The sequence below is a fragment of the Demequina sp. NBRC 110052 genome (genome assembly GCF_002090075.1).
In the GTDB taxonomy this organism is placed as follows: Bacteria; Actinomycetota; Actinomycetes; order Actinomycetales; family Demequinaceae; genus Demequina.
Genome location: NZ_BBRI01000003.1, coordinates 455,013 through 567,893, shown reverse-complemented (window position 1 = coordinate 567,893; position 112,881 = coordinate 455,013). Strand labels below are relative to the sequence as shown.

General features: G+C 69.0%; 110 protein-coding genes, 2 tRNA genes and 1 pseudogene (2 of these 113 running past the window's edge). 61 read left to right on the top strand and 52 right to left on the bottom strand.

What is annotated here, in order from left to right; all coding sequences use genetic code 11:
* Both B7K21_RS10125 and B7K21_RS10120 read right to left on the bottom strand, forming a co-directional pair.
* Positions 1-447, bottom strand: the beginning of a protein-coding gene (locus B7K21_RS10125; RefSeq protein ID WP_234989273.1) for a nitrate/nitrite transporter. It extends 858 nt beyond the left edge of the window; only the first 447 of its 1,305 coding nucleotides appear in the window; it begins with the start codon at positions 445-447; its stop codon lies beyond the left edge, outside the window.
* Positions 448-618: 171 nt separating this feature from the next.
* A complete protein-coding gene (locus tag B7K21_RS10120) occupies positions 619-1,245 on the bottom strand; it encodes a hypothetical protein (RefSeq protein ID WP_084075303.1) in 627 nt (208 codons plus the stop codon).
* A 217-nt stretch (positions 1,246-1,462) separates the two neighbouring features.
* Between B7K21_RS10120 and B7K21_RS10115 the strand changes: the two genes are divergently transcribed.
* Complete coding sequence (locus tag B7K21_RS10115) at positions 1,463-1,813, top strand: HNH endonuclease (RefSeq protein ID WP_084075302.1); 351 nt, start codon at positions 1,463-1,465, stop codon at positions 1,811-1,813.
* A gap of 13 nt (positions 1,814-1,826) precedes the next feature.
* Here B7K21_RS10115 and B7K21_RS10110 read toward each other — a convergent pair.
* Positions 1,827-1,899, bottom strand: a tRNA-Lys gene (locus B7K21_RS10110).
* Between the two features lie 143 nt (positions 1,900-2,042).
* On the opposite strand from B7K21_RS10110, the gene B7K21_RS10105 reads away from it, so the two are divergent.
* On the top strand, positions 2,043-2,246 hold the full coding sequence (locus tag B7K21_RS10105; protein ID WP_144016176.1) for a hypothetical protein: 204 nt from the start codon (positions 2,043-2,045) through the stop codon (positions 2,244-2,246).
* Between the two features lie 1,532 nt (positions 2,247-3,778).
* Here the strand turns inward: B7K21_RS10105 and B7K21_RS12645 are convergent.
* Both B7K21_RS12645 and B7K21_RS12640 read right to left on the bottom strand, forming a co-directional pair.
* Entirely contained in the window at positions 3,779-4,633 is an 855-nt protein-coding gene (locus B7K21_RS12645) for a phosphotransferase (RefSeq protein ID WP_159448486.1), read from the bottom strand.
* A gap of 50 nt (positions 4,634-4,683) precedes the next feature.
* Positions 4,684-5,376 carry a Pr6Pr family membrane protein gene (locus B7K21_RS12640; RefSeq protein ID WP_159448485.1) on the bottom strand — a complete coding sequence of 231 codons (693 nt, stop codon included), beginning with the start codon at positions 5,374-5,376 and terminating at the stop codon, positions 4,684-4,686.
* Positions 5,377-5,403: 27 nt separating this feature from the next.
* Here B7K21_RS12640 and B7K21_RS10085 point away from each other — a divergent pair, with 27 nt between their 5' ends.
* Entirely contained in the window at positions 5,404-6,003 is a 600-nt protein-coding gene (locus B7K21_RS10085) for a DUF1349 domain-containing protein (RefSeq protein ID WP_084075297.1), read from the top strand.
* Between the two features lie 111 nt (positions 6,004-6,114).
* Here B7K21_RS10085 and B7K21_RS12635 read toward each other — a convergent pair whose 3' ends face one another.
* The 7 genes from B7K21_RS12635 to B7K21_RS10050 form a co-directional block, all read right to left on the bottom strand.
* Positions 6,115-6,429, bottom strand: a complete 315-nt coding sequence (locus B7K21_RS12635) for an AzlD domain-containing protein (protein ID WP_159448484.1) — start codon at positions 6,427-6,429, stop codon at positions 6,115-6,117.
* The gene (locus B7K21_RS10075) at positions 6,426-7,211 is read right to left on the bottom strand and encodes an AzlC family ABC transporter permease (RefSeq protein WP_084075296.1); all 786 of its coding nucleotides are present in this window, start codon (positions 7,209-7,211) and stop codon (positions 6,426-6,428) included. The genes B7K21_RS12635 and B7K21_RS10075 overlap by 4 nt, the downstream gene beginning before the upstream one ends.
* A gap of 154 nt (positions 7,212-7,365) precedes the next feature.
* Positions 7,366-7,767, bottom strand: a complete 402-nt coding sequence (locus B7K21_RS10070; protein WP_084075295.1) for a DUF2218 domain-containing protein — start codon at positions 7,765-7,767, stop codon at positions 7,366-7,368.
* Positions 7,768-7,839: 72 nt separating this feature from the next.
* Positions 7,840-8,598 (bottom strand): ABC transporter ATP-binding protein, encoded by a 759-nt coding sequence (locus B7K21_RS10065; protein ID WP_084075294.1) that lies wholly within the window; start codon positions 8,596-8,598, stop codon positions 7,840-7,842.
* Positions 8,595-9,641 (bottom strand): iron chelate uptake ABC transporter family permease subunit, encoded by a 1,047-nt coding sequence (locus B7K21_RS10060; protein ID WP_084075293.1) that lies wholly within the window; start codon positions 9,639-9,641, stop codon positions 8,595-8,597. Before B7K21_RS10060 ends, B7K21_RS10065 begins: the two co-directional genes overlap by 4 nt.
* Entirely contained in the window at positions 9,628-10,623 is a 996-nt protein-coding gene (locus B7K21_RS10055) for an ABC transporter permease (protein WP_200806288.1), read from the bottom strand. The genes B7K21_RS10060 and B7K21_RS10055 overlap by 14 nt, the downstream gene beginning before the upstream one ends.
* Positions 10,620-11,609: a siderophore ABC transporter substrate-binding protein gene (locus B7K21_RS10050; RefSeq protein WP_159448483.1), complete on the bottom strand. Its 990-nt coding sequence runs from the start codon at positions 11,607-11,609 to the stop codon at positions 10,620-10,622. Before B7K21_RS10050 ends, B7K21_RS10055 begins: the two co-directional genes overlap by 4 nt.
* 528 nt (positions 11,610-12,137) lie before the next feature.
* Between B7K21_RS10050 and msrB the strand changes: the two genes are divergently transcribed.
* Together msrB and B7K21_RS10040 are read left to right on the top strand one after the other, a co-directional pair.
* Entirely contained in the window at positions 12,138-12,587 is a 450-nt protein-coding gene (gene msrB, locus B7K21_RS10045) for a peptide-methionine (R)-S-oxide reductase MsrB (protein ID WP_084075291.1), read from the top strand.
* Entirely contained in the window at positions 12,588-13,217 is a 630-nt protein-coding gene (locus tag B7K21_RS10040) for a hypothetical protein (protein ID WP_307155815.1), read from the top strand.
* Positions 13,218-13,232: 15 nt separating this feature from the next.
* On the opposite strand, the gene B7K21_RS10035 is transcribed toward B7K21_RS10040, so the two are convergent.
* From B7K21_RS10035 to B7K21_RS10025, 3 genes are all read right to left on the bottom strand, one after another.
* Positions 13,233-13,889: a TetR/AcrR family transcriptional regulator gene (locus B7K21_RS10035; protein ID WP_159448482.1), complete on the bottom strand. Its 657-nt coding sequence runs from the start codon at positions 13,887-13,889 to the stop codon at positions 13,233-13,235.
* Positions 13,890-14,109: 220 nt separating this feature from the next.
* The gene (locus B7K21_RS10030) at positions 14,110-15,084 is read right to left on the bottom strand and encodes an NUDIX hydrolase (RefSeq protein WP_084075288.1); all 975 of its coding nucleotides are present in this window, start codon (positions 15,082-15,084) and stop codon (positions 14,110-14,112) included.
* Complete coding sequence (locus tag B7K21_RS10025; protein WP_200806287.1) at positions 15,081-17,321, bottom strand: RNA degradosome polyphosphate kinase; 2,241 nt, start codon at positions 17,319-17,321, stop codon at positions 15,081-15,083. The genes B7K21_RS10030 and B7K21_RS10025 overlap by 4 nt, the downstream gene beginning before the upstream one ends.
* A 228-nt stretch (positions 17,322-17,549) precedes the next feature.
* Here B7K21_RS10025 and B7K21_RS10020 point away from each other — a divergent pair, with 228 nt between their 5' ends.
* The 3 genes from B7K21_RS10020 (at position 17,550) to B7K21_RS10010 (ending at position 20,474) form a co-directional block, all read left to right on the top strand.
* The gene (locus tag B7K21_RS10020; protein ID WP_084075286.1) at positions 17,550-18,449 is read left to right on the top strand and encodes an ABC transporter ATP-binding protein; all 900 of its coding nucleotides are present in this window, start codon (positions 17,550-17,552) and stop codon (positions 18,447-18,449) included.
* Positions 18,449-20,104: an ABC transporter permease subunit gene (locus B7K21_RS10015; RefSeq protein ID WP_084075285.1), complete on the top strand. Its 1,656-nt coding sequence runs from the start codon at positions 18,449-18,451 to the stop codon at positions 20,102-20,104. The genes B7K21_RS10020 and B7K21_RS10015 overlap by 1 nt, the downstream gene beginning before the upstream one ends.
* Before the next feature lie 91 nt (positions 20,105-20,195).
* Positions 20,196-20,474, top strand: coding sequence for a hypothetical protein (locus B7K21_RS10010; protein WP_084075284.1), 279 nt, complete (start codon positions 20,196-20,198; stop codon positions 20,472-20,474).
* Positions 20,475-20,540: 66 nt separating this feature from the next.
* Here B7K21_RS10010 and B7K21_RS10005 read toward each other — a convergent pair whose 3' ends face one another.
* Positions 20,541-20,990, bottom strand: a complete 450-nt coding sequence (locus B7K21_RS10005) for a plastocyanin/azurin family copper-binding protein (RefSeq protein WP_159448481.1) — start codon at positions 20,988-20,990, stop codon at positions 20,541-20,543.
* A 115-nt stretch (positions 20,991-21,105) separates the two neighbouring features.
* Here B7K21_RS10005 and B7K21_RS10000 point away from each other — a divergent pair, with 115 nt between their 5' ends.
* Entirely contained in the window at positions 21,106-23,175 is a 2,070-nt protein-coding gene (locus B7K21_RS10000) for an alpha/beta fold hydrolase (protein WP_084075488.1), read from the top strand.
* A 4-nt stretch (positions 23,176-23,179) separates the two neighbouring features.
* Entirely contained in the window at positions 23,180-23,851 is a 672-nt protein-coding gene (locus B7K21_RS09995; RefSeq protein ID WP_084075282.1) for a phosphatase PAP2 family protein, read from the top strand.
* 84 nt (positions 23,852-23,935) lie between these two features.
* Here the strand turns inward: B7K21_RS09995 and acs are convergent, their stop codons facing one another.
* The 7 genes from acs to B7K21_RS09960 form a co-directional block, all read right to left on the bottom strand.
* Entirely contained in the window at positions 23,936-26,041 is a 2,106-nt protein-coding gene (gene acs, locus B7K21_RS09990; RefSeq protein ID WP_084075281.1) for an acetate--CoA ligase, read from the bottom strand.
* Between the two features lie 64 nt (positions 26,042-26,105).
* Positions 26,106-27,338 (bottom strand): ROK family transcriptional regulator, encoded by a 1,233-nt coding sequence (locus tag B7K21_RS09985; RefSeq protein WP_084075280.1) that lies wholly within the window; start codon positions 27,336-27,338, stop codon positions 26,106-26,108.
* Positions 27,338-28,906 (bottom strand): glycoside hydrolase family 5 protein, encoded by a 1,569-nt coding sequence (locus B7K21_RS09980; protein WP_084075279.1) that lies wholly within the window; start codon positions 28,904-28,906, stop codon positions 27,338-27,340. Before B7K21_RS09980 ends, B7K21_RS09985 begins: the two co-directional genes overlap by 1 nt.
* Complete coding sequence (locus B7K21_RS09975) at positions 28,903-29,817, bottom strand: carbohydrate ABC transporter permease (protein ID WP_084075278.1); 915 nt, start codon at positions 29,815-29,817, stop codon at positions 28,903-28,905. Before B7K21_RS09975 ends, B7K21_RS09980 begins: the two co-directional genes overlap by 4 nt.
* Positions 29,807-30,685, bottom strand: a complete 879-nt coding sequence (locus B7K21_RS09970) for a carbohydrate ABC transporter permease (protein WP_084075277.1) — start codon at positions 30,683-30,685, stop codon at positions 29,807-29,809. Before B7K21_RS09970 ends, B7K21_RS09975 begins: the two co-directional genes overlap by 11 nt.
* 59 nt (positions 30,686-30,744) lie before the next feature.
* A complete protein-coding gene (locus B7K21_RS09965) occupies positions 30,745-32,013 on the bottom strand; it encodes an extracellular solute-binding protein (RefSeq protein ID WP_084075276.1) in 1,269 nt (422 codons plus the stop codon).
* 338 nt (positions 32,014-32,351) lie between these two features.
* Positions 32,352-33,206, bottom strand: coding sequence for an HAD family phosphatase (locus B7K21_RS09960; RefSeq protein ID WP_084075275.1), 855 nt, complete (start codon positions 33,204-33,206; stop codon positions 32,352-32,354).
* 202 nt (positions 33,207-33,408) lie between these two features.
* Between B7K21_RS09960 and B7K21_RS09955 the strand changes: the two genes are divergently transcribed.
* From B7K21_RS09955 to B7K21_RS09935, 5 genes are all read left to right on the top strand, one after another.
* Positions 33,409-34,452, top strand: coding sequence for a TadA family conjugal transfer-associated ATPase (locus B7K21_RS09955; RefSeq protein WP_234989272.1), 1,044 nt, complete (start codon positions 33,409-33,411; stop codon positions 34,450-34,452).
* The gene (locus B7K21_RS09950; RefSeq protein WP_084075273.1) at positions 34,449-35,402 is read left to right on the top strand and encodes a hypothetical protein; all 954 of its coding nucleotides are present in this window, start codon (positions 34,449-34,451) and stop codon (positions 35,400-35,402) included. Before B7K21_RS09955 ends, B7K21_RS09950 begins: the two co-directional genes overlap by 4 nt.
* 139 nt (positions 35,403-35,541) lie before the next feature.
* A complete protein-coding gene (locus tag B7K21_RS09945; protein WP_234989271.1) occupies positions 35,542-35,742 on the top strand; it encodes a DUF4244 domain-containing protein in 201 nt (66 codons plus the stop codon).
* Entirely contained in the window at positions 35,739-36,083 is a 345-nt protein-coding gene (locus B7K21_RS09940) for a TadE/TadG family type IV pilus assembly protein (protein WP_144016172.1), read from the top strand. Before B7K21_RS09945 ends, B7K21_RS09940 begins: the two co-directional genes overlap by 4 nt.
* Complete coding sequence (locus B7K21_RS09935) at positions 36,080-36,448, top strand: Rv3654c family TadE-like protein (RefSeq protein WP_255373769.1); 369 nt, start codon at positions 36,080-36,082, stop codon at positions 36,446-36,448. The genes B7K21_RS09940 and B7K21_RS09935 overlap by 4 nt, the downstream gene beginning before the upstream one ends.
* Before the next feature lie 103 nt (positions 36,449-36,551).
* Here B7K21_RS09935 and B7K21_RS09930 read toward each other — a convergent pair.
* A pseudogene (locus tag B7K21_RS09930) lies at positions 36,552-37,000 on the bottom strand (recombinase family protein).
* A 220-nt stretch (positions 37,001-37,220) separates the two neighbouring features.
* Here B7K21_RS09930 and B7K21_RS09925 point away from each other — a divergent pair.
* The gene (locus tag B7K21_RS09925) at positions 37,221-37,715 is read left to right on the top strand and encodes a hypothetical protein (RefSeq protein WP_084075269.1); all 495 of its coding nucleotides are present in this window, start codon (positions 37,221-37,223) and stop codon (positions 37,713-37,715) included.
* 50 nt (positions 37,716-37,765) lie between these two features.
* Here the strand turns inward: B7K21_RS09925 and B7K21_RS12475 are convergent, their stop codons facing one another.
* Positions 37,766-38,236, bottom strand: a complete 471-nt coding sequence (locus B7K21_RS12475; protein ID WP_144016171.1) for a hypothetical protein — start codon at positions 38,234-38,236, stop codon at positions 37,766-37,768.
* Positions 38,237-38,312: 76 nt separating this feature from the next.
* Between B7K21_RS12475 and B7K21_RS09915 the strand changes: the two genes are divergently transcribed.
* From B7K21_RS09915 to B7K21_RS09900, 4 genes are all read left to right on the top strand, one after another.
* Positions 38,313-38,852 carry a hypothetical protein gene (locus B7K21_RS09915; protein ID WP_144016170.1) on the top strand — a complete coding sequence of 180 codons (540 nt, stop codon included), beginning with the start codon at positions 38,313-38,315 and terminating at the stop codon, positions 38,850-38,852.
* Positions 38,845-39,300, top strand: a complete 456-nt coding sequence (locus B7K21_RS09910; protein ID WP_084075266.1) for a hypothetical protein — start codon at positions 38,845-38,847, stop codon at positions 39,298-39,300. Before B7K21_RS09915 ends, B7K21_RS09910 begins: the two co-directional genes overlap by 8 nt.
* Before the next feature lie 176 nt (positions 39,301-39,476).
* The gene (locus tag B7K21_RS09905; RefSeq protein ID WP_084075265.1) at positions 39,477-41,267 is read left to right on the top strand and encodes an SIR2 family protein; all 1,791 of its coding nucleotides are present in this window, start codon (positions 39,477-39,479) and stop codon (positions 41,265-41,267) included.
* Between the two features lie 73 nt (positions 41,268-41,340).
* Positions 41,341-41,886, top strand: coding sequence for a hypothetical protein (locus B7K21_RS09900; RefSeq protein ID WP_084075264.1), 546 nt, complete (start codon positions 41,341-41,343; stop codon positions 41,884-41,886).
* On the opposite strand, the gene B7K21_RS09895 is transcribed toward B7K21_RS09900, so the two are convergent.
* The 4 genes from B7K21_RS09895 to B7K21_RS09880 form a co-directional block, all read right to left on the bottom strand.
* Entirely contained in the window at positions 41,883-42,548 is a 666-nt protein-coding gene (locus tag B7K21_RS09895; protein ID WP_159448479.1) for a protein NO VEIN domain-containing protein, read from the bottom strand. The two genes, B7K21_RS09900 and B7K21_RS09895, sit on opposite strands and share 4 nt — an antisense overlap.
* A gap of 444 nt (positions 42,549-42,992) precedes the next feature.
* Positions 42,993-43,442, bottom strand: a complete 450-nt coding sequence (locus tag B7K21_RS09890; protein WP_084075262.1) for a helix-turn-helix domain-containing protein — start codon at positions 43,440-43,442, stop codon at positions 42,993-42,995.
* Between the two features lies 1 nt (position 43,443).
* Complete coding sequence (locus tag B7K21_RS09885) at positions 43,444-43,824, bottom strand: hypothetical protein (protein ID WP_159448478.1); 381 nt, start codon at positions 43,822-43,824, stop codon at positions 43,444-43,446.
* Positions 43,821-44,102: a hypothetical protein gene (locus tag B7K21_RS09880; protein ID WP_084075260.1), complete on the bottom strand. Its 282-nt coding sequence runs from the start codon at positions 44,100-44,102 to the stop codon at positions 43,821-43,823. Before B7K21_RS09880 ends, B7K21_RS09885 begins: the two co-directional genes overlap by 4 nt.
* 119 nt (positions 44,103-44,221) lie before the next feature.
* Between B7K21_RS09880 and B7K21_RS09875 the strand changes: the two genes are divergently transcribed.
* The 4 genes from B7K21_RS09875 (at position 44,222) to B7K21_RS09865 (ending at position 46,424) form a co-directional block, all read left to right on the top strand.
* Entirely contained in the window at positions 44,222-44,323 is a 102-nt protein-coding gene (locus B7K21_RS09875) for a DUF4244 domain-containing protein (RefSeq protein WP_084075259.1), read from the top strand.
* Positions 44,320-44,664 (top strand): hypothetical protein, encoded by a 345-nt coding sequence (locus B7K21_RS09870; RefSeq protein ID WP_144016169.1) that lies wholly within the window; start codon positions 44,320-44,322, stop codon positions 44,662-44,664. Before B7K21_RS09875 ends, B7K21_RS09870 begins: the two co-directional genes overlap by 4 nt.
* Before the next feature lie 210 nt (positions 44,665-44,874).
* Positions 44,875-45,027 (top strand): hypothetical protein, encoded by a 153-nt coding sequence (locus tag B7K21_RS12630; RefSeq protein WP_159448477.1) that lies wholly within the window; start codon positions 44,875-44,877, stop codon positions 45,025-45,027.
* 71 nt (positions 45,028-45,098) lie between these two features.
* Complete coding sequence (locus tag B7K21_RS09865) at positions 45,099-46,424, top strand: ion channel protein (protein WP_084075257.1); 1,326 nt, start codon at positions 45,099-45,101, stop codon at positions 46,422-46,424.
* A gap of 90 nt (positions 46,425-46,514) precedes the next feature.
* Here the strand turns inward: B7K21_RS09865 and B7K21_RS09860 are convergent, their stop codons facing one another.
* Positions 46,515-48,296 carry a hypothetical protein gene (locus B7K21_RS09860; protein WP_084075256.1) on the bottom strand — a complete coding sequence of 594 codons (1,782 nt, stop codon included), beginning with the start codon at positions 48,294-48,296 and terminating at the stop codon, positions 46,515-46,517.
* Between the two features lies 1 nt (position 48,297).
* Positions 48,298-48,846, bottom strand: a complete 549-nt coding sequence (locus B7K21_RS09855; RefSeq protein WP_084075255.1) for a SigE family RNA polymerase sigma factor — start codon at positions 48,844-48,846, stop codon at positions 48,298-48,300.
* A 202-nt stretch (positions 48,847-49,048) separates the two neighbouring features.
* On the opposite strand from B7K21_RS09855, the gene B7K21_RS09850 reads away from it, so the two are divergent.
* The 6 genes from B7K21_RS09850 to B7K21_RS09825 all read left to right on the top strand — a co-directional run bounded on the left by B7K21_RS09850 (position 49,049) and on the right by B7K21_RS09825 (position 58,420).
* Complete coding sequence (locus tag B7K21_RS09850; protein WP_084075254.1) at positions 49,049-51,352, top strand: sodium-translocating pyrophosphatase; 2,304 nt, start codon at positions 49,049-49,051, stop codon at positions 51,350-51,352.
* Positions 51,353-51,416: 64 nt separating this feature from the next.
* Positions 51,417-53,000, top strand: coding sequence for an MFS transporter (locus B7K21_RS09845; RefSeq protein WP_084075253.1), 1,584 nt, complete (start codon positions 51,417-51,419; stop codon positions 52,998-53,000).
* Entirely contained in the window at positions 52,997-54,391 is a 1,395-nt protein-coding gene (locus B7K21_RS09840) for a M20/M25/M40 family metallo-hydrolase (RefSeq protein ID WP_084075252.1), read from the top strand. Before B7K21_RS09845 ends, B7K21_RS09840 begins: the two co-directional genes overlap by 4 nt.
* Positions 54,392-54,590: 199 nt before the next feature.
* The gene (locus B7K21_RS09835; RefSeq protein WP_234989270.1) at positions 54,591-56,159 is read left to right on the top strand and encodes a methyltransferase; all 1,569 of its coding nucleotides are present in this window, start codon (positions 54,591-54,593) and stop codon (positions 56,157-56,159) included.
* Positions 56,160-56,328: 169 nt separating this feature from the next.
* Positions 56,329-57,330: an anaerobic ribonucleoside-triphosphate reductase activating protein gene (locus B7K21_RS09830; protein ID WP_084075250.1), complete on the top strand. Its 1,002-nt coding sequence runs from the start codon at positions 56,329-56,331 to the stop codon at positions 57,328-57,330.
* A gap of 388 nt (positions 57,331-57,718) precedes the next feature.
* On the top strand, positions 57,719-58,420 hold the full coding sequence (locus tag B7K21_RS09825) for a hypothetical protein (RefSeq protein ID WP_084075249.1): 702 nt from the start codon (positions 57,719-57,721) through the stop codon (positions 58,418-58,420).
* A 320-nt stretch (positions 58,421-58,740) separates the two neighbouring features.
* Here the strand turns inward: B7K21_RS09825 and B7K21_RS09820 are convergent, their stop codons facing one another.
* On the bottom strand, positions 58,741-59,565 hold the full coding sequence (locus tag B7K21_RS09820) for an inositol monophosphatase family protein (protein WP_084075248.1): 825 nt from the start codon (positions 59,563-59,565) through the stop codon (positions 58,741-58,743).
* Positions 59,566-59,790: 225 nt separating this feature from the next.
* Between B7K21_RS09820 and topA the strand changes: the two genes are divergently transcribed.
* The 11 genes from topA to B7K21_RS09765 all read left to right on the top strand — a co-directional run bounded on the left by topA (position 59,791) and on the right by B7K21_RS09765 (position 71,050).
* Positions 59,791-62,475: a type I DNA topoisomerase gene (gene topA / locus B7K21_RS09815; protein ID WP_084075247.1), complete on the top strand. Its 2,685-nt coding sequence runs from the start codon at positions 59,791-59,793 to the stop codon at positions 62,473-62,475.
* A 2-nt stretch (positions 62,476-62,477) separates the two neighbouring features.
* A complete protein-coding gene (locus B7K21_RS09810) occupies positions 62,478-62,693 on the top strand; it encodes a hypothetical protein (protein ID WP_084075246.1) in 216 nt (71 codons plus the stop codon).
* Between the two features lie 52 nt (positions 62,694-62,745).
* On the top strand, positions 62,746-62,979 hold the full coding sequence (locus B7K21_RS09805) for a hypothetical protein (protein ID WP_144016168.1): 234 nt from the start codon (positions 62,746-62,748) through the stop codon (positions 62,977-62,979).
* Positions 62,980-63,736: 757 nt separating this feature from the next.
* On the top strand, positions 63,737-64,159 hold the full coding sequence (locus B7K21_RS12625) for a DUF559 domain-containing protein (protein ID WP_159448476.1): 423 nt from the start codon (positions 63,737-63,739) through the stop codon (positions 64,157-64,159).
* A gap of 217 nt (positions 64,160-64,376) precedes the next feature.
* Positions 64,377-64,892, top strand: coding sequence for a sigma-70 family RNA polymerase sigma factor (locus tag B7K21_RS09795; RefSeq protein ID WP_234989287.1), 516 nt, complete (start codon positions 64,377-64,379; stop codon positions 64,890-64,892).
* The gene (locus tag B7K21_RS09790) at positions 64,889-66,214 is read left to right on the top strand and encodes a hypothetical protein (RefSeq protein ID WP_084075242.1); all 1,326 of its coding nucleotides are present in this window, start codon (positions 64,889-64,891) and stop codon (positions 66,212-66,214) included. The genes B7K21_RS09795 and B7K21_RS09790 overlap by 4 nt, the downstream gene beginning before the upstream one ends.
* 35 nt (positions 66,215-66,249) lie before the next feature.
* Complete coding sequence (locus B7K21_RS09785) at positions 66,250-67,278, top strand: Gfo/Idh/MocA family protein (RefSeq protein ID WP_084075241.1); 1,029 nt, start codon at positions 66,250-66,252, stop codon at positions 67,276-67,278.
* An 81-nt stretch (positions 67,279-67,359) separates the two neighbouring features.
* On the top strand, positions 67,360-67,983 hold the full coding sequence (gene tmk / locus B7K21_RS09780) for a dTMP kinase (RefSeq protein ID WP_084075240.1): 624 nt from the start codon (positions 67,360-67,362) through the stop codon (positions 67,981-67,983).
* A 159-nt stretch (positions 67,984-68,142) separates the two neighbouring features.
* Positions 68,143-69,288: a DNA polymerase III subunit delta' gene (locus B7K21_RS09775; protein WP_084075486.1), complete on the top strand. Its 1,146-nt coding sequence runs from the start codon at positions 68,143-68,145 to the stop codon at positions 69,286-69,288.
* Between the two features lie 118 nt (positions 69,289-69,406).
* A complete protein-coding gene (locus B7K21_RS09770; protein ID WP_084075239.1) occupies positions 69,407-70,939 on the top strand; it encodes an alpha/beta hydrolase in 1,533 nt (510 codons plus the stop codon).
* A 35-nt stretch (positions 70,940-70,974) separates the two neighbouring features.
* Positions 70,975-71,050 (top strand) — tRNA-Thr (locus B7K21_RS09765).
* Between the two features lie 198 nt (positions 71,051-71,248).
* Here B7K21_RS09765 and B7K21_RS09760 read toward each other — a convergent pair.
* Entirely contained in the window at positions 71,249-71,476 is a 228-nt protein-coding gene (locus B7K21_RS09760; protein WP_084075238.1) for an RNA-binding S4 domain-containing protein, read from the bottom strand.
* Positions 71,477-71,605: 129 nt separating this feature from the next.
* On the opposite strand from B7K21_RS09760, the gene B7K21_RS09755 reads away from it, so the two are divergent.
* A complete protein-coding gene (locus B7K21_RS09755; protein WP_084075237.1) occupies positions 71,606-71,887 on the top strand; it encodes a hypothetical protein in 282 nt (93 codons plus the stop codon).
* A gap of 38 nt (positions 71,888-71,925) precedes the next feature.
* On the top strand, positions 71,926-73,008 hold the full coding sequence (locus tag B7K21_RS09750; RefSeq protein ID WP_234989269.1) for a tocopherol cyclase family protein: 1,083 nt from the start codon (positions 71,926-71,928) through the stop codon (positions 73,006-73,008).
* A 58-nt stretch (positions 73,009-73,066) separates the two neighbouring features.
* Here B7K21_RS09750 and B7K21_RS09745 read toward each other — a convergent pair whose 3' ends face one another.
* Complete coding sequence (locus B7K21_RS09745) at positions 73,067-73,690, bottom strand: CueP family metal-binding protein (protein WP_084075236.1); 624 nt, start codon at positions 73,688-73,690, stop codon at positions 73,067-73,069.
* Between the two features lie 65 nt (positions 73,691-73,755).
* Positions 73,756-74,205, bottom strand: a complete 450-nt coding sequence (locus B7K21_RS09740; RefSeq protein WP_084075235.1) for a hypothetical protein — start codon at positions 74,203-74,205, stop codon at positions 73,756-73,758.
* A 153-nt stretch (positions 74,206-74,358) separates the two neighbouring features.
* On the opposite strand from B7K21_RS09740, the gene B7K21_RS09735 reads away from it, so the two are divergent.
* Complete coding sequence (locus B7K21_RS09735; protein WP_084075234.1) at positions 74,359-74,907, top strand: PadR family transcriptional regulator; 549 nt, start codon at positions 74,359-74,361, stop codon at positions 74,905-74,907.
* A 106-nt stretch (positions 74,908-75,013) separates the two neighbouring features.
* Positions 75,014-76,693, top strand: a complete 1,680-nt coding sequence (locus B7K21_RS09730) for an AarF/ABC1/UbiB kinase family protein (RefSeq protein WP_084075233.1) — start codon at positions 75,014-75,016, stop codon at positions 76,691-76,693.
* A 48-nt stretch (positions 76,694-76,741) separates the two neighbouring features.
* Here the strand turns inward: B7K21_RS09730 and B7K21_RS12470 are convergent, their stop codons facing one another.
* The 5 genes from B7K21_RS12470 to B7K21_RS09705 form a co-directional block, all read right to left on the bottom strand.
* Entirely contained in the window at positions 76,742-77,413 is a 672-nt protein-coding gene (locus B7K21_RS12470; protein WP_144016167.1) for a hypothetical protein, read from the bottom strand.
* A gap of 23 nt (positions 77,414-77,436) precedes the next feature.
* The gene (locus B7K21_RS09720; protein ID WP_084075484.1) at positions 77,437-78,090 is read right to left on the bottom strand and encodes an aquaporin; all 654 of its coding nucleotides are present in this window, start codon (positions 78,088-78,090) and stop codon (positions 77,437-77,439) included.
* Between the two features lie 146 nt (positions 78,091-78,236).
* On the bottom strand, positions 78,237-79,076 hold the full coding sequence (locus B7K21_RS09715; RefSeq protein ID WP_234989268.1) for a methylenetetrahydrofolate reductase: 840 nt from the start codon (positions 79,074-79,076) through the stop codon (positions 78,237-78,239).
* Positions 79,077-79,133: 57 nt separating this feature from the next.
* Positions 79,134-79,886, bottom strand: a complete 753-nt coding sequence (locus B7K21_RS09710) for a hypothetical protein (RefSeq protein WP_084075231.1) — start codon at positions 79,884-79,886, stop codon at positions 79,134-79,136.
* Between the two features lie 69 nt (positions 79,887-79,955).
* The gene (locus B7K21_RS09705; protein WP_144016166.1) at positions 79,956-81,695 is read right to left on the bottom strand and encodes a DUF389 domain-containing protein; all 1,740 of its coding nucleotides are present in this window, start codon (positions 81,693-81,695) and stop codon (positions 79,956-79,958) included.
* A gap of 156 nt (positions 81,696-81,851) precedes the next feature.
* On the opposite strand from B7K21_RS09705, the gene B7K21_RS09700 reads away from it, so the two are divergent.
* Positions 81,852-82,634, top strand: coding sequence for a L,D-transpeptidase (locus B7K21_RS09700; RefSeq protein WP_084075482.1), 783 nt, complete (start codon positions 81,852-81,854; stop codon positions 82,632-82,634).
* A gap of 408 nt (positions 82,635-83,042) precedes the next feature.
* On the opposite strand, the gene B7K21_RS09695 is transcribed toward B7K21_RS09700, so the two are convergent.
* The 3 genes from B7K21_RS09695 to B7K21_RS09685 form a co-directional block, all read right to left on the bottom strand.
* A complete protein-coding gene (locus tag B7K21_RS09695) occupies positions 83,043-84,491 on the bottom strand; it encodes a hypothetical protein (protein WP_084075229.1) in 1,449 nt (482 codons plus the stop codon).
* A gap of 500 nt (positions 84,492-84,991) precedes the next feature.
* Positions 84,992-85,966: a hypothetical protein gene (locus B7K21_RS09690; RefSeq protein WP_084075228.1), complete on the bottom strand. Its 975-nt coding sequence runs from the start codon at positions 85,964-85,966 to the stop codon at positions 84,992-84,994.
* A 254-nt stretch (positions 85,967-86,220) separates the two neighbouring features.
* Positions 86,221-87,138 (bottom strand): MBL fold metallo-hydrolase, encoded by a 918-nt coding sequence (locus B7K21_RS09685; RefSeq protein ID WP_084075227.1) that lies wholly within the window; start codon positions 87,136-87,138, stop codon positions 86,221-86,223.
* An 81-nt stretch (positions 87,139-87,219) separates the two neighbouring features.
* On the opposite strand from B7K21_RS09685, the gene B7K21_RS09680 reads away from it, so the two are divergent.
* The 3 genes from B7K21_RS09680 (at position 87,220) to B7K21_RS09670 (ending at position 91,863) form a co-directional block, all read left to right on the top strand.
* On the top strand, positions 87,220-87,909 hold the full coding sequence (locus B7K21_RS09680; RefSeq protein ID WP_084075226.1) for an ArsR family transcriptional regulator: 690 nt from the start codon (positions 87,220-87,222) through the stop codon (positions 87,907-87,909).
* 59 nt (positions 87,910-87,968) lie between these two features.
* Positions 87,969-88,649 carry an arsenate reductase ArsC gene (locus B7K21_RS09675; RefSeq protein ID WP_084075225.1) on the top strand — a complete coding sequence of 227 codons (681 nt, stop codon included), beginning with the start codon at positions 87,969-87,971 and terminating at the stop codon, positions 88,647-88,649.
* Positions 88,650-88,737: 88 nt separating this feature from the next.
* Positions 88,738-91,863: an FAD-binding and (Fe-S)-binding domain-containing protein gene (locus tag B7K21_RS09670; RefSeq protein ID WP_084075224.1), complete on the top strand. Its 3,126-nt coding sequence runs from the start codon at positions 88,738-88,740 to the stop codon at positions 91,861-91,863.
* A 110-nt stretch (positions 91,864-91,973) separates the two neighbouring features.
* Here the strand turns inward: B7K21_RS09670 and B7K21_RS09665 are convergent, their stop codons facing one another.
* A complete protein-coding gene (locus tag B7K21_RS09665; protein WP_084075223.1) occupies positions 91,974-93,575 on the bottom strand; it encodes an HNH endonuclease signature motif containing protein in 1,602 nt (533 codons plus the stop codon).
* 138 nt (positions 93,576-93,713) lie between these two features.
* Here B7K21_RS09665 and B7K21_RS09660 point away from each other — a divergent pair, with 138 nt between their 5' ends.
* The 3 genes from B7K21_RS09660 to B7K21_RS09655 all read left to right on the top strand — a co-directional run bounded on the left by B7K21_RS09660 (position 93,714) and on the right by B7K21_RS09655 (position 95,382).
* Positions 93,714-94,325 carry an ElyC/SanA/YdcF family protein gene (locus B7K21_RS09660; protein WP_159448475.1) on the top strand — a complete coding sequence of 204 codons (612 nt, stop codon included), beginning with the start codon at positions 93,714-93,716 and terminating at the stop codon, positions 94,323-94,325.
* Between the two features lie 279 nt (positions 94,326-94,604).
* Positions 94,605-94,736 (top strand): hypothetical protein, encoded by a 132-nt coding sequence (locus B7K21_RS12875; protein WP_255373764.1) that lies wholly within the window; start codon positions 94,605-94,607, stop codon positions 94,734-94,736.
* Positions 94,737-94,911: 175 nt separating this feature from the next.
* On the top strand, positions 94,912-95,382 hold the full coding sequence (locus tag B7K21_RS09655) for a CAP domain-containing protein (RefSeq protein ID WP_084075221.1): 471 nt from the start codon (positions 94,912-94,914) through the stop codon (positions 95,380-95,382).
* Between the two features lie 30 nt (positions 95,383-95,412).
* On the opposite strand, the gene B7K21_RS09650 is transcribed toward B7K21_RS09655, so the two are convergent.
* Entirely contained in the window at positions 95,413-96,429 is a 1,017-nt protein-coding gene (locus B7K21_RS09650; protein ID WP_084075220.1) for a GDP-L-fucose synthase, read from the bottom strand.
* A gap of 160 nt (positions 96,430-96,589) precedes the next feature.
* Complete coding sequence (locus B7K21_RS09645) at positions 96,590-97,129, bottom strand: hypothetical protein (protein ID WP_084075219.1); 540 nt, start codon at positions 97,127-97,129, stop codon at positions 96,590-96,592.
* A 67-nt stretch (positions 97,130-97,196) separates the two neighbouring features.
* On the opposite strand from B7K21_RS09645, the gene B7K21_RS09640 reads away from it, so the two are divergent.
* Together B7K21_RS09640 and B7K21_RS12840 are read left to right on the top strand one after the other, a co-directional pair.
* Complete coding sequence (locus tag B7K21_RS09640; protein WP_144016165.1) at positions 97,197-98,957, top strand: DUF4012 domain-containing protein; 1,761 nt, start codon at positions 97,197-97,199, stop codon at positions 98,955-98,957.
* A 55-nt stretch (positions 98,958-99,012) separates the two neighbouring features.
* Complete coding sequence (locus tag B7K21_RS12840) at positions 99,013-99,504, top strand: LPXTG cell wall anchor domain-containing protein (protein WP_084075217.1); 492 nt, start codon at positions 99,013-99,015, stop codon at positions 99,502-99,504.
* 73 nt (positions 99,505-99,577) lie between these two features.
* Here B7K21_RS12840 and B7K21_RS09630 read toward each other — a convergent pair whose 3' ends face one another.
* A complete protein-coding gene (locus B7K21_RS09630; RefSeq protein ID WP_084075216.1) occupies positions 99,578-100,945 on the bottom strand; it encodes a polysaccharide biosynthesis tyrosine autokinase in 1,368 nt (455 codons plus the stop codon).
* Positions 100,946-101,049: 104 nt separating this feature from the next.
* On the opposite strand from B7K21_RS09630, the gene B7K21_RS09625 reads away from it, so the two are divergent.
* The gene (locus tag B7K21_RS09625; protein ID WP_084075215.1) at positions 101,050-102,528 is read left to right on the top strand and encodes a sugar transferase; all 1,479 of its coding nucleotides are present in this window, start codon (positions 101,050-101,052) and stop codon (positions 102,526-102,528) included.
* 12 nt (positions 102,529-102,540) lie between these two features.
* Here B7K21_RS09625 and B7K21_RS09620 read toward each other — a convergent pair whose 3' ends face one another.
* Positions 102,541-103,767: a glycosyltransferase family 4 protein gene (locus B7K21_RS09620; RefSeq protein WP_159448474.1), complete on the bottom strand. Its 1,227-nt coding sequence runs from the start codon at positions 103,765-103,767 to the stop codon at positions 102,541-102,543.
* A 42-nt stretch (positions 103,768-103,809) separates the two neighbouring features.
* On the opposite strand from B7K21_RS09620, the gene B7K21_RS09615 reads away from it, so the two are divergent.
* From B7K21_RS09615 to B7K21_RS09605, 3 genes are read left to right on the top strand one after another with little or no spacing between them, the layout of a single operon-like run.
* A complete protein-coding gene (locus B7K21_RS09615) occupies positions 103,810-104,412 on the top strand; it encodes an acetyltransferase (RefSeq protein ID WP_144016163.1) in 603 nt (200 codons plus the stop codon).
* On the top strand, positions 104,402-105,244 hold the full coding sequence (locus B7K21_RS09610; protein ID WP_084075481.1) for a glycosyltransferase family 2 protein: 843 nt from the start codon (positions 104,402-104,404) through the stop codon (positions 105,242-105,244). Before B7K21_RS09615 ends, B7K21_RS09610 begins: the two co-directional genes overlap by 11 nt.
* Positions 105,241-106,407, top strand: a complete 1,167-nt coding sequence (locus B7K21_RS09605; protein ID WP_159448473.1) for a glycosyltransferase — start codon at positions 105,241-105,243, stop codon at positions 106,405-106,407. The genes B7K21_RS09610 and B7K21_RS09605 overlap by 4 nt, the downstream gene beginning before the upstream one ends.
* Here B7K21_RS09605 and B7K21_RS12615 read toward each other — a convergent pair.
* The 4 genes from B7K21_RS12615 to B7K21_RS09585 all read right to left on the bottom strand — a co-directional run bounded on the left by B7K21_RS12615 (position 106,404) and on the right by B7K21_RS09585 (position 110,957).
* Positions 106,404-107,324, bottom strand: coding sequence for a glycosyltransferase (locus B7K21_RS12615; RefSeq protein ID WP_159448472.1), 921 nt, complete (start codon positions 107,322-107,324; stop codon positions 106,404-106,406). The genes B7K21_RS09605 and B7K21_RS12615 overlap by 4 nt on opposite strands.
* A 284-nt stretch (positions 107,325-107,608) precedes the next feature.
* Entirely contained in the window at positions 107,609-108,820 is a 1,212-nt protein-coding gene (locus B7K21_RS12610; RefSeq protein WP_159448471.1) for a lipopolysaccharide biosynthesis protein, read from the bottom strand.
* A 59-nt stretch (positions 108,821-108,879) separates the two neighbouring features.
* Positions 108,880-110,136 (bottom strand): hypothetical protein, encoded by a 1,257-nt coding sequence (locus tag B7K21_RS09590; protein WP_144016162.1) that lies wholly within the window; start codon positions 110,134-110,136, stop codon positions 108,880-108,882.
* A 98-nt stretch (positions 110,137-110,234) separates the two neighbouring features.
* Positions 110,235-110,957 carry a GDSL-type esterase/lipase family protein gene (locus tag B7K21_RS09585; RefSeq protein ID WP_084075209.1) on the bottom strand — a complete coding sequence of 241 codons (723 nt, stop codon included), beginning with the start codon at positions 110,955-110,957 and terminating at the stop codon, positions 110,235-110,237.
* 205 nt (positions 110,958-111,162) lie between these two features.
* Here B7K21_RS09585 and B7K21_RS12930 point away from each other — a divergent pair, with 205 nt between their 5' ends.
* The 3 genes in view from B7K21_RS12930 to B7K21_RS09570 are tightly spaced (at most 43 nt apart) and all read left to right on the top strand, a layout consistent with a single transcriptional unit that may run on beyond the window.
* Positions 111,163-112,155, top strand: a complete 993-nt coding sequence (locus B7K21_RS12930) for a nucleotidyltransferase family protein (RefSeq protein ID WP_144016161.1) — start codon at positions 111,163-111,165, stop codon at positions 112,153-112,155.
* Complete coding sequence (locus B7K21_RS09575) at positions 112,142-112,450, top strand: PqqD family protein (RefSeq protein ID WP_159448470.1); 309 nt, start codon at positions 112,142-112,144, stop codon at positions 112,448-112,450. The genes B7K21_RS12930 and B7K21_RS09575 overlap by 14 nt, the downstream gene beginning before the upstream one ends.
* 43 nt (positions 112,451-112,493) lie before the next feature.
* On the top strand, positions 112,494-112,881 hold the start of the coding sequence (locus B7K21_RS09570) for a polysaccharide biosynthesis tyrosine autokinase (RefSeq protein ID WP_084075206.1). 1,028 nt of this gene lie beyond the right edge of the window; only the first 388 of its 1,416 coding nucleotides appear in the window; its start codon is at positions 112,494-112,496; its stop codon lies beyond the right edge, outside the window.

The following is a 112,881-nucleotide window of genomic DNA, read 5'->3' as shown; positions in this document are numbered from 1 at the left end:
CTGGCCCGTCTGCCCCAGCAGGCCCGTCATCTGCACCATCACCGGCACGCGCTTGGGCGGGAAGTACAGCGCCACCACCTTGGTGGCCGCGATGAAGATCGGGGCGTCGCCCACGCCGATCAGCACTCGTGCTGCGACCGCCCAGCCGTACTCAGGTGCGAACGCCATGAGCGCCTGGCCGGCCGCCATGACCAAAGAGCCACCCACCATCACCGTGGCGGGGCCGAAGCGGTCGAGCAGTACGCCGGCGGGCACCTGCATGGCGGCGTAGGCCGCGATCTGCACCACCGCGAGCATCGACAGCGCCGTGGCCTGTACCCCGAAGCGGTCGATGGCCTCGACGCCCGCGACGCCGAGCGCCGTGCGATGCATGACCGCGATGAAGTACGCGGCAGCCGCGACGGCGAAGATCGTCCAGGCCAGACGGGGGCTGCGGGCGGTGGTCACGGGCTTCCTCGGGCTGGATCGGGCAGGGGTGTCCCCGGCACGCTGGCGGAGGTCACCCCAGGCTACGCCCCGCGCCAGGGTCCATCGGGCCCCTCGGTGGCGCAAACGCAGTCCGGCCCGGCCGCCGTGTCAGCCTGAGCTGACGGGCGACCGGGCCGGACTGCAGGGGGATTAGTTCTTCTTGCCCTTGTTCACCTTGCCTGCGGACTTCTCCGCCTTCTTCGCGGCCTTCTCGGCAGCCTTGGCCGCCTTGGCCTCAGCCTTCTCGGCGGCCTTCTCAGCCTTGGCGGCAGCCTTCTCGTCGTCGAGCGTCAGCTCCTCGTCGACGATCTCGTCCTCGCCGGTCACCTCGTCGCCCTCGGCGACGGTCTCGTCCTCCGTGGTCTCCTCGTCGACGGTCTCCGGGTCCACCCAGATGCCGCGCGCGTGCTGCGAGACGGCCTGACCGAACTCCTTGCCCTTCAGGTCCGTGGTGGCCATGAAGACGAGCATCTCCGCCACCTGGGTGCGGCGCTCGAGCGACTGCTCGGAGCCGTTGCTCAGAACGGACTGAGCGGCGTTCAGAAGGCCGCTGAGCTCCTCCGCCTCGTCGCCCTCGAGCTCATCCATGTCCTCGAGCGCCTCCTCGGCGGCCTCGAGCGCGCGGTCGATCTCGTAGAGGGCGTCGCCCGGCTTGGCCTCGTCGGCGGCGGCTGCTCCGCCGACGGCGAGGGCGGCGATTCCTGCCACGCTCGCGGCGATCAGTGCGCGCTGGCGGAGGCGTGAGACGCCTGCGGATGCGGTGTGGGACTGAGACATGTTCGCTCCATTGCTCGGTGAGGTCTTCACGTCCAGGTCACCGTCCGTTTCGTGCAGGTGGTGACGGGTTCGCGCCGGTTTGTGGCGGATTCCACATCGGCCTTGACGTGCGTCCCGCGTCCGAGCGGGCTGCGTCCGAGCTGCGGAATCGCCGTGACCGCTGCTCTCGCGGCGCGGCCGCGCCCGTACGCTCGCGACCGGAACTAGGGTGCGAGTCATGGCAGTCGCACGCACCCGCAAGGCTCGTGCCGCGCGCCGCAGAGCCCGACGGGTGGCCGCCTCGGGAAGCGACCTCACCGCAGGCGAGTGGCAGCGCATCCTCGACGCGTGGGGATGCTGCGCCTACTGCGGTGACGCGGTGTCCGCACTCCAGAAGGACTGCGTGCTGCCCATCTCGCGCGGAGGTCGCTACACGCTCGACAACGTGGTGCCCGCCTGCAGATCCTGCAACGCCAGCAAGTGCAACGACGAGGTGACGTCGTGGATGCGACGCCGCCGGCTCGACGAGCCCAGGTTCCTGGTGCGGTGGGCGCGCATCGCACGCGATCTCGCGGACGGCGAGGTCTGAGGGCGACCAAGAGTGGGCCCCGTGGGGCTCGAACCCACGACCTACGGATTAAAAGTCCGCTGCTCTACCAACTGAGCTAGAGGCCCGCTCGCCCATCGTATCGGCGTGCGTCCAGGTGTTCCGGCCACAGCGTCGGGCGGGCTCGCGAGCCGAGGAGGGCGCGAGAAGATGCGCCGCGCGTCGAGTCGCGTTCTCATGGAGGGGAGGGGATGCGATGAAGGGAGCAGTGATGACCGACACGAAGCACCGCGACCAGGACCGCCCGATCCCGCTCGACAACGCCGCCTCGCACCGGCCGCCCGAGGGCGGTGTGCACAGCAAGCACCAGGGCCGCACGGAGATGGAGGGCGAGCAGAACGCCGACGCCCACGCCCCGCCGCCGTCCACCGTCCAGAAGCAGCAGCGCGGGCCAGGGATGAACCACTCGGGCTGAGCCGTGGACGTGGTGCGATGAGACCGGCCGCGCGGCGGTGAGAGCCTGGGTTTCGGCTACCTCAGTGATCGGTGTGGGGCGCAGAGGTAGGCGGCCTTAGTTGAGGGACGTGACGGCCTTGGCTCCACACCTGGACGAAACGATCCTGACAATGGCACTACGGGACGTCGGAGGCCAGCAAACGTGCGAGGCACGCTCGGGGCGGGCTGCCCACACACGCCCTAGTCGGCCCAAGGCCAGGCACTCCCAGGCGTACAGTCGATTCAGCGGGCTTGCCGGCTCGCGTCGCCGCCGGAGAGGTCCGCGTGCCTCGAGGTCGCCGAGATTGCGAATTGACACCTATGGGAGCGTCAACGCGGCGACGGAGCACCCGTCTCGCCGCCGCGGAACAACGCCCTCAATCTTCAGGCCCGTGGCCCTTGTGTCACGAGGACGCCAGTGCTAGGACTTGGATGCGGGTGTTGCACCTGGTGATCGCGGCAAAGGGGGAGTCATGGTGGGAACATTTTCATATTGGCGACGACCGCTGGCTGCAGCCGCACTCGTCGGGCTACTCAGCGCATTGCTCGTGAGCGCACCCGCTGGGGCCGAGTCGAATGACTCGTCAGCGGACGTCATCCTGACTTCGACGCTGACTGTCACCGACGATGTCTCAGGCTCTCCCGCGGTCAGTCCGCTTGGCTTCTCGACAGGCCAGCCGGGGGTCATTGTGTGCTCAGGGACCACCCACTACCCGCATTACTCGGGAGGAGCAGGCGGGGCTATCTACAAGCTCACCGTCACGTGCTCTGGGTCTGGATACTCATCCGTTTCCGTGAGAGTGGTTTGTGGCCTGTACTTCTCGCTTAGCGATGGCTACTACGGCACCTTGCGAGCGTCTGACGTCTACGCACAGACCGTTGCGGTCGGGGGGTCGAGGATTTTCTACTGCCCGCGAGAGACGGTCGGCCATGGCGGCACTGGCAAGGGCTACTGGACGGCTCTATCGTCAATGCAGATTGTCTCCCCGGGAATCGGGACCATCGACACTGAGCGCGTCACTATTTACAAGGACATCCATTCCTGATGGAGGTTCGCGTTGTTGACGAACGTGACGCGACTCTTGAGTCGCGCGGCCCGCAGGACTATCGAGTCCACCTCTGGATTGATCCTCCCGAGGTTGACCGTGGAGCCTGCTACGCATACGACCTTGAGCAGTCGAGTGCGCTAGAGGTCATTACCTGGGCCGTCGACCAGGCAGAGCAAAGAGCACCATGTCTCGCAGAAGTCCTCCTCAAGCACTACACGGAGACAACGGGCGAGCTTCTGACCATCGAAGTGGCCGCGATCCGTCGTTGACCGACCCGCCCCAGGGTTTGGCTACCTTTGGAAGCGTGTCGTTCAGGCTCCAATGTGAGGAGTCCGAACCGTGCCGAAGCCCAATCATGCAGAGCTTCGTCAGCGAGCTGGCGCGCTCGTAGGCGCCGGCGACACGCAGCCATCGGCAAGGTCCCACCCACCAGCAGATTGAACGACCTGCCTGGGCACAATAGCTAGTGCACCAGCCCCAGCGCCTCGAGCGACCGCCACGCCATCGCGCGCGTCACCTCGCGCGGCGACAGCGCCATCCCCACGGCCTTCGCCAGGCCGATGCCGCGCGCCCGAGCCACGAACGCGTCGTCCACGCGCCCCGTCTCACGGTCGTAGGCCTCGAGGAGAGCGTCCACTCCGGCGCGCGGCATCAGCGCATGAGTGAAACCCACATCCACCGCCGGGTCGCACATTGCCATCGAGCCCCAGTCGAAGATCCCGCCGAACTCGCCGCCGTGGCTCAGCACGTTCGCTCCGTGCAGATCGGCATGCGACCACACCCACTCGGAGTTCGGCGCGGCTGCGAGGGCCTCAGACCACAGGGCGAGCGCCGCATCCAGGTCGAGCAGCTCGCCGTGCGGTCCGCCGTCCGCGTGTGCACGATGGATGCGCTCGGTCGTCTTCGGGTCGCGGTCCGACATCGGGATCGACTGCTCGATGTTGAACGGCGCGTCCTCCGGCGAGGGCGTATGCACCTGGGCGAGCGCGCGCCCCACAGCGGCCCCCGCGTCGGCATTGAGGGGCACCTCGTCGGCGGTGTCGCCCGGGATCCACGTGATGACCGCCCACGGCCACGGATAGCCGTGGCCTGGCTGGCCGTGCGCCATGAACGTCGGGTGCGCGAACTCCCATCCGCCGCTGAGCCTGGGAAGCCAGTGCATCTCCGTCTGCAGGCACACCACGGCGTCGTCGGTGCGGGGGATGCGAGCCGCGAGGTCCTCGCCGAGTCTGAATACGGCGCAGTCCCAGCCATCGAAGCGCGGGCCGAGCGGGAGGTCCGCATACTCGGGGTGCTGATCCGCGATCAGGCTTGACACGGTGTCCGGAGAGATCGAGGGATGGGCCGGCGGTGGGACCGTGTCGAAGCTCACGCGGGATCCGACTCCAGGGCGAGCCGCGCGTCGGGCTCGTCGTCGGGGGACGCAACAGCGGCGTCGGGCATGTGGCGGTGGTTGTCGTCCGGGGTGATCAGGCGCCAGCGCGTGAGCTGGAACACGCCCAGTCCGACGACCCAGCCGAGAGCCACGATCCCGGCGCTCACCAGCGCCACGGACAGGTAGCCGTTCGCGGGATTGAGGAACGGGTACGGGACCCAGCCGTCGGTCGCGCCGCGGATCAGGATCACCGTCAGCCACGCCACCGGGTAGATCAGCACCGTCCACGACATGCGCCAGTCGAGCGGCCGGCGCGGGCCCTCGAGCAGCCAGTCCGCGAGCATGATCGCGCCCGAGACGGCGTGCAGGATCGTGTTCGTCCACACCTGCGGCGTCTGGACGTCCACGTTCACGAGCAGCGTCCAGTACACGGCGGTGACGATGATCAGATACGTGGTCGCGGCCGCGCGGGCGTAGGTGAGCCAGCCCCAGCGCGGCTGGTCGGTGTGCAGCGCCGTGAGGATCAGCACGACCATCGCGATGATGTTCGACTGGATGGTGAAGAAGCCGAAGAAATTCCAGAACACCAGGTCGCCGGCGGTCAGCACCGCGTGGAACGTCGCCGCCACGGCCGTGAAGATGGTGAACGCGGCGACGATGCGGACCAGGTACCAGGCGACTCTCACGGCTCGACGCTAGCAGTGGGGCGGCGCATGCGGCAGGGTGAGGGCATGGAGTGGGCGACGCTGCTGGATCAGGGACGATGGACGACCGAGCCGGTCGCGGCAGCCGTCGTGGACGGCGCGCTCGAGGTGGAGGCGCGCGAGGGATCTGACGCGTGGCGCACCACCAGCTACGGGTTCATCCACGATGACGCTCATGCGCTGCTGGTGCCGATGGGCGCTCGTGAGGCGGCCGAGGTGCGCTTCGTGCTCGACTACGCGGAGCAGTTCGACCAGGCCGGCATCATGCTCCGCGCGGATGCCGAGACGTGGATCAAGTGCGGCGTCGAGGTCTCGGACGGCGCGCCGCAGGTGGGTGCCGTCGTGACGCACGGCGTCTCGGACTGGTCGGTGGCGCCGGTGCCTGCGTGGGTCGGTCAGCAGGTCACGATCCGGGCCTCTCGCGATGGGGATGCCGTGACGGTGCGCGCTCGCGTGGACGCCGAGCCGTGGCGCCTGGTGCGGGTCGCCCCGCTCGCGCCCGACGCGGTGGTCAGCGTGGGGCCCTACCTTTGCGCCCCGTCGCGGGCCGGGCTTGTGGTGCATTTCCTATCGTTCGGCCTGGGCGAGCCCGACGCGGCGCTCCACTGACCCCGCGCGTCCCCAGCCCTTGCCGCAAAGCCCCGCCCGTCCGCAACCAGGGCCCTCACGCCTCCATGCGCGGGTTGCAGAGGCGCATCCAGGGGGCTGATGCCTCCCGCGTCAGAGTCCCGCGAGCAGCAGCGCCGCGAATGCGACCGCACCTGACGCCATGGTCCAGCCGGAGGACCGCTTCCACAGCGCCACGCCCACCGCGACCAACGCCGCCAGGTGCCAGGCGCCGAATGCGCGCCACGACCCTTCGTCGAGCAGCAGCGAGTTGGCGATGATCGCGGCCATCGCCGCAGGGCCCACGAGCTGCAGGGCCCGAGCCACGCGCGGCGGCAGCTGCCGGTCCTTGCCGAAGATGACGATGCCGCTGATGCGGATCAGGTACGTGCCGATCGCGGCGAACAGGAAGATGAGGAACGTCTTCACTCGCCACCTCCCGCGTCGTGCGCGAGCCCGTCGTCCGGGACCTCGCCCCGTGGCTTCCGGGCCGGCACGAACGAGCCCACCGCGATCCCGGCCAGCGCGCCCGCGAGCACGTTCAGCCCCCACGGCAGGTCCTTGGCGAGAACCACGACGAGCACCGACACCGCCACCGCCGTGACACCCGGCGCATCGCGCAGGCCCGGCACCATCACCGCGAGGAACATCAGCGGCACGATGAAACCGATCTGCCACGCGTCGGGGATGACGGGCCCGAGCGCGATGCCGGCGACGGAGCCTGCGACCCACACCGCGACGAACGGGAGCGCGCCGCCCACGATGAACCAGCGTCGGCGCACAGGATCGGGATACCGGTCCGCGTGCTGAAGCGACACCACCGCAGCCTGGTCGGTCATCAGGTGCGCGAGCCCCAGCTTCCAGCGGCGCGGAAAGGCCGCGAACACGGGGGCGAGCGCCGCCGAGTACAGCGCGAAGCGCGCATTGATGACGAGGGCGGTGATGACGGCGATCACGGCGGGAGCATCCGTCCGGATCGCTTCCACGATCGCGATTTGGCTCGCGCCCGCCACCACGGAGATGGACGCGAAGGAACCCGTGAACGGATCGATCCCTGCCACCCGCACGAGTGCGCCGAACGCGAGCCCGAACAGCACCGAGCCCGGCATCAAAGGACCGATCGCCTTGAGTCCGGCCCACGCGTCGGACCACTGCCGCGGTCCGATGCCGAGCACGGCACGGCGCGGGGCTGGCGATGGAGACGCGGTCACCGCGTCAGTGTGTCATGCGGCCACGGAGCCGGGTCTGCGCCAACTGGCGCTGGTGTGTATGCCCGACGCTGGGCCTGGGTCGGTGCCGGAGTCCTGAGGCGCCTGGTTGGCGGTGGGACGCGGCGGGAGGAGGCGTGAGCGCCCCGGCAGATGCTTACTCGGCGTCGCGGGCCGCGGGGGACTCCTCGGTCTCCCGCGCCGCGCGCTCGGCTGCGCGCTTCACGGCCATCTCCGCACGCCGCTCCCCGTAGACGGCGAGAATTGAGTCGTCGTCCCACACGCACGCGAGCTCGTCCTTCTCGCCGAACCGCTCGAGGTGGTTCTGCACCACGGCCATGAGGCCGAACAGCTGGTCACGCTCCGCGGCGGTGATGGCGAACTCGAGCGTGGACTCGGTGGCGGTGAGAACGCAGACGTTGTCGTCTCGGCGTACGGTGCCGACGCCCGACTCGGGATCGAAGTCGGCCTCGATCTTGCGGCCCAGGTGGCTGACGAGCTGCTTGGCGTAGCGGGCGGCGCGGTCGGTGGCGGCGCGTCCGGTGATGGTGGCGGTCATGGTGACTCCTGGGGTCGAGCGGATGGTCGGTGGGGTTGGTCGTGGAGCGTGGGCTCGGCGGAGGCGGCAGCCTCAGCGGAAGTAGGACGCGACGAGGTCGTCGCCCAGGCGGTGAACGGTGAACGGCATGCCGTAGACGTCCTCGAGGGCTTCGGGCGTGATGACCTCGGCAGGGGCGCCGTCGGCGACGACGGCGCCGTCGCGCATCGCGATGATGCGGTCGGAGTGGGCCGAGGCGTAGTTGATGTCGTGCAGCACCAGCACGATGGATTTGTCGCGCTCGTCGGCGAGGCGGCGTAGCAGGCGCATCACGCCGGTGGCGTGCGCCATGTCCAGGTTGTTCAGCGGCTCGTCGAGCAGCACGTAGCGCGTGTCCTGCGCCAGCACCATCGCCACGAAGGCGCGTTGGCGCTGACCGCCGCTGAGCTCGTGCAGGCCGCGGTGGGCGAGGTGATCGAGGTCGCAGTACGACAGCGCGGAGGTGACGGAGGCCCGGCAGTCGGGGGTGAGTCTCCCCCCGGAGTGGGGAAACCGCCCGAACTCCACGAGCTCGCGCACCGTGATGCGCGCCGTCATGTGGGTGTCCTGGCGCAGCACTGAGAGCCGCTTCGCCACCTCGCGACCCGACGCGGAGAACACGTCCACGCCGTCCACCGAGGCGGTGCCGGCGTCGGGCCCCAGGATGCGCGAGACCATCGACAGCAGCGTGGACTTGCCCGCGCCGTTGGGACCGATGATCGAGGTGACCCCGGCGTCGGGCAGTGTCAGCGAGACGCCGTCCACCACCGTGGCGGTTCCGTAGGACTTGGTGAGGCCGTCGACGGCGATCATGCGCGGGACTCCTTGAGGATGAGGACGATGAAGTAGACGCCGCCCACGAGGTTGATGATCGAGCCGAGGGTGGCGTTGAAGTGCAGCACGTGCTGTAGCAGCGCCTGGCCCAGGACGAGCGCGACGGCGGCTACGAGGATCGAGGCGGTCAGCGTGATGACGTGTCGGTGCATGCGGGTGACCTGGTAGGCGAGGTTCGCGACCAGCAGCCCGAGGAACGTCACTGGTCCCACGAGCGCGGTCGCGACGGCGACGAGCACCGCGACGAGCATCAACAGCCACGTGACAGCGCGCCGATAGTCGACGCCCAGGGTGATGGCGCGCTCGCGGCCCAGCCCCAGCACGTCGAGGGTGCGCGCGAAGCGGAACGCGACGGCGACGCCGGCGATCATGACCACGGCTGCGAGCGCGAGCACGTCCGTCTCGAGCGCGCCGAAGCTGGGCAGCAGCTGGTCCAGAAGCGAGTCGTACTCGTTGGGGTCCATGATGCGCACCATGAACGACTGGATCGAGCCGAACAGCGTGCCCGCGATCACTCCCATGAGCACGAGCGTGTACAGCCCGCGCGAGCCGTCGCCGATCATCCACCGGTACAGCGTGGTGGCCCCTGCGAGCAGCAGCACCGTCGTGGAGCTGAACATGATCCACGGGTCCATCGTCTCCACCGAGTTCGCACCGAGGAAGAACACGAGCGTGGTGGCGAACAGCGTGTACAGCGCGTCGAAGCCCATGATGGAGGGCGTCAGGATGCGATTGTGCGTGAGCGTCTGGAACACCACGGTGGAGACGGCGATCGCGGCGCCCACGACGATGAGCGCGATGGCCTGCTCGGCGCGTCGCGGCAGCGCGTAGTCCCAGTGGCCGTCGACCCCCCACGTGAGGAATACCGTGAGGGAGGCGACCACGAGCACGCTCAGACTGGCGATGACCCGGGCGGTGCGTGTGGACGGCAGCGCGCGGCGCACGAGCCCGACGCTGCGGCCGGGGCGTGTCGGCGCCTTGCCGGCCTCGGTGCCCTCCAGGGTCAGCTCATGCGGTGACATAGCGGTTGCCCTTCCTCAGTACCAGCGCCGCGAAGACGACTGCGCCGAGCACGCCCACGATCGAGCCGACCGGGATCTCGTAGGGGAGGATCAGCACGCGCGCGAGCGTGTCGCACCCAAGGGTGAGCGCTGCGCCGGCGAGGGCGGTGACCGGGAGGGCGCGGCGCAGGTTGTCGCCGATTGCCATGGTCACGAGGTTGGGGACGATCAGCCCGAGGAATGGGATCGCTCCCACGGTCACCACCACGACGGCGGTGGTGAAGGACGCGATCGACAGCCCGATCGCCGTGACGCGGCGCACATTCACCCCGATGCCGGTGGCGAAGTCGCGGCCCATGCCGGCGGCCGCGAACTGGTGCGCGAAGGCGTACGCGACGACGGCTGCAGCGCCAGCAAGCCACAGGGTCTCGTAGCGCCCCTGGATCACACCGGAGAAATCTCCGTTCATCCACGTGCCGAGGCTCTGGGTCAGGTTCTCCCGGTATGCGAAGAACTCGGCAATCGCGCGGTAGACGCCGCCGAGCAGGAGGCCCATGAGGGGAACGAAGACCACATCCTTGAACTGCACACGCTGAATCAGGATCACGAACACCGCGGTGCCCGCGAGTGCGAACGCAGTGGAGATGAGCACCTTGCCCATGACGGGTGCGCTCGCGAACAGGATCAGCGAGACGAGCACGCCGAGCGTGGCGGCGTCCACGGTCCCCGCGGTGGAGGGCGCCACGAAGCGGTTGCGGGTGAGCTGCTGCATGATCAGGCCGGAGATGGCGAGGGCCGCGCCGGCGAGCACGAGAGCCGCGGTGCGTGGCCAGCGGGACAGCAGCAGCAGCGTCTGTCCGTCGGGATCGGTGAAGAGCTGCGCGAGCGACACGTCCGCGACTCCCACGGCAAGCGAGAGCGCGGCGAGCACCACGACGGCCGCGACGGCCACCCAGGGGGCGACCGTCGCGGCCGTGGTGCGTGTGGGGCTGGACAGGATCAACCCACCAGTGCCGCGATCTCGTCGTAGACGGTGCTCATCGCGGTGAGTCCGCCCATCGACAGGTACCAGTTCTCCGGCGTGACATACGCGATGCGGCCGTCGGTCGCGGCGCTGGTGCCGTTCACGAGGTCGTTGTCGAGGAGCTGCTGCGCGCTCTCACCCTCTTCGCCGATCGCCGCGTCTCGGTCGATGACGATGAGCCACGACGGGTCGAGCTCGGCGAGGAACTCGTAGCTGATCGAGTCGCCGTGCTCGTCGATCGTGCCCTGGTCGGTCGCCGCCCCGAGTCCGAGCACGCCGTACGCGAAGTCGAACCGTCCCTCGTCTGAGGGGCCGAAGGCGTTGACGTGGCCACCGGTGGTGAGCACGACCAGGCCGGCCCCTGCGTCGGGCGCGGCCGCGGCGATCTCGTCGGCCTGGGCGCTGAGCGCGTCGAGCGCCACCTGAGCCTCGTCTGCGGCGCCGAAGATCTCGCCGATCGCGAGAGCGTTGCGCTCGAGCGTCTCGAGGTAGCCTTCCGAGCCCCAGTCGTAGCTGAGGTCGATCGTCGGCGCGATCTCGGCCATCTGGTCGTAGGTGGAGGCGGAGCGGCCACCGATGATGATCAGGTCGGGCTCGGCGGCGTTGATCGCCTCGTAATCGGGCTCGAACAGCGTGCCGCCGTTGACGGTGGTCTCCGTGTAGTCCGTGAGGTATGAGGGCAGGGCGTGATGCGGGATGACGGAGACGGAGTCCCCGAAGCCGAGCGTGTCGATCGTGTCGAGGATGCCGTGCTCGAAGACGACGACGGTCTGCGGCTCGGTGGCGACCGAGACCTCGCCCAGCGCGGTCTCGACGGTGACCTCCGCGGGCACCTCCGAGGCAGTCTCGGTGGTCGCGTCGGCGGTCGGGGATGTCTCGCCGGCCTCGCCTGCCGAGCAGGCGGCGAGGGTCACGGCGGCCACGGTCGCAGCGGCGGCTGCGAGCACGGGTCGGGTGGCGTGCATGGTTCTCCTTGGTAGCTCTCGGAACGGGAAGCGACGTCGTCGAGGTAAGGGATGCCTTACCTGTGGGCCCAGAATTACGCTACATGTTAGTTGCGTAAAGTCAAAACCCCTGGTCAGATGCATGCATGACCACAGCGTCGGACGGGTGCACCCCATCTGCACGAACTCTCAGGAGCACCGGGGAACAAACTCGGTGCACCTTTCGTCGTACTGGGTGTACCGCTCGGCACGGGCCGCGTGGGACGTCGGTCGTCGCCGACGATCGGGCTCCTCCACCCCCTCGGAGTTCGCGAACGGCAGACGCAGCGGACCACGTCGCAGCACAGGCGCGCGCCGTCACCCCCCCCTCGACGGTGGGTCCGTCCGAGCGGCCGCTTCGGCGGGGCCGCCGCGCCGACCACCTTCCCGGCCGACGCGGCGGCCAACCCGACGCACTCCCGCACCGAATGCCCACCCACCAGCGGGAAGCCAAACCGCCGTCGGGGCGTTGACGCATCCCGCGTACCCTGGGAGCCGGAAGGAGGGGCCATGACCCCGAACAAGATCATCAAGACCGATGCCGAGTGGCGCGCCAAGCTCAGCGACATCGAGTTCCAAGTGCTCCGTGAGGCGGCAACCGAACGGCCCTGGACCGGCGAGCTGCTCGAGGAGAAGCGCCCCGGCACGTTCAGCTGCAAGGCCTGCGGCGCGACCCTGTTCCGTTCGGACACCAAGTTCGACTCGCACTGCGGCTGGCCATCCTTCTTCGACCCGGCCGAGTCCGACGCCGTCACGCTTCACGAGGACACCACCCACGGCATGATCCGCACCGAGGTGCGCTGCGCGGCGTGCGACTCGCACCTGGGGCACGTCTTCCCCGACGCGCCGCAGACCCCCACCGGCGACCGCTACTGCATCAACTCCGTGAGCCTGGACTTCACCGAGGACCCCGCACCCGGCGAGTCCGCCGAGTTCGGATCCTCGGACGGGGATCTCTGAGTGGCTGAGCCGCGCTTCAGGCGTCCCGCCATGCTCGACATGGAGGAGGCCGAGCAGATCGAGGGGGACATCGATCCCGCCGATCGCGCACTCATCGCGCACGAGACCGCGGCCGCGATGGTCGCCCAGGCGCGCGAGGCGAAGGACCCGGAGCTCGTCGCGCGCCTCGTGCGTCTCGTGGACGAGGAGGGCATCGACACCGTCGCGATGCTCTGGTCCAAGGCCGAGCCGCACACGCTGCCCGGCGCGCTCTGGCGCCTCTACATGCTGCGCGAGTGGGTCAAGCACGACGCCGACGCGGTGGCCCGGTCGTATCACCAGGGCGTCCACGCGGCGCACGTGCGGCACGCCATCGCCGGCGTCGAGGACCCTCCCGGACCTGAAGAGGTGAGGCGCCTCGCCGATGCGATCCTCAGCGGCGTCTACGCGGGCGACCTGGCCGTCGCGCTCGAGCGCGCGGGCGCCTTCTGTCGCGTGGTGGCCACCGGCACCGCGTTCGAGGCCGAGTCCGACGCGGGCCACGCCGATGCGCGAGCCCACCAGACCACGCTGCGTGCCGCCCAGCTGCTACGCACGGGCGAGGACCTCGAGCGGTGCGCGCCCATGTGGCGCGAGGGTCGGCTCGACTAGACAGCCACGGGCCCGCTACGCCTCCGTGTGGGGGCGCGCGTGTGACCGGTGCACGAATGAGTGGAACGTCACGGGGTCGCTGACGCCCGTCGGAAGCTCGGAGCGCTTGCCGTCGGCTCGCATGCCGTCGAGCGTCAGCAGCGTGAGCCGCAGCAGCGATTCGCGCTCCACGCCCACGGGCCGATCGACGAGGCTGCCCGTCGTGAAGACTGCGAGCGCGACGTCACCCGGAACCACGTCCTCGCGCAGGACTCCCGACTCCTTCGCCTCGGCGAGGATCGCCTCGAGCTGGGCGAGCATGGGACGCGCGGGCGCGTACTCCGGATCGATGTCATACATGTGCCGCATCACGGCGCGCAGCCCCGGCGTGTCCGCGACGGCGAACATCGACTCGACCACGAACGCTTCGAGGCGCTCCCACGCTGTCGCCGCCTCGGGAGGATCGATGATCCGGGCTGAGAGATCCGCGACCGCGCGGTCGTAGAGCGCGCGGATCAGGTGCTCGCGCGTGGGGAAGTGACGGTAGGCGGTGCCTGCGCCGACGCCGGCGGCTGCGGCGAGGTCGTTCACGGAGATCTGGGCGTCGCGACTGCCGAGTAGCTCGAAGGCCGCGACGATCAGGCGCTCGTGATTGGCGACGGCGTCCTTGCGGGGTCGACGTGTTCCGGTCATCACGTCAGTGTAAGAGGCGTGGCTTGGCTGCCACAGGAGGTCGTCGTTCGCAGATCGCGGAACGATGTCGCCACTCCAGCGCATCGCGGTTACCCTGGAGAGGACGCCGGACCGCGGTAGCCCCGGGCTCCAAATCCAGCCGCCTCGAGCGGCCTTCGCGCCGACTGGCGCTCCCGGTCCGGTGTCGCTCCTCGTGAACTGAAGCCCGGCGTCGGGCGCGCTAGAGGGGAACCTGAAGCCCGTGCGACTCGATCGCGACCACCCGCGGGCCCGACTCCGTCGACAGCACGTGCGCGACCAGCACGCCACCCGCGGGCAGGTACGGGTTCGAGCGGGGCAGTGCACCGCGCGTGTAGCTGCGGATCGCGGCCCGCACCATCTCGATGATGGTCGGCAGCGTGGGGCGGTGCACGCACACGAGTCGTGCCCGTTCGGAGTGCAGCAGCTTCTCCAGCCTGCGTGCGGTGCGCAAGGGGTGCTCGGCATGACCGGGCTCCGTGAGCTCGTCGTACGTCTTGATGGGGATGCCTGAGGCCTCGGCGAAGGGCCTCACCGTGGCGAGGCATCGCTCGGCGGGCGAGGACGTGATGCGCGTGACGCCGAAGGCTGCGAAGAGCGGCACGAGCTGCTGCGCGCGCTCCATCCCCTGCTTGGTGATGGGTCGCTTCAGATCCGAGCGCTTCCACGCCTTGCGCCGACGGGCGCGCGCATGCCGCGCGAGCACGAACGCGTGCGTGTCGAGCCGGCCGTTCTCGTACGCGTCCACCAGCACCTCGAGAGGGCGAAGGTCGTCACGGAACGTGATCCGTGCACGGGCCTGCTCTACGGTGAGCCACTCCATGCGGTCGATCTCGTGCTTCGCGGCGGGCTTCACCTCGGGGCGCGCCGCGACCGCGCGCGACTTCACGGGAGCCACCTGGGCCGCCCAGTACTTGACGACCTTCGTCTTGTCGCCCGCGATCGGGTACCTGAGCGTGGGGAGGGGCTGCCCCAGGATCACCTGCTTGCGCGTCTCCTCCGCGACCTCGCGGATCGCGCAGTGCGGCAGCGTCTCACCGGGGTCGAGCTTGCCCTTGGGCCACGACCAATCGTCGTAGCGGGGGCGGTGCACGGCGAGCACCTGCAGCGCGCCGTCGCGCTCGCGCCACACGAGCGCACCGGCGGCGACGACGGTGCCCGGCGGGTACCGCTTCACTTGCCGCGCTGGCGCCGCTTCGGCTGGCGCTCGATGTAGGTGGCCTGCAGGTCCGTGAGCGCGGCGCCATCGGCGTCGACGCGCAGGGCGCGCCACGCGCCGTCGTCGCCGAGCTCCCATGCGGCGGTCTCGTCCGCCATCGCGAGGTCGATGTTCTCGACGAGGTTCGCGACCTGCTGCTCCTCCGTGATCTTCACGAGCGCCTCGATCCGCCGGTCGAGGTTGCGGTGCATGAGGTCGGCCGAGCCGATGAACACCTCGGGCTCTCCGCCGCCGGCGAAGGCGTAGATGCGCGAGTGCTCGAGGAAGCGTCCCAGGATGGACCGCACGCGGATGTTCTCGCTCAGTCCCTCGACCCCGGGGCGCAGCGCGCAGATGCCGCGCACCACGAGGTCCACCTTCACGCCCGCGCGCGAGGCGCGGTACAGCGCGTCGATGGTCTGCTCGTCGACGATCGAGTTGACCTTGATCTTGACCCAGGCCTCCTCGCCGTTGCGGGCGCGCTCCGCCTCGGCCTCGATGCGCTCGATCAGCCCCGCGCGCACGCCCGTGGGCGCGACGATGAGGCGGCGGAACTTGGCCTTGGGGGCGTAGCCGGAGAGCTGGTTGAACAGCTTGGTGAGGTCCGCGCCCACGTCGGGGTCCTTGGTGAGCAGCCCGTAGTCCTCGTACAGGCGCGCGGTCTTGGGGTGATAGTTGCCCGTGCCGATGTGGCAGTAGCGGTGCAGGCCGTCGTCCTCCTGGCGCACCACGAGGGACAGCTTGCAGTGCGTCTTGAGGCCCACGAGTCCGTACACGACGTGCACGCCGGCCTCCTCGAGCTTGCGGGCCCATGAGATGTTGCGCTGTTCGTCGAAGCGCGCCTTGATCTCCACGAGCGCGAGCACCTGCTTGCCGTTGCGCGCGGCCTCGATCAGGGCGTCGACGATGGGGCTGTCGCCCGAGGTGCGGTACAGCGTCTGCTTGATCGCGAGCACCTTGGGATCCATCGCGGCCTGCGCGAGGAAGGCCTGCACCGACGTCGAGAACGAGTCGTACGGGTGGTGCAGCAGCACGTCCGAGCGGCTGATCGCCGCGAACGTGTTCTGCTCCTCCGCGGTCTCGACGGGTGCGAGCTTGTGGTGCGTGGTGGGCCGGAAGGCGGGGAACTGCAGCTTGGGGCGGTCGAGGTCAGCGATGACGTTGAGACCCGTGAGGTCCAGCGGCGCGGGCAGGTGGAACACGTCCGCCTCGGTGATGCCCAGCTCGCGGACCAGGAGCTCGCGGATGCCCGGGGGCAGGTTGTCGGCGACCTCGAGCCTCACGGCGGGTCCGAAGCGGCGGCGCAGCAGCTCGCGCTCCATGGCCTTGAGGAGGTTCTCGGCGTCGTCCTCCTCGACCTCGACGTCCTCGTTGCGGGTGACGCGGAACGTGTAGTGGTTCGCGATCTCCATGCCGGGGAACAGGTAGTCGAGGTGCGCGGCGATGACGTCCTCGAGCGGCACGAAGCTGCGCGGCTCGTCGTCCAGGCTCGAGGCGTCGGTCACCTGGGAGGCGCGGCCCTCGACGTCCACGGACAGGAAGCGCGGCAACGTCTCCGGCACCTTGACTCGCGCGAAGTAGTCCTTGCCCGTGTCGGGATCCTTGATCTGCACGGCGAGGTTGAGCGACAGGCCGGAGATGTACGGGAACGGGTGCGCGGGGTCCACCGCGAGCGGGGTGAGCACGGGGAAGATGTCGGACCTGTAGAGCTTGCGCAGGCGGTTCTGCTCGGCGTCGCCCAGCTCGTCGTAGCGCACCAGGTGGATGCCCTCGCGCGCGAGCTCGGGGCGCACGATCTCCTCGAAGACCTCGGCGTGCTCGTCCATGAGCTGGTGCGCACGGTCGGTCAGCTGCTCCACCAGGCGCGTGGGGCTCATGCCGGTGGCGGACGGCACCGCGAACCCGGCCGCGATGCGGCGCTTGAGGCCCGCGACGCGAACCATGAAGAACTCGTCCAGGTTCGAGGCGAAGATCGCGAGGAAGCGCGCTCGCTCGAGCAGCGGCGTGGCCGGATCCTCGGCGAGCTGCAGCACGCGCTGGTTGAACGCGAGCCAGCTGAGCTCGCGGTCCAGGAAGCGGTCGTCGGGCAGGTCCGAGGCATGATCGAGCTCGACCGTGGGCACCGCCATCGTCTCGTCGGAGACGACGGGCGGCGGCGACTGGGGGTCGGGCGCGGGCTGCGGTGCAGCCTCGGTCACATCGATGCTGTCCGGCATGGTCCCCATCGTGGCACGCCGGGCCCCGCGAGGCGACCCCCGTGTGCACGGTTTACCTGCCCGTCACCGGCGGCGCGGCTTGTCCATGCCCGACGCCGGGGCGAGCCGGGTGCGTGCCTCGCCGCAGCGTCGGGCTGGCTTCTCATCCCCGCGAACGATGCACCGCCATGCGGAGCAGGACTAGAAAGGAGGGAGAAGCAGCACCGGCTGCATGACGAAGGAGTGGCGATGGCGCCCGCACCGATCGAGATCGACTCACTGACCAAGCGCTTCGGGGACGTGGTCGCCGTGGACGACGTGACCTTCGAGATCGAGCGGGGGGAGATCTTCGGGTTCCTCGGGCCCAACGGAGCCGGCAAGTCGACGACGATCCGCTGCCTGCTGGACCTCATCCGTCCCACCTCGGGCTCGTGTCGCGTGCTCGGCCTCGACTCGCGCAAGGATGCCGTCGAGATTCGCCGTCACCTGGGCTTCCTCCCCTCGGACCTCGCGCTGTACCCCAACCTCACGGGCCGCCAGACCCTCGAGTTCCTCGCGCACCTGCGCGGAGGCGTGGACTGGACGTGGGTCGACGCGCTCGCCGACCGGCTGGACGCGGACCTCACGCGTCGCGTCGCCGAGTACTCCTCAGGAAACCGGCAGAAGGTCGGCATCATCCAGGCGTTCATGAACAGGCCCGAGGTGGTCGTGCTCGACGAGCCCATCACGGGTCTCGACCCCCTCGTGCAGCTCGAGTTCCACGGTCTGCTGCGCGAGCATGCAGCCGAGGGGAACACGGTGTTCCTCTCCTCGCACACGCTGTCCGAGGTGGAGCGCGTCACGGACCGCGTCGCGTTCATCCGCCGCGGCCGCCTCGTCGCGGTCGAAAGCATGGACGACCTGCGGGACAAGGCGGTGCGCCGACTGCGGCTCGAGTTCGCGGCGCCCGTCGAGGCCGAGGCGTTCCTCGCTGTGGAGGGCGTGCACGAGGCCACGGCCGACGGCGCGACCCTCACCGTCCAGTACGAGGGATCCATGGCACCGCTGCTGCGCGCCGCGACCGAGCGCGACGTCATCTCCGTCGAGTCCGGGTCGATCGACCTCGATGAGATGTTCCTCGAGTTCTACCGCGACGAGGTCCAGGCCTGATGCTCGCCACCCTCTACCTCAAGTCGGTCCGCGACCGCTGGCTGGGCGCGCTCATCGGCTCCGCGTCGCTCGCCGCGGTGGCGCTGCTGAGCATGTGGGCGTACTCGGGCATCGGCGACGAGGTCGTCCAGTTCTTCGACCAGATGCCCGAGTTCTACACCACCGCGCTGGGGCTCAGCTCCGACGGCGGGGTCGCCTCGCTGATGCTGTCAATGATGCTCAACTTCCTGGGCCCGTTCGTCATCGCAGGCATCGCCGTCTCCATCGGCGCCGCCGCCATCGCGGGCGAGGAGCGCACCGGCACCGTCAACATCCTCGCGACCGTGCCGCGCTCTCGCCGCCGCGTGCTGTGGTCCAAGACTGCGGCGCTGCTGAGCATCATGGTCGGCGTCGCGGTGCTGAGCTGGGCTGCGTACGCGTTCTCCGTGGTCGTGTTCGGCGAGGACCTCTCCTCGGTGAACATCGCCGCCGCTTCCGTGCACGTGCTCGCCGTCGCGCTGCTGTTCGGAGCGCTCGCGCTGCTCCTGAGCGCAGCCACGGGCCAGCAGGCGCTCGCCTCCGGCGCCGCCACGGGACTGCTGATCCTCTCGTTCCTGATCTCCGGCATCGTGCCGCTGATCGACGGCTGGCAGGACTGGGCGAAGATCTCGCCCTGGTACTACATCAACGACGGCGAGCCGCTTGCGAACGGCGTGCAGTGGGGGCCAGTGCTCGTAATCCTCGCGATCGCGGTCGCCATGATCGGAGCCTCGTTCGCGCTGCTCGACGCGCGTGACCTCAAGTCGGGCGAGGGGCGTCTGCCGCTTCTCGAGCGGCTCGTTGCGGACCCACGCGTGAGCAAGGCGACCGCGCTGCTGCGCGGCCGTTCGAGCGCGCGGGGCATCCTCGGCATCTCGCTCAGCGACGGCCGCGCCGTGCTGACGGTCGCCGGCGGCGGCCTGTTCATGATGCTGCTGTTCCTCGGCGTGCTCTTCAACGCCATCAACGACTTCGTCGGCGAGTTCGTGGACGTGTTCCCCGACTCGATCATGGCGATGGTCGGCTACGCCGACTACACGACGCCCGAGGGCTGGTACACCGGCGAGGCGCTCAGCATCGTCGCTCCAGTCGCGATCGCGGTCGTGACCATCACTATGGGCGCCAGTCTCGCCGTCGAGGAGCGCACGCGCCGCGCGTCCGTCCTGTTCGCGAATCCGGTCTCGCGTTCGAGCGTCGCATGGCGCAAGTTCGCCGCGATGCTGGTGATGTCGGCGGCAGTCGGCGTGCTCGCCTTCGGCGGCATGGCGCTCGGCAATCTGCTCGGCGGGCTCGGCATGGACTGGGGCAACATCGCGGGCGCCTCGCTGCTGCTCACGCTGCTCGGCACGACGCTCGGCGCGGTCGCGTTCGCGGCGGGCGCGGCGACGGGCAGTCCCGCCGTCGCCCAGGGCGCCGCGATCGGCTACGCGATCGTCGGGTGGGCCGTCGCGTCGTACGCGGGCTTCGCCACGGCGCTGGAGACGTGGGCCAAGCTCTCCGCGTTCCACTACTATGCGACGCCCACTCCGCTCGAGCACGGCCTCTCGTGGGCGAACGTCGGCGTGCTCGCCACGGCGACGCTCGTGCTCGGCGCGGTCGGCGTGATGCTCCACCGCTCACGCGACCTCAAGGGCTGACCGATATCCCTTCTGTGAGAAAAGTCCCGTGAGGGTGACGGCGCGTCCCGCGCGCCGTTAGGGTGGGCGCAGAATTCGAAGGAGCACCGCTGTGAACAAGTTCTCGGGGGCCGAGAAGGTCCTGGTCCTGCTGATCCTTGTCTTCGCCGCGCTCGCGGCCGTGCTCGGCGTGATCTGGGCCGGAGCAGCAGTGTGGGACGTGGCGACCGCGCCCGACCCCTACCAGCCCGACCCGGTGCCGACCCTTCCCGCAGACTTCGTGATGCCCGAGGGCTTCTCCACGGACGCGCCCGCGGTCGACCCGTCCGCCGACCCGTCGGCCGAGCCCACCACCGAGGCAGAGGCGACCGAGGAGCCCGCCGAGGGCTGATCCCCGCGGGGCCGCAGCGTCGCTCGTCCGTAGCGAGACCCGACCCCGGCGTCGGGCGCGTGAACGCTACGAGACGGTGATCTCGACCTCCATGCCCTGCGCGCGGTGGTTGCCCACCGAGCAGTAGATCGTGTAGGTGCCCGGCTCGAGAGTGACCGTCACCGAATCGGTCTCGCCCGGTCCGATCACGGCGGTGCCGTCGTCAAGGCCCTCGCCCTCGATGCGCAGGTCGTGCTGCATGGAGCCGACGTTGGAGAAGTCGAACGTATAGGTGCCGGCAGCGATCTCGGTCGAGCCCAAGTCGTAGCCGAACTCGAAGCCCGTGACGGGCATCGTCATGACCTCCTCGTCGCCGTCGACCGTGGTCGTCTCCTCGGTGTCGGTACCCACCTCGGAGTCGAGCGGCGTGCCCGCCTCGGACGAGCAGCCTCCGAGTGCGAGGCCCGCGGCGGCGCCGAGGGCGACCGCCCTCATCGTGGTGCGCTGGACGACGGACATGCGGTGCGTTGCGTTCATGGTGCCTCCCCTTGTATCCATGCCTGCCGGCGTTGTCCCTCGAGGGGTCAACGGCTGAACGCGCGGATGCGTTGCGCGGTGGGCGGCGTCAGGGGCGCGGGGTAGCGTGGGCGGCATGCCGACGACGCCCTTCGATTCCCTTGACGACTACATCGCGATTCCCCGGGTGGAGGGCCTTGCGCTCTCGCCCGACGGCACCCGCGCCGCTCTCACGGTCGCGACGCTCGACGCGGAGAAGACCTCGTACGAGCGTGCGGTGTGGGAGGTGCCTTCCGACGGGACTGGGACGCCGCGTCGGATGACGCGCTCCGCCAAGGGCGAGTCCGGCGCGGCCTACCTCCCCGACGGGTCGCTTCTGTTCGTCTCCGCCCGCCCCGGCGCCGGCGACGACGAGACGGCACAGCTGTGGGTGCTGCCCGCGGCCGGAGGCGAGGCGAGGCCGGTGACGGCGCTGCCCGGGGGAGTGGGCGGCATCGTCGCGGTCGCGACCGACGCGCCGACGGTTGTCATCTCGGCATCGCTGATGCGCTCCGCGAACACGCTCGAGGACGATGCCCGCATCCGCGCCGATCGCAAGAAGCGCAAGGTCGCGGCGATCCTCCACGAGGCGTACCCCGTGCGTCACTGGGATCACGACCTCGGTCCCGACGAGCCGCACCTGCTCGCCCTCGACCTGGGCGCGCTGCCCGCCGAGACCCCTGGCGGCGACCGCGCCTCGGACGCGCCCAAGGACGGCCCCGCGCCCTACCCGACGTGGCTGCCACGCCCCGTGGACCTCACGCCCTCCCCGGGCCGCGCCGCGGACCTCGACGGCGCCGCGATCACGCCCGGCGGTACGACCCTGATCGCCTCGATGCAGACCAGCGAGGGGCGGGGCTCGCGCCACCGCCTCGTATCCATCGACGTCGCGACCGGCGCGCACACGGTGCTGTTCGACGAGCCGCGCGTGGACCACGTGGTGCCCGCGATCAGCGCCGACGGCAGCGTGCTCGCACATCTGCGCATGCCCAAGGCTGACCCGACCGGCCCCACTCAGCAGGAGATCTGGATCTCCGCGCTCGACGGCTCGGGCGCGCGCCGTATCGCCCAGGACTGGGACCGCTGGCCCGGCGAACTCGCATTCACGCCCGACGGCACCGCGCTCATCACCGCGACCGACTCCGACGGCCGCGCACCTGTGTTCCGCATCCCGCTCGACGACTCCGGCGTGGTCGCGCTCACGAGCGACGACTTCGCGTACTCCGCGGTCGCGGTGGACCGCACCTCGGGAGACCTCGTGGCGCTGCGGTCCTCGTACCTCGCCCCGGCGCACCCCGTGCGCGTCGCGCCCGACGCAGAGATCACCGAGCTCGCGACGCCCGCCCCCGCGCCGGCCGTGCCCGGGACGCTCAACGAGATCTCGACGGCCGCCGAGGACGGGTCGCCCGTACGCGCGTGGCTGGTGCTGCCCGAGGGAGCGTCCGCCGACAGCCCTGCGCCGCTGCTGCTGTGGATCCATGGGGGGCCGCTCGGCTCGTGGAACGCCTGGTCGTGGCGCTGGAACCCGCTGCTGGCGGCGTCTCGCGGCTACGCGGTCCTGCTGCCCGACCCTGCGCTGTCCACCGGGTATGGGCTCGACTTCATCGCTCGCGGGTGGAACGCGTGGGGAGACAAGCCGTTCACGGACCTCATGTCCATCACCGACGCGGCCGTCGCCCGGGACGACATCGACGAGTCCCGCACGGCCGCGATGGGAGGCTCGTTCGGCGGCTACATGGCCAACTGGGTCGCGGGCCACACCGACCGGTTCAAGGCGATCGTCACGCACGCGAGCCTGTGGGCGATGGACCAGTTCGGGCCCACCACGGACCACGCCGAGTACTGGCAGACGATCTTCACGCCCGAGGCGGCGCTCGAGTGCTCGCCGCATCGGTTCGTCGACGACATCGTCACCCCGATGCTCGTCATCCACGGCGACAAGGACTACCGCGTGCCAATCGGCGAGGGTCTGCGCCTGTGGGCCGAGCTGTCCGAGCGGTTCATGGGCGAGGACGGCACGATGCCGCACCGCTTCCTGTACTTCCCGGACGAGAACCACTGGATCCTGAAGCCTCAGCACGCGGTCGTCTGGTACGAGACCGTGTTCGCCTTCCTCGACCAGCACGTGCGGCACCAGATGCCGTCGCGGCCGGAGATCCTCGGGTAGGCGAGTGAGCCGGCGCGAGATCTTCTGGGCGCTGCTGCCGGGTGTCGCGCTTGCTGCGCTCGGGGTGTGGGCGTTCGCCGAGCTGCTCGAGGGTTTGCTCGAGCAAGAGGACCTGTACGTCGCAGACCAGCCGCTGGTCGACTGGCTCGTGGCTCATCGGGTCCCCTGGCTCACCGCGCTCCTCACGGCAGTCACGAACGCCTTCGGTCCGGTGATCCTGCCGATCCTGGTGGGTCTCGGCTGCCTGATCTGGTGGTGGCGTACTCGCCGCTGGCGCGAACCCGCGCTGCTGGTCGGCGCGATGGCGCTGTCCACGCTCATCGCCGTCATCGTGAAGGCGATCATCGAGCGGCCCCGGCCGGACGAGTCGCTCCAGGTGATCCCCGGTCTCGAGACGTCGTTCTCGTTCCCCTCCGGTCACACGACAGGTGCGGCGACGTTGGTGCTCGTGCTCGGCTACCTGCTGTTGCGCCGGCGCTGGAGCCGTCGGTCATTCCTCGTGTGGCTCAGTGTCTCGGCGCTGGTCGTGCTGCTCGTCGGCGGCTCGCGCCTGTATCTCGGCTACCACTTCCTCACGGATGTGGCGGCCGGCGCATGCCTGGGCGTCATCGCGCTCGGCGCCGTGGTGACGGTCGACCGCTGGCTGGATCTGCGCGAGTCGAGCCGCCTGGCCTGACCCGACCCCGGCGTCGGGCGTCCTGGGAGTACATGAGTGCCGAGAAACGGCGCGAGTCGAGCACTCATGCACTCCCAGCGCGCGTCAGTCCGACTTGCCCTGCGCGAGGCCGTCCTTGATCGCGTCCATCACTGAAGAGTCGGCGAGCGTGGTGACGTCGCCCACGTCGCGGTTCTCGGCGACGTCGCGCAGCAGGCGGCGCATGATCTTGCCCGAGCGAGTCTTCGGCACCTCGGACACGACGAGGATGTCGCGCGGCTTGGCGAGCGGCCCGATCTCCTTGCGCACGTGCGTACGCAAGGCGTCCGCGATCTCAGCCCCGTCGTCGGGCACGCCCTTGGCGTCGCCGCGCACGATGACGAAGGCGACCACCGCCTGACCGGTGATCGCGTCGGTCGCGCCGACGACCGCCGCCTCCGCGACCCACGGATGCGCGACGAGCGCATGCTCGATCTCCGTCGTGGTGAGGCGGTGGCCGGAGACGTTCATGACGTCGTCCACGCGGCCCAGCAGCCACAGGTCGCCGTCGATGTCCTTCTTGGCGCCGTCGCCCGCGAAGTACATGCCGTCGAAGCGGTTCCAGTAGGTGCGCGCGAAGCGGGCGCGGTCGCCCCAGATTCCGCGCAGCATGCTGGGCCACGGCTCCTTGATGACCAGGTAGCCGCCCTCGCCGCCGCGTACGGGCCTGCCCTCGTCGTCCACCACGTCCGCCGCGATGCCTGGCATGGCCGTCATGGCTGAACCGGGCTTCGTGGAGGTCACGCCGGGAAGCGGGGAGATCATGATCGAGCCCGTCTCGGTCTGCCACCAGGTGTCGACAATGGGGCAGCGCTCGCCGCCGATCACGCGGCGGTACCACATCCATGCCTCGGGGTTGATGGGTTCCCCGACGCTGCCGAGCAGGCGCAGTGACGTGAGGTCGAAGCTGTCCGGGATGGACTCGCCCCACTTCATGAAGGTGCGGATCGCGGTGGGTGCGGTGTAGAAGATCGTGACGCCGTACTCCTGGATGATCTCCCACCAGCGCCCCTGATGGGGGGTGTCGGGGGTGCCCTCGTAGAGCACCTGCGTCGCGCCGTTCGTCATGGGTCCGTACACGATGTAGGTGTGGCCGGTGATCCAGCCGACATCCGCCGAGCACCAGTACACGTCCGTCTCGGGCTTGAGGTCGAACACGATCCGATGCGTGTGCGCGGCCCCCGTGAGGTAGCCGCCCGTCGAGTGCCACAGACCCTTCGGGGCGCCCGTGGTGCCCGAGGTGTAGAGGATGAACAGCGGGTGCTCGGCGTCGACCCACTCGGGCTCGTGCTCGGCGAGCTGCGGGTCCACCGTGTCGTGCCACCAGACGTCTCGGCCCTCGGTCCACGCCGTGTCCTGGCCCGTGCGCTTCACGACGAGCACGTGCTCCACCGTGCGCGCGTCGCCCGGGTGCGCGTCCGACGGCGCGAGGGCCTCGTCCACGAGGGGCTTGAGCGCGAGGTGCGCGCCGCGCCTGTTCCCACCGTCGGCCGTGATGACCAGCTTCGCCTCGGCGTCGTCGATGCGCTGGCGCAGGCTCGCCGCGCTGAAGCCGCCGAACACCACGGAGTGGATGGCGCCGATGCGCGCGCACGCCAGCATCGCCACCACGGCTTCGGGGATCTGCGGAAGGTAGATCGCGACGCGGTCGCCCTTGCCGATGCCCAGGCTCAACAGTCCGTTCGCGGCCTTCTGCACGCGCTCGTGCATGTCGGCGTACGTGATCGTCTGCGTGTCGCCGGGCTCGCCGACGAAGTGGAACGCGACACGGTCGCCGCGGCCCTCGCGCACGTGCCGGTCCACCGCGTTGTCGCACGCGTTGAGTACGCCGTCGTGGAACCAGCGGGCCACCGGAGCGTCGGACCAGTCGAGGATCTCGGTGAACTCCTCCTTCCACGCGAGCCGACGCGCGGCCTCCTTCCAGTACTCGAGCGGATCGGCCTCGGCCTTCTTGTACTCGAATGCCGTCGCGTTGGAGTGTGCGGCGAAGGAGGCGAGCGGCGCGAAACTGCGGCGCTCGGTGTGGAGGTTCTCCAGCGTCACGTGGTGGCGCGGGTCGTGCGGGCGCTCGCCTTCGTGCGCATGCCCGACGGGCGGGCCGGCCTCGGTGGGCTGCTCGCCCTGGAGGATCGTGGGGACAGGGGACGGGGACTCATGGGCGTCGTTGACCATTGCGCCAGGGTAGGCGTTAGGCAAGGTTTCTTCCAGAGTTTGTTAAGTGCCCTGCTAGATCGGGCTAAACGGAGTGTCGCGGCTGCGCGAAGGTCCCGTCGAGCAGCGGCTCCAGCGCGAGGATGGCCGCTCCGAGCGCGACGGCATCTCCTTGGAAGGTGCTCTGTGCGAGGACGGCCTGCCCTGCGGGGCGTGCGAGCGAATGGGCGTCTAGCGCTTCCCGGATCCGTTCCTCGTATCGCGACATGAGCAGCATGCCCACCCAGCCTCCCAGGACGACCTTCTCTGGGTTGAGCAGGTTCACCAGACCGCCCAGCGATGCGCCGACCACCAGCAGGACATCGTCGACCACGCTCCGCGCAGCGGCATCGCCGGCATCCGCTGCATCGAGCAGTGCGGTGATGGCCTCCCAGCCTGAGCCCGACGGGACGCCGCCGACGTCGACCCAAGCCTGCAGGATCGCATCTGCTCCGGCGTACGCCTCGAGGCATCCCAGGTTTCCACAACGGCACCGACGTCCGCCCGGCCGGATGGTGGTGTGGCCCCATTCGCCAGCGCTCGAGTGCGTACCGCGGTGAATCTGCCCCTCCACGATCACCCCGAGACCTACGCCGCGCCCGAGCAGTGCGACGATGGCGTGCTCCGCGCCTCGAGCCGAACCGAACCACATCTCCGCACGTGCCTGAGCCTTCGCGCCGTTGTCGGCGAAGACTCGCAGGTCCGTGCTCGCGAGCGAGCCGACGGGGACCGGATCCCAGCCGAGGCTCTGGGCATACAGGGTCTGGCTCCCGTCCTCGCTGATCTCGACCGGGCCGGGCAGTGCCAGGCCGAGTCCCGTGACCCGCTCCCAGCGGGAGGCATGGCGCGATCGCAACGCTGACACCGCGGTATCGATGTCGTCGACGATGCGGTTCACGGGTTCGCTCTCATCCGCCTCGACCTCCTCGCGGTCGAGCACCTCCATGCTCAGGTCGAACAGCTCGACGGCGACACCTCGTTCGCCGACGTCTGCGCCCAGCGCATAGGCTCCATCCGGGTCAGGCGCGAGCAGCGTCACCGGCCGGCCGCCTCGGGAGGCAAGCGAACCGACTTCGGCGACCACGCCGTCCGCGATCAGGCCAGCGACGAGGCTGGTGATCGAGGCGACCGAGAGGCCCGTCTGCTCAGCGAGCTCCGCGCGAGTGGTGCGTTGTGCGAGCAGGATCTCCGTGAGCACCTGCGCTCGGTGCCGCTGCCGAAGCGTTGCCGTGGTCGCGGACTTGGTGTTCGTGCGGCGCAGCGTCTTCGGATCCGGCATCACGCCTCCATTCTGGTCTGAACAGCGCCGCCGTGGCGCACGAGGGCGGCGAAGCGTGCACCCGACCCAGTCGCTTCGACGCGGATGCCCCGTGCGGACGGAGTGACGTCCACGGACACGGGGCGCTGCTCCTCGTCGACCGCGGTCCATTCGGCGGCGCGTGCCTCAGGGTCGGTGAACTCGTACTCAAGCCACCCGCCTGGCGGCAGCTCGACCACCAGCACCTCGTCGGGTCGATAGTGGCGACCGTCCGTCTGCTGGAAGGGGTTCGGCACCTGCGCGCCTCGTTGAGCGTGCACCACCGCCACGGCGTCACCCTCGCGGAAGGTGGTGATCCGGGAGGTCCCGGCGGCGCCGTAGGAGGATCCTTCCCCGTGGAAGCCGAAGCCCCACGCGGGCACGGTGCTCGGCGAAGCGCCCAGCGCCGCATCGATCACCTCGGGCACCTCGTGCGCCGACTCGAGGGCGACCGCGTCGAGGAGGCCGTCGAGGATCGCCTGCGCCTCGTCGCGTGGCGGATGAGGCCCGCCTTGCGCTGCCGTTCGGATGAGCTCCCAGCCCTCAGGCGGAGCGATCGAGACAGGCGAGGTGCGAGTCGCGAGCTTCTTCCAGGGCCACAGGTTCCATCCGATCCCCTCTGCTTCGTACAGGCGCATCGACGTGTAGATCCACTCGGGGGTGTTCTCGCCGCCCTCGCCCATGTACAGCGGGACCTGGAGGTCATCGCGCAGGGCGAGGTGGGCTGCGATGCCCTCGCGGTCGGGCCGTGACCAGTACCGGTGGAACTGCAGCGCCTGGTTGTCATCCCATCTCTCGTCGAAGGCCGAGAAGTCAGTGGCCCAGTGCGTTCCCTCGTACATGATCAGGTGATCGTCGTCGACGGCGCGGATCGCGGACGTCAGCCGCCGGTACAGAGCGACCAGGTCCGGCGTGAGGCTGCGCCAGCCCTCGGGCAGAGGCTCGTTCAGCAGGTCGTACCCCATGACCGTGTGGTTGCCGGCGAAGTGCGTGGCGAGGTCCGACCACAGACGCTCAGTCAACTCGAGGTTGTGTGGGTCGAGGAAGAGATCGGGCCTGCCGCGCGCCGAGTCGTCGATGTTGGTGCCCGTCTGGCCGCCGGGCGCGCCATGCAGGTCGAGAAGCACGCGTATCCCGTGCCGCTCTGACCAGCGGACCACGTCGTCGAGCAAGGCATACCCGGCCGACAGGGGGTCGCCGTCCGCTCCCTGGATGACGCGCGCGTTGATCGGTACGCGCACATGGTCGAAGCCGAGCGCTGCTATGCGTGAGATGTCCGCCTCGGTGATGTAGCGACGCCTGTACTCGTCCCAGAAGTGCGAGGCGTAGTCGTCGCCAGCCAGGCGCGCGAACAGGGCCTCGATCGCGCGCGGAGAGGCGGCATCGTCGCCGAACAGCCACATATAGCCCTCGGGAAGCAGCCAGTTGCCGAGCCCCACGCCACGGGGCAGTCGCAGCCCCGCATCGTCGACGAGATGCGTGCCCTCTGCACGGAGGAACCCCTGCGGCGGTGCCTGGACGGGTGCGCCCGTGTGCGCTGCGGCGGTCACTTCAGCCCCGACATCGTGAAGCCCTGCACCACGTAGCGCTGGAAGAACAGGAAGACGATCAGAACCGGCACGACCATCAGGCTCGCGCCCGCCATCTGCAGCGCAGGATCGACGGCGATCTGTTGGTTGAGCAGTGCGATCCCCACGGACAGCGTGTAGAGGTTCTGGTCGCTCGCGATGATGAGCGGCCACAGGAACGAGTTCCACGAGGCGATGAACACGAGCACCGCTTGTACGGCGAGGATGGGGCCCGACATCGGCATGACGATGCGCCAGAAGATGCGGTACTCGCTGGCGCCGTCCAAGCGGGCGGCTTCGAGCAACTCGTCGGGGATGGTCGACATGAACTGCCGGAACAGGAAGATGCCGAAGCCGCTGACGAGCGTGGGCAGCGCCATTCCGATGAGGGTGTTGGTGAGGGACGACTTCGCGAGGATCAGGTACGTGGGGATCATCGTGACCTGCACGGGAACCATCAGCGTCGCGAGCACCAGAAAGAACATGGCCTCCTTGCCGCGGAACGTGAACTTCGCGAACGCGTAGCCAGCCATTGCCATGAAGATCAGGCCGATCGCGCTGATGCCTACCAGCGCGATGGTGTTGACCAGATAGCGGCCGAAGTCCATCTCGGTGAACAGTCGCATGTAGTTCGCGATGGTCGGCTCGTGTGGCAGCAGGCTTGGCGGATAGTCGAGCGCCTCGCGTTGAGGCTTGAAGCTGCCGGTGAGCATCCAGATGAGCGGAAAGGCGGTGAGCAGACCGCCGATGACGAGAGCCAGGGTGAGGGTGATGGTGAGCCTGCGCGTCGCGCCATGGCGCGTCCGCATGCCGCGAGACCGGCGACGGACGTGTGGGGACTTCGCGTCAGCGGTCACGACGGTGGGGCGCTGTTCGAGCTGATCAAGAGACATGGTCGGCCCTCCTCAGGCGCAGTTGAACGATCGTGACGGCGGCGATGACGATGAAGAGGATCACCGACCCCGCGCTGGCGTACCCGAACTCCTTGAGCCGGAAGCCTTCCTTGTAGAGGAAGAGCGAGATCGATGTCGTCGCGCCGAGCGGGCCTCCATCTGTCAGCACGAACGGTTCGTCGAAGAACTGGAGCCACGCGATGGTCGTCGTGACGGTCACGAAGAAGAGCGCGAACCGCAGCAGGGGCAGCACGATCGAGAACGTCGTGCGCCATTGACCTGCACCGTCCAGCGATGCCGCTTCGCGATACTCGTGCGGGATGCTCTGGAGGGCGGCGAGCAGGATGATCGTGTTGAGGCCGATCCCTCGCCACACGGCGACCATTCCCACTGAGACCTTGGCCATCGTGGGATCCGACAGCCACTGCACAGGCTCAGCGCCCACGCTGGTCAGAATCCAGTTGAACAGTCCGAACTGGAAGTTGTACAGGTAGCCCCAGACCAGTGAGACGGCGACGATGCCGGTGATGGCGGGGACGAAGAACGCGGTACGGAGGATCGCCACGAAACGGGGTGCCGCGTAGTCCAGCGCGATCGCGATTGCAAGGGAGATCACCACGATCGCAGGCACGCCCACGATGACGAACGTGCCTGTGACCCCGAGTGCCTCCCAGAAGTCGCCGTCGGCGAACAGCGCCTGGTAGTTGTCGAGGCCGATGAACTGGATGTTGCTCGCGTCGGCGAGGCCCGCGATGTCCATGTCCGTGAGACTCACGCCGAGCGCGACGAGCACCGGCAGCACGCCGAACAGCAGAAGCAAGGTGAGCGCTGGCCCCACGAACAGGTACGGCAGTGCGCGCGTGCGCATGGTTCCCCTCTCGGGTTGAGTGCCGGGGGCGGGCCGGCGGGCCCGCCCCCGGGGTGCGGTCAGCTGGTCGGCGTGCCGGTGGTCGCGTCGAACAGTGCCTGGAGCGTCGAGTCGCGGTCTGCTCCCTGGAGGGCGATGGAGTTCAGGGCCTCCAGCAGTGCCGCCCCGGTGTCGCCGTCCCAGTCGGGCACGAGCGGCACGGCGTTGGACGAAGCGAGCTGCTCGGTGTAGACGGCGACCATCGGATCCGCCGCCAGCGAGGCGTCGGACAGTGCAGCCGATGCCGCCGGGAGCTCGCCCTGGATCGAGTACCACTCGAGCTGTGTAGCGGGCTCGGAGAGATACTCGAGCAGCGCCAGGGCTCCGTCGGGGTTATCGGTCGAGCCCCAGACTCCGAGGTTCGAGCCGGCGAACAGCGACACAGGATCGTGGCCGTCGCCACCGGGGATCAGGGATACGGACCAGGAGCCGTCGAGCTCCGGCGCCGCGCTCGAGATCGAGGACGCGAGGTACGGGCCGGAGATCAGCATCGGCGCGATGCCAGAGACGAAGCCCTGGGTCTGGTCGAAGTCCCCGTTGACGGGCACCGAGCCGTCCGAGTAGAGCTGCAGGTAGGTGTCCACAGCGGCATGGAACTCGGGGGTGTCGAAGTCGATCGCGCCGTCGGTGACGACGTCGCCGCCGTAGCTCCAGGTCATCTCGAGCGGCAGCGGGCTGTCCCATTGGGGGATGTAGTAGCCGTACTGATCGCCACCGCGGGCGGCGAGCGTTGACGCCGCGTCGAGCAACTCCTCCCATGTGCTCGGTGGCGCGTCGATGCCGGCCTCCGACAGGATGTCGTCGCGGGTGAAGAGCACGCGTGTGTCCGAGACCCACGGCACGCTGACGAGTTCTTCCCCCACGGCGCTCGCTGCGCCGGAAGGGAAGTTGGACGGATCGATCGCGGGGTGGTCGCCGGTCGCGTCGCTGAGATCCATGAGGACCCCCGCGTCGGCGAAGGTGCGCAGCTTCGAGAGTCCGATCTGGAGCAGGTCGGGGCCATCGCCCGATCCGACTGCGGTCGTGATGCGCTCGTCAATGGCATCCCAGGGGATTGCCACGACCTCCACCTCAGTGCCGGTGTCGGCGGCGAAGGGGGCGACGAGCTGCTCGAAGTTCGCGCTGGAGTCGCCCATGACCCAGACGGTGAGCGATCCTCCGTCGGCGACGGCGGGGGTGGTGCCGTCCTCGGTGGGTTCTGCGCCGCCAGCGTCCGAGCAACCGGCGGCGAGGAGTGTCAGGCCCGCGAGCGTGGTCCATCCCGCTGCGGTTCGGAGATGCTTCTTCATTGAATACCTTCCTTCGGTGCGGCCCGAGCGGGTCGGTCCGGTGATGTGCCTGCGGAGCAGGGCGAAATCGGGGCGGCAGCACCTCCGCTTCCTTGGCAGGACTCGACGGTGAGCCCGTGGATGCTGAGGTCTCGATGACCCTAATTTCAAGAGTTAGCCTAACTCATGGTCGAAGCCGAGGCAACTCTCATCGCAGCGGACACTGCAGCGCAGTTCACGTGAGCTCGGATCACCCGGCAAGGGGTATGGGCACGTTGCCAAGCCGTCTCTGCGGCGACGCACGGGCAGAACCGAGGGTTCACACGCCCGCACTGGCGTCTCCTGTCGCGCTGGGGCGCTCAGGTCGGCCGGTCGCCCGCGTAGCGCGTGAGCGTGCGGAACAGCCACCAGCCGAACGCCAGGCCCAGTCCGATCGACAGCGCGATGATCGTGGCCTCCTTGGGCGTGACCGGTGATCCGAGCGAGACGGGCTTTCTGAAGCGCAGCATGCCCCAGCCGTGCTCGATCGCCGCGCGCCGCATCAAGCGGTCAGGGTTGACGGCAAAGCCATGGCCTACCACCGAGAGCATGGGCGCGTCGGTGATCGAGTCCGAGTACGCGTAGCTGTGCCGCAGGTCGTAGCCGCGTTCGTCCGCGAGCTCGGCGATCGCGTCGGCCTTGGCCTGGCCGAACACGTAGCGCGTGACGTTTCCTGTGTAGCGGCCACCGTCGGTCTCCAGCTCGGACGCGATGATGCCGTCGGCGCCGAGCAGGTCGGCGATGGGTTGCACGACGTCGACCACCGAGGCCGAGACGATGATGACGTCGCGCCCGTTGTCCTGGTGGCGGCGGATCAGCTCGAGCGCCTCCGCGTAGACGACGGGGTCGATGTGCTCGTGCAGGGTCTCGGCGACGATGCGCCGCACCGTCGCGACGTCCCAGCCCTCGATGAGTTCGCTGAGCGCGTCGCGCAGGCGGCTCGTCTGGCGCTCGTCCGCGCCTCCCACCTGGAACAGGAACTGCGCGTAGGCGGCGCGTAGCGCGTCGGCGCGGGTGAGCAGACCCTCGTCGAGGAATGACCGGCCGAACGCCGAGGACGAGCTCGTGGCGATGATCGTCTTGTCGAGGTCGAAGAACGCCGCAGTCGGGTGGGCACGGCGCGGCAGGCGGCGCGAGGCAGCGCGTGAGGCGGCGCGCATCGAGGTCTGCGACATCCCTGCTCCTTCCCGCTCTCAGCGTACCTGGGAGGGCCGACGCGGTACCGGTGACCGGCGCGTCGGAAACGGGCCGATGCGACCGGTGCCGGGAAGGCGGGCCCGCCCGGCGGAGTGTCCACATCCCTCCGGACGGGCCCGGTATCCACAGTACGGACCCAACCGGCACTGGTGCCACGGCGGCGCGCACAAGGCTCGCCGCATGACAGGCCCCTCGACGACCCCGATGCGCGCCGGTGCACCGCCTGCCGAGTTCGGTTGGGCCGGGCCGCTGGCCGAGCTGCTCATGCTGCCCGGCGTGACCGACGTACTCGTGCATGCCCCCGGCGAGGCCTGGCTCGACCGCGGCGGAGGCCTCGAGCGCGTGGACCTCGCGATCGGCTCGCCGGGGGAGCTGCGGGCGCTCGCGGTGCGGCTCGCCGCGCTCGCCGGGCGAAGGCTCGACGACGCGGCACCGTGCGTGGATGCGCGCCTCCCCAACGGGGCACGGCTCCACGCCGTGCTGCCCCCGGTCGCGGACGGCTGCGCGGCCGTCTCAGTGCGCCTCGTCCCGCGGGCCGCGCCGACGCTCGAGCAGCTCGAGCGCTCCGGCTCGCTCGCTCCTCAGGTCGCCGCAGTGCTCCGGGCGCTCGTGCACGCTCGGGCCTCTGTGCTCGTGACGGGCGCCACCGGCGCAGGGAAGACGACACTGCTCGCCTCGCTGCTCACCGAGGTCCCTCCCGAGGAGCGCATCGTGCTCATCGAGGAGGCGGGCGAGGCGCGCCCGACGCACCCGCACGTCGTGAGGCTCGTGGAACGCCGGCCGAACGTCGACGGCGCGGGGGCCGTCACGCTCGCCGCGCTCGTCCGCGAAGCGCTGCGCATGAGGCCTGACCGGATCGTTCTGGGAGAGTGCCGCGGCGCGGAGCTTCGCGAGGTGCTGCTCGTGCTCAACACCGGACATCGAGGAGGCATGGCGACGCTGCACGCGAACTCCGCGGCCGACGTTCCCGCGCGCCTCGTCGCTCTCGGCGCCCTCGCGGGCATGACGGCCGACGCTGTCGCGCTTCACGCGGCCGCGGGCTTCGACGCCGTGATCCACCTCCAGCGCGGCCGTGACGGGATGAGGAGGGTGCGGGAGATCGCGCACCTCGTGCGCGAGGACCCGGGCCTGGGAGTGCGCACCGCCGTCGCGGTCGCCGCCGACGGCACCGCCGTCCCAGGTCAGGGCTGGCCAGCACTGGCGGAGCTCGCGAGTGCCGCGTGAGGCGGCTCCTCACGCGCGCTCAGCGCGCGCCGCGTGCCTCGCCCGACGATCCCGGTGGTGTCGCCGCAGCGGTGGGTCTGCTGCGCGCGGGCGCTCCGCCGGAGGCCGCGTGGCTCGCTTCGGGGTTCACTGAGGTCGATCCGGATGGCGCCCCCGCAGGTGCGCCCGCGGGCATTCGCGCGTCCGCGCGGCTCGCGCGCACCACTGGCAGCCCGCTCGTGCCGCTCGTCGAGGCAGTCGTCGCGCAGCTGGAGGCGCGCGCTGACGCCGGTGCCCGTGCGGAGGCGGGGATGGGCGGCGCACGGCTGAGCGCCCGGATCCTCGGATGGCTGCCTGCTGTTGGCATCGCCTTCTCGGCGGCGATCGACCCGGCGTCCCTGAGCATCGTCCGCGAGCCGTGGGGAGTGGCACTCGTGGCCGTCGCCGTGCTGCTCGCCCTCGCTGGACGCCGCTGGCTGACCCGCATGACCGCGCGCGCCACGGCGCCACCACCGGTCGAGGAAGAGGCGGTCGGTCTCGCGCTCGCGCTCCTCGAGGCGAGCGTCGCAAGTGGGGCCGACCTCGCCGGTGCGCTCGCCTCCGTCGGCGCGGCGCTGGTCCCAGAGACCCCGCTCGCGGGCTCGGGGCTCACGCGAGCCGGAACTGCGCTGCGAGCCGGGTCCCGGTGGGAGGAGGCGTGGGCGCGCGGGGCTCACGAGTCGCCGTCGCTTGCCCCTGTCGAGGAGGCTCTGCGCTGGGCCTGGCGCTCCGGGGCGGCGCCCGGACCCGCGCTCGCGGCCGCCCGGCGCTCCGAGGTACGACGGTCGGCGGCGGCGCGTGAGCTCGCCGTCTCACAGCTCAGCGTCCGCGCCGCGCTGCCGCTGTCGCTGTGCCTCCTGCCGTCGTTCGTGCTCGTGGGCGTGGTCCCGATGCTGATCGCCGTCGCTCGCTCGGGCGGGCTCCTTCCATGAGGAAGTCGTCGTCCCCGGTCACCCGGTGGGGTGCGCCTGTCCACAGATCCGCGCTGTCGCTCCGACGCCACGAGCGCCGCCGCGCACGCTGGATCGCACGGACGCCATGGGGGCGTCCGCTCACGGAAGGAGAGTGGTCATGAAGTCGTGGTCGATGCGGGCGAAGACGGTCATGGAGCGGCGAGCGGCGAGGCTCGACGATCGTGGGATGGCGACGGTCGAGTACGCCATGGTCACGGTCGCTGCCGCCGCCTTCGCGGGAGTGCTCGTCGCGCTGATCCGCTCCGACGAGGTGCGCGAGCTCCTCGCGGGAGTCCTCCGCGGCGCCTTCGGCGGATGAACACGCGGCCGCGCCTGCGGCGGCTCCCCAGCGATCGTGGCTCCGCGACTGTGGAGCTCGCGATGGCGCTGCCCGCCCTCGTGCTCATGCTTGGCCTCATCGCGGGTACGGCGGCATGGGGGCAGCGGGCCATCCTCGTGGAGCACGCTGCCGCCGCGGCGGCACGCACCGCGCTGGTGGAGGACCTCGCAGCCGCGCGTGCTGCCGGCCAGTCGGTCGCGCCCGGCGCGCGCGTGGATGTGGCGCGGGTCCCCGGCGCGGTCGCCGCGACAGTGTCGATGCCGGGACGAGGGCTGCTCCCACCCGTTGAGGCGACGCTGCATCTGCCGGAGCAGCCGTGAAGGCGCGGCTCGCAGGCGGCACCGACTGGTGTCGGGATCGAGGCTCAGCGATGCCGCTGGTCGTCGCGCTGATGGCTGTGGCGGTCGCCTGCGCTGTGGCGATCGCGACAGGCAGCGGCGCGATCTCCGCCCGCGCCCGCACCCAAGGAGCCGCCGATCTCGCGGCCCTCGCGGGCGCCGTCGGCGAGAGGCTCCACCCCGGTACAGGGTGCACCCGGGCTCGCGAAGCGGCGGGGCTCAACGGCGTCGAACTCGCGAACTGCCTCGCGTCGAGCGACGGTGACATCACCGTGGTGCTGCGCGACGGCTCGGTGCTGGGCCCTGTGGTGGCGAGCGCCCGTGCGGGCCCGTCTTTCTCGAGGTGACGGGCGGCACCACCTCGGGCCGCTCGCAGCCGTCGTGGACGGGTGCGGCGGTTCGCTTGTATCCCTCGAGTCGCAAACTGAAGGGTGGTTTGCCCCGGAGCCACTAGTCATTGCGGTTCTTGGCGCGCTGTCCGGCTACGGTCCTTGCGAGGAGCTGTTCACGGTCCAACTGGGCGAGTACCGCCGCCATACCGAACACCGCCTCGCCTGCGGGTCTTGTCAGATCGAAGTTCTCCTGAACAGAGACGAGCGCGACGCCAGCATCCTCGAGGCGCTCGACCTGGGTGAACGCGTGAGAAGTACGTCGTGAAGACCGGGAGATGTTGGGGACGATGAGAGCATCGAACTCGCCATCGCTTCCGTCTGCCAGCATCCGGTTGCAGGCTGGCTGTCCGCACGGGCGCCTCCTACCCCGGCGTCCTCGTATGCGCTCGCTAACCGCCAACCTCGTCGCTCGACTTCGGCCCCGCGCTGGCGGCGCTGCTCGGGCAATGAAGTGTTCTCGACCTGGTCTGTGGTCGAGACGCGGGTGTAGATCGCGGCGCGCGTCATGATGCGCCCCGAGTGCGCTGGTAGGTGGTCATGCATGCACGGCACCACGACTGCCGCCATCTGCGCCGCCCATTGCGAAACGCGAATGCGTCGCGGGGCTTGGTCTCGCCGCGCCCACCGCACGGCATGAGTTTCTGGTTTTCCAGGGATGTTTCGTGAGAGTGCATGAGTGGTTCCTCGCGCAAGTATCCGCGTGGGTGCTCCTCGCTACCCTGTCTTCATGAACGCTTCGAACTGGATCAACTTGGGCATCATGCTCCTCACGGCGATTGGCGTGGTCGTAGCGGCGAATCAGGCCAGGTCCGCTCGTACCTCGGCGAGTCAGGCCAGCGGCCACGAGCGAGCCGCACTGGAGTCCGCCCGAGAGTCGGCGGCGGCGCAGAAGCGCGTGGCCACGGCCCTCGAAGAGTCGAACGAGCTCGCACGCTCCTCGCAGAAGAAGACCCGGTGGGGTCTGAGTGTCGAAGACAAGGATGCCTGGCGACTGACCAACCAAGGGCCAGGCTCTGTGAGTAACGTGGAACTCAAGGTGCTCGAAGCGGACCCCGGACTGGTACACAGCGAGACGTTCCCAAAGGACGAACTCGAAGAAGGACTCTCGGGAACGTTCAGGATCTTTCGGCACATGGGAATGGCGACTGACCTGACGCTTGCGATCGCCTGGGACGACCCCGAGGCTGGTACGCGCGTGACGGTCAAGACGACTCTGCCGTAGCGGATCCAGCACAGCCACGTCCGCGAGTCAAAGCGTCTGTCTGGATCGCACTAGAGCGTGCGGGTGACGCGATGCTCTCGCCCAGCGGTGTCGCGCCAAGCGATCTCGGCCTGGAGGTGCGAAGGAGTCGCTAGCGACGGCTCGTGAAGCACCCTTATGAAGTCGCCCGGCTCCAGGCACGAGATTGGAGGTTGACCGCCTGGGAACATCAGCTCGCCCGGCGCGGCCGGCGTCGACAACGTGACTTCGATCATCCGCTCCCGACCCTGGTTATAGAGCCGCCACTCGTGCCGCGCAACTTGGCGGAACTCGATCGGGTGTACTGGTGTGGCGCCTTCGGCGAGTTCCCGAGATCTTTCGAGCGCCTGTGCCACGCGTTCGTTGGCGGCCACCAACTCGGCTCGTAGCCGACCGGCATCTTTCTGGGCACGACGCTCGGAGTTCAGGGATCGTGCCGCAACAAACACGCTCACTCCGGTGAGCAGGAAGAGCCCGATGTTCACCCAGGTCGCAGTGTCCATGGTGTGACGTTAGCGTGGTCCGGAGGGCGACGTCGTTTTCCCACCACGACCGATGCACATCGCTACCATGCCGTGTATGACGCGAGGTCAGGAGCAGGAGCACGCCGTGGTGCTTGAAGTCCGCGGACGGCTCTTGCCGGTCACATGGATTCGCGCAATCGTCTTTCTCGGTCTCTTGGCCGCAGCGATCGTGTTGGCGCAGGTTGCTTCGGACCACGACTGGCCTGACTGGGTGACTGCCGCAGGCGTCCCAGCAATCACGCTGCTGATGGGTCTTTCGCTTCAGACCTCGCCCAAGCCGCCAAACTTCGGGAATCAGGCTGCTTCGGCACTCGCGAACGCGTACAACGCGAGTGCCGCCATCACTGAAGAAGTGGGGAACATTGGCACTGTGCGCGCACGCCTCAATGAGGTCGATGGTGTTCCAGAGCACATTGACAGCGGGTTGGCCTTTGTGCAGACCAACCTCCAGAAGGCCAATAAACTCGTCGCGCAGTCGGTCGGACCGTGGCAGGAAGTCGAACCCAAGGCGGTCGAGTTGGCTCGAGTACAGAACCGCGCGGGTCACGAACTGCTCGCAGAGATGTCCAGAGACGAAGGGGCTTCCGATGAGTGACGATGGAGTCAAGGGCAAGGTTGCGAGGATCGTCTCGGACCGAGAAGTAATCCTGAACCGGGGTCTAGACGATGGCGTCGAAGTCGGCGCTACCTTCTACATCTTCGACGCGAACACAGTTGACGTCGCGGACCCGGACACAGGGGAGAACCTCGGGGGCGTCCGCCGGGTCAAGGCACTTGTTCGCGCAATCGATGTTGCTCCACGTCTCACACTCGCTCGCACGTTCCGAACCAGAAAGGTCAACACCGGCGGAACTGGTACCTTCGGGACACTCCTCGCTTCGCCGAAGTGGGAGACCAAGGTTGAGACCCTCCGCATTGACCCTCAGGCTGGTAAGCCGATCGCGGACGACGAGGCAGTGGTTGCTCAGGGTGACCCGTTCGAGCAAACGTTCGACGATGACCTCGATACCGCGCCATCCGTCGCATTGTGGGAGTCCCTCTAGGGCGGCCAGGAGTGGGTGCGTGCCCCTAGGAGAACCCCAGCCGATCTGCATCACATGGCCCGGGGCGGGACTGCTGAAGATTCTGGTAACTCTAGTCACCTCAACCTTCAGCAGTCCCAACCGACTTCAGTCGCCTGGGTCTTCTGCGTGTGCACAAGGAACGCCACACTAGCTCTATGGCCGCATCCCTCTCGAACGACATCGTGCTTGCCACCTCTGTCCACGCGCAACCTGGCGTGTATGCCGTCCTACTTGGCTCTGGAGTTTCACGCGGGGCTGGCGTACCAACCGGCTGGGGCGTCGTCCAAGACCTCACGGCGCGGGTTGCCGCGCTGGTGGATCGCGGTAACGCCGAGAGTTCCGAGCGGGCACGCGAAGACCCAGAGGCGTGGTGGCGTGACAAGTTCGACGGACCGCTGGGGTATTCGTCACTGCTCGAGAAGCTCGCCGACACGCCGAGCGAGCGCCAAGGCCTTCTGAAAGGCTTCTTCGAACCTCCGGCGGGCGACGATGAGGCTACTGGCGTGCCCTCGTCCGCGCATCGAGCGATTGCATCCCTTGCTCAGCGTGGCTATATCAAAGTGATCGTCACCACGAACTTCGACCGGTTGATGGAGCAGGCGCTGGCGGAGATCGGGGTCGAGCCACAGATCGTGTCGCGCCCCGAGGCGGTCAAGGGCATGACCCCGCTCGTGCACGCGGCGGTGACGCTCGTGAAGCTGCACGGGGACTACCGAGAAGTCGACTCGCTCAACACCGAGACGGAACTCGGCGAGTATCCGCAGCCATGGGTAGACCTCCTTCGGCAGGTGGTCGAGGACTATGGTCTGGTTGTCTCCGGATGGTCGGCGGACTGGGACACGGCCTTGGTTCGTGCTATCGAGGATGCGTCTAGCCGCCGCTATTCGCTTTACTGGGACGCGCGATCGAGTAAGGGTGAGAATGCCCAACGGATTCTGAGCGTTCGCGATGGTCGGGTGCTGCAAGCGGACACGGCAGACGCGTTGTTCACTTCCCTCAAAGAGAACGTTGAGGCGCTCGAGCGCATCGCGGTGTCTCCACTCTCTCTTGACCTGATGATCGCCAGAGCGAAGCGCTACGTTGCGGACCCGGTGAGGCGTGTCGACCTCCATGACCTCGTCATGAGCGAGGTCGATGCTGTCATCGAGGCGATCGCGTCAATGTTCGACAGGTTCGCACAAGGTTCACACGACTACCAAGAAGTGGAGGACGCGGCCGACGAACTCGCGGCTTCGACCCAGCCCTTGCTGAGAGTCTTGGGACATGGCGTCTTTCACGACGACGGAAGCCATGACGCTCTCTGGACTCGCGTGGTTCAGCGGCTACTCGATGGGCCACCATTGCCTGCCACGCGAGTCCCCGGTGACGTGATTCGCGACCTTGTTCGGCTGCCCGCGCTGCTTGCAACCTACACATACGCAGTCGTAGGGGCTGAGACGCATCGCGACTCAACCCTCATTAAGGCGTCCCTGGAGTCGCGGGCGCTGCGCACGCTGGGTGAGCGCGAGCGCGTTCCGGGCGTCTTCGTGACCCACGTGGAGGCAGTCCTCAACGCCGACGTGATCAACTCCGTCGCGAGGGCCAAGGGTGCCGGCGGGTGGATATACCCGGGCAGCCACCGCGCGCGGGACATGATGCAAACGGTCGTCCTTGACTTCGTCCCTATCTCGCGAGCGCGTGAAGCCTTTGATGACGCTGAGTATCGAGTCGCCCTCCTTCAGCACGTCGCTCCTCGCGGCAAGGCGTTCGTGTATGGACCCCACTCAGGCGAGTTCTGCGGTGAGTTCCAGTGGGACGAGGATGGCCGACCACATGCCGAACAACGCTTCGTCGACAACTTGAACTTCGAGCGCTTCCGTAAAGACTGGGAGAGCGCGATCGGCGATGACATCCCGACTGCTCTCGATGGCCTAAGGGCGCGGCTTGAGCGCCACAAGCGCTGGTAGTGAGTTCGATGGGGGGCGCTGGTGCCCCGGAGAAACCACGGCACCGTCTCGCCAACGCCAATAGAGTTCCGTCATGGATTGGCTGAACGAACTTCCCTCCGGTGCATGGGCCGTCATCGGTGCTGTCGTGGCGGGCCTGATCTCGTGGGGTGCAGTCGTGTGGCAGAACCGCGCTCAGGCCAAGCGAGACGAACGCGCGCGCGCCGCGCTGGTTGCCGACCGCAAGCGAGACGAACGCCGGAGCGCGTATGCGGGACTCCTCCTCTCCGCGCAGCGGGCCGACGCCAAGATCCGCCGTCACTTCAACGAGGAGCAGTTCAACTTCGGCCAGCCGACCTACCCAGGGGTCGAGAACTACGACCACGTTTGGGAGCTGATCACGGGCGATTTCAACGAGAACGTTGCTCTCGCGCGACTCGTGGCAAGCGACTCGATTCGAAACGACATTGACGCGGTGTCCACGTACTTGCACGCCTGCGTCTGGTCCATCGTCGAATTGGGCAAGAGGCCGTCTGACGAGCCACACCCAATCCAGGTCCTTGAGGACACGATGGCAGCGGAACTTGAGTATCGCGACGGGCCGCCGGAGTCGGCAGGCGCTGGCAAATCGGCACCCTAGACCCCTGAAGGTATCGAATCGGGAAGTGAATACCGGAGGTGGGTGGGTCGGAGGGCCGAAGGCGCAGGCTCCCATTCGGACCACAACCGCACCGTGCCGCCACTCGTCGTCACGTTTCCTGCCTCGTCCCGTGCCGCCGAGATCGCGTCAACAACAAGCATATCGGTCGGCTGCCAGTCAGCTGCGTGATCAACCTCGCCCTGGGTCAGCTGCACAGACTCGATGTCCTCGCCGCTCGACCCCTTCACCTCGACGTGGCGCTCAACCCCGTCAATCATGACGCGCAGGTCGTACGGCTTGCCGAGCTCCTCGATCTTCGTCGCGCCCGCCGCGAGGTAGTACTCCTTCGCCATGGCAACGGCGTGAGCCTCCAGCGCAGTCCGTACCTGAGCGTCCGCCATGTACCCCTGGCCCTTCGACTTCCTGGGGCTCGCATTGGCAGCCGGGGTCGATGCCGCTCCTGCGCCGGTCGGCCTTGCTTCGACAGTCGGCAAGTCAAACAATGCCGCAACTAGTCGCGTGGGGAACTTGGCAAGGTAGCCCTGCTGTGCTCGGAGCTCGCGACCGCCGTAGTTCTGGAACGGCAGGTACGGCGTGCCCTCGATGTCGTCCTTGATCTCGTCGAGCAGGCCAACGAGCTCGCCGTATCGCGCATTCAGCATCGTGCGCGTCACTGGCACGTCGAGGTACGTCGAGGTACGTCGTGTTGGCGATGGGCATCTGCCAAGTGGGACCGACTGTCGGCTTGCCGCGTGCCCTGCCACGCGTGCCACGTGCCTGCCACGCCCACGTGATTGTCTCAAGTGGGCCGATGGCCTCGGACCACGCCACGATGGCGGGCTCGCCCGCATGGTCCTTGTGCCAGTGGAAGACGATGTCGCCTGGCTGGACGTACGAGGTCAGCGCGTACGACCACGACTCGTGGCCACTGCCGTCTGCCTTCGGGGCCCGCAAAGGACCGCCGAGATCGTCGCGAACGGTGATTTCCATCCAGTACTGCTCGCCCGGGTCGCTCACCCACCAGTTGTTGATCACGACCACCACCCTGGCACAGGTGGGGCGCGACGGCCCTGGAGTGGAAGCCGCCGCGCCCCGAGTCAGGTGCGTCAGTCCGTGGAGCCGGAACCGGGCATTGGATGCCCAGTCACTAGATGCACCTGCGTCATGAACGCCGTGAGGATGCCGCGAGCTTCGTCCGCGCCACCATCGTCGCCATCCATCCGCTGGATGGTCACGTACGACCGGGTGAGCGCGTCAATCGCCTGCGCGACCCACCGGAACTGGGCTGCGCCCTCGCATTGAGCGAGACGAGCGCGAGCGCCCTCGATGTCGTTGAGCAGGTTGTCAGCCAGTGCCAGCCGCTTGTACCTTGCGTCAACGGCAGTGATGCGGTTGGCCTCGGCGGTCTTGCTTCGGTCGAACGAGACTTCCTGCTCGCGGGCGATCTTGCCGACCGACGTGCCGGAGATGCCGACGCGACGGGCGATCTCGTTGCGTCCGTGGCCCTCGTGAAGCAACTCGACGACGCGCTCGCGGGTGTGTTCTGCGATCTGCATGTCACCCTCCGATCGAGTCGAGGTGACTGACCTGCTTGTACAGGCTGGCCACGAACTCGGGGTCGAAGTCGCCCGGAGCTGCGGAGTGGACTGCGCTCCACGCGTCCGTCGAGGCCTCGCCGCGTGCCAGGGACTCGGAGAACACCCGGTCCCACGCCTGCGCCCTACGGGCCTCCTGTGACATGGAGAGCGCCTCCACGCCCTTCGGGTCCCCCAAGGCCGCGAGACGTCGCAGAACGAGCTCCTGGACCTCGGAGATGGCTGCCTCCGGCTGCGGCGAGCGCTCTGCCGCCACGACCGGGAACTGGTCGAGCACTGCGGCGAGCGTCGCCCGGTCGCCCGAGCCGATCAGGACGCCGATGTCGCGCCCCGACTGCATCAACTTCTCAACCTCGCCCCACGCGTGGGTCGCGACCGCGATCTCGTCGTCGTCCTCGGGGTGAGCGAGTCGAGTGCCTCCAGTCGAGCGTTCGCCGCAGACTCCACAAGGGAGTCCGGAGCGAACTGTGCGTCCTTCAGCACCTTCCGTGCGTCATCGAGTCGCTTCTTGCGCTCGCGGGTGATAGCCGAATGCGTCCAGTTGGGGTCCGCGAAAGAGACCGCCGACTGGGCTGAGCTGAGGTACTTCTTGAACAGCTCCGGGTAGTCGTTGTTGGTCATTGTCTTGCCTTCCAGTTGGTGTTCCCGCAGGCGTGTGTCGGCGGGCTTCAGGCAGCGAGTCGCTCCTCCAGTTCGAACCTGAACGGAGGGAGCACCGAGTAACCAACTAGAGGGGAACGGTGGCCGCCGCGGCCTTCGCGGGAGTGCTCGTCGCGCTGATCCGCTCCGACGAGGTGCGCGAGCTCCTCGCGGGAGTCCTCCGCGGCGCCTTCGGCGGATGAACACGCGGCCGGGCTGGCGTCGGTCCCGCCGCGACTGCGGCTCCGCGACCGTGGAGCTCGCGATGGCGATGCCCGCGATCGTGCTCGTGCTCGGCTTCATCGCGGGCGCCGCGGCGTGGGGGCAGCGCGCCATCCTCGTCGAGCACGCTGCGGCGGCGACCGCGCGCGCGGCGCTGGTGGGGGACCTCGCATCCGCGCGGGCCGCCGGACAAGCGATCGTGCCCGGCGCGCACGTGGACGTGGCCAGTGTCGCGGGAACAGTCACCGCGACCGTGTCGCTCCCGGGGCGAGGACTCTTGCCACCCGTCGCGGCAACCATGCGCCTGCCGGAGCAGCCGTGAAGGCCTCGCTGCCGTGCGGCGCGGGCCGGTCCCGGGATCGAGGCTCAGCGATGCCGCTGGTCGTCGCGCTGATGGCCGTGGCGGTCGCGTGCGCGCTCGCGATCGCGGCAGGCAGCGGCGCGATCTCCGCGCGCCCGGACGCAGGGCGCCGCCGATCTCGCCGCGCTCGCGGGTGCCATCGGAGAGCGCCTCGACCCCGGCACGGGATGCGTGCGGGCCCGCGAGGCAGCGGACCTCAACCGGGTCGAGCTCGCGAGCTGCCTCGTGTCCGTGGACGGTGACATCACCGTAGTGCTGCGCAACGGCTCGGCGCTTGGCCCCGTGGTGGCGAGTGCGCGTGCGGGTCCGTCATTCGCTCCGTGACGCATCGCGGTGCCTCGGCGCATCCGCAGACGCCCTGGTGCCCCTCAGGGCTGTGCTCTAGGCTCGCGGACGTGAGCAACGCACGGCATCCGAGCCCGCGTGAGCTGCTGCGCGTCTCGCTCCCTGCGCTGGCCGTGGGAGTGCTCTCGGGCCTGCTGCTCGCTGGAATCGACGTCGTCGCCGAGGGCCTCGAGCACGGCCTCTGGGAGTGGCTGCCCCACACGCTCGGCTTCGAGGACGCGCCCCGCTGGTGGCCCATCCTGATCATGACCGCGATCGGCGCGCTCGTGGGGCTCGCGCTGTGGAAGGTTCCCGGGCACGGAGGGCACGACTCCGCGACAGTCGAACTGTTCGCGCCTGTGTTGCGACTCAGCGCGCTCCCCGGAGTGGCGCTGGTGCTCATTCTCGGTCTCGCCGGCGGTGTGAGCCTCGGCCCCGAGAGCCCCATCATCGCCATCGACGTCGCGCTGACAGTGTGGCTGCTCGGGAAGATCGCCCCTGACATCGGCGCGCAGGGTGCCTTCATGCTCGCCGCCGCGGGCATGCTCGGCGCGATGTTCGGCACCCCCGTCGCCGCCGCGCTGCTCATGACGGAGCTCGTGGCGGCAGCCAAGCGTGGCGGCCTCCTGTGGGATCGCCTGTTCGGCCCGCTGATCTCCGCGGGCGCCGCGACGATCACCATGCAACTGCTCCACGCGCAGTCCTTCGCACTCGCGCTGCCGGAGTATACGGATCCGGCGCTCGTCGATCTGGGGACGGCCTCGGCGGTGGCGCTCATCGCCGCCGCACTCGGGCTGGGCGCTTCGGTGGCGCTGCCTCCTTTGCACGCACTGTTCCGCCGCCTGCGGCACCCGTTGCTGTACGTGACAGCAGGAGGGCTCTTGCTCGGCGTGCTCGGATTCATCGGAGGCCCGCTCACCCTCTTCAAGGGCGCTACGGAGACCGGAGAGCTCGTCGCCGACTTCGAGTCCTACGGTCGGTGGCAGCTGCTCGGCCTCGCCCTGGTCAAGACGGCCGCACTCGTGGTGGCTGCCGCAGCGGGCTTCCGTGGCGGTCGCATCTTCCCTGCGGTCTTCATCGGCGCGGCGGCGGGACTGTTCGGCGCCGCCCTGTTCCCCTCGATGCCGCTCGCCCTCGCCGTCGCCGCAGGTGTGCTCGGCGCGGTGCTCGCGATCGGCCGCAACGGCTGGCTCGCGCTGTTCATGGCCGCGATCTTCGGGGGGTCGATCGCGTCGCTCTCGGTGCTGACCATCGCGCTCCTGCCCGTGTGGCTGATCGTGGCGCGCGCGCCGGAGATGCTCGTGGGCGACGGCGAACTGGAGGCGATGGACGAGCGCGACGCGTCGTACCTCGACGCTCGCGAGCCGGCCTCGCCCGAGGCCTCACCCCGCGACTGAGCGCGGCCTCGTCGTCACCGTGCGCGACGACGGCTCGGGGCCCCGGATCGCTCCAGGTGCCCCGAGCCGTGCGAGGCCCGCAGGTGGGCGTCAGTTGGCCGTCACGCGGACCGTGCCGAGCGAGGTCCACACCTGCAGCTCGACCCAGTCATAGTCGCCCATCTGATCAGGAGCGGGGGCTGGCTCTGCGATGGGGTCGGAGCCGCCGGTCGCTGCGCCGTCCTGCTCCCTGGCGAAGGCCTCATCGGCCTCGGCCGCGTCGTCGTAGCCGTAGTACACGGTGCCGTTGTCCACGTGCATCGCATGCGCCGCGAGCAGCGTGTACGTGCCGGACGTGATCTCGGCCTGGCCGGAATCGGTCCAGCATCCGCTCACGTCGCGCCACAGGTACTCGCCGCTGTAGCCGTCGCCCGGCGCCAGGTAGCCGGGCTGTGCGATCGTGAGCGAGCTGGAGGCCGCGTCCTCAGCGATCCACATGTCGCCATCACGCGACGTGCTCGTGAGGTACCCCTCGGCGACGACGACGCCATCGCGCACCAGGTACAGCGTCGGCTGGGCGCCGCCCCAGTACGGGAGCGTCCATTTGGAGGCGTTGGCGACCGATGCGGTGACGACGGGGTTGCCGTCGATGACCCAGCCATAGCTCACGGACAAGGACGACGGAGCGTCGGCGGTCACGTCGAGCAGCGCGACGTCGGCGGACTCAGGGAAGGCCCGCTGAGTCGCACCGTCCCACGAGCAGCCGTAGTAGCGCTGCTCCCACAGGGTGCCCTCGGCGTCTCGCGAGTCGCCCATGAGCGTCACGCGCTGGGTTCCGGCAGCCATGTCCCACGGACCGGCGACGGCGCCGTCGTACAGGCTGCGCGCCGCGTCGGGCGTGAGCAGGTCGTCGGGAGTCTCGATCGGTGCCGGCTCGGGCGAGAGCAGGTACGCCGCGAACGGGTCGTCCACGGGCTCGCCGGCGATCACCAGCAGCGCAGGCTCGGAGACGATCCGGAACGATGCGGCGCCCGACGCGGGTCCGGACGATCCGGCGACGCCCGCGCCATCGTTCGTCGTGCTCACGCTGTCGTTCGCGTCGGCCGGGCCCGAGGAGGCGCTCTCCTCGGTCGGGGCGACCGTCGGCTCGACGGGCTCCGTGGACTGGCCCGGCTCGGTGGTGGGCTCTTCAGGCGACCCGGTGGGCTCGCCCGGGTCGAGCGTCGGCTTGTCGATGACGGCGTCGGCCCAGAACTCCTGACTGGCGACCAGCTCGTACTTGCCGGCGGGCAGGGGCTCGCCGTCCCAGCAGTTGATGAGCGCGAGCTCGCTCTCCACGTCCACGACGGCGTCGCCTGAGAGAGTGACCTGCGTCAGCTCGGACACCGTGTCGCTGCCGAATGCGGCGGTACCCACCACGATGCCGTCCCACAGGACGAACGCGTCGGCACCGAACGTGGTGAAGGTGCCGTCGGCGGTGCCGGCGAGGGTCGTGCGGTAGCCGAGCGTGCCGCCCGGCTGCAGGTCCTCGCCGTCTCCCAGCAAGGCCACGTCGAGCGTGGCCGCAGGCTCGCCGTAGGCGCCGCCCTCGAGAGTGGAGCCGCACAGCCCGAACGCGAGGTTCGAGCTGTCGGCAGCGAACCCGTCGCCAGCGGTCTCGGGCAGGCCCATCGTCGCCGAGTCGCCGCCACTGCGGCCGGGGCTGCCCAGGTTGGGGATCACCACGCCGAACGCGAGCAGCGCGATCGCGCCGGCGCCCACCACCCCGGGCACTCCGGTGCGCATCGCCCGGCGGCGTGAGACGCGGCCCGCGGCCTTCACCGCGGACAGCTGCACGCCATCCACGGGCGCGTCGTCAGCGGCGCCGTGCAGGGCATCAGAGATCTTGGACATGTCAGTTCCTTCCCTCGCGGCGGCCGACGAGCACTGCCGTCTCCGCCCCGGTCTCGGAGTCCTCCACCTCACCGAGCACGTGCTCGAGGTGGTGGACTCCATCGCTCAGATAGCGCTTCACGGTGCCCTCGGCGATGCCGAGCTCGGAGGCCACGTCGGCCACCGTGAGGTCGTCGAAGTAGCGCAGCACGACGCACGCCCGCACCCGCGGGGGAAGCGTCGCCAGCGCCTGTGAGACCTCGGCACTCGCGTCGACGGGGGCGAACTCGTCGTCCCCGATCTCCTGAGGCGTGAACAGGTGCCTGACCTTCTGCCACCGCTGGTTGCGGCGGTACTGGTCGACGTAGACGGACGTGATCGCCCGTCGGACGTAACCCTCGGCCTTCTCCGGAGTGAGGCCGGGCCTGGGCTTCGAGAAGGTGCGCACCAAGGCGTCCTGCACGAGGTCCTGAGCCTGGATGGGGTCGCTGCACACGAGGTAGGCGTAGCCCAGCAGTGCCCGTTCGCGGGTGCGCACGAGCTGCTCCATGGTCTGCCGCCAGTCCGTCATGCAGGTCTCCCAGGGTCGGTTCACGAGGCGCTCTCGCAATGTCGACGTGCGCGGCGAGGAAAAGGTTGGGTGCGCGCGTCCACGAGTGCGCCCGCACCCATCCTCCCCTAGAGTGACCGGCATACCCGGCCCCGCGGGTGCAACGGCGCAGCTGCGGGACGTCAACGAGGACGCTTGGGAGGCTGCGGTGCGAAGTTCTGTCATGGAGGCGGTGGAGCTGGGGGGCTCGTCGCTCGTCATCGTCGTGGTCATCGGCGTCGTCGCCGCGGCCGCGCTGCTGATGTCGTGGATGCTGCGTCAGCAGGTGCTCAAGGCGCGCGAGGGCACGGACAAGATGCAGGAGATCGCGGGTGCGGTCCAAGAGGGTGCGAGCGCGTACCTCAACCGCCAGCTCCGCACGCTCGCGGTGTTCGCGGCAGTGGTGTTCGCGCTGCTGTTCCTGCTGCCCGGCGACACGGGCGTGCGCATCGGGCGCTCGATGTTCTTCCTGCTGGGTGCTGGCTGCTCGGCGACGATCGGCTACATGGGCATGTGGCTCGCGGTGCGCGCGAACGTGCGCGTGGCCGCGGCCGCGCGGGAACCGGGCGGGCGTGCTGAGGGCGCCCGCCTTGCGTTCCGCACCGGTGGTGCAGTGGGTATGGGCGTCGTGGGGCAGGGCCTCGCGGGTGCTGCCGCGGTGGTGTTTCTCTTCCGCGAGAACGCCCCCGCGGTGCTCGAGGGCTTCGGCTTCGGCGCCGCGCTGCTGGCGATGTTCATGCGCGTCGGCGGCGGCATCTTCACCAAGGCGGCTGACGTCGGCGCCGACCTGGTGGGCAAGGTCGAGAACCACATCCCGGAGGACGACCCGCGCAACGCCGCGACGATCGCCGACAACGTGGGCGACAACGTGGGCGACTGCGCCGGCATGGCGGCGGACCTGTTCGAGTCCTACGCCGTGACCCTGGTGGCCGCGCTCATCCTGGGCAAGGTCGCGTTCGGCGAGGACGGCCTGATCTTCCCGCTCATCGTCACCGCGGTCGGCGCGCTGGTCGCCGCGATCGGAGTCCTCATCACGCGCGTGCGTCAGGGCGAGTCGGGTCTCAAGGCCATCAACCGCGGCTTCTACCTCTCGGCGCTCGTGGGCGCGGTGCTGTCGGCGGTCGCGGCGTTCGTGTACCTGCCGGGCTCGTTCTCCGAGTTCACGGGATCGCGCCTGAGCGACCTCGACGGCGACCCACGCGTCATGGCGACGATCGCGGTCTTCGTCGGGATCGGCCTCGCGGGGCTCATCCTCAAGCTCACCGGCTACTTCACTGACACCGCCGCCGGTCCCACCAAGCGCGTCGCGAAGACGTCGCTCACGGGTGCGGCGACCGTGGTGCTCTCGGGCGTCGGGGTGGGCCTCGCGTCGGCCGTCTACACGGCGACCGTGATCGCCGGCGCCGTCGTCATCCTCTTCGTCGTCTCCGGCGGGTCCCTTCCGCTCGCCCTGTTCCTGGTGGCGCTCGCGGGCTGCGGTCTTCTGACCACCGTCGGCGTGATCGTCGCGATGGACACGTTCGGGCCTGTGAGCGACAACGCGCAGGGAATCGCCGAGATGTCTGGCGACGTGGACGAGGAGGCCGCGCAGACGCTCACCGACCTCGACGCCGTCGGCAACACCACCAAGGCCATCACCAAGGGCATCGCGATCGCGACCGCGGTTCTCGCGGCGACGGCGCTGTTCGGTTCCTACTCCGACGCCGTGGAGACGGCCCTCGCGTCGGCGGGCGCGGCGCTCGGCGAGGTCAGCTACGAGATCATCAACCCGATGACGCTCGTCGGCGTGATCGTCGGCGGCGCGACCGTGTTCCTCTTCTCCGGCCTCGCCATCGATGCCGTCACGCGTGCCGCCGGTGCAATCGTGCTCGAGGTGCGCCGTCAGTTCCGCGAGATGCCCGGCATCATGACGGGCGAGCAGCGCCCCGAGTACGGGCGCGTGGTGGACATCTGCACGCGTGACTCGCTGCGAGAGCTCGCCACCCCCGGCCTGCTCGCGGCGATGGCGCCCATCTTCGTCGGCTTCGGCCTGGGCGTCGGTGCTCTCGCAGGCTTCCTCGCGGGCGCGATCGGCACCGGAGTGCTCATGGCCGTGTTCCTCGCGAACTCGGGCGGCTCGTGGGACAACGCCAAGAAGATCGTCGAGGACGGCCACCACGGCGGCAAATACTCGCCCGCACATGAGGCGACGATCATCGGTGACACGATCGGCGACCCCTTCAAGGACACCGCCGGCCCCGCGATCAACCCGCTCATCAAGGTCATGAACCTCGTCGCGCTGCTCATCGCCCCCGCGGTGGTGGCGCTGAGCTTCGGCGACGGGGCGAACCCGTGGCTGAGGTGGGGGATCGCGCTGATCGCGGCCGCATTGGCCGTTGCTGCGGTGGTGGCGGCTGAGCGCCGCGCCCACCAGGGCGATCTGGAGCACGAGGGCGACAAGGCAGCCGAGTCGGAGCATCACACCCCTGCGTCGGCCATCACGGAGTGACGCGGAACGCCCATTCTCAGTCCCGGTCATATGACCGAAACCCAGCGGTGCAAGGATGCAGAACATGATCAAGTCCCGTGCACCCCTGGCCGGAGTCGTCGGCGCCCTCGTGGTCGTCGAGGCGACCTCCGGAGTCCTCCAGGGCTTCTACACGCCGCTGCTGACCGACGTGGCCCGCAACCTCGACATCAACGACGCGCACATCAACTGGTTCGAGGCCGCGCAGCTGCTGCTGTCAGCGATCGTGGTGCCGGTGCTCGCGCGACTGGGCGACATGATCGGCCACCGCAAGGTGCTGATCGGGTCGCTCGTCGTCACTGCGCTCGCGAGCTGGGGCGTCGCGTTCTCCGGCAACTTCGTGCTGTTCACGATCATGTGGGCCATCCAGGGCTTCTATGTGGTGTGGCTGCCCATGAACGTGTCGATCATCCATGCGCGCGCCCGCAAGCATGAGAACACCGCGGAGCTCACCGCGAAGGGCGCGGGCCTCATCGTCGTCGCGCTCGAGGCCGGAGCGATCGGCGGCGCGCTCGTCGCTGGCCAGCTGGGCGGTCTGCTGCCGTTGTGGATGACGCTCTCGGTCCCGGCGCTGCTCGTGACCATCGCGCTGATCGTGGTGATCTTCAAGGTCGAGGATCCGGGCGCGCGGGCCGGCGGCAAGATCGACTCGAGCGGCACGGTGCTGCTGAGCCTCTCGCTGCTCGCCATCACCGGTGGCCTGTCCCTGACCCGCGTGAACGGCTTCACCGTGTGGGTGTGGGCCATGATCGCGTTCGGCCTGGCTCTGCTGTGGTGGTTCGTGCGCCTCGAGTTGCGGCGCGACGATCCCCTCATCGACATGCGTCTCATCGCACGCCCGACGCTGTGGCCCGTGATCCTCACCTCCGCCCTGTTCGGGGTGTCGGTCCTCGGCGCGCAGGGTCCGCTGTCCACGTTCGCGGGCACCGACCCGACCGAGGTCGGATACGGGCTGGGCCTCGACTCGGCGAACCGCTCGTATCTGATCGGCGCGTACGTGCTGTCGCTGCTGATCGGCGCGGGTCTGTACGCGCGCATCTCGCGCGCCTTCAAGCCACGCCCCGTGCTGATCGCCGCGTCGCTCATGGTCGCGTTCGGCTACCTCATGCTCGTGCCCTTCCACTCGGGCGTGATGGTGGTCTCGGCGATGATGATCGTCGCCGGACTGGGCTCGGGTGCGCTCGTCGCTGCGCTGCCCGCGACCGCGGCTGCGGCCGCGCCGCCCCATCAGACGGGCGTCGCGACCGGGCTCACGAACACCACCAAGACGCTCGGCGGCGCGCTCGCGTCCGCGATCTTCGCGATCGCTCTCGCCTCCGGCATCGACTCCGAGGAGACCACCGCGGCCTCGCTCACCGGCTACCAGACGGTATGGGCCATCTGCGGCCTCACCGCCATCGCGGCGGTGGCAGCGCTGCTCACGGTGCCCAAGGTCGCCTTCACCTCCGCGGACCCCGACGCGCAGGGCCTCGGCGGCACCTCCGACGCGCTCGCGCTGGAGTCCGTGGGGCCCGACGTGGTGGTCTCCCAGACCCATGCCCGGCCCGACGCCGTCGCCGGACAGGACGTCCACGGCGACCCCGGCGTCGGGCAGGCGAACACGACCGACGGCGAAGGTGAGGCGCGATGACCCCGGTGAGCGACGCGTCGGGCATGGGCGGCGTCCCGCGCGTCGGCCCGGGGGAGCCCGCCGCCGCCGACGTCGCTGAGCGTCTGGCTGCACTCGTGCGCATCCCCACCGTGACCCCGCCGCCGGGGCCGCACCCGCCCGAGGTGGCCGCCACCTTCGGTGCCCAGCGCGCGGCGCTCGACATCCTGTATCCGCGCGTCATGGCGCACGAGCCGGAGCAGGTGGGGCGCGCAGGCCTGCTGCTCCGGATCCCCGGCGCCTCAGCCGAGCGGCCGGTGGTGCTCATGGCGCACCAGGACGTGGTGCCGGTGCCCGAGGACTGGGCCGGCGAGGGGTGGGAGCACGAGCCATTCGCGGGCGTGATCCAGGACGGATGGGTGTTCGGCCGCGGCACGCTCGACGACAAGGGCGCGCTCGTGGTCATGATGGACGCGCTCGAGTCGCTTCTGACCGAGGGCTGGGCGCCGCCACAGGACGTGTGGGTGCTCATGGGCGCCGACGAGGAGTCCTACGGCGACTGCGCCGTGCAGGCGGCCGCGCTCCTCGCCGAGCGCGGAGTCGAGCCGTGGATGATCCTCGACGAGGGCGGCGCCGTGACTCTCGGCGCGATCGCAGGGCTCGAGGGAGAGGCGGCCGTGATCGGCGTCTCCGAGAAGGGCATCGCCTCCGTGACGCTCACCGTCGACGCGCTCGGCGGCCACGCCTCGACCCCGCCGCGCGAGTCCGCGCCGGGCATCCTCGCGCGAGCGCTGCGCCGCATCGAGACGCATCCGCATCCCGCGTCCGTCAACGACGTGACCATCGAGATGCTCGAGGCTGCGGGACCGCGTATCACGGGAGCGATGGGTGCGGTGCTCCGGCGAGCGCGCGCGCTGCGGCCGGTGCTCGCGCGCGCCATGCCGCGGCTGAGCCCCGAGATGGCCGCGATGGTGCGCACCACCACTGCGATCACCCAGCTCAGCGGCTCGGTGGGTCACAACGTGCTCGCCACGCGCGCGACCGCGATGCTCAACATCCGCGTGGCAGCCGGGTCCTCGGTGGACGAGGCGGTGGAGCACATCCGTCGCGTCGTCGGCGATCCGCGCGTGGGCTTCGCCTTGGTCGAGGCGAGCGAGCCCTCGCCCGTGTCACCGCGGGGCGACGACCCGCGGTGGGCGCTGCTGAACGAGGCCATCGCGTCGTCGTATCCGGAGGCGCTGACCGTGCCGTACGTGATGCTCGCCGCCTCCGACGCGCGTCACCTCGCGCATCTGGGCCCCGCCTACCGCTTCGCGCCGCTGCGCATGGATTCGCAGCAGCGCGCCGCGGTGCACGGGCCGAATGAGAAGGTCGAGGTCGCGTCGTTGGGTCAGGGTGTGGTCTTCTACAGGGCCCTCCTGCAGGGTCTCTGACCCGCCCCGTTCGCTCCGCACGGAAGGCACTGTCGCTCCGCACGCCCCTCTTCGACAGTGCGAACCAATCTCCGCACGACACGCTGTGGGATGTCCCTCCACTCCGATCTTCATCGGGGTGTCGCACTTGGGATTGGTTCGGACTGTCAGATCGGGTGGCGGCGGAGCGAACGTGGGACGGCTCGGTAGGCTCGCTCGCGTGAGCAGCAGCACTGGACCCGCAGACCGCGCGCACCCCGTGTCGCTCGCGCCCGAGGCCGCCGGCGCGCTGCGCAAGGCTCTCGCTCCGTGGACAGTGGACGCCGTCGAGGAGCTGCTGGGCGAGCGGGCCACGCGTGCCCTCGCGCGCGAGCAGACGGTGCCCGCGCTGCTCGAGGCGCGGCGCTCGCCGAGCACCGTCTCGACCCTCACGCGCCTGTTCATGCTGGGCGACGCGGTGCAGCACGCGGACGCGGCCGACGCGCTAGGCGCCTTCGGCGTCGACGGGGCCACGGCCGCGGGTTTGGTGGAATCGGCCGGGGCGAGCGGTGGCGAGGTGCGCGCCCGCGTCGACCTGCGTCCTACCGCGGCCGTGGGCGCGGACGGTGCGACAGCCGCGCACTGGTGGGTCGCCTCTGACAGGGGTGAGGCGGTCACGGGGTCGCGGCTCGCGGACGATCACGTGCTGGGGATCGGCGGCGCCTCCACGACCCTCGCGGGTGCGACCATGCGCACACCGACGGGTCGCGTCCTCGACCTCGGCACCGGGTGCGGCATTCAGGCGCTGCACGCCTCGACCCACGCGCAGCACGTCACGGCCACCGACATCAGCAGGCGTGCGCTGAGCTTCGCCGCGTTCAACCGCGCGCTCAACGCGCCGCCGGCTGAGTGGGATCTGCGTCTGGGCAGCATGCTCGAGCCGGTGGTGGGCGAGGAGTTCGACCTGGTCGTGTCGAACCCGCCGTTCGTCATCACTCCGCCTGGCGCTCCGAGCTTCGAGTACCGCGACGGCGGACTGGGCGGCGACGGCATCGTCGCGTCGCTCGTGCGCACGGTGGGCACGGTGCTCGCGCCGGGAGGCGTCGCACAGCACCTCGGCAACTGGGAGGTGCGCCGGGGTGAGGCCTGGTCGGACCGACTCGGCGCGTGGCTCGGCTCCTCCGAGGTGCCGCTTGACGCCTGGGTGATCCAGCGCGATCTGCTCGACGCCGCGGAGTACGCGGAGACGTGGCTGCGCGACGCAGGGGTCACCCCCGAGCGCGACCGCGAGGGCTTCCGCGCCGCCTACGAGGCGTACCTTGCGGACTTCGACGCCCGCGGCGTCGAGGCGATCGGCTTCGGCGTCGTGACGCTCAGACGCCCGACGCTCGGGCCGCCCACGCTTCGACGGCTCGAGGAGCATGAGGGCCCGATCGTGGGGCCGCTTGGTGCGACGCTCGCCGATGCGCTCGTCGCGCATGACTGGGTCGCCTCGCGCGACGACCAGGAACTGCTGGCTACGACCTTCATGGTCGCGGACGATGTCACGAAGGAGACCTACGGGCGTGCCACGGAGCACGAGCCCGAGCACATCCTGATCCGTCAGGGCAGGGGACTGCAGCGGTCCGTGCGCGCGGACACTGCCCTTGCGGGCTTCGTGTCCACATGCGACGGAGAGCTCGCCGCGGGGCAGATCTCGGGCGCGCTCGCGGCACTGCTCGACGTCTCCACCGCGGACATGGCGACGGGTCTGGCGCGTGCGATCCGGGGCCTCGTCGAGGACGGCTTCCTGGTCCCGGTCCAGTCCTGAAGTCGGCCCTGACGGGCCCCGATCCGTGTCCTGTCATCTAGGTCCGATTGCCCAGAGACGGGCGCTGTGAGCGATTGACAATGGGGGAGTCGGGCACCGGCCCGACGGGTCCCGCGTCGCGGGACGTCCCACTCGCGCCCGGCGCGGCGCACAGTCTCAGGAGTCCCTCATGGCGCCCGATCTTCTCCCCCTTCAGGACGTGCACGCACCCGAGGCACGCGACCACGAGTGCCGTTGCGGCGCCGACGGGGCGTGCGAGGGCGGCGGCCAGGAGTCCCGAGAGCGCCCGGTGCAGCGACCCACCTTCACCGGCGAGACGCTGCACTCTCCGTTGCCCACAGGCGAGCTCGAGGTCGAGGAGGTCTGCGGCAAGGCGCGGGAAGAGGGCCTCGCGGCCTCCTCCTGGGGTGCGCGCGCCGACCACATGGGCGCGCTGTCCACGCTCGCAGCTGAGACGCTCGACCGCCCCGGGTTCGGCAAGGGCTTCGACCCGCGCTACCTCGCGATCGCCGCGGTCCGCCCCCCGGGTGTCGAGGATTGGCCGGGACGCGTGGCGATGTCGGTGGTCCTGCAGGGCTGCCCGTGGCGGTGCACCTACTGCTCGAGCACGGATCTGCAGAGCCCGCGGGTGGGCGGCACTGTGCCGTGGGACGACGTGGTCGTCGAGCTCGAGGCGCGTCGAGGCCGCGTGGGTGCGGTCGTCTTCACGGGCGGCGAGCCGACGCGTCAGGGCGCGCTGCCCGAGGCGATGCGGATCGTGCGGTCGATGGGCTACGAGGTCGGCCTGCTCACGGCGGGCGCGTTCCCCGCGCGACTCGAGCTCGCGCTCGAGCACTGCGACTGGGTCGGGCTCGACATCAAGGCGACTCCCGAGGGCTACACCGACGTAGTGCGCACCGGCATGGCCGGGCGGCGCGCGTGGTCGTCCCTCGAGGTGGTGCGCGATGCGGGCGTGCCGTACGAGGTGCGCCTGACTGTGGACCCGGTGACGCATACGCGCGCGGACGTGCTCGACACGGTGCGCGAGATCGTGCGCGTCAGTGGACGCGCACCCGTGCTGCAGGAGGTGCGCCCGCACGGCACCAACCCGTCGTATGCGGCGGAGCTCGCGGGGCGTCGCCTGGGTGACGTGCTGCTCCCTGACGACCTGCCGGATCTCGCCCGGCGCTGACACTTCGGGTGCGCCTCCGCTGACGCCGCAGGGACTCGGCGACGCGGAGGCGCCACCCGGCCCGGCTTGGCGCTGCCACCGCCGCCGGCACCTCGAGCCCCCGTTCCTTTCGCTGAGGGAGCGGGGGCTCCGTCATGCCCTGCCGAGGAGTGTGCGCGCCGGCGATGCGCAGGCGTCGTCCGAGGTATCCGGCGGATGGGTGGCACTCGATGTCAGGGTCGGTCCAAGCGTGGGACGTGAGTCCCAAGGCGGGTGGAAAGACGGGTACAAGGTCCCGGGAACCGGCCCGGCAATCGGGATGGAGGTCCCGGTGTCAGCCCCCAGACCTACGGGAACGTGGACGCATCAACAACAAATGCATCACCACCCCGGAAGGAAAGTGATCCCCATGGTCAAGAAGCTGCAGCTGGTCGGAGCGTTCCTCGCTCTCGTCGGAGCCGCATTCCTCGCGGCAGGCATCTTCGCCTACTCGCAGGTCGCCGCCGGCGCCAACTCCCTCCAGAAGTTCTCGGAGGCCCAGAACGTCATGCTGACGTACAACGAGGACGGCGTGCTCGTCGACCGCGGCACCGTCGAGGGCGCCCAGGGCATCCTGGACCTGCTCGAGAACGACTGGGGCTACAACGTCAACTACGCGGAGCTCGACCCCAACGACCCGCTGGTCAACACCGGCACCGAGTACATGTACCAGATGGCCCTCGTCGGCTACCACACCCTCCACGGCACCTCCACGGTCGTGCTCGACGAGGCGGTCGAGTACAACGGTGAGACCTTCGAGGCCGGCACCTACGAGGTCGAGACCGATGGTCGCTACTGGGCCGACTTCGACCGCATGCACCCGCTCGACGGCCCCGCCCGCTCGCAGGCCTGGAACCCCACCGCCCACGCGCTGTTCGGTGAGCTCGGCGTCGGCTCGGTCACCGCGTCCACCCTCCAGCTCGGCACCGGCATCGCGGCCTTCATCGGCGGCCTGGGCCTCGTGTTCATCGCCCTCGGCGCGGTGACGGTGTGGTTCGCCTCTGACATCAAGAAGGCGGCGCTCAAGGGCGCTCCTGCGGCCGAGACGATCGACGAGCCGGTGAACGCCTAACCGTCACCTCCCTCCCCCCAAGAAAGGGCCCCCGGTTCACCGGGGGCCCTTTCGTCTGCCCCCGGACAGGGTGGAACTCTGACGGCCAGGCAGGGGTCTGCTGAGGGACGTCTGAGCATGCGCGCACCCCTGGCCCGCACACGTCCCGGTGCATACGTTCGCTCCTTGGTGCCTCATCCCGGAGGGGTCGCACACACGTGGGGATCCATGCACAGCCGTACCGCCATCAGGCCATTGAGGGGGATGGCCGCTTTGCTCAGCGTGGGTGGCGTGTTCATCGCCGCGAGGCGCTGGGCGCACTGGCCCGAGGTCCGGCCCCGCTATAACTGTGCGATGACTCCCGCGACGCGCTGCCACACGCTCGGGTGCGCGGTGAGGATGCCGCCGTGCACGTCCCCGCCCGGCAGGTACTCGTCGCCCGTGGGGCGCGCGGACATGAGTCCCGCCTCCTGGCAGATCAGCGCGCCCGGCGCGTGATCCCACGGCAGGGTGCGCGTGAAGCTCACGTAGTCCGTCACGCCCGTGACCACGTCAAGGTAGTCCCACGCGGCGCAGAACCGGATGGGCTGCGCGGGCCCGAGCGTCGAGGCGCGATCCATCAGCGCCTGCCCGTCGCCTGAGAAGAACTTGGCACCCAGCGCGCCCCGCAGCGCCCCCGCATCGGCCGGGGTCGGCGCGAGCAGACGCTCGCCGTCCAGGAACGTGCCGACGCCCTTGGCGGCATGGATCTCGCGACCCACCGCGGGATAGGTGATCCACGACGCGACGGTGCGGCCGTCGTCGATCAACGCGACCATGCAGCCGAACGCCTCGCTGCCCTCGACGAAGTTGCGGGTGCCGTCCACGGGGTCCACGACCCACACCGCTCCCTCGCCGTCCACCAGGTCCAGCAGCGACGCGTCCTGCGCGGTCGCCTCCTCGCCCACCACGGGGATGTCCACCAGCTCCTTCAGGGCGGCGGTGAGGCGGATCTCGGCCTGCTCGTCGGCGTCCGTCACGAGGTCCCACTCCGAGGACTTGGTGCGCACCTCGTCGTCGGACAGCGAGCGCCAGCGCGGCATGATCTCCGCCTCGGCGGCCTCGCGCATCGCGGTCAGCACCGCCTCGGACAGCTCGGGCGTGATGGTGTCATGGGGAAGGCTCACGCTCCCATGGTGTCATGCCCGCGAGGCGACCCGACCGGGTCTCTGGCCCCAGCGTCGGGCGGGCGAGAAGGGGCGCCTCGCGGCCGCGTCGGGCGTGCCGACCCCTACGGGGTCGCGTCCACAGTCCCGTTGCAGCGTCAGCGTCCCTATGTATATTGAGGGCGAATCGGCCCCGCCCAAGGGGTCGCAGCACACGCCTCACCCCCGCAACGCAAGGCAGGTCCGATGCCCCGCAAGCTCGTCATCGTCGAGTCGCCCACCAAGTCGCGCACCATCGGCGGCTACTTGGGGGACGACTACGACGTCGTCTCGTCGGTCGGACACATCCGCGACCTCGCGGAGAAGTCCGAGCTGCCCGACGAGGTGAAGAAGTCGCCCGCGGGCGAGTTCTCGATCGACATCGACGGCGGCTTCGTGCCCTTCTACCGCGTGGACCCGGGCAAGAAGAAGGTCGTGGCGGACATGAAGCGTCGGCTCAAGGAGGCCGACGAGCTCTACCTCGCGACTGATGAGGACCGCGAGGGGGAGGCCATCGCGTGGCACCTGCTCGAGGTGCTCAAGCCCAAGGTCCCCGTCAAGCGCCTCGCGTTCCACGAGATCACCCGCGAGGGTATCCAGCGCGCGCTCCAATCGCCTCGTGAGGTGGACATGGAGCTCGTGGAGGCGCAGGAGGCGCGCCGCATCCTCGACCGCCTGTACGGCTACTCCGTGTCGCCGGTGCTGTGGCGCAAGATCCAGGGCGGACTCTCGGCCGGCCGCGTGCAGTCGATCGCGCTGCGCCTGGTCGTGGACCGCGAGCGCGAGCGCATGGCGTTCCGCTCGGCCGAGTACTGGGACCTGCAGGCGACGTTCACCGCACAGGAGGGGCCCGACGCGGGGCGCAGCTTCGTGGCGCGGCTCACCACCCTCGACGGCAAGCGGGTCGCGACCGGCAAGGACTTCGATGACCGCGGCGCGTTGTCCAACGCCAAGGCGGTGCATGTCACGGCGGCGACCGCGGGCGCGCTGGCCGCTGGCCTCGCCCACGCGACCTTCACCGTGGTCGGCGTCGACTCCAAGCCGTACAAGCGTCGGCCGGCCGCGCCGTTCATCACGTCCACGCTGATCCAGGAGGCGAGCCGCAAGCTGCGTCTCGGCGCCCGCGACGCGATGCGCGTGGCGCAGGGCCTGTACGAGCGCGGCTACATCACCTATATGCGTTCCGACTCACCGGGGCTCTCTGGCGAGGCGACCCGCGCCGCCCGCGCCCAGGCGCTCGAGTTGTACGGCGCGGACAACGTCTCGCCCACCGCCCGCGTGTACGCCTCCAAGGACACCAACGCGCAGGAGGCGCACGAGGCGATCCGTCCCGCGGGTGACACGTTCCGCTCGCCCGAGCAGCTGCGCGCCGAGCTGCGCGGCGACGAGTTCCGCATGTACGAGATGATCTGGAAGCGCACCATCGCCTCCCAGATGGCCGACGCGGTCGGCACCACCTCCACTGTGCGCCTCGGCGCCACTACCGCCGAGCACCACGCCGTCGAGTTCTCCAAGTCCGGCACGATCATCACGCAGCCCGGCTTCATGGCCGTCTACGAGGAGTCACGCGAAAAGTCGCGCTACGAGGAGGACGAGGCCCCCGCGTCGGGCGCCAAGGGCGACGACGACCGGCTGCCGCGCCTGTCCGAGGGAGACGGCGTGGACGTCGCCGACCTCGAGCCGCTCACGCACTCCACCACGCCGCCCCCGCGTTTCACGCAGGGGTCCATGATCAAGGAGCTCGAGGACCGCAAGTTCGGCCGCCCCTCCACCTACGCGTCGATGGTGGACCTCATCATCGCCCGCGGCTACGTGCGCGTCGACAAGCAGGCGCTCGTGCCCACGTGGCTCGCGTTCGCCATCATCCGCCTGCTCGAGGAGCACTTCAGCTGGCTCGTCGACTACGACTTCACGGCGGACATGGAGGAGGACCTCGACCGCATCGCGTCCGGCGGCATGCACCGCGTGGACTGGCTGCGCGAGTTCTACTTCGGCTCCGGCGAGGCCGACGGTCGCGCCGAGGGGCTCAAGAACCTCGTGGAGAACCTCGGCGAGATCGACGCGCGCGCCAACTCGACGTTCGAGATCGGCGACGGCATCTCGCTGCGCGTGGGCCGCTACGGTCCGTACATCGAGCGCCCCAAGGCGGACGGCACCGAGGGCGAGATGGACACCGCATCCGTGCCCGAGGAACTCGCACCCGACGAGCTGACGGTGGCGAAGGCCCTTGAGCTGTTCGAGCACCAGGGCGGGGATGAGCGCTCGCTCGGCACTCACCCGGAGCTCGGGACTGAGATCGTCGCGAAGGCCGGACGCTTCGGCCCGTATGTGACCGAGGTGCTGCCCGAGGGCGCCAAGGGCAAGCCCAAGACGGCCTCGCTGTTCAAGTCGATGGACCTCGCGACGATCACGCTCGAGGACGCGGTCAAGCTCATGGAGCTGCCCCGAGTCGTGGGCGTGGACCCGGCCACCGACGAGGAGATCACCGCGCAGAACGGCCGCTATGGTCCGTACCTCAAGAAGGGCACCGACTCGCGCACCATCGAGTCCGAGGAGCAGCTGCTCTCGATCTCGCTCGAGGAGGCGCTCGCGATCTACGCGCAGCCCAAGCGCGGACGCGGACGCACCGCCAAGCCGCCGCTCAAGGAGCTGGGTGTGGACCCCGTGTCGGAGAAGCCGATCGTGGTCAAGGAGGGTCGCTTCGGCGAGTACATCACCGACGGCGTCACCAACATCACGATTCCACGCGGCACGACGGTGGAGGAGCTCACGCACGAGCGCGCCGTCGAGCTCCTGCAGGAGAAGCGCGAGAAGGCTCCCGCCAAGAAGAAGACCACGCGCAAGCCCGCGGCCAAGAAGACCACCCGCAAGGCCGCGCCCAAGAAGAAGTAGCGATGTCGCGGACAGGATGGGCCCTCGTGGCCGTGCTCGCCGCGGCGGCCGCCACGCTGCCGTGGCTCATCGGCTCGACGGTGTGCGACACCAACTCCGCCGGTGTGACGGTCTGCAAGGACGGACCTGCGCTCGGGGTGCCGGGCGCGGTGCTCGCGACATTCTGGCTGTCCGTGATCGCGATCGTCGCGGCGATCCAGGCGCTCAAGAAGAACTGAGGAGCGCGTTCCACACCTCGACATCGCGCCTGGTGAGCGCTACTTTCCAGGTATGAGGTTCTGGCTTCGCTGGGCCGTGGGGGTATCTGCGCTCATCGGCATCGTGGTCGTCTGGGCGTTCGACTCCGGCTCGTGCGCGTCGGTCAGTGATGGGCCCGACGCGTACACCGACGCGTGTGACATGGGCGCCATCTCGGGAAGCGCGACCACCATCGTGCTCACGCTGCTGCTGGCGGTCGCGGCGATGTGGGCGATCTTCTCGACCAAGCGCGACGCGGAGCGCTGAAGCCCCGACCGCACGCTGTCGCACGCGCCCGGTCCGGTTCCGCCCCGGTCCGGTTCCGCCCGCTCCCCGTCACTTCCCCCGCCATCGCCGCGGCTCCCACACTGGACTTGCGCTGCATCGGGCGTGTCGCTTGGTCATGACGTGCGGACGCGCCGACGTCAGAGCAGTCTGCGTGCGCGAGCCGCGGCGGCGAGAGCTGAGGCCGGTGCGGACTAGCGTCGGCGCTTCGGTTGCGCCGGCGATGGAGCGTCGTCCACAAGGGTGTCGCACCCACACCGGTCTCCACATCTGATGTGCTTTCTGCGCCGCGCGGTCTGTATCGATGCACGGTCCTCACATGGATCTGATTGAAGTGCTACGCAGGCACGGTGGGGCAGCGCGCCGCGAGTCCCTGCTGGCGGAAGGCGTCACTGAGTGGTCCCTGCGAATTGCCTGCGGGGCGCGGAAGGTGGCTCGTCCGCATCGCGGTGTGTATGCGTTGCCTGGGGCGTCACGCGCCGCAGTAGCCGCAGCCTTGTTTCGCGCGGTACCCACCTGCGTGACGTCCCTGGCCCGTGCCGGACTTCCTCTCGTGCACCGCCCCGCGTCCGTTCACCTCGCGGTGCCGGGCAACCGTGGCCGTAGCGCTACCGACGTGAGGCCGCTGAACGGCGTCGTGCTGCACCGGATCGATGACGGTGCGCCTCGCCACGGGCCAGCAGCGATCAAGTCGGCGCTGAGATGCGCGTCGCAGTGTCTCCCTCTCGAGGAGTGGATTGTGCCTGTCGATGCAGCTCTGCACCGTGGCGTGATCTCGATGGCGAGCGCCGTCAAGCAATGGCGCGGTACGGAGGTCTCGCGTGTAGGCCTGAGGGCGTTGCTTGACCCGGATGCCGAGTCGCCTGGCGAGTCCCTCGCGAGGGTGGCACTCCTGCGATCGGGGCTGGCAGTGCGAAGTCAGGTCTTCTACGAAGGCATCGGCAGAGTGGACTTGCAGGTGCGTGGCGTCGTCGTCGAGATCGACGGGCGGGAGTACCACTCGGATCCGCAGGCGTTCGAGCGCGACAGGAGGAGGGATCGAGCGCTCAGGCTGATGGGCCTCACCGTGTTCCGCTATTCGGCGCGGGAGGTATTCGATGATCCGCGTGCAGTGGCGCGCGATGTTCGGGCCGTCGTGGCCCGTGAGCAGACGAGCGCCTGATCAGGTCTGCCGCGGTTCCCGCACGCATGTACGCGTGTCCCCGGTGTGTCGGTGTCAGCGGAGAGCCCGACGCGCCTCTCGCGCGGCAAGTCGCGTGTGGGAGCCGCGGCGACGGTCGGTGGGGCGCTGCGCGTGCCCGGAGTAGCCTCGCTACAACCCTCGGCGCGGGCAGAGCGTTCATGTGTCGAGGACAAGGGGGATCGACGACGTGGACGCGATGATGGGCGAGCTGCTGCACGTGGCTGCCTCGCGCCTGGCCGCCTACGGCTACCTGCTCACGGGCTCGCAGCACGCTGGCGAGGACCTGGTGCAGGACGCGATCGTCAAGGTGTTCGTGCGTCGCCGCCGCATCCCGAACGTCCAAGCCGCGGAGGCCTACGTGCGCGCCGCGATGCGGACGATCCATTTGGACGCGATGCGCCGCGAGGCGCGGTGGCGCAAGGTCGCTCCCGGTCAGGTCGCGCAGCAAGAGCGACCGGATCACGCCGACGCGGTGGCTGACACCGATGCCATGGGCAGGGCCCTCGCCACGCTCAGCGGCCAGGAGCGCACCGCGATCGTCCTGCGGTACTTCGACGACCTGACCGTGACCGATGTCGCGGCGCACATGAAGCTCGCCGACGGCACCGTCAAGCGCTACCTCTCGAACGCACTCACCAAACTGGGCGAGCAGGCGGAGGCGCTGGAGCTCACCGTCGAACGCGCGCCCGTCGGCCCGAGGAGGCGATCATGAGCGACCTTCACGAGCGTCTCGCACGGCACGGGTCCGACGCTGTGGCCGGGTCGCAGACGCGCCTCGCCTCGCAGCAGACGTCCGACGCGCTGGTCGCCCGCGTGCGCACCGGGCGTCGTCGCCGCGCGATGGGCGGCGCGGGCGTGGTCGCGGGCGTCGCGGTCCTCGGCGTGGGGCTGTGGGCTGCGCTGCCGGGCGAGCCGCGGGCGTGGCAGCCGGCGGATGGCCGGGACTCGTCATATGTGTACGTCCTCGCGAGCGATGCGGATTTCCCGGTCACCGAGCCGACGGTGCTGGTGGACGGGGACGACGCGACGGAGCTGCAGTGCGGTGACACGGTCTCTCTCACCCCGGGCGTCACGGTGCACGACGAGGCGGCCTTCGAGGGCGCGATCGAGCTCAAGGCCCTGCTCGGCGAGCGGGAGGTGTCGCAGGGTGGTGGCTTCGATTACGCGTCGGTGGAGATGTGGACGGCCATGTGGGGCGGGCTGGGGCTCGACTGGCAAGTGGGCTCGTATCTGCTTGACGGCGACACGGTCGTCGCGGCGGTGAACGGGATCAGGACGGTGGTCAACGTCGCGGATGCGGGGATGATGTGGGGCGGGACCACCATGGCCGCACTGTCGCCCGAGCAGTGCGGCAGCGGCGACGAGCCCTCATTCCCGGAGTATCCCGAGCTCGCTCCAGCGGCGGAGCCGGGCATGGTGCCTGTGCTCGTCGCGCAGGCGATGGAGGGCGGGCGGCTGCTCGCGACCATCGTGGTGGATCCGCGGGTCCCCACCGCGATTCCCGGGGCCGAGGACCTGACGGAGCCCTCGGGAGGGGTGTTCCAGGAGTTCGTGCTGCCGCGTCCCGAAGCTGCCTGCGATGCGCTCGGCGACATGCGGGCGTCGGGGTCCCCGGCGCAGGGTGACTACGTGAGCCTCACCAACCTCGGCGATGCGGTGCTGCCGTTCAGCCAGGTGCTCGGCGGCTCGACGATCGCCCGGGGACCGCTCCCGGATTGGATCGAGCAGCAGAACGCCTGGATCGTGATCGACTCTGGCGAGGGCGCGCAGTCGATCCCGCTGCACTGGATCGAGAACGGCGACGGGCGTGCCGAGCTGCAGCTCGGAGGTGATGGCGCACCGGATCCGCTGCTTGCCGAGGGCTGCGAGACGCCCGACGCGATCCAGGGCGACGGCGCGGTGTTCTTGGTGGTCGACGGCGTCTCGTACGCGGACCTTGAGCCGCTCGGCGCGTCGGGGTTGTTCGATGTCGATCCCCTCGTCGACGACACCGGATTGCAGACCTGGATCTATCTGGGCTCCGCCTCGCAGTGACGCGCTCCCTGGGGCGCGGCGCTAGGGTGATCTGCATGAGTGCACCGCTGCCCATGTCCGCGCCCGCCTTCCGTTGGGGAATCCTCGGTGCGGGCGGAATCGCGCGCAAGTTCACGGATGCCGTGACCCAGCACACCGCGTCGGAGGTGGTGGCGGTAGCCGCCGCGTCGGGCGTGGAGCGCGCGCAGGCGTTCGCCGACGAGATGGGCGTGCCCAAGGCGTACGGCAGCTACGAGCAGCTGCTGGCCGACCCTCACGTGGACCTGGTCTACGTGGCGACCACGCACAACAACCACCACGGGCCCGCGCTGCTGGCGATCGAGGCGGGCAAGCATGTGCTGGTGGAGAAGGCGTTCACGCAGAACGAGAAGCAGGCGCAGCTGGTCGTCGACGCGGCTCGCGCCAAGGGCGTGTTCGTGATGGAGGCCATGTGGGCCCGTCACCTGCCGCACCAGTACGCGCTGCGGGAGCTCATCGCGAGGGGCGAGATCGGCGAGATCGTCTCGGTCCAGGCCGACCACGGCCAGGCGCTGTCTCACGTGGAGCGCATGTGGAACCCCGCGCTCGCGGGCGGCGCGCTCCTGGACCTGGGCGTGTACCCGATCGCGTTCGCGCACGACCTGCTGGGCGTGCCGGACTCGATCACGTCGGTGGGTCGACTCCGCGAGACCGGTGTGGACGGCGCGGTCTCGATGGTGTTCGATTACGCGAGTCTGGGCGCGCAGGCCTCGCTCACGACCACGATGGAGGCGCGCACGCCGTGCGTGGCGCTCATCGGCGGTACCGAGGGCTTCGTCACCGTGGACCGCACTTTCTACAACCCGACGACGTTCACCGTCACTCGCGACGACGGCACGTCGTGGACGTACGACGGCACGGTGCCCAACGGCTTCCAGTTCGAGGCCGCCGAGGTCGCCCGATGCGTGGATGCCGGGCTGGCCGAGTCGCCGGTTCACACGCTCGAGCAGTCGCTCGAGATCATGCGGATCATGGACGAGGTGCGCAACCAGATCGGACTCATCTACCCGAACGAGCACCCCGGGCCGGGGGACCCCCTCGTCTGACCTTGCCCGCGCTATCGCGGGAGAAGCCCGACGCTCCACAGGGGTGCCGCGGCGTCGCACCTGCCCGGTAGTTTGGTCCCCATGAGTGCGGGCCTGTTCGTGGTGTTCGAAGGTGGCGACGGCGTCGGGAAGTCGACGCAGCTGAGGATGCTCGCGGACGCGCTCGGGACGGCGGGACGCAAGGTGGTCGTGACGCGTGAGCCGGGCGGCACCGCCCTGGGCGTCGAGCTGCGCCAGGCGATCATGCACGGTGACCATGTGGACCCGCGGGCGGAGGCGCTGCTGTATGCCGCAGATCGGGCTCACCATGTCGCGACGGTCGTGCGGCCCGCGCTGGCGGCCGGAGCGGTCGTGGTCCAGGACCGCTATGTGGACTCGTCGATCGTGTATCAGGGTGGCGCGCGAGGGCTCGGGGGCGAGGTGGAGCGCATCTCGCGCTGGGCCACCGACGGGCTGCTCCCCGATCTCACGGTGGTGCTCGACATGGAGCCCGACCCTGAGCGCATGTCGCGCGACCTCGATCGCGTCGAGCGCGAAACTGCCGCGCACGCCGAGATGATCCGCCAGGGCTTCCTGGGGCTCGCCGCGCGCGACCCCGAGCGCTACGCGATCGTCGACGCCGCACGTGAGCCCGGTCAGGTGTTCTCCGACGTGTTCAAGGCGACCCGGGTGGCCATGACCCGTGCCAAGGAGCGCGCGTCATGACCGAGGTGTCCGCATGAGCGGCGGTGTCGAGTGAGCACCGAGCCGCTTCCGATCCTCGAGGAGGGCTCGCACGGCGCCGTCTCCGCGGATGAGCCCGATGCGGGCGGGCCCGATCAGGATCTCGGCAACGCGATCACGGATCCCGCGTCGGCGCCGCCGATGACCGGAGTCTGGGCCGAGGTCGTGGGACAGGAGGCAGCAACCGCGCCGCTGCGCGCCGCCGCAGCCCACGCCTCGGCGATGACGCACGCATGGCTCATCACGGGGCCTCCCGGCTCTGGCCGTTCCCAGGCGGCACGCGCCTTCGCGGCGGCACTGCAGTGCGCGCGTGGCGGATGCGGCGAGTGCCGCGAGTGCACCACGGCGCTGAGCGGTGCACATGCTGACGTGACGGTCGTGGCCACCGAGAAGGTGACGATCTCGATCGACGAGGTGCGAGGCCTCATCTCTGTGGCGCAGACCTCGCCGAGCCAGGGGCGTTGGCGGGTCATCATCATCGAGGACGCGGACCGCATGACGGAGCGCACGTCCAACGTGCTGCTCAAGTCCATCGAGGAGCCGCCACCGCGCACCGTCTGGCTGCTGTGCGCGCCCTCGGCTGAGGACGTGGCGGTGACGATCCGTTCTCGGTGTCGCATCGCGCATCTGCGCGTGCCGGATCCTGAGGTGGTGGCGCGGCTGCTCACCGAGCGGGACGGCATCGACCCCGAGCTCGCGCTCGAGTGCGCGCACGCCGCGCAGAGCCACATCGGCATCGCCAGGAGGCTCGCCCGTGATCCGGGCGCCCGCAAGCGCAGGGACCAGGTGCTCGCGCTCGCGACCGAGATCAGAGGAGTCGGCGACGCCGTGCTCGCCGCTGCCGATCTCGTCAAGGTCTCGGAGGAGGACGCCGCGGCTGCCACGGCGGAGCGCGACGCCGAGGAGCGCAACGAGCTGCTGCGCACTCTCGGCGCCGACGACGGGGGCCGCCTCCCACCCGCGCTGCGCGCGCAGGTGAAGCAGCTGGAGGATGACCAGAAGCGGCGCGCCACCCGTCACAAGCGGGACGTGCTCGACCGGGCCATCGTCGATCTCATGAGCTTCTACCGCGACGTCGCGATCGTGCAGACCGGCGCGGACGTGCCGTTGGTGAACGCGTCCCACCGCGGCCACATCGAGCAGGTGGCCCGTCGCGGCGACATGAGCGATACGGTGCGCGTGCTCGATGCGCTCGCGCTCGCTCGAGAGCGCTTGGCTGGCAACGTGGCGCCGCTGCTCGCGATCGAGGCGATGCTGATCGCGCTGCGCCCCCGCGTGCGCGACTGAGCCCCGGCAGGCGCGGGAGGTCGGTGCCGGGCTGCGACCAGTGTCGGGCCTGGTGACGGCGCGACTCGCCACAGCGTCGGGCATGTGCGACGTCAGGGTGTTCGCGTAGGTTTGTCGCATGATCCGCCGTCTCGCAGCCGCCGGCGCTGCGCTCGCCGTCCTCGCGCTCGCCGCGTGCTCGCCCACTGACGAGGAGCCGTCGCCCACACCGACGGAGACCTCCACGGCCGCTCCGGCCGACCCTGTGGAGCCGCGCGACTCCGTCGTGTACGACCAGGAGCTCACGTGGGAGCGCTGCGGTGAGCTCGAATGCGCGACCATCCAGGTACCGCTCGACTGGTCGGACCCGAACGGCGAGACGATCGACCTCGCGCTGAACCGGGCGCAGGCCACGGATCCGGGCTCCCGGCAGGGATCGATTCTGATCAACCCGGGCGGGCCCGGCGGATCGGGGCTCGACTTCACGGAGTACTTCACCGTGACGTATGGCGACGCGATGGCGGCGGCGTACGACATCGTCGGCTTCGACCCACGCGGCGTCGGATCGTCGACGCCCGTCGAGTGTGGTGATGGTTCGACTCTGGACGCGTACTACGTGACCGACTTCCCGTCCGAGACCCAGGAGGACCTCGACGCCTGGGTCGAGCGCACGGCGACGTTCGCGCAGGGCTGCGCCGACGCGTCGGGCGCCATCGTCGAGAACGTGGACACCGTCTCAGCGGCGCGGGACATGGACGTGATTCGCGCGCTCGTGGGCGACGAGCAGCTCAACTACCTGGGCTTCAGCTACGGGACGCAGCTCGGCGCCACCTACGCGTCGCTGTACCCCGAGACGGTCGGCCGCATGGTGCTGGACGGTGCCGTGGACTTCCTGCTCCCGGACATCGAGCAGGCCGAAGGCCAGGCCGCCGGGTTCGAACAGGCGCTGACCGCATTCCTCGAGTGGTGCGGTGACCAAGGTACGTGCCCGCTGTCGAGCGACATCGACCGCGCACGCGGTCAGATCGGGACCATCGCGCGCACGGCGCTCGAGGACCCGTACCCGACCGGCAACGGCGGCGAGGTCAACGGCAACCTCATGGTCTACGGCATCGTCGTCACGCTCTACTCCGAGGAGAGCTGGCCCTACCTCGAGTACGCGCTGCAGGAGGTGCTCGACAGTGGCACCGCAGCCGTGTTCATGGAGCTCGCGAACTTCTACCTCGACCGCGACAGCGCCTCGGGGGAGTACCTCACGAACTCCACGGTCGCGTTCACCGCGATCAGCTGCTTGGATGGCGACGACGAGGAGTGGACCCTCGCCGACCAGCAGGAGTTCGCCGCCGCGATGGAGGAGGCCTCGCCCACCTTCGGCTGGTGGTTCGCGAGCGGTGGCGGCTGTGCCGGCTGGCCCTGGACGGCGGACGAGAAGGTCGAGTCGCTCGACTATCCCGACGACGCGAGCACGATCGTCGTCATCGGGACCACGCGCGACCCCGCCACGCCCTACGGGTGGGCGGAGTCGCTGACGGAGCGCCTCGGCAACGCCGTCCTCGTCACCTACGACGGCGACGGCCACACGGCGTATGGCCGCTCGAATCAGTGCATCATCGACTCCGTGGACGCGTACTTCGTGGACGGTGCGGTGCCCGATTCGGGTTTGGTGTGCTGACGCGCTAATATGTCTACTCGCGCCCTCGGGCGCACGCCGCCTTAGCTCAGTCGGCAGAGCGATTCACTCGTAATGAATAGGTCAAGGGTTCGATTCCCTTAGGCGGCTCCATCGATCGGAAGGCCCGGTTCCCGCACAGTGTGGCGGGTGCCGGGCCTTTCTGCTGCGCACAGTCCTCCGCGATGTGACCCTGCGCTTCTGGTCCCGCGCCTTGGGAGGCGTTCAGTGCTCTCCGGATGCGGTTCTGAGCACTGAGTGCCTCACAGGGTGCGCGTGCTCGGGGGAGAGGGTGGAGTGGGGGCGTGGCTCCTAGTGACTGACGCGGGCCCGGCGTCCGGCGAACTCCACGACATCGCCGACCTGGAGCTGGCGACCGCGGCGCAGATCGACGTCGCCGTTGACGGTCACGTCGCCGGAACGGATCGCCTCCTTGGCTTCGCCGCCCGAGTCGACCAGGCCTGCGAGCTGGAGGAACTGGCCAAGGCGGATGATGCCCCCGCCCGCAGGGACGTCGTCAATCGGTGCCGAAGTAGCCATGCGTGCATCGTAGCTGGGGGGCTCCACAGCGTCGGGGTCGCGAGCGATGCTCTTGCACTTGACCGGAGCGCGAGCCGCACTGAGTTTTCAGAACGATCACGTTGGCAAGCATCCCGCCCCGGGGGAGGCATGATGTGCAGCGCGCGCGTCGCTGTCACGGTCGTCATCGACCCCGATCGCATCCTCCTGATCGCGGGGGACGCGGGGCTCGTTGAGCTCGACTGGGCGAGCCTCGCTCTCGCCGGCGTATGCAAGCACTGCGGGCACTGGGACCTGACGGATGTGCACGGCGCGGGGTTCGTCGTCGAGCCCAAGTCGTGGCGCGGAGGTCAGAAGATCGTGCGCCGACTCCGTGAGCGGGTCCCCGAGGGGGTCGTGTACGAGGTCCGTCACCCGGGCGCATCCGAGTAGCACCCCGCACGTCCGGCTCGCGCGGGCTACGGTGAAGCATGGCAACGGTGTCCCCGCTCGTCCCTGCGTCGCAGGTGCTGAGGCGCACGTTCCGCGCGTTCACGTCCACGATGCGCCCCGCCGGCTATCACGGCGACTACCAGGGCGACGTGGGCTTCTTCGAGGGCTGGTACGTCAAGCTCGTCTCGGCCGACCGTAGCGCCCGAGTCGCGGTGATCCCTGGCATCTTCAAGGGCGGTCGCGACGGCGAGGACGAGGCGTTCGTGCAGGTGCTCGACGGCGTCACGGGGGAGTCTTGGTACGAAGTCTTTCCCGCGTCGGAGTTCGCTGGCGACGCACGCAGGTTCGATGTGCGCGTGGGAGGCAACCGCTTCGGTGAGGGCGGCCTCGAGGTGGACCTCCCTGCGTCGGGCCTCCGCGGAGCCGTGCGCTTCACCGACCCCCTGGACCCGTGGCCGGTCACCTTGACCGAGCCCGGGGTGATGGGCCGCTACGCGTGGGTGCCGGTCATGGAGTGCTACCACGGGCTCGTCTCGTTTGGGCATGGGCTCGAGGGCACGCTCACGCTCGGCGGGCGCGAGCTCGACTTCACGGGCGGGCGCGGCTATCTCGAGAAGGACTGGGGTCGCGCGTTTCCGCAGGGGTATGTGTGGATGCAGACCAACCATTTCCGGACGCCAGGGGCGAGCCTTTCGGCGTCCATCGCGACGATCCCGTGGGGGCGCACGAGCTTCCAGGGCTTCATCGTGGGGCTTCGCCTGCCCGACGCTGGGGTTGAGTCGGGTGCCGCGGCCGGGACGAGCGGCCTGCACAAGTTCGCGACGTACACCGGCGCGCGCACGACCGCTCTCGATATCGATGACGACGAAGTGCGGTGGACGATGCGGGCGCGCTCCGGGGAGGAGCTGAGGCTCGTCGCCGAGCGGCGCCGAGGCGGGCTGCTGCATGCGCCTGTGCGCACGCAGATGCATCGCCGTGTCGAGGAGACGCTCGACGCGCGGGTGCGTGTGGAGCTTGTCGCGCCCGACGGGAGGGTCCTGTTCTCGGACACCGGCGAGGCCGCGGGCCTTGAGGTGCACGGCGACCTGGAGGGGTTGATCGCGTTGGGCTCACGCGGGTAGGCACGACGCGGAGGCCGGGCCGAAACCCGGCCCCCGCGTCGGGCGCAGCGGTATCGCCTCAGGCGAGCTGCATGGTGGTGACGCACGTGGCGTCGTCGGCGTTCGCGGTCGAGAGCTCCTGCGTGGCGGTGAGACCGTCGTAGGTGACCGTGAGCGTCGCCTGGATGTCGCGCGGCAGCCACAGGCCCACGAAGCCGTTGGCGAACGTGGTGCGGGTCTCGTCGATCAGCACCTCGCCGGTGGCGGCGTCGGTGACGAGCACCTGAACCTCCTCGTCGCCGAGTTCGCCGGTGCACGTGGTCAGCGAGTGGAAGTAGCAGTCGTGCGTGCTGTCGACGTAGGGCGCGAACGAGACGTAGAACGCGTCCTCGGGCATCGGGATCGATGTCTCGCCGGACTCGGTGGTGACGAGCACCTCATCGGGCCGGATCGATGCCATCAGATCGGTCGGGCGCTCGTCGAGGGGCAGCGCGTCGAGCGTGTCGATGAGCGTACGCGCGTCGGCGTCCTCGAGGCCGAGGGCGGCGAGGGCCGGGTCGCCGGGTTCGTCCGACGCGGTGGCTCCGGTGGTCTCGGGCACGTCCGACGCGGGTGCCGAGCATGCGCCGAGGGTCAGGGCCGCGGTGGTGACGGCAGCGGCGATGATGGCCGCGCGGGCGCGGCGGGTGATGCGGTGTGACATGGGTGTTCCTTCGAAAGTGAGATGAATGGTGGCGCGCCAGGGGCGCTCTCGGACTTTCGGAAGGTTTACGTCCTCAGCACGCACAGAGCGGTGAGGTCGGGGGTGCGGGGCGTCCAGGTCAGACGCCCGACGCTGCGGTGGGCCTCGCGGAGTAGCGGCAGGTTCCAGCGGCGGCGGGTCACGAACGGCAGCGCCAGCAGTGCGACCGCGAACAGCATCAGCGAGCACGCGGCCATCGCCTCGTGCTGCTCGGTGCCGCACGTCGCGCAGGTCAGCGGCTGGGGGGTCGCGGTCGACGCGGCCTCGCGGACCGCGGCGTGCATGGTGGGGGCGTGGGCCGTGTGATCCGCGGCAGTGATGTCGTGCGCGGTGGCGATCGACGCGTCGGGCATGGCCGCGGGCGTCGCGGCGGCGGGCGATCCGGTGAGGACGAGCGCCGCGCCGAGCGCGAGTAGCACGGACAGCACGGCCGCGCGCGTCTGCGCGAGGCGGGGGCGTGCCGGACCATGCGTCATGGCGTGAGTGTAGGTCGGTCCCGGCGCTTCGTGCACCGGACCTGGGGCCCATGCCGGCGCGCTCCACCACAGGGGTTGCGCATGCGCCACATCAGAGTGACACTAGCGATATATCGTTCGGTGTCGTTCGATAGATCGCTGAAGGAGGCAGTCATGGGCACCACGCACAGCGGCGAGAGCCGCAAGGGCTTCGACCCGTCCGCCACGGTGGACGCGATGTGGGAGGCGTTCGAGCAGGTGCGCTCGGGCATCAAGAAGGAGGTCGGCACGCGCATGGGCCGCGGAGACGTGCGCTCCGCGATCCTCGTCCTGCTCGCCGAGCAGCCGCGACACGGCTACCAGCTGATCCGCGAGATCGAGGTGCGCACCGACGGCAGGTGGAAGCCCTCCGCCGGCTCCGTCTACCCGACGCTGCAGATGCTCGCCGACGAAGGCCTCGTCACCGTCGCCACCGACGAGGACCGCAAGATCTACTCCCTCACCGCCGAAGGCAAGGAGGCTGCCGACGTCGCCTCGGCGCCGTGGCAGGACACTCCCGCAGGCGAGCCTCGCCCGTACGGTCCGCTCGCAAAGGCAGGCTTCGATCTCGCCCAGGCAGCGGCGGAGGCTGCGCGCTCCGGCTCGAGCGCCCAGCAGGAGCAGGTGGTCGAGGTCCTCACGACGGCGCGACGTAGGATTTACTCGATCCTCGCTCAGGACTGATCTGCGCCTCCCAGGCGTTCCCGATCAGGACTGACGTCACCCGAGAAGCGGGGGCGTGACAAGCCCGGCGACCCACCCGTCGGGCAGGCGAGGACGAGGAGGCGCGATGTCGGACGCCCGGCTCGATCGAGCGCGGTACCGCCGCATCCTGCGCTTCGCCGCACGCCACCTCGTGAGTTTCTGGTGGTACGAGCTGATCCTGCCGCGCGTGGGGATGGGCGGCGTGGCCGAGCGCACGCGCGCGACCCGCATGCGCACCCTCGCGCGCCGCTTCCGTGCGCTCGCGGTGGACCTCGGCGGGCTCATGATCAAGCTCGGCCAGTTCATGTCCACGCGCCTGGACGTGCTTCCGCCGGACATCACCAAGGAGCTCGAGGGGCTCCAGGACGAGGTGCCCGCCGCGCCGTTCGCTGACATCAGGGCGCTCGCGGAGGCCGAGCTCGGGGTGCCGTTCGAGCGGGCGTTCGCGTGGGTCGACGAGGAGCCGGTGGCCGCCGCGTCGCTCGGGCAGGCATACCGGGCGCGCCTCGCGGAGCTCGACGCGGGCGAGGTCGGCTTCGACGAGGTCGTCATCAAGGTGCAGCGCCCCGGCATCGGCGACATCGTCGCGGTGGACCTGGCCGCGCTGCGCCGCATCGGGCGCTGGCTGGACCGGCTGCGCGTGGTCTACACGCGCGTCGACGTGCCGGGCCTGATCGAGGAATTCGCTGAGGCGAGCAACGAGGAGATCGACTACCTCCACGAAGGCGCCAACGCCGAGCGTTTCGCCGCGGCCTTCGCCGAGGACCCCCGCGTGGGCGCACCGCTGGTCGTGTGGGAGCGCACCACGCGCCGCGTCCTCACACTGCAGGACGTCACGGCGATCAAGATCACCGACATCCACGGCCTGCGCGCCGCAGGCATCGACCCTGCCAGGGTCGCGTCGGTGTTCGCCGAGGTGATGCTCGACCAGTTCTTCCGTCACAGCTACTTCCACGCCGACCCCCACCCCGGCAACATCTTCGTCACGCCCAGGCCCGACGGCGGGGCCGGCCCCGCGTTCGCGCTCACCTTCGTGGACTTCGGCATGATGGGCGAGGTCCACCCGCGGCTGCGGGAGGCCGCGCGCCAGCTGGTCATCGCCGCTGCGGCGCGCGACGGCCGCGGCATGGTCAAGGCCATGAACGACGCCGGCGTGCTGCTGCCTTCGGCCGACCAGTTCGAGCTCGAGCGCGTCGTGTCCCAGGTGTTCGCGCGGTTCGGCGGCATGGGCTTCGCGGAGCTGCGTCAGGTGGACCCGCGCCAGTTCCGCGACTTCGCGCTCGAGTTCTCCGATCTCATGATCGAGATGCCGTTCCAGATGCCCGAGGACTTCCTGCTCATCATCAGAGCCGTCTCGCTCACCTCGGGCCTGTGCAGCTCGCTCGACCGCGACTACAACCTGTGGGACTCCGTGGAGCCGTACGCCGAGCAGGTGCTGCGCGGCGAGGGCATGGGAATTGCGGGGGACCTCGCGAGCCAGGCATGGGAGTCGGCGCGCATCGCGTGGCGCATGCCGCAGCGGCTCGACGCAGTGCTCGGCCAGCTGGAGTCGGGCGGTGTCGCCGTGCAGGTGCCCAAGATGGAGCAGATGCTGTCGCGCGTCGAGTCCACGGGCCGGCGCGTCGTCTCCGCGCTCATCTTCGCGGCGCTGCTCGTCGCGGGCTCACGCATCCACGCGGAGGACCGCGTGATCGGGCTCGTCATGATGATCGGCTCGGGATTTCCCCTGATGCACGTGCTGTTCGGGCGGCGCAGGCCGCGCTGACCCCCGGCGGGAGTGACGCGCGCCTCGAGCCCCGCGTCGGGCGTGTGCTCACCCGGTGAACACGTCGATGACGAGCCGGCCCGGATCGTCGAGCCAGAACACCCGGTAGGGCCGCACCTCATCCAGCCCGATGCCCACCTGTGTGATCCCCTCGAAGCCGCTCAGGATGCGCGCCTCGGTGATCCCACCGCCCAGGAGGCCCGTGCCGCTCACACCCAGGTACGGGTCCTCGCCGAGCGGCGTGCCGTCGTACCAGGCGCCGAAGCTCACCTCGAGCGAGGCCGTTCCGAACAGCACCGGAGCGAGCATCTCGCCGCTCGGGTCGACCACGAACGCGCTTGCGTCGTGCGGCGTGACGGACCAGCCGGGCTCGCCACCGTCGCCCGCGAACTCGAACACCCAGCGGTCGTAGCAGTCGTGGCGCCCCACGCGCATGTCAGCGCCCCATAGGTCTGAGCTCAGGTGCGCGGCCCACTCGCTGGAAGAGGTGGTTGCGGTGGTCGTGCCAAAGGCTTCGCATGTGCCCGACGCGGTCGGCTCCGGGGAGTTCGGCCCGCCGGTCGGCGTGGGCGACGGGATGCCCGGCGCGGTGGTCTGTGGCGTCGACGAGGCGGTCGTGCTTGCGGAGGGGCTCGGGGAGGCGACGGGGCTGGGGGAGCATGCGGCGGCCAGGGTCGCGGTCGCGAGGGCCGCGGCCGCCACGAGGCGACCTGTGCGCATACCTCCACGGTACGCCGGGCGGGTCAGGGGCGGCGAGGGAACAGCGCGTGCGCGAGCGCGACCGCGATGGCGCCGCCGACGAGCTGTGCGGCGATGAACGGCAGCGCCGACGCGGGTGCGATGCCTGCGAACGTGTCGGTGATCATGCGTCCCACGGTCACCGCGGGGTTGGCGAATGACGTCGAAGACGTGAACCAGTAGGCGGCGCCGATGTACGCGCCCACGGCGGGGCCCACGATCGCGGCGCGTCCCGTGCGCACCAGCGACAGGATCACCAGCACCAGGCCCGCGGTCGCCACGACCTCCGCAAGCAGATGCGCGGGCGTGGCGCGCTCGGTCGTGGACCATGCGGTGGGCGTTGCGAACATCGCGTTCGCAAGCGCCGCGCCTGCGAGCCCGCCCAGGAGCTGAGCGCCGACGTAGACCGCCGCGTCGGCCGTGCGATCCATGCCGCCCACGACCCTCTCGACGAGCGTGACCACGGGGTTGAAGTGCGAGCCGCTGACCTGCTGGAACATGAGGATCAGCACCGCGAGGCCGAGCGTCGTGGCGAGCGAGTTCTCGAGCAGCTGGAGGCCCACGTCGTCGCTCAGCTGCTGCGCCATGATGCCCGAGCCCACGACGATCGCCACGAGCAGCGCAGTGCCGAGTCCCTCCGCGAGCGCGCGGCGCCACAGGGTGGGGGCCTCTGGGGTCTGGCCGGCAGCGGCGGTCGCGGGGGCGGCGGGGTCCGGCACGTGGTGAGTCACGCTCGCATCCTTCCGCACCGAGATAACTCAGTCAACGTTGAGCGATCTGGAGGGTGGCGTGCGCGCGTGCGGGTTCAGTGCGCGGCGTACTCCTGCGCCCATCGCGCAGAGCCCTCGGGCCCGCCGAACGCGAACACGTGCAGGTGAACGTCGCCGTGCGCGGATGGGTCGAGCCGGGCGCCGAGCTCGTCGACGAAGGCGTCGGGGCCGGCCGTGGCGAGCAGGTTGCCCAGCGACAGCCCGTACTTGCGGATCACCCCCGCGCCGGTGGCGACGCCGCAGCGCTTGGCGAACGCCAGGAGTCGCTTCGCGTTGGTGGGTCCCGGAACGCCCACACGCACGGGCGCGGTGACGCCACGGTCGCGCAGTGCGGCGATCCAGTCGATCACCGCGTCGGCGTCGAACGAGAACTGCGTGAGCACCGTCGCCTCGATGCCCTGCTCCGAGAGCGCGGCGACCTTGTCGACGAGGGCCTGCCACAGCGTCGAGGTGGCGATGTCCGGGTGGCCGTCGGGGTAGCCGCCGAGCGCGACGTCCTGCGCACCGTGCTCGTGCAACAGGCCGGTACGGATGAGGTCCAGTGCCGACGCGTAGGGCCCCGCGGGCGTACGAGGGTCGCCCCCGACGGCGACCAGGTGCGTCGCGGCGCCCTGATCGGCCAGAGCCTGAAGCGTCGAGCGCAGCTCCTGCTCGCCCGTGAGCCTGCGTGCCGCGAGGTGCGCCACCGGGGTCAGGCCCGCGCGCAGGGCCGTGGCGGCGGTCGCGAGACGCGCCGTAGGGTCCTCGCCGTTCAACGCCGTGAGGTGGATGCGAGTGCCGGGCGCCATGAGGGTCGCGGAACCCGCCAGGGCGTCGGCGTCGCGCGAGGTGATCTCGAACGAGACGCCGTCGAGGAGGTCGGCGCGGGTGGTCACCGGCCCATGGTGCCACCTCCGGGCGCGCCCGCGAGACGGCGCTGCGAGTCTCGCCCGCTACTCGAAGCGCGCAGTGGGGGAGACGTAGATCCCCTCGCCCAAGGTGAAGTCATCCTCGCCGAGCACGACGGCGAACACGTCGTTGTCCACCGAGGTCACATACACGAGCGGCGCCACGAACATGAGCGCACCCTGCGACCAGCCGTCCGCCAGCGGGACGGTGTACGGCGTGTAGTCATCGAAACCGCTGAGATCGCACAGCCCCTCGTCGTCGGGCACGGCGCGAGCGCTTCCCTCGGTCTCCAGAGAGACGATCGGCATGTCGGTCGCGAGCGGGCCGTCCTCGCCGTCGGTCCAGGCGGTGGGCGTCATCGTGCCCGTGACGGCGTAGCAGCCCAGGTCCTCGAAGGCGGTGTCGGTGAGGTCCACGGGCACCACATCGGTGACCGTGATGTCCCACACGCCCGCGGACGTGGACTGATCGGATTCGATCGCGGAGTCGTAGATGAACTCCTGGTCGAGCCAATAGGGATCGTCGGGGGTGCCGGTGCCGCCGGTGGCGGCCGTCTCCGTGGGTTCGGGTTCGGCCGTCTCGGTCGCGGTCTCGCTGGGAGTCGCCGAGGGCGTGGCCGAGACGGAGGGGTCGGTCGCCTCGTCGCGGTCCTGCAGCATCATCCAGATGATGATGACCACGCCGATCAGTGCGAGCACGCTGATGAAGATCGCGATCCCTGGGCCGCGGCTCTTGAGTGGCTTCCGGCCCGGCTCGGGGTGGTCCGCGTATGGGTGGTCAGGTGGCGGCACGGTCATGATCGGTCCTCTCCCCAGGAGGTTCTACCCCGGTTCCGACGCTACTCCTCCTGGTAGAGCCATGCAGGGTCAGGAACCGGACGCAGGAATCTCGATCACCTCGACCGGCGTGACGACGATCCGCACCGACACGTTGCGCCGCAGTTCCGTCTGGAGCGCGGTCTGCAGCTCGGCGGCCGCGGGGACCTGGTCGGAGCCGATGAGGAGCACCGTGACCTCGCCGTCGCCGACGGTGACGGCCTGCAGCAGCAGGTCGGTGTCCTCTCCCAGCCAGTCGTCGACGACGATCTGAGCATCGCGCTGGTCGGACGACCTCGCGACCAGGCCCTGCGACGTGAACATCAACGGCACGAGGATGACCGCGCCGAGCGCGGCGTACGGCGCGATCGTGCCGATCACTCCCCACGGGTTGCGGCGCAGCACCTTCTGCCGCGCGAAGCCGGTGAGGACGAACACTGCCGCTGCCGAGAGCACGATCGCGACGAAGTTCGTGAGGAACAGCAGGAACGCCCCCCAGGCCGCATCGGGCCTGTCGTTCGCGAGCGAGACGCCTACGACTGCGAGGGGCGGCACCAACGCGACCGCGATCGCGACGCCGGCGATGCTCGACGACACGCGCTTGTCGACCGTCGCGAATGCTCCCGCGGCTCCCGCCGCGACGGCGATCAGCATGTCCACTGTGTTCGGGCTGATGCGCGACACGATCTGCGAGTTCGAGTCCATCGCGACCGCGACCGGCGCCCACGCGGCGAGCCCGTAGCTGAGCAGCACCGCGACCGCCACGCCCAGCGCGACCGTCAGCGTCGAGTGCGCGGCGCGCCGGCTCCAGCCGTTCACGAGCGCGCCCGCGAGACCCAGGATCGGGATCATGAGCGGCGCCACCAGCATGGCGCCGATGACCACGGCGGTCGAGTCGGCGAGCACCGCGTAGGTGGCGATGCCCACCGACAGCACCAGCATCACCCACCACGCGCCGAGCTTCCCGTACCGATCCGGCTCCTCGAAGTAGAGGCCCTCGGCCGCGTCGGCCCGGTCGGTGCGGCCGATGTCGGAGCCGCGAATCCAGTCCCACACGATCGCGACGACCGTCGCGTCGACGGGCTCGACGGCGGTGTCCCCGCCGTCCGCGCGTCGGATGGACCACGCGATGAGGATCACGCCCAGGAGCATCGCCACCACGGCCGCGCCGACGATCACCGCGTCGATCAGCGCGGCGGTGGTCACGGCGGCGAGCACGCCCAGCGCGGCGGCGACGACCGCGCCCGCGATGCGGACGGCGCGGTGCGAGGTGTCCTTCCAGCGCACCAGCGTGACGGCGAGCGTGATCGCTGCACGCACGGCCACATAGACGCCGGCCAGCCCGATCAACAGTTCGACGCTCAGGCGGCCGCCGTCGCGCAGCACGGTGATCTCGGCCACCATGAACATCAGGAAGGCGAGGCTCACGAGTCCGCGCAGCAGGACGAGCGACCGACGCTTGCGCGCGCCGAAGCGGCTGCGGCCCGTGAGCGCGAAGACGAAGTCGAGCGCGGTCGAGCCCAGCAGCGTGAGCACCACGAGCAGCTGCAGAAGTCCCACGGTGAGGGTCGGCATGAGCAGCACCGCGGACCCGGCGAGCAGCGAGCCGATGCCGCGCAGCGCCACGGGGTTGGCGAGCGCTCGCGCGAGGTCGAGTGCGCTGGCGCCGACGGTGGGGGCGTCCGAGCGCAGGCTCGGGATGGCGCCTGTGGGCGGGTTCGCGTCAGCGCCCGACGCAGGGGTCGCCCCCGTCTCCGGCGTGGCATCGTCGCTGGAATCGCCTGGCTTCATGTCCGCCTCCACCCGCGTGCGCGGTCCACTTCCGCGCGTGCCCACATCGTACGACCGACGCCTGGACGTGACGCGTGTCACACGTAGAATTGCGAGGTGCGCGATCCGGCGCGTCTGCATGCTCGCCGGTTTCCCCGCGCCGCTGAGGGAGGGTCGATGCGTCGACTGCAACGTGTGGCCGCCGCCGTGCTCGTCGCGCTGGCGTTGACGGCGTGCGCGCCGGACACCCCCATCGAGGTCGACCCGACAGCGACCTCTGTCGGCGAGGTCACCGGTGAGGGCTCCGCGATGCCGGACGTGACGCACAGCGTCAACGTGGACGACCACATCAGCACCATCGCGACGGTCGGCGGGATGACGATCGACGTGTACGACGCCGCGGGCGGCACTGTGACGCGCACGCTCAATGCCCGCGATCTGCTCACGGTGCCTGACCAGACGCCGTTCGTGTTCCATGTGCAGGAGAACGACGGCGACTGGCTGCTGGTGGACCTCCCCATTCAGCCCAACGGCTCCACGGGGTGGATCCGGGCCTCGGACGTGACGCTCAGCTACACCGACTACTGGATCGAGATCTCGCTCAGCGAGTACAACCTCAAGGTGTGGAAGGGCGCGACTCTCGTGATGGAGACCACGGTGGGTGTGGGCCGCGCGGACCGGCCGACCCCGGGCGGCGGCTACTACCTGCGCGAGGTCCTTCAACTCCCGGACCCCAACACGGTGTACGGCCCCTACGCATACGGGCTCTCGGGCTATCAGCCTGTGCTCGACTCCTTCAACGGTGGCCAGCCGATCATCGGCATCCACGGCACGAACAACGCGGACTCGTTCGGCAAGGACGTCTCGAGCGGATGCATCCGGCTTCCCAATGACCAGATCACGAAGCTGGTGCTGGAGATCAACCCGCCGCTCGGCACCCCGGTGACGATCTCGGGCTGACCCCGCGCTCGCGCCACCCACGCCCACGCCCACGCCACCCGCGCCACCCGCGCCCACGCTGCCCGCTTGTCTGCCGAAGTGACGGTCAGATGGGCAACTCGCGCTCGACGATGCTCACAGTCGCGCCTCAGCCGTCACTTCGGATCCGGGGGCGCAGCAGCGGGGGCCTAGCGGCGGGCAGCGGGGGCGCAGCAGCAGCGGGGAGCAGCGGCAGGCCCGATGGGCGAGGCCAGACAGGGCCGAGCCGACATCGAAACCGCTAAGGGGGGGCGCAGTTCCGATGCCGGCTCGGGGGCTTGATCTCACGGGCGCCGCTGCGAATGCGCAGCTGGCGTCTCTCTGAGGGGCCATGAGATCAGCCCGGGAAAACGAATCGGGCCGGCATTCGCCGGCCCGATTCGTTGATGTCTAGCCGGTGTAGCTAGGCGTTGCGGTAGGCGGTCCAGAGGACAGCACCGTGGTGTCGACGTCCGGCGGCAGGCAGTTCGTCGAGTCGGAGTCACCGGCCGGCGGGTAGAACAGCGTTCCCATCGTGGTCGGGTTCACCGAGATCTCGTACGGCACTCCCGCTGCGGTGGCAGACCACCCGTAGTTCTCGGGGGAGACCTGCGCCCATGCGTCGCCGACCTTCTCCCAGCCGGGCCAGTTGAGGATCACGTAGGTGCTCGGATCCGTCGGATCGATGTCACCTTCGGTCAGTCCCTCAGCCGGTGCGATCTCAGCCCCGGGCCACAGCAGGTAGCCCATGCCGAAGTCGACCTCCCACGGAGTGGGCATGCCGGGGTAGTTCGGGTCCTTCAGCGAGATCGTCGCCTTGGCGCCGACGGGCAGCTGCTCGCCGGGGTCGTTGACCTCGATGTCGTACTGGATCCACGGGGTGTCGCCGATGCAGACGCCCGTGAGCTCAGCGTCCATCGTCACCGGAAGCTCGCCACCCGAGGGGGGCAGGCAGTCGGTGTCGATGGTGACGTTGCGGCCGTTGTTGTCCCAGTAGTTCGGCAGGCCAGTGCCGACCAGGTAGTCCTTCTCGGGGCCCTGCAGCCACACTGTGATGACCACGGAACCGCCGTTGTAGTCCTCAGGGAACGTGGCCGGCATCATCATGCCGTTGACGGCATCGGTGGTCATGCCCGCACCTTCGAGGTATCTGACCTCGTAGGGTCCGATGCCTTCGGGGGACTCGTCGATGGTCCAGTCGAACGAGCCGCACTGGAGCGCCGGCGTGAACTCGAAGCAGTCGGCTCCGTTGAACTCGCCTTCGGCGAGCCATTCGGCGATCGACATGCCCGCAGGGCGCTCGGTGGCGTCGCAGTAGTTGTACTCCTGCTCCTCGGGCTCACCGCAACCGTTGTAGTCCCCATCCTCCTGCCACGGCGGAAGGTTCGGGTAGTCCTCCTTGAGCAGCATGGTGGGCTCGCCTTCGACCCAGCCGCAGACGTACTCGGGCTCCTCGTCACCGTCGCCGATGCAGACGATCCAGTGGGAGACGCCGGCCTGCTGGTCGCCGTTGTTGAGCGGCGGGTAGTACGCCTCGCCGACCACGGGGTCGTCGAAGATGGCGTTGCCGTTGCCGTCACCGCCGGAGCTGCCGCCCTTGACGATCAACGAGACGTAGTCGTAGTCGCCCTTGAGTTCGACGTAGGTCTTGCCGTCGCCGTCGGTCTTGACGTCGCCGTAGGTGCTGTCGTCCTTGTAACAGGTCGCACCCGGGTACTCGACCTCCCAGTAGTCGGGGTGGTTCGGGTTCTCGGTGGTGGGCGACTCACCTGGCGGAGTCGCGTACGCCGGGATGGCCCATGCGGACACCGCCAGCGCTGCGGCGCTTGAGATCGCCGCGATCTTTCCTCGGAGTTTCATTGCACTCACCTCAGCTGCGAGGCCTGGGGATCCCTCCACCCCCATGTGGAGCCTCGACGCTTCACGGTACGTCCGCGAGTGTGAGATATGCAACACGAATATTGCCAAGAACGCGGTTATCGGTGTAAGTGGCTCGAGACTTGAGCGCTTCGTCCCAATTGGTGGCTCGCAGTGCCATCTTCAGGAGCTCTCCTAGGCGCTGATCGGGCGCCCACGGCGGCAACTCTCGTGCTCACAGTGTGGCAGACCTCACACAATTTGGCCATGGTGGAGCAGCGGCTCCGCAGCACTCGCCCGGCAGCGCGAGACGCGGCCGCTAGCGCCTTGCTCGGGCCCGCGAGACGCCGAAGGCCGGGCCACGCGCCTCGGGGGACGCATGACCCGGCCTTCAGCCTTCGCCGCCGGTGGCGCTCAGGAACGGAGGGGGACCGTGGCGCGAGCGGCTGGTCTGGGCCAGCGCGGCGGACGGTGACCGACCGCCGCGCTGGCGACAGTGGGTGCTAGCCCGTGTAGGTGGGCGTGGCGATCGGCGGACCGGAGGAGAGGACCTCGGTCTCCACGATGGGCGCGCAGCCCTCGTTGGTCCACTCGATGTCGTTCTCGCCGAGTTCGTCGACGCGGACCTTCACGGACTTCTCCTGCTCGGCGTCCCATTCGCAGATGAACACCGGTGTCTCCCCGTTGGGCGGGTTGTCGGAGACGCCGCCGTCGGGCTCGCATCCCTCCTCGGTCCACTCGATGTCGTCCTCGCCGATCGCCTCCACCGGGGTCTTCTCGGAGGTCTCGGTCTCGGAGTTCCAGACGCAGATGAAGAGGTCGTCCCCGCCCGGGGGCTCTTCGCCGTCCGGCGGCGTGGAGGGAATGACACACAGGTGGCTGATGGCGTGCGCGACGCGCGTGATGGTCTCGCCCTGCTCGACGTCGTAGAAGTACTTGAAGCGGCCGTCGGGGTCGTCGTTGTTCGAGTTCGGCGGACCGCCCACGAGGATGACTGCCTTGTACGCCTTGTCGGCGGTCCACGACAGCGACGTGTTGTCCCAGCCGGATGCGGGCTTGTCGTAGCCGGACGGGCACTGGCCCTCGAGGCCGATGCACATGCTCTCCTGCGATCCTTCGCCGAAGTGCTCGTTGTACAGCGAGATCTGCACCCAGGTGACGCAGAAATCGCCCTCGAGGCCGAAGGCGGACCACGGCAGGAACGACTTGCCAATGTAGTAGCTCTTGGGGCTGTCGGGCGCCTGGTTCAGCGACTCGAAGTGCAGGTTGAGCTTCTTCAGCTCTCCTGCCACGTCCACCTCAATGTTGACGTGCCCGTTGTCCTCGAACACGTCGCCCGGTGCGAGCGTGATGCCGTCCTCGTCGACGGTGTACGGTGTCGGGTCATCCGACCCGCCGGCGTAGGCCGGGATGGCCCAGGCGGTGACAGCCAGCATGCTGGCGCTGATCACCGCCGCGATCTTGTCGCGTAGTTTCATCGGTGGTTTCCCCCCATGTCGAGGCCGGGAACTCCCTCCGCTCCCGAGGAACCTCGTGGGCAATCAAAGCGCCAAAGTGTGACGTACGCAACATCCGAGGCGTGATTCTGTGGAATCCGACACATTCGAGACCGGTTCGCGGTCCCTTCCGCGGGGTGCGATGGGCCGGGTCGGGGCACCTGCCCGATGCTGTAGGCGGGCGCCTGGGGCAACGTCCGATGCGGCGGCTCTGTTCTCTGTGGCTCTGCGCCTGGTCAGTGCGCGGTCGAGAGCAGATGTGGCACGGCGGGGTCGTGCGCCGCGAGGACCACGAGACCTGGCAGTCGCTCGGCGAGCGCGACGATCTCCGCTGTGGTGGTGCGCTGCAGCCCTTCGGCACCTGTACCAGGGACGATTCCCTGGGGCATGAGAGTCGGATCGTAGGTGACGTCGCCGACGAGCAGCAGGGGCGACCGGCTCCCGCGCTTGATCAGCAGGCTCGCGGACCCGGGTGTGTGCCCGGGCGTGGATAGCAGGACGAGCGAGCCGTCGCCATACAGATCCCAGGCGCCGGGGAAGCCGGAGAGCTCCGGGTCGTCGCATGGGCCGCCCCCGAGGGCGAGCAGCGCCGCCGGTGGCTCCACGGTGGTGGCCGGGGAGTTATCGGCGAAATTGTCGAGAGGCACGGGCAGCAGGTTCGCGCCCTTCGGGGAGACGTGTCGGGGCATCACGCCGTGCATCTCGGGCGTCTTCGCGTCCAGCAGGCCATGCTCCTGCGCGCTCACGAGCACGGGCACGCCGGGCTCGAGAAGCGCGATGTTGCCCGCATGATCCTGGTGGAGGTGCGAGACCACGGCGATCGACGCGTCGGGCAGGCCGATGCCTTCGCCAGCCAGGGCGTCGGGCAGGCTGCGCTCGACGACGAACGAGGCCTGGCGCGCGAATGCCCAGCCGAGGAAGCCGCCCGGGTAGTAGCCGGGCTCGGCCGATGCGGGGGACTGGCCCAGGTCGAACAGGACGAGTCCGCGGGGGTGCTCAATCGCGAAGGTCCAGATCGGCATGGGCTCCGACCAGGTGCGGGAGGTCGCGGTCCACCACAGCATCGGGCGCCAGTCGCCGGCGATGTTCTGGGGTCGCACGCGCACGGTTCCGGTGGAGACGGCGACCACGCGGCCGATCGGGGAATCGGTCATAGCGACACTCTGCCGCAGCCCATCCACGAGGGGAAGGGGGTGCCGTTGCTTCGCGCGCCGACAGCGTCTAATATCTCAATCATGGTTGAGGCAATCTCAGGCGACAACGAGCGACTCGCGCGCCGCGCGACCATTCACGGCGCCCTCGCAGACCCCCAGCGGCTCAGGATCGTGGACTCGCTCGCGACCCGCGACCTCGCACCGGGAGAACTCGGCGACCTGCTCGGACTCAGTTCCAGCCTGCTCGCCCACCACCTCAAGACGCTCGAGGCGGCGCGCATCGTGCGCCGCCGCCGCTCCGACGGGGATGGGCGCCGCAACTACGTGAGCCTGCGCTGGGACGACGCCGTGGTCGCCGCTACTGCAGCCGCCTCGCGTCACCTCGACGCGACCCGCGTCGTGTTCGTGTGCACCGAGAACTCGGCGCGCAGCCAGATGGCTGCCGCGCTGCTCGCGTCGCGCGGCACGGTCCAGGTCGGTTCGGCCGGCACTCACCCAGGCGAGGCGATCCATCCCCGCGCGCTCGCGCAGATCGACGCGCACGGCCTCGCGCCCGTCAGCGCGCGCCCCGCCACGCTCGAGAGCGCACTCCGGCCCGGCGACCTCGTCATCGCGGTGTGCGACAACGCCTACGAAGAGCTCGACGACGAGATGGACCTGCTGCACTGGTCCGTCCCCGACCCTGCGGCAAGCCCCGACCCCGACGCATTCGCCTCGTCGTTCGAGAGCCTCGAGCGCCGCGTCGGGCGCCTCGCAGACTCCCTCGCCTGACCCCGCGCCAGGACCCACACCCACCGTCACCCCCCACGCAGGCTCCCCGAGAGGACACCATGATCACCCCCGAGCACGACCAGACCGAGACGCACGACCCCATCCCGCTCGATGTTCAATACTCGCTCGACAGGGCGCACGAGCGTCTCATCGAGGAGTTCGCCGGCACCTTCGGTCGCGAGACGGTGCGCCAGCTGCTCGACCACTCGTATGCGACGCTCTCGGCGCGCGCCCGCGTGCCGCAGTTCGTGCCCCTCCTCGCCGAGAAGTTCGCGCGCCAGCGCATGCAGGCCTCGAGCCACCGTCGCACCGGGGACGAGCGAACGGCCGTGCTGTTCCTGTGCGTGCATAACGCGGGCAAGTCGCAGATGGCGCTGGGACTGTTCGAGAAGTATGCGGCAGGGCGCGCGCTCGCCTGGTCGGGCGGCTCCGAGCCTGGCGCCGAGATCAACCCCGATGCCGTGGCGGCCATGGCTGAGATCGGCATCGACATCACGGGCGAGTTCCCCAAGCCTTGGACCGAGGAGACCCTGCGCGCGGCCGATGTCATCGTCACCATGGGCTGCGGTGACGCCTGCCCCGTCTACCCGGGAAAGCGCTACCTCGACTGGACGTTCGAGGGCGACCTCAGCGGCGCGGCTGGGGCGCGGAACGCTCGCGACCAGATCGAGGCGCGGGTCCTCGGCCTGCTCGGGGAGCTCGGCCTCGAGGTGGCCGCCAGGGAGTCCGCGACGGTCTAGCGGGGACCCACCGCCGGGCAGGCCAGGCCGCGCGCCGCGCGCGCATAGGTCCTCGTCCCCGGGCTCACGCGGCGCGCGCAGTGCCACAATGGCGAACGTGACGACCACGGCACCGACTCCCGCGACCGCACCAGCCACGACCGACCTCGTCGAGCGTCTGCGCAAGAGTGTGCGTGGCGAGGTCGATGACAGCGCCCGACGCCGTGCCGAGTTCTCGACGGACGCCTCCAACTATCGGGTTGTGCCCCAGGTGGTCGTCTTCCCGCTCGACGCGGACGACGTCCTCACCGTCCACCGCATCTCGCGCGAGACGCGCACGCCGATCACCATGCGCGGGGCGGGCACCTCGGTCGCGGGCAACGCAATCGGCACGGGCATCGTCATCGACACGTCGCGCCACATGAACCAGATCCTCGAGATCGACGTGGAGAACCGCACGGCTCGCGTGCAGCCGGGCGTCATCATGGGCGACCTGCAGCGCGCGGTCGCGCCGCACGGGCTGCGCTTCGGCCCTGACCCGTCGACCTGGACCCGGGCGACGCTGGGCGGAATGATCGGCAACAACGCGTGCGGCCCGCATGCGCTCGCATTCGGCCGCACGGCGGACAACGTGCTGCGTCTCGATGCGGTCGATGGCCTCGGGAGGCGCTTCACGGCCGCCCCCGCAGCGTCGCACGGGAGGGCGAAGGCCCAGGGCAACAGCGGTGCCGGCAAGGCGAGCGGGGTGCGTGCGGCGGGTGCCCCGACGAGCGCGTCGGGCACGGCCGGGCCGAGCGTCGTCCCTGGTCTTGCCGAGCTCGTCGAGGGCAACCTCGCCCTGATCCGCACCGAGTTCGGGCGCTTTACGCGCCAGGTCTCGGGCTATTCGATGGAGCATCTGCTGCCCGAGCTCGGCAGCGACCTCGCGCGGTTCCTCGTGGGCTCGGAGGGCACGCTCGCGACCACCCTCGAGGCGACGCTGCGCCTGGTGCCGATCCCGCCGGTGCGGCTCACGGGCGTCTTCGCCTACCCGGACATGCCCGCCGCAGCCGACGCCGTGGTCGGGATGCTCCCGCACAAGCCCGACGCGGTGGAGGGCCTGGACGCCCGCCTCGTCGCCAGGGTGCGGGCCGCCAAGGGCGCGGACGGCGTGCCTGACTTCCCTGCGGGGGCTGGCTGGCTGCTGGTCGAGGTCGGTGCCGACACTGCCGAGGAGGCCGAGACGAAGATGGCGGCGCTCGCTGCCGACGCGGGCACCGACACGTATCGCGTGGTGCGTGACGCGGGGGAGTCGGCGAAGCTGTGGGCCATCCGTGCCGACGGCGCGGGGCTCGCGGGCCGCACCGTCACCAATAAGGAGTGCTGGCCGGGCTGGGAGGACGCGGCGGTGCCGCCGGAGAAGCTCGGAGCGTACCTGCGCGACTTCGACGCCCTCATGGAGCGTCACGGTGTGGAGGGTCAACCGTTCGGGCACTTCGGCGATGGCTGCATCCACGTGCGCCTGGACATCCCGCTGCAGGAGGACGGGGCCCCGCTGCGTGCCTTCATGGAGGACGCGGCTGCCCTCGTCGTCTCGCACGGCGGCTCCCTCAGCGGTGAGCACGGCGACGGCCGTGCCCGCTCGGAGCTGCTCGCGACCATGTACTCGCCCGAGTCGGTCGAGCTGTTCTCGCGCGTGAAGGCGCTGTTCGACCCGCACCACCTGCTGAATCCCGGCATCGTCGTGGATCCGGCGCCGCTGGACGCTGACCTCCGCCGTCCCGCGGCCCCCAGGACGGAACCCTCGAAGGGCGGTCTCGCCTTCGGGCACGACCACGGCGACCTCACCGAGGCGGTGCACCGCTGCACGGGCGTGGGCAAGTGCCGCGCGGACCTGCCCGGCACGGGCACGGGCTTCATGTGCCCCTCGTACGCGGCGACCAAGGATGAGAAGGACGTGACGCGCGGCCGCGCCCGCGTGCTGCAGGACGCGATCAATGGCTCGCTCATCGGAGGGCTCACCGCTCCCGAGGTGCGTCAGAGCCTCGACCTGTGCCTCAGCTGCAAGGCGTGCTCCTCGGACTGCCCGAGCGGAATCGACATGGCGGCCTACAAGTCCGAAGTGCTCCACCGGTCCTACCAGGGCAAGCTCCGCCCTATGGCGCACTATTCGATCGGGTGGCTGCCGAGGTGGATGAAGCTGATCGGCTGGGTGCCGTGGCTCGTCAATGGGGTGCTCGGGGTGGGCTGGATCCGCCGCCTTGTGCTTCCCATCGCGGGCCTGGACGGCCGACGCTCGCTACCGAAGTTCGCCTCCAAGCCGTTCAGCAGATCGGCGGTCGCGAAGTCGCATCGCCCGTCCGGCGCCACGGACATCTCGCGGGCAAGCGCCGACGCAGGGGCCAGGGCCGCCGACGGGCTCGCCGGGCTCGCTGGCGCGGCTGGCAACGGCGGGGCTGGCAACGGCGCGGCGCGCAGCGACAACCGGGTGGTGCTGTGGGCGGACTCGTTCACCGATGGGCTGGACCCGGAGATCCCGACAGCGATCGTCGAGGTGCTCGAGAGCGCAGGCTTCGAGGTCATCGTCGTCGCGGGCGATGCCTGCTGCGGCGTCACGTGGATCTCGACGGGTCAGCTGGATGGAGCGCGCAAGCACCTTGAGCACCTGCTCACTGTGCTGGGTCCGTATGCGGTCAACGGGATCCCGATCGTCGGGGTCGAGCCCTCCTGCACTGCGGTGCTGCGGGGTGACCTCACGGAGATCCTTCCCGACGACCCTCGCGCCCGCTCGGTCGCGGTCAATACGTTCACGCTCGCCGAGGTGCTCACGGGTCGCGCCCCGGTGAAGCCGAGCCCCGAGTGGGAGGTGCCGAGCCTCGAAGGGGTGGACGTCGTGGTGCAGCCGCACTGCCACCAGTACTCGGTGATGGGCTACGTCGCGGACCGCGATCTGCTCGCTCGTGCGGGTGCGACGGTGACGGAGGCTTCGGGCTGCTGCGGTCTGGCAGGCAACTGGGGTTACGAGAAGGGGCACTACGACCTGTCGGTGGACATCGCGAAGACCTCGCTCGTGCCGGCGCTCGAGAAGGCGGGGCTGTCCAAGGGCGGCACAGTGGTGCCTGGCACGGAGGGCGTGAGCGGTTCAGGGGCGGTCTACATGGCGGACGGTGTCTCGTGCCGCACACAGGCCGATCACGTCGCCGGGGTCGACGGTCTGCATCTCGCGGAGCTGCTCGCGCGCGCCGCCAAGTCCTAGCGCACGCCGCCAAGTCCTAGCGCACGCCGCCAAGTCCTAGCGCACGCAACACGACCGCCCCGTCCACGCAGGCCCGTCTCGCAGGCCCCGTGCCGGGGTGGTCGTCTGCTTCATGCCGCAGTGGCGCCGGGTTGCTCGACTCGCCTGCGCACCGCGGGCCGCAACCTGCGCGCAGGGTCGATGGATGCAGGGGGTCGGATGTAGATCTCCCCGTCGCGGGGCACGATGTCCCAGGTCTTGTCGTGGACTCGATGGTGGCAGTTGGTGCAGAGGAGCACCCCGTTGGAGATGTCCGTCCGGCCGCCGCGCGCCCACCAGTCGATGTGGTGTGTCGCGCACCAGCTGGGCGGTGCTCCGCACATGGCGCAGCCGCCGTCGCGCTCGCCGATGGCGAGCCTCTGTGCCGGGGTGAAGAGTCGCTCGGTCCGCCCGAGGTCGAGCACTTGCCCCGTGGAGCCGAGCACGGCGGGCAGCACGGCGAGGTCGACGGCCATGCGCCGCAGCGATCCGATGCTGACGGGTGCGAGGAGGCCGTCGCAGTCGGCGAGGCCGACGTCTGAGTCGAGCTCCGCCTTCGCCACGCGAACCATGACGGTGGTCGTGACGCCGGTGGCCTGCTCGGAGCATCCGAGTCCGTGCCTCGCGAGGTCCACGAGTGCGTCGAGTCGCATCGCGCCAGCGCCGCGCGGGTCGGCGCTGCGGGGGAGTCCGCGGCGCTTCTGCATCGCGGCGCGCACCTGTTCGTCGAGGAAGGTGACGAGGGGTGCCGCGGAGGTCGCGTCGAGTCGGCCCCGCAACGTCACGGTCCCGTCCTCTTCCGCGTTCACGATGAGGAACCGCTCCTCACGGTGCCTGCGCTCGCGGGCCTCCCATGCGACGGGGTCCGCCGCGGCTCGCGCCGTGAGGCACTTGCGGCGCAGGTCCGTGGGGGTGCTCTCGATGGCGAGGCGCACGAGCAGCGCCTCCAGAGCGTCGGGCTCGGTCCACGCCGCCGACTGATGCGTCGGCGCCCCGGGACCGCCCACGGCCCGAGCCTCCTCGAGCGCCGCCCGCAGGGCCCGGACCTCGTTGAGAGTGCGCGTGATGAGGTGTGACAGCTCGCCGCTGATCGCGCCGCGCGCGGTGGCCTCAGCGACCCGCCGATACACGCCGTCCGCAGCGCCGCGCACTATCGGCGTCGGCGTCGGCGTCGGTGATGGCATCGGCGCTGGCCCGGGTCCCGGCCCAGGCGCAGGACCCAGCCCCGGATCGTCGTCTGTCTCCTCGCCGCCGTCGAGCGTGGGCGAGCACCCAGCCCGACCGTCGGGCGTATTCCGGTCACCCGCCGCGCCACCCTGCGTCGGGCTCGAAGCGTCGTCGCGCGCGTCCTGCCCGTCGAGACTGAACGCTGCCGCTGCCCCGGCGAGCATTCGCCCCACCTCGAGCACCCTGGCGGCCGCCCCGGCGCTCATCCCAGTGAGTCGCGCAATCAGGTGCTGGGCTGTGCGCTGCCCATGCCGGCGCGCGAAGGAGCGCTCGCCCAGCGAGGAGTCGGACCGCACCTCCACCTCGTGCGAGCCCACCGCCCGGTGCGTCCCGCCGAGATGCGCCACGCGGTCTCCGGCACGCACATACTCGACGAGCTCCTGGTCGCTCAGGGAACCGGTGTCGCGGCCGTCGAACCGCTGTAGCTCGCGCGCCGCGGCGATGAGCTCAGCAGTCCCGATGTCCATGCCTCAAGTCAATAGCAAGCCACTGACATTCACCCCAAACTGCCTCAAAGCACACGAATGACTCCCGATGCGGCACTGCCCTCCGTACGTCCAGGCCCCGCAACTTCCCCGCAACCCGCGCCCGCTACCCTCGCGCTCATGCAGCGCACGCGCCGAGGGCTCAAGGTGACCGGCGCGGTTCTGCTCGCGCTCGCGTTCGCTTACCTGGCGGTCGCGGTCCCTGCATTCGTCTTCCCGGCCGCCACGGCGCCGCAGGACATCGAGCGGGCCGATGTGGTCTTTGTGATCGGCCCGCCGGCGGACGCCCGCGTCGACAAGGCGCTCGAGCTGCTCCACCAAGGCACTGCCGACACCCTGATGATCTCCCTGGACCCCGAGGCGACGGCGTATGAGAAGGCGCAGGCGGTCTGCACCTTCGGCGTGGAGGGCGTCACGGTGCTGTGCGCGAGGCCCGAGCCGTTCACCACGCAGGGTGAGGCGCGCTGGCTGCGCACCGAGTCCGAGGCGCGCGGCTGGGACAGTGCCGCCGTGATCACCTTCACCCCGCACCTCACGCGCGCTCGCGCGATCACGGAGCAGTGCTTCGATGGCGAGGTGGCGATGGTGGACTCCGAGCAGGAGCTCGAGCCGTACTACTGGGCGTACATGTTCGCCTACCAGTCGGGGGCGTTCGTGAAGGTGTGGCTCAAGGGCGGCTGCGGCGACGGTTCGGGTCTGACCGACGCGGGGGTCTCCGAGATCGCTCGGTAAACGCCCGACGCCGGGGTCGCCGCCGCTTTTCCCGCACCGAATCGTTTCGGAGGCAAAGGCCCGAGCGCGCAGGGTAAACCCCTGGTAAATCCGTGGACTGTGGGTTTCGGAATACTCGTGCCCGTGCTACCGTTGGAACCAGCAACTCGCACTTGGCAATGTCGGCAGACAGCGGCAAGGGCGAGTTTTTCTTTGTCCCAACGTGGGGCCACCGGGATTCCCGGCCTTCACGTCGAGGCTCCCGGTGCTTCACAGAACACCATATGAAGGAGCACGACAATGATCGGATCGAACGTCTTCTCGATCTTCTACCGCAAGTCCGCCAGCACCAGCTACGCGAACCTGCCCGCCCCCATCCGCGACGAGGTTCTTGCCGCCATGGAGGCCACCTCCCGCACCGACATCCGCTGATCGGTCACCGCGCGCAGCCCGCACGGGGCTGACGCGAGAGGAGCGTCCGGCACGCGAGCCTTCAGGGCCGCACGCCGGGCGCACGGGACCACTGCAAGGTCCGCTGCACATCGACCCCGTCGAGGATGACTCTCGGCGGGGTTTGTCATGTCCGGGGTGCTACTACTCTGGCCGCATGAGGCGCCTCCCCGTGCATGCCGCGCTGGTCGTGGCGGCGTCGGCGCTGTTGCTCGCGGCCTGTGCGCCCGACTACTCGATCGACGAGCCCGTCGACTACGACGGGTACGCCCGGGAGCTCTTCGACCTCACGAACGAGCTGCGCGTGGACGAGGGTCTCGGAACCCTCGAGTGGAACGACTGCCTCGCGCAGATGGCGGAGCCCCGCGCGCAGACGGCCAGCACGCTCGAGTACCTGGAGCATGAGCCGATGACTCCCTCCTGCACCGAGGGCAACATGATTGGCGAGAACCTGGTGCGCGACGAGCGCAATCCCGCTGGTCTCTTCGACCGCTGGGTCAACTCTGCGAGCCACTATCAGAACCTCGTGAACCCGGGCTGGGAGGTCAGCGGCGTCGCGTGCGTGCCGTCAGACCAAGGCCCTACCTGCTCGCAACTGTTCGAGGGCGTCGCGCCGGTGCCGGAGTAGGTCGGCTGCATGCCCGACGCTGGGGCGGGTTCAGCCCCGCAGCGTCTCGGCGTTCTCGCGGTACCAGGCGACGGTGCGCTGCATGCCCTCTTCGAGAGAGATCTGGCTGGTCCAGCCGGCATCGGCGAGCTTGGAGACGTCGAGCAGCTTCTGAGGGGTTCCGTCGGGCTTGGTGGTGTCCCACTCGGTCTCGCCCTCGTAGCCGACGACCTTGGCGATGGTCTCGGCGATCTCCTTGATCGTGACGTCGGAGCCCGAGCCCACGTTGACCTGTGAGGGGCCGTCGTAGTGCTCCATGAGGTGCAGGCACGCGTCGGCCATGTCGTCGGAGTGGAGGAACTCGCGGCGCGGGCTGCCGGTGCCCCAGTTGGTGACCGTCTCCGCACCGGCCTTGACGGCCTCGTCGTAGCGACGGATCAGTGCGGGGAGCACGTGGGACCTGGTGGGGTGGAAGTTGTCGTTGGGCCCGTACAGGTTGGTCGGCATGGCGGAGATCCAGGGGAGGCCATACTGGCGGCGTGCGGCCTGGATGTGCAGGATGCCGGCGATCTTGGCGATGGCGTAGGCGTCGTTGGTGGGCTCGAGGTAGCCGGTGAGCAGCGAGTCCTCGCGCAGCGGCTGCTCCGCGTACTTGGGGTAGATGCAGCTGGAGCCGAGGAACAGGAACCGCTCCACGCCGTGCTCGATCGCTGCGTCGATCACGTTGGCCTGGACTCGCACGTTGTCGGAGAGGAAGTCGACGGGGTAGGTCTTGTTCGCCATGATTCCGCCGACCTTGGCGGCGGCGAGCACCACGTACTTCGGCTTGGTTTCGGCGAAGTGGGCGAACACGGCGTCGCGGTCGGTGAGCTCGAGCTCGGCGTGAGTGCGGCCGATCAGGTTCGTGAAGCCGCCCGCCTCGAGCCGGCGCCAGATCGCGGAACCGACGAGTCCCCGGTGGCCCGCGACGTAGAACGGCGCGGCGCGGTCCAGCGGCCCCGGCGTGTACTCGACGCCGTCCTCCGCGGTCTGTGTGGTCGCGGTGGTGCCGTGCTCTGCAGCGTTCACAAGAACCCCTCGGTTGCCGGGGCGGTCATCTCACGGTTGCGGATAGCCGCCGATCGCACGCCCCCTCATGGTGCGCGTCGGTATCGCCGTCACTATATGTGCCACATGTGACAACAAAGTTGCGGCGACGCGGAATGCGGGTCACGGCGTGAGGAATGCCTCAGCCGCGCACCCACGCCGCGATGTCTCGCACGGCAGCCCGAATCATGGCGTAGCTCTCGTGATACGCGCCCAGGTCCCTCTTGTAGGGGTCCGGCACGTCGGGGATGTCGGCGCCCGCGAGCTCGGGCCGGAAGGCGGCGACAGCGAGCGGGACATCGCTCAGTCGCTCGGCTGGCGTCGAGCCCTCAAGCTTCGCGCCGCGCCGGGCAGTCTCTGCGACCTCCATGAGCGTGAACACCTTGCGCAGCGACGCGGGGTCCGTCTGGGCGGCAAGCGTGCGGTGGTCGCGCGTCATGCACAGCACCAGGTCTGCGGACTTCATGAGGTGGGCATCGAGCTGGCGCGCGCGGTGGCGCGAGCCGTCGATGCCGTCCGCACCGAGCTCGGTGAGCATCTCGCTGGGGATGCCGTGGTCCACCATCGCGTGCGCGCCCGCGCTGACGGAACTGGCGATGTCTCCCAGGTATTCTTCGAGCAGCAGCGCTCCGGCGGGGGAGCGGCAGATGTTGCCGGTGCAGACAGTCAGCAGCGTGGTCATCGTCTCCCCCTAGACGTCAATGCCGGGTGCGCAGTCCACGAACTTGAGGCCCGGGGGACGGCAACGCATGACAACGTACCAGCACGCTTCCGTGCAGAGAAGGCGCGTCTGGCCCTGGGTGGCGGGCGCGTCGGGCCTGGTGCTGCTGGTGCTCGCGGGGCTGTTCGCGTACGACGGCTGGAGGCTCTTGGGCGCCGCGGACGACCTCAAGTCTCACGCCGCCGCGGCGCAGGCGGCGGTCTCCGCACGTGACGCCGATGCGCTGACGGCCGAGGTTGTCGAGGTCCAGGCGGCTGCCGACACTTTTGCGTCCGCGACGAGTGGCCCGCACTGGTGGCTCGCGTCTCAGATTCCGTGGGTCAAGAGCCAGGCCGTGCCGCTGATGCAGGCGGGCGACTCGGTGGAGGCGATGGCCGAGGGTGCGCTCGCGCCGCTGGCCGCGCTGGACGACCTCAGCGCGCTTGAGGCGCCAGCCGTGGTCGATGGTCGCATCGACCCCTACGTGCTCGAGCCGTACCGCGAGACCCTCGCGCTCGCGGCGACCACCCTCGCCGAGCAGTCCGACGCTCTGGCTGAGGTCAGTCTTGGCGGAACCGTGGGCTTCATCCGGGAGCAGTACCTCACGCTCGAGAGCCAATTGGACGACCTCGCTGAGCTCGTCCAGGGCGCGCACGTCGCGGCTGAGGTCCTGCCTGGCATGCTCGGCGGCGAGGGCGAACGTCACTACCTGGTGGTGGTGCAGAACAATGCCGAGCCGCGCACGACCGGTGGCATCCCGGGGGCGTTCATCGAGGTCGTCGTAGTCGACGGAGTGATGCGTATGGGCGAGTACGCCTCTGCCGCCTCGATGGTCAACCACGACGGGGTGCTGGAGCTGACGGACGAGGAGGAGAACATCTTCACTCGGCGTCCGGTGATCTACCCGCAGGACGCGAACCTCACCCCCGAGTTCCCCCGTACCGGCGAGATTGTGAGTGCCTTCTGGCAGGACTCGCACGGCGAGACGCCCGACGCGGTCGTTTCGGTGGACCCCGTGGCGCTCGGCTACATGCTCGAGGGCTCCCCGGCCGTGGAGATCCAGGGGTTTCAGATCACGTCCGACACTCTCGCAGACGTCATGCTCAACGAGGCGTACCTGCGCATCGAGGACCCAGCGGAGCAGGACGCGTTCTTCGCTCAGGCGGCCGCAGTGCTCTTCGCGCAGATCCTCGGTGGAGGAGCGAGTCCGGTGGCTGGCGTGGAACGAGCGATCGAGGATGGCCGCTTCCTGGTCTGGTCTGCGGATGCCGCAGAACAGGAGCTCATCGCGACCACGCCCGTGGGTGGCGCCTTCCTGGAACATGGAGAGCGCCTAGGGGTCTTCCTCAACGATGGCTCGGGCTCGAAGATCGGCTACTACATCGACGAGGACGTCACGGTGACGAATCTCGTGTGCTCAGACGGCTCCGTCTCGGGCCAAACGATCGAGCTCACACTCGTGCATACGTTCGCGGGAAACCCCGAGGCGTTGCCCTGGTATATCTCCGGTGGAGACGTGTACGTGCCCGCGGGTCATTTCCACGCAAATGTGATGATCTACCCCGCGGATGGCTTCAATGTGTCGCACCTGACCCGGGACGGCGAGCGTGGGCCACTTGCAGCGGCGGAACAGGGCGGACGCACTGCCGTCGAAGCATGGGTGGAGCTCGAGCCTGGAGACTCGACCACGCTGGTATTCACTGTGAATGCCATTGGGCGAAATGTCCTGCCCCCAGAAGTGGTGGCAACGCCCGGCAGTTCATCGGAAGTTTACAAATCGGTGATCGACCAGCCCATTGACGGCTGTTAAGGTGAACTCGGAAAACGTGGCGCTGCTGAGGGGTCGCGCCGATGAGGAGGAAACAATGATTCGTCGCACGATCGCTGCGGTTGGTGCCGCGGGCGCGCTTGTCCTGACACCTGCGATCGCCTTCGCGGACACGTACCCGCCTGTGAGCGAGGCGCTCATGTGCGAGGACCTGGAGCTCGCACCCGGTGAGAGCGCCACCTGCTACGTTTATGGTCCCGACGGTGCGCTCGCTGAGGTGACCTTCAGCCACCCGACGGGTACCCCCACCGCGGAGTACGTCGCCGGCTCCACCACGGTGTCCGGTCCGATCACCGGGACCGACGCAGAGTTCCTCGTGACCGCTCCGAACGAGCTCGGCACGATCTCCGTCACCGCGACCGTTGACGGCCAGGCGACCAACGCTGTTGCTATCGCGGTCGTCGCCGATGGCGACAGCCTTCCGCGCACGGGATTCGAGAACGCGGGTCTCGCCATCGGCGCGGGCGCCCTGCTCGTGGGTGGAGCGGCCGCTGTCGCGTTCGCCGCTCGCCGCCGTCGCAACGCGTAGCTCTCACACACGCATCACACGAGAAGCCCCGAGCCGCTGGCTCGGGGCTTCTTCGTCTGCGCCCAGGGACTGCCTAGTTGGCGTACTCCGCGTAGGTGTAGCCGTAACGTCCGTAGCCGTACGCATCGGGTCCGCGCGTCGGAAGCATCGTGAGCACGATCCCGGAGACGGGCGCTCCCACGTTCTCGAGAGCGGCGAGCGCGCTGTCCAACTGGGGCACGTGAGTCTTGCCTGCCGCGCAGATCACCAGCGCGCCACCGACCAGTCGCGCGAGCACAGCAGCGTCCGTGACGGGCAGCAGCGGAGGAGCGTCGTAGAGCACCACGTCGAAGCGGGCGTCGACCTCGCCGATCAGCGTCTCCATCAGGGAGCTGCCGAGCAGCTCGGAGGGGTTCGGCGGGATCTGGCCTGCGGGGAGCAGATGGAGCTCGGTGCGCCCCCACCTCTGGATCGCCTGGTCGAGCGTCACCTTGCCGATCAGTACGTCGGTAAGCCCCACACCGCCTTCGACCGACATGTACTCGGCCATCTTCGGCTTGCGAAGGTCGGCACCCACGAGAAGGACGCGGGCGCCCGAATGTGCGAGTGCGATCGCAAGGTTCGCCGCGGTCGTGGACTTACCCTCGCTCGGCATCGATGACGTGATGACGAACGAACGGTTCTCGCGGCCCAGATCGAGGAACTGCAGGTTCGTGCGCAGCGTGCGGAAGGACTCGCTGCGCGGGCTGTGCGACTCTGCGTGCACGATGAGCGGCCGGTCCTTGGCCTTCGGGTCAAAGACGATGCCACCGAGCACCGGTGTGTCCGTGACGCGCTCGACGTCGCGTTCGTTGCGGATCCGCGAGTCCAGAGTCTCGCGCACGAGGGCGAACGCCATGCCTGCAGCGAGACCGAGCAACAGCCCGAGCGCGGCGTTGAGGTTGAGGTTCGGGCTCGAGGGAGCCGCCGGCACCTCGGCTTCCTGGACGATCGTGAGCGAGACGGGCGAGGCCTCCATCGCGTCGGTCGTCTCGATGTCCTCCACGACCTCGATGAGTTGCCGTGAGGCCTCGGTGGCGAGCGCCGCCGCGAAGACGCGGTCCGAGTCGGTGACGGTGATGTTCATCGTCGCGGAGTTGGTGGGCGACGAGGCGGTGACCTGTCCGCGCAGTTCGCTTACGGACATGTCGAGTCCGAGCGAGTCGATCGTGGGCTGGAGCACGGCCGACGTCGTGACGAGGTCGCGGTACGTCTGCACTCGCTGAAGCGTGAAGGAGCTGCCCTGCTGAAGCTCGGCGGCGCTCGAGGCGCCCGTGGTCGAGACGAAGACCTTGGCAGAGGCGGTGTACATCGGCGTCGCAAGCAGCGAGTAGCCGACCCCCAGGCCGGTGCCGAGGATGGTGAGGATCAGGATGATCCACCAGTTCTTACGGAGGATCCGCAGATAGTCCTGAAGTTCCACGCGTTCCCCTCGTGAATGGCCATGGCGGTCGTGGACCATCCTGCCACGCGGACCCTGCCGGGCGGTGACACGTGTCTGTCACATCGCTTGGGTACGCTTTCCGCATGACGTTAGAGGGGGCGTCGACGCGCGGAGGCGCGTCGACCGAGAGGATGCACGGTCCTCAGGGGTGGGCCCGCAAGTATCGCGTCCGGCTCTTCGTCACGGATCTGTTCGTGCTGGCCGTCGTCATGGTGGGCGCCCACGCAGTTCGCTTCGGCTGGGACCCCTTCACTCCCGTCGCCGGCGCGTCGAGCCCGGCGTACTGGCAGGTCACGGTCGCCGTGGTGATCCTCTGGCTCCTGCAGCTCGGATGGGCGCGTAGTACCGAGCCGCGCATCCTCGGCCATGGGCCGCAGGAGTTCCAGCGAGTGCTCTCCGCCAGTTGGCGCACCTTCGCGTGGATAGCGATCGTCGGGTTCCTCACGCAGTGGCATATCAGCCGCGGGTATCTGATCTTCGCGATTCCGGTAGGAACCGTGGCGCTGCTCTCGTACCGCGGCGTATGGCGCTTGTGGATCCATAGCCAGCGGGAGCGCGGTTGGCTCCAGGCCCAAGTTCTTGTGGTCGGGCCCCTGCGCACCAGCGAGCAGATGGTTCGCAGGCTGAGGTCGTCCCGCCAGGCGGGCTACAACGTCATTGGCGTGTGTCTCCCGTCGACAAGCCGCGGCGAACTGGCGGACGACGTCGACGACGTTCAAGTGGTCGGCACCATCGACGAGGCTGCACGTCTCGCCGAGGAACTCGACGCGGAGTACGTGCTTCTGTCCGGCACCGATGCGATGTCTCTCCGGGAGGCTCGCCAACTGGGGTGGCAGCTCGAGGGTACGGGCATCGGTCTGATCGTCGCGCCCGCGATGGTGGATGTGGCTGGCCCGCGCGTTCTGATGAGCCCTGTCGAGGGGTTGCCGCTTCTTCATGTGGAAGCGCCGGAGTTCAAGGGCGCCAAGGCGCTGGTCAAGGGTGCCTTCGACCGGGCCACTGCCGGCCTCATCCTGCTCGTGGGCCTCGTCCCCATGCTTCTGATCGCATTCGCCATTCGCGCGACAAGCCCGGGTCCAGCTCTCTTCCGCCAGGAGCGAGTCGGCCGAGATCACGAACCGTTTACCATCTACAAATTCCGCTCGATGTACATCGACGCGGAGGCGAGGAAGGCCGCGCTGCTCTCGCAGAACGAGGGCAACGGCGTGCACTTCAAGATGAAGTCTGATCCCCGGGTCACACCCATTGGTGCGTTCCTTCGGCGCTTCTCGCTGGATGAGCTTCCCCAGCTCATCAATGTGCTGAAGGGTGAGATGTCTCTCGTGGGGCCACGACCGCCGTTGGCGTCGGAGGTTGAGCAATGGGACGAGCGCGTGTCGCGCCGTCAGCTCGTGAAGCCGGGGCTCACTGGCCTGTGGCAGGTCAGTGGCCGTTCGGACCTCTCGTGGGATGAGGCAGTCCGGCTCGATCTGTACTACACGGAGAACTGGTCGCTCGCGGGGGACTTCGTGATCATCCTGCGCACTATCGGCGCCGTGCTGTTCGGGCGCGGCGCGTACTGACGGCAGGGTCCGTCAGCGGGCATCCAGTGACGCAATCACTGTGTCCCACGCGGCGAATGCGCCGTCAGCGCTGAGACGCTCCTCGAAGTAGCGGAAGCCGCCTTCGGCGGCACGGGTCGTCATCTCAGGGTCGTCGCGCAGCATCTCGGCTGCCTGAACCAGGCCTTCCGGGTCGCCACTGCGCACCACCGGGCCAGCCCCTGCGGCATTCATGATCGAGGCGACGATGCCCTCGGGATCCGTGGCTGCAATCACGGGCCTGCGTGTCGCGAAGTAGCTCGTGAGCTTGCTCGGCACTGCCATCTCTCGCACTCCGGGCAGCTCGTTGATCAGGAGCGCATCGGCGGCCTGGAGGGTTGCAGTGAACTCCTCGTCCGGCAGCGGGTCCACGAACTCGATGTTCCCGCACCCTGCGGCGCTGGCCTGGAGATGTTCCCGCTCGGCGCCGTCGCCGAGCATGACGAACTTCACCGGCGAGTTCGCCGCCTCGGCGACCTGGGCGGCTGCCACCACGTTGCTGAGTCCCTGCTTCTTGCCCATGTTGCCTGCGTGCAGGACGACGTAGTCGGACTCTGACCAGCCGAGCCGTCTCCGGGTCTCCTCGCGGTCAGTCTCCGCGACGGTGATGTGCGACCAGTTGGGGATCACGGTGATCCTGGAACGCTCGACTCCTAGGTCCTGAACCATGCGGTCCGCCATCGCCGGGTGGATGGCGACCACCGCATCGGCCGAGCGAAGAGTCCACCGCTCCACTGCGGCGGCGATCCGCACCGCGAGACCGCCACCCTCGTCGGTCTCGCTCATGCCCTGTGAGTACAGGTCCTGGACCCACACCACTCGCTTGGAACGTGAGAAGGCCCGGGACCGCGCCATGCACATGGCGCTGGAGAACAGGGCCGGCGTCACGAACACGGTGATCGCGGGCCCCCGCCACGTAGTCGCGGTCTGGTGCAGGCCGAATGTGATCTCAGAGATCAGGCGCTTGAGACCTCGCGGGGGGTTGGGCACCCAGTGGGTCACCCTCGTCACTGCCACGCCAGCGTCCTCCGATGACGCGCGCCAGCCGGGGAATGCGGGGTCGCGGCGCCACTGGGGATAGTGGGGGAAGCCCGTCACGGCATGGACGCTGTGCCCGGCTTGGACGAGGTGGCGCGCGGCAGCGGACGTATACGGTGCAATTCCGGTCGTCTCGGGAGCGAAGTTCAGGCCAAGGAATGTCACGCGAGTCGGCTGGGTCACACGATGAGGATAGACAAGGTGTGACCGATAGACTTCGAGCCCATGAGTGAGGGTGAGAACAAGGGGGCGGACATTCCCGTCATTCCTCTCAAGGATGCGCCAGGGGAGCGCGTGGCCTGGGGTCGGCCAGCAATCGTCGTGTACTTCTGGGGGCTCGTCGAGTGGCTTCTTGTCACGAACGCACTGCAAGTGTCGTCGCGTGTACGGGTCGCGGCGCTCCGTGCCTTCGGCGCCAAGATCGGCAGCGGTGTGATCTACCGGCCGCGCACCCGAGTCAAGTTCCCGTGGAAGCTCGAGATCGGCGATGACTGCTGGATCGGCGAGGGCGTCTGGATCCACAATCAGGACCAGGTGACGATCGGGCACGATGTCGTGATCTCCCAGGAGACCTTCATCACTACCGGCAGCCACGCGCATCGGCGCGACATGGCGCTTGTCACACGCCCGGTCGTAATCGAGCCCGGTGCGTGGATCACAGCGCGGTGCATAGTTACCGGTGGGGTCATGGTTGGGCGGTCGAGCCTGATGTCGCCCGGTTCGGTCGCAAGGAACTCAGTCGAGCCTGGACGTGTCGTTGCTGGCAATCCGGCCCGACCGATTGCCGACCGCGTCGACCGGGGAGGTGCTGGTCACAATGGCGCGTGATCTGATTCCCGTCACTGTCCTTGTGCAGACGAAGAACGAGGAGAACGCGATCCGCTTGTGTCTCGAAGGTCTTGAGGACTTCGACCAAGTGATCGTCGTCGACTCAGACAGCACCGATGCCACGAAAGAGATTGCACGTGGATGCGGCGCAACTGTCGTCAACTTTACTTGGGATGGGCAGTACCCGAAGAAGAAGCAGTGGCAGCTCGAGAATGTGCGGACCCGGAACGACTGGATCCTATTCATCGATTCTGATGAGTTCCCAAGCGAGAGATTGGTCGAAGATATTCGCGTGTTCGTCGAGAAGTCCGGTTCATTCGCTGCTGCAAGCGTGGAGCTCGACTACTACTTCGCCGGACGCATGCTTCGCTTTGGGCACCGAGTGTCCAAGACAATTCTCTTGCGCCGAGGGCATGCATGGTTCGAGCCGGTTGACGACCTTGACGTGCCCGGGATGGGCGAGCTTGAGGGCCACTATCAGCCCAAGTGCGATGGGCCGGTCGCGCGGCTTGGTGGCCGGCTCCGGCACGAAGATGTCGACCCGGTCTCTACGTGGTTCGCACGACACAACCGGTACTCCGACTGGGAGGCGCATGTCGGTGCGCGCGCGAGACGGAGCGACGCTGTCTACTCCAATCGGTCTGCGCAAGGCCGCGCCTTTGCGCGCGCGCCTTTCAAGCCTGTCGCCTTCTTCATCTACAGCTACGTTGTGCGGCTTGGCTTCCTGGACGGCCGCGCTGGATTTGACTATGCCTTTGCGCTGGCCGCCTACTATTGGCAAATCGGTCTCAAGCGGCGCGAGATCGATCGACTCGCCAGGCTCGAGGGGTGATCCAACTGCGCGCTGAGGAATCCAACTTCCGCGTGACACAGATTGTCAACACCCTGGACCGTGCGGATGGCGGTCCGGCACATCACGCATGGCTACTGAACAGAGCGCTCAATCGGAGTGGGCTCGAGGTTTCGCTGTTCCACTTCACGAGGAGCCGCGCTCCGGAACTCGTGACGACAGTTGAGCAATCGGTTGGTGCTACCGGTGCGCCCGATCCAGTCAGAGTTCGTGCGCGGTCGATTCCAGGTCTCATTGCGAGCATCCGGGGCTCTGATGCGGTGATTGTTCACGGCTACTTCCTCTGGTGGGTCCCTCTTGTGGTTGCCGTCGCAAGGGCAGCAGGGGTGCCAGCCGTGCTCATGCCGCACGGGGCGCTCAATTTGTACGAACTTCGGCGCGGCGTTGCACGGAAGAAGGTCTGGAACAGCGTGCTTGGACGATTTGTGTTCCACGCGGTGAAGGGCTTGGCAGTTGCTTCGAACCACGAGGCGGACCAGTTGAGGGTTCTTGCCAGGATCCCGCCCGTAGCGGTAGTCGGAGTGGGGGCGGACGCCGGGGGTGCTCCTAGGCCCCCCAAATCGATCGGGGAGCCCATACGCTTGCTCGCGTTGTCCCGGATTGCCCCCAAGAAACGCATCGATCTCGCAGTCGGTGCCCTCGCCGAGTTGCGAGCGCGAGGCGAGTCCGCGACCCTCACTGTCGCCGGGACTGGCAGCCCTGAGATGATGTCCGAACTGCAGGAACTCGCAAGCGTCCTGGGCGTGTCGTCTCACGTAGCCTTCGTAGGCCACGTTTCGGGTTCCGAGAAGGCTGCTCTGCTTGCATCCGCAGACGTGTTCCTTGCGCCTAGCGAGGACGAGAACTTCGGCATCTCGGTCGCCGAAGCCCTGGTGGCGGGCGTGCCCACTGTCAGCAGCGATGGAGTCGACGCCGCTGGGTTCGTCGCGCACGCCGCGAATAGGGTCGTCGCGCAGCCCACGCCTGTGTCGATTGCCGATGAAGTCCAGGTACTTGCCGACATGTACAGGGACGCGAAGGTGCCTGCGGATCTCCGCGAGTTGGCTGTGCGGGCCTACTCGTGGGATGTCGTTGCAGGACGATGGCGGGTGGTCATCGGAGCCGACCCTGAGACAGACTTTGTGCGAGGCGGCGCGTACCGCTAGCGCGATCCCTCACATCGTTCCAGGACTCTTGAGTACACGGCGGCGAGAGCCGCTTCGACTTGGCCAGCGCTCAGCATCCTCAATGCGCTCTCGTGGTCTGCGTCGAGACGAGGGGAAGATGCGAGGTCGGCGCCGTCCGCGGTCCAGCGGTCGATGGCATCGGCCCACTCCACCGGGTTGCGGCCTGCGACGACGGTTCGTGCTTGGCGCGGAAGATACTCGGCGGCCCCGGTGGTTTCGCGTGCGAGCACGTGCAGTCCGTGGGATGCAGCTTCCAACACGGCGAGGCCGAACGACTCCATCGACGGCGCCAGCATGAATGTTGAGGTTGCGAACAGGTGCTCCAACTCCGCGCGGCCCGCGACACCGACGTAGTCGACTTTGGGCTGTGCGCGTAGCCAGGCGCCGACGGAGGGGTTTGGTATCGGGCCTGCTACGACGAGCCTCTCAACTGATGCCGATCGGCGCGCTGCAGCGACTGCGACGTCGATTCCCTTGTCCGCCGTCACCCTTCCCACATAGAGCGCGACGCCTCGCTCTCGCACCATCCCCTCGGACCTGTGGGTTGCGGCAATCGGGATAGGCACAACCGAGACCTTCTCGCGATCGACGCCATTGCGCACGAGGCTCTCTAGCTGGACTTGTGAGTACGCAAGAACCGCACTCGACTGCTCGTATTCATAGTTGTATACCTCGCGCAGTGGGTCGCGGAATACTCGGTAGGGAAAGTCTGAGATGGGCTCAAGCGGGCGTTCGAAATCGGCGTGGTGTAGATTCCGGCGTTCCATGACGCCAGCGACTCCCGGGTTGCGTGAGAGCAGTGCATGACCGAGCCCCTCCTCGAAATGCACGATCTGGGAGTGCCTGAGCAGGTGTGCGGTTCTGCGTGCGGCCGACGCATTGAGGAGTCGCACCATGGCGGGCGATCGGGGCACACCTATGCGCATCGCGATCGGAGGTATCAACTGGGCGAGCCCGAACACGCGGGCTTGTCCGCGGAATTCGAGCTTGCTGCGGGATCGCCGGGCCATGATCGGCGCTGCGCGGCGCAGGACTGGCAGGCGCGAGGCACGTGCGACCTGGAGGCTCGTGACCTCGAAGCGCCTGAGGAGGGTCACCTCGGAAGCCACAGTCTCCAGCGCTCTGACGACATGGTCGTAGTGGTGGACCCGTGTGGCGACGCCGGCAGTGGGGGCTCCTCTCATGGACTCACCTCTCCGGAACGCATGCGCCTGAGTCCTCTGACGGTGCGGTAGATCTGCAGCGCTACGTAGGGCAGCGCCTGCGCGCCGAAGAAGAGAGCGGCATTGGAAGTCAACTGCAGGTTGAGACTCAGGCCCGTGATCGCCCAAGCGGCAACGAGTGGAGCGTATATCCACCAGCCCCATACCCAGGCCCGAGCCTGGGTGTATGCGTTCAGTGTGTGACCGAGGTTGATCGCCGCATAGCCGCTCGCGACCAGCACGAGTTCGAGTTCGAGTCCACGATACTCGTCCCCCAGAATCCATAGGATCGCTGGGCTAGCGACGATCACGCTCACGATGACGAGTGCAGAGAAGGCGACATAGACAGCGATGCCTCGGGCAATCGCGAGTCCCACCTCTTTGGAGTCTGCCGTGCGTCGTGCGAGCCGTGGGCCGAGTACGTCATTCGCGAGGGAGTTCACGATCACGAAGACCACGCCGAAACGCGAGAAAGCGGAGATCTCCGCGATCACGTCGGGCGTAGACCTGTATGACAGCAAGATCAAGAAGATCTGCTCGCCGGCAATCAGCGTGAGAACTGCGGGTAGAACGGCTCTAAGGTTCCGCCACAGCGGGCGCGTCGGCGCTGTCTCGCCTCGTGGGCCCCACCGCGCGTCTGCGCTAGACAGCACGCGGAACGTCAGCATCGCGCCCAGAGCTGTCACCGCTGTGACAGCCGTGAGCGCCGCAGGCGTCCTCGAGAAGGAGTACGCGACCAGCGCGATCGAGGCAAGTCGCGCTAGCGCCGCCGAGAGTTGTACCCGCCGGAGCACTTCCGTTCGGAGTGTGATCCTGAAGAAGTTGACGTACACGTTCGCCACAAGTTGCGTGGCCAGTGTTGCCACCATGAGCGCGGTCAGCCAAGTGGTCGTAGAGACGGAGGCCCCAGCGGCGTGCAGTTGACTCGCGAGCACGAACGCGGCGACGACGCTCACTAGGGTTCCCCACACCGCACGTTGCCGGAACGCAGCCGCGAATATGGGGCGAAGCGGAGCCTTGGCTTCGAGCCGCTTCGCCCCTTGAGGGAGAAGCGTCGCCTGCAACCCGGAGTCTGCGATCAGGACGGATGCGGAGATCATGGCCGCGGCAAGTGCGTAGTGTGCGTAGTCGGACTTCTCGAGCGAGCGCACCACGACTATTCCGGTCGCAACTCCGACGCCCTGTGTCAAGGTTTGTGCGGCTACATATCGCCCGGCCGGGCCTTGGAGCCGCTCAACCACAGGGCGGGTCACCGTCTGCCTCGCGTGACAGGGGCGGTTCCGGCGCCGGTGCCTTCTACAACGTGCTCTCCTCGGTCGCGGTTGTCCCGAAGATCGATGAGGAGGACTGCCGCAGCAATGCCGATGAAGCCCTGCGTGCTTGGATTCTGGGTAATCTGACCCACGATGAGGGTCGGAAACAGGACAGCGCCGTACGAGTATGCGGCGGCGGGGATCGTGCGCGCGCGCATGAACCAAGTGGAGAGTAGAGCGAGAGATCCGGCAAACACGATGAGCGCCGCGAGCCAACCTAGTGCGCCGAGCTCAAGGGCCCACTTCTGCGTCTCAATCTCCGTCCATTCATGGACTGAGCCGAGCGCGATCCCCACTTGGGAGTGAGTGCCCGCGCCGTCTCCGAGCACAGATTCGACTGACGACGCGAAGGATGTGCCCTGGCGGACCAGCCGGCCAGCCACGTCCTCGGACCGGCTTGCGTCGTCAACTCTCATCGCAAACGAGTCAAGTACGGGCCGGGCGACGGTGAGCACTGTTGCTACTGCGAGAAGCGCTCCTGCCATGAGGACTCCGAGCGCCCGTCGCTCACGTCGCCCGCCGACGAGGACAGCGCGCCAGACTACTGCGGCAACCAGAATCGCGAGATAGATCAGGGCGCTTCGGGATCCCGAGAGGGCGCCGCCGGCGATTGCTAGGCCAAGTCCGATGCCCGCGAATCTGCGTTCCGCTCTGACGTTGCTGGCGAGCAGGAGATACCCGGCCGCGGCAGCAGCAAGCGACAAGAACATCACGAACCCGAGAGGGGCACTGAAAGTTCCGGATGCGCGCACCACGCCGAAGTTGACGAAATAGGCGTCCTCGCCACCGACTTGCTGATTCACCAGTGCGCTTCCTGGGCTCTGCGCCTGGACGAGCGCGAGTGGTACTTCTAGAAGTGAGTAGAGAATGAGCGTTCGGCTGGCGCGCCGAATGAACTCCCCATCGGCGTATGTCAAGGCGAAGAGCGCGAACAGTAGCGGGGCCAGGTAGCTTCGCGCACCAGCAACGAAGAGTGCGGGACCCGTCACGCCGGCTATCGCTTGCACCACGAGGAAGATCGCCAGAGCCCACGTGACGCCCGTGAGCGGCGGTGAGCGCCGCAGCCTCGGTGCGGCTACAAGAACTGCTAGAGCGAAGCCGCCAACGATCAAGGCGTCACGAAAGAAGTAGAGCGGCTGAGCAGTGGTGGGCATCCACTTGCGGAACGCGCCTTCAAGAACCCAGACGTGCACGTACGCGAGTGCAAACCAGCTGCCAAGCCGTTGTCCAGGCGGAGGAAGCGAGCGCTTGGGTGGTTGCTTCCGTGCCGCTCTTGCATTGCTTGCAGCACTCAATGGTCTGGCCGGTCCGCGGCTAGTCGTTCGCTACGGACCGCTTCGATGAGCGAGCGCGCGATCTTTGAGTGCCCCGACGCGTTGGGGTGGAAGTGGTCCGCGAAGAAGTCATCCCACTCTTCGAGGTCGACCGCCACCGTGCGGGCGTCCGTGCCGCTGGCGGCAAGGGCGCGCCAGTACGCGGCCTGTGCCCGTCGGCTTCCCGGAAAGTAGCGCTCGTCGATAGCGGAGGGCTCGACAATCAGCACCACATCGACGTGTTTGCTGACGTTCTCGATCAACTCGGCCATCGACTGTACGTAGGTATCGCGGTCCATGAACTGATAGTCGCTAATGCGGAGTGCAAGATTCTTGATCCGCCAGCGGACCATTGACTCGAGATGCTCTAGGGCGCGTTTCGGTAACCTGCGGGAATAGTAGGGCCGTGGGTCCATCCACCCAACTCTGCGCCAACGGCGCGGCAGGAACCGGAGAGTGGACGGGTCGGGACGCAGTATCGGCTCGGTGACGCCGTGTGCGATGACCGCGACCTCCCCATTGACAGGATTGGCTCGAAAGGCCTCGAGGGACTGCCTGCAAGTCCAGCCCGTGTGGCTGAAGTCCTCGAGTTTCAGACCGAGCGCGTTCGCGGCCAGCGCGCTGTAGCGAAGGGATCCGACTCCAAGTCCTTCGCAGATCGAGTCCCCAAAGGCGAGCAGACTCTGACGTGGTTCGGTCATATGGTGTTGCCCTCTCTGCGACTGGACCCCTCCAGCCGAGAACAGTCTAGGCAGACCCTACATGCGGGGATGTGGCCGAGGACACGTGTAGGCGTCGGTCGAATGCGATCCTCGGTCGGTCGAAGTGGGCCCTGCGCGTACCCTTGTCTGGCGGAGGTGAGGTCGGCGACCGCCAACTGGGCGAGTGGTGGTGTGCGCCGTGCGCATGGAGACTGTGAGCCCGGGCAGTGCCATTTCGCCCGACGATGCTTGGCTCCTGCTGAGCGCAGTCGCGGCACACGTCGCGGAAACGGCGGGTGTGCGCGCTCTCATTCTCAAGGGTCCGGTGCTTTCGGAGTTCGGCCTGCGCAGCGAGCGGCAGAGCTATGACCTTGACGTTCTTGTGCCGAGAGATGAGCTCAGCGACTTCCTTGTGGCTATGCGGAAGGCAGGGTTCCACAACACCGACTCCGACGACATCTGGCACGACCTTGCATCCCACTCGGTTGGCCTCGCTAGTGCTGCGTTCCCATTGTCAGTAGATGCGCACTACGACTTTCCCGGCCTCCTGGGAGACCAGGCTGAGTGGTTCGACAGTCTTTGGCGCGACCGGGTGTTCGTTGAGGTCGCGGGAGTGTCGTGTAGCGTGCCGTCGCCTTCTGACTCAGTGATCCTCATGGCACTCCACGACCTCAGGACTCCCGTTACTCATCGGTTGGCTTCCGATTCTCTACGGGACCTCGCATCACGCGTGTCAAGTGGTTCCTGCGCGGCCACCACCGACGAGGTAATTGCGTCTGCGGCGCGACTTAGGGCATTGGGCTCAGCGGGGAGATTCCTTGCTCAGTTGGCGGAGGGTGTCGCTGCTCCCCACCTTGAGGTGCCGCGGACGCGACTCTTCTTGTGGCGAGTTCGTGTGGCCCTGGGCGGGCGACTGCTCGGAGTTGCGCTCGAGCGGATCGCGCTCACGGGGCCGCGGCGGGGCGTCTTACTGCTGGCGCGCGCGGTGTGGCCTTCGGCGGATGACATTCGCGGGGCGCTACCCCCGAATGCGCGAGGAACTGGGACCTTGGCGGGGTACAGGCTAATGAGGCTCGTACGGGGCGTCACGACCGGAGGCCGCAAAGCAAGGCGGCAGCGCTCGGCGGACACGATCCGTGCCCGGCAGGGGCACGAGCGAGGTGTGTTGAGGGCGGGAGAACGTGGTGAGGCAAGCTAGCGGTCTGGCAAGACTTGAACGCCCCGCGTCGGTCGTCCTGCTGAATCTTCCGTGCATCGAGGAGCAGCAGTCCCCCTACGTCTTCGAAGGCCCCTCCTTCGAGATCTGGACCCGCATCGACGGCACGCGCACCGAGGAGCACATCGTCGACGAGCTGGTCGAGGCGTATGGCGCTCCGCGCGAGCAGATCGCGCACGACGTCCACGAGTTCCTTGCCGAGCTGCTGCGTCTGGGGCTGATCGTGGACGACGACGAGTCCGATGGCGAGGGCGAGGCCGCGCCGCACATAGACTGACGGCACGAATTCTGGCCGAGTCGCTGTGAGGGAGGCGGGCTGAATGGAGCTCGAGGACTACCTGCGCATCGTTCGTGCGCATTGGGTTGCCATCCTGCTCCTGACCGCGCTCGGCGCCGGGGCGGCCTTCGGCTACGCGTCGATCCAGCCCAAGGTGTACACCTCGTCCGGCTCGGCGATCGTCACGACGGGTGGGTCGAGCTCGTTGGGTGACGCCCTCGTCGGCGACAACTATGCGAAGTCTCGCGTGAAGTCCTATCTGGACATCGCGAAGTCACGGCAGGTCGCAGAGATCGCCGCGGAGCAACTCGGCCTGACCGCCTCGCCCGACTCGCTCGTCGGGCGGGTGTCCGTCTCCAACCCGACTGACACCGCGGTGCTGCGGGTGAGCGCGACCGGGTCCGCGCCCGAGGAGGCGCAGGCGCTGACCG

Coding starts and splice junctions, on each gene's coding strand:
- B7K21_RS10120 (WP_084075303.1), bottom strand. CDS start 1,245: ATGTCTCAGTCCCACACCGCATCCGCAGGCGTCTCACGCCTCCGCCAG.
- B7K21_RS10115 (WP_084075302.1), top strand. CDS start 1,463: ATGGCAGTCGCACGCACCCGCAAGGCTCGTGCCGCGCGCCGCAGAGCC.
- B7K21_RS10105 (WP_144016176.1), top strand. CDS start 2,043: ATGACCGACACGAAGCACCGCGACCAGGACCGCCCGATCCCGCTCGAC.
- B7K21_RS10085 (WP_084075297.1), top strand. CDS start 5,404: ATGCGGCAGGGTGAGGGCATGGAGTGGGCGACGCTGCTGGATCAGGGA.
- B7K21_RS10070 (WP_084075295.1), bottom strand. CDS start 7,767: ATGACCGCCACCATCACCGGACGCGCCGCCACCGACCGCGCCGCCCGC.
- B7K21_RS10065 (WP_084075294.1), bottom strand. CDS start 8,598: ATGATCGCCGTCGACGGCCTCACCAAGTCCTACGGAACCGCCACGGTG.
- B7K21_RS10060 (WP_084075293.1), bottom strand. CDS start 9,641: ATGTCACCGCATGAGCTGACCCTGGAGGGCACCGAGGCCGGCAAGGCG.
- B7K21_RS10050 (WP_159448483.1), bottom strand. CDS start 11,609: ATGCACGCCACCCGACCCGTGCTCGCAGCCGCCGCTGCGACCGTGGCC.
- msrB (WP_084075291.1), top strand. CDS start 12,138: ATGACCCCGAACAAGATCATCAAGACCGATGCCGAGTGGCGCGCCAAG.
- B7K21_RS10035 (WP_159448482.1), bottom strand. CDS start 13,889: ATGACCGGAACACGTCGACCCCGCAAGGACGCCGTCGCCAATCACGAG.
- B7K21_RS10025 (WP_200806287.1), bottom strand. CDS start 17,321: ATGCCGGACAGCATCGATGTGACCGAGGCTGCACCGCAGCCCGCGCCC.
- B7K21_RS10020 (WP_084075286.1), top strand. CDS start 17,550: ATGGCGCCCGCACCGATCGAGATCGACTCACTGACCAAGCGCTTCGGG.
- B7K21_RS10015 (WP_084075285.1), top strand. CDS start 18,449: ATGCTCGCCACCCTCTACCTCAAGTCGGTCCGCGACCGCTGGCTGGGC.
- B7K21_RS10005 (WP_159448481.1), bottom strand. CDS start 20,990: ATGAACGCAACGCACCGCATGTCCGTCGTCCAGCGCACCACGATGAGG.
- B7K21_RS10000 (WP_084075488.1), top strand. CDS start 21,106: ATGCCGACGACGCCCTTCGATTCCCTTGACGACTACATCGCGATTCCC.
- acs (WP_084075281.1), bottom strand. CDS start 26,041: ATGGTCAACGACGCCCATGAGTCCCCGTCCCCTGTCCCCACGATCCTC.
- B7K21_RS09985 (WP_084075280.1), bottom strand. CDS start 27,338: ATGCCGGATCCGAAGACGCTGCGCCGCACGAACACCAAGTCCGCGACC.
- B7K21_RS09975 (WP_084075278.1), bottom strand. CDS start 29,817: ATGTCTCTTGATCAGCTCGAACAGCGCCCCACCGTCGTGACCGCTGAC.
- B7K21_RS09970 (WP_084075277.1), bottom strand. CDS start 30,685: ATGCGCACGCGCGCACTGCCGTACCTGTTCGTGGGGCCAGCGCTCACC.
- B7K21_RS09965 (WP_084075276.1), bottom strand. CDS start 32,013: ATGAAGAAGCATCTCCGAACCGCAGCGGGATGGACCACGCTCGCGGGC.
- B7K21_RS09960 (WP_084075275.1), bottom strand. CDS start 33,206: ATGTCGCAGACCTCGATGCGCGCCGCCTCACGCGCTGCCTCGCGCCGC.
- B7K21_RS09955 (WP_234989272.1), top strand. CDS start 33,409: ATGACAGGCCCCTCGACGACCCCGATGCGCGCCGGTGCACCGCCTGCC.
- B7K21_RS09945 (WP_234989271.1), top strand. CDS start 35,542: ATGAAGTCGTGGTCGATGCGGGCGAAGACGGTCATGGAGCGGCGAGCG.
- B7K21_RS09940 (WP_144016172.1), top strand. CDS start 35,739: ATGAACACGCGGCCGCGCCTGCGGCGGCTCCCCAGCGATCGTGGCTCC.
- B7K21_RS09925 (WP_084075269.1), top strand. CDS start 37,221: ATGAACGCTTCGAACTGGATCAACTTGGGCATCATGCTCCTCACGGCG.
- B7K21_RS12475 (WP_144016171.1), bottom strand. CDS start 38,236: ATGGACACTGCGACCTGGGTGAACATCGGGCTCTTCCTGCTCACCGGA.
- B7K21_RS09915 (WP_144016170.1), top strand. CDS start 38,313: ATGACGCGAGGTCAGGAGCAGGAGCACGCCGTGGTGCTTGAAGTCCGC.
- B7K21_RS09910 (WP_084075266.1), top strand. CDS start 38,845: ATGAGTGACGATGGAGTCAAGGGCAAGGTTGCGAGGATCGTCTCGGAC.
- B7K21_RS09905 (WP_084075265.1), top strand. CDS start 39,477: ATGGCCGCATCCCTCTCGAACGACATCGTGCTTGCCACCTCTGTCCAC.
- B7K21_RS09900 (WP_084075264.1), top strand. CDS start 41,341: ATGGATTGGCTGAACGAACTTCCCTCCGGTGCATGGGCCGTCATCGGT.
- B7K21_RS09895 (WP_159448479.1), bottom strand. CDS start 42,548: ATGCTGAATGCGCGATACGGCGAGCTCGTTGGCCTGCTCGACGAGATC.
- B7K21_RS09890 (WP_084075262.1), bottom strand. CDS start 43,442: ATGCAGATCGCAGAACACACCCGCGAGCGCGTCGTCGAGTTGCTTCAC.
- B7K21_RS09880 (WP_084075260.1), bottom strand. CDS start 44,102: ATGACCAACAACGACTACCCGGAGCTGTTCAAGAAGTACCTCAGCTCA.
- B7K21_RS09870 (WP_144016169.1), top strand. CDS start 44,320: ATGAACACGCGGCCGGGCTGGCGTCGGTCCCGCCGCGACTGCGGCTCC.
- B7K21_RS09860 (WP_084075256.1), bottom strand. CDS start 48,296: ATGTCCAAGATCTCTGATGCCCTGCACGGCGCCGCTGACGACGCGCCC.
- B7K21_RS09855 (WP_084075255.1), bottom strand. CDS start 48,846: ATGACGGACTGGCGGCAGACCATGGAGCAGCTCGTGCGCACCCGCGAA.
- B7K21_RS09850 (WP_084075254.1), top strand. CDS start 49,049: ATGGAGGCGGTGGAGCTGGGGGGCTCGTCGCTCGTCATCGTCGTGGTC.
- B7K21_RS09845 (WP_084075253.1), top strand. CDS start 51,417: ATGATCAAGTCCCGTGCACCCCTGGCCGGAGTCGTCGGCGCCCTCGTG.
- B7K21_RS09840 (WP_084075252.1), top strand. CDS start 52,997: ATGACCCCGGTGAGCGACGCGTCGGGCATGGGCGGCGTCCCGCGCGTC.
- B7K21_RS09830 (WP_084075250.1), top strand. CDS start 56,329: ATGGCGCCCGATCTTCTCCCCCTTCAGGACGTGCACGCACCCGAGGCA.
- B7K21_RS09825 (WP_084075249.1), top strand. CDS start 57,719: ATGGTCAAGAAGCTGCAGCTGGTCGGAGCGTTCCTCGCTCTCGTCGGA.
- topA (WP_084075247.1), top strand. CDS start 59,791: ATGCCCCGCAAGCTCGTCATCGTCGAGTCGCCCACCAAGTCGCGCACC.
- B7K21_RS09810 (WP_084075246.1), top strand. CDS start 62,478: ATGTCGCGGACAGGATGGGCCCTCGTGGCCGTGCTCGCCGCGGCGGCC.
- B7K21_RS09805 (WP_144016168.1), top strand. CDS start 62,746: ATGAGGTTCTGGCTTCGCTGGGCCGTGGGGGTATCTGCGCTCATCGGC.
- B7K21_RS09795 (WP_234989287.1), top strand. CDS start 64,377: ATGATGGGCGAGCTGCTGCACGTGGCTGCCTCGCGCCTGGCCGCCTAC.
- B7K21_RS09790 (WP_084075242.1), top strand. CDS start 64,889: ATGAGCGACCTTCACGAGCGTCTCGCACGGCACGGGTCCGACGCTGTG.
- B7K21_RS09785 (WP_084075241.1), top strand. CDS start 66,250: ATGAGTGCACCGCTGCCCATGTCCGCGCCCGCCTTCCGTTGGGGAATC.
- tmk (WP_084075240.1), top strand. CDS start 67,360: ATGAGTGCGGGCCTGTTCGTGGTGTTCGAAGGTGGCGACGGCGTCGGG.
- B7K21_RS09775 (WP_084075486.1), top strand. CDS start 68,143: ATGACCGGAGTCTGGGCCGAGGTCGTGGGACAGGAGGCAGCAACCGCG.
- B7K21_RS09770 (WP_084075239.1), top strand. CDS start 69,407: ATGATCCGCCGTCTCGCAGCCGCCGGCGCTGCGCTCGCCGTCCTCGCG.
- B7K21_RS09760 (WP_084075238.1), bottom strand. CDS start 71,476: ATGGCTACTTCGGCACCGATTGACGACGTCCCTGCGGGCGGGGGCATC.
- B7K21_RS09755 (WP_084075237.1), top strand. CDS start 71,606: ATGATGTGCAGCGCGCGCGTCGCTGTCACGGTCGTCATCGACCCCGAT.
- B7K21_RS09750 (WP_234989269.1), top strand. CDS start 71,926: ATGGCAACGGTGTCCCCGCTCGTCCCTGCGTCGCAGGTGCTGAGGCGC.
- B7K21_RS09745 (WP_084075236.1), bottom strand. CDS start 73,690: ATGTCACACCGCATCACCCGCCGCGCCCGCGCGGCCATCATCGCCGCT.
- B7K21_RS09740 (WP_084075235.1), bottom strand. CDS start 74,205: ATGACGCATGGTCCGGCACGCCCCCGCCTCGCGCAGACGCGCGCGGCC.
- B7K21_RS09735 (WP_084075234.1), top strand. CDS start 74,359: ATGGGCACCACGCACAGCGGCGAGAGCCGCAAGGGCTTCGACCCGTCC.
- B7K21_RS09730 (WP_084075233.1), top strand. CDS start 75,014: ATGTCGGACGCCCGGCTCGATCGAGCGCGGTACCGCCGCATCCTGCGC.
- B7K21_RS12470 (WP_144016167.1), bottom strand. CDS start 77,413: ATGCGCACAGGTCGCCTCGTGGCGGCCGCGGCCCTCGCGACCGCGACC.
- B7K21_RS09710 (WP_084075231.1), bottom strand. CDS start 79,886: ATGACCGTGCCGCCACCTGACCACCCATACGCGGACCACCCCGAGCCG.
- B7K21_RS09705 (WP_144016166.1), bottom strand. CDS start 81,695: ATGAAGCCAGGCGATTCCAGCGACGATGCCACGCCGGAGACGGGGGCG.
- B7K21_RS09700 (WP_084075482.1), top strand. CDS start 81,852: ATGCGTCGACTGCAACGTGTGGCCGCCGCCGTGCTCGTCGCGCTGGCG.
- B7K21_RS09695 (WP_084075229.1), bottom strand. CDS start 84,491: ATGAAACTCCGAGGAAAGATCGCGGCGATCTCAAGCGCCGCAGCGCTG.
- B7K21_RS09690 (WP_084075228.1), bottom strand. CDS start 85,966: ATGAAACTACGCGACAAGATCGCGGCGGTGATCAGCGCCAGCATGCTG.
- B7K21_RS09685 (WP_084075227.1), bottom strand. CDS start 87,138: ATGACCGATTCCCCGATCGGCCGCGTGGTCGCCGTCTCCACCGGAACC.
- B7K21_RS09680 (WP_084075226.1), top strand. CDS start 87,220: ATGGTTGAGGCAATCTCAGGCGACAACGAGCGACTCGCGCGCCGCGCG.
- B7K21_RS09675 (WP_084075225.1), top strand. CDS start 87,969: ATGATCACCCCCGAGCACGACCAGACCGAGACGCACGACCCCATCCCG.
- B7K21_RS09670 (WP_084075224.1), top strand. CDS start 88,738: ATGGCGAACGTGACGACCACGGCACCGACTCCCGCGACCGCACCAGCC.
- B7K21_RS09665 (WP_084075223.1), bottom strand. CDS start 93,575: ATGGACATCGGGACTGCTGAGCTCATCGCCGCGGCGCGCGAGCTACAG.
- B7K21_RS09660 (WP_159448475.1), top strand. CDS start 93,714: ATGCAGCGCACGCGCCGAGGGCTCAAGGTGACCGGCGCGGTTCTGCTC.
- B7K21_RS12875 (WP_255373764.1), top strand. CDS start 94,605: ATGATCGGATCGAACGTCTTCTCGATCTTCTACCGCAAGTCCGCCAGC.
- B7K21_RS09655 (WP_084075221.1), top strand. CDS start 94,912: ATGAGGCGCCTCCCCGTGCATGCCGCGCTGGTCGTGGCGGCGTCGGCG.
- B7K21_RS09645 (WP_084075219.1), bottom strand. CDS start 97,129: ATGACCACGCTGCTGACTGTCTGCACCGGCAACATCTGCCGCTCCCCC.
- B7K21_RS09640 (WP_144016165.1), top strand. CDS start 97,197: ATGACAACGTACCAGCACGCTTCCGTGCAGAGAAGGCGCGTCTGGCCC.
- B7K21_RS12840 (WP_084075217.1), top strand. CDS start 99,013: ATGATTCGTCGCACGATCGCTGCGGTTGGTGCCGCGGGCGCGCTTGTC.
- B7K21_RS09625 (WP_084075215.1), top strand. CDS start 101,050: ATGACGTTAGAGGGGGCGTCGACGCGCGGAGGCGCGTCGACCGAGAGG.
- B7K21_RS09615 (WP_144016163.1), top strand. CDS start 103,810: ATGAGTGAGGGTGAGAACAAGGGGGCGGACATTCCCGTCATTCCTCTC.
- B7K21_RS09610 (WP_084075481.1), top strand. CDS start 104,402: ATGGCGCGTGATCTGATTCCCGTCACTGTCCTTGTGCAGACGAAGAAC.
- B7K21_RS12615 (WP_159448472.1), bottom strand. CDS start 107,324: ATGGTGCGACTCCTCAATGCGTCGGCCGCACGCAGAACCGCACACCTG.
- B7K21_RS09585 (WP_084075209.1), bottom strand. CDS start 110,957: ATGACCGAACCACGTCAGAGTCTGCTCGCCTTTGGGGACTCGATCTGC.
- B7K21_RS12930 (WP_144016161.1), top strand. CDS start 111,163: ATGGAGACTGTGAGCCCGGGCAGTGCCATTTCGCCCGACGATGCTTGG.